The sequence below is a fragment of the Mucilaginibacter sp. P2_A5 genome, assembly GCF_056404995.1.
This window is the reverse complement of the sequence record NZ_JBFUCY010000012.1, coordinates 1-115,343: the sequence shown is the minus strand read 5'-3', so window position 1 is coordinate 115,343 and position 115,343 is coordinate 1. Positions and strand designations below refer to the sequence as shown.

The following is a 115,343-nucleotide window of genomic DNA, read 5'->3' as shown; positions in this document are numbered from 1 at the left end:
CGCCTTTATCCTTGCCATATTGAATAATACCCGGCAAATCAAAATCGGGTATAGCCACCTTTGTCGCGTCAGAATTAAAGCTGAATGCCGGCCCATACCATTTCCAGTCAAATAGTATGTATTGCAGCTTATGTTTTACAGCAAAATCGATATTAGCTTTGGCATCGGCGGTGGTTTGGGTCATCACACGCATAATTTTGCCTGGTTTTATCCAATCGGTATTTGTTATTTTAGATGGTTCATTCAGGTTAAGCATCATATAATTATGCGCTATCAAATCGCCCGGAGTTGTGGCCACCATGATCACGCGCCAGGGCGTACCAACTGGGGATACAAGTTGCGCCCCGCCAAACATAGAAGTTACAATAGTATTTGGATTATCATCGCTTAATTTGAATTTGGTACGGGCGTAATCAACTAACTGCGCTTCGCAAAGCGTAGCAAACAGTCCGTTGGGCAGTTCTAATGTAAGCGGGCGTTCGCTTTCTCCGGGCCAGCTGGCCAGCGGCAGTTTGTAATAAGGCGCCTGCGCCCAATTGGCAAACCAGGCCTGGGTGCCGGCGGGTAAATTAAACTCGGTATTTTCGGCTGTGATATTATAATACGTTCCTTTTTCATTTTCGGGAAAATAGTAGCGAATGGCGACGCCTTCATCATAAGCCCGAACCTGTACCTGCATCACATACGTTGGGTTATCATCCTTCACCAGGGTGATATCGGCAGCATTATAATTATCCCTTACCTGGCTGCGTTCGCCATTCACGGGGATCCAGGCTGTATCATGGGTGGCGGTTTTTATATCCTGTATCACCAGGTTTTCGCACCAGTTTTTATGTTGATCTACTTTCAGCGCCATCGCTTTTTCTGACAGCTGGTTATCCAGCTGAATATCCAGCACCGACTCGCCTATAACCTGTTTATCCTGGTAAGTTACCTGGTAATACATGGTCCGCCTATTATTGGCCGACTGTCTCTGATAAAACTTCAAAGTGAGTTTTTTATCAGGCGATTGAATTACCAGGGGAGCGCCCGTCGCCGTGTTTTGCGCTTTGGCAGCAAATGTGATAAATGAAACTACAGTTAATATAAAATATCTCATTTAGTGCGATTTATGTTGAGGGTGAGCAGGTTTGACATGTTGTAATTTATCCAATCTTAACAAGGCTTCCAAATAATAGTAATCGGCATAAATAATTGATGCATCAATTTCTGTTCCGGCGGGGTGATGCCCGGTAGCATGCAATAAAAAAGCGTCATTTACATTATGGCTCTGGTAAGCCGGGGAAGAAAGTGTTTGCAGCATAGCCTCGGCCTTCTGCCGGTAAATTTGCGCCCTCCTGTTATCTTTTACAAAAGTGGATAGCTCCAGCAATGCCGAAGCCGTTACACATGCAGCCGACGCATCTTTAGCAGTATTGGGTATAGCAGGATCATCAAAATCCCAGTAGGGGATTAAATCGGCCGGTAAGCGGCTTAAATACACATCGGCTACTTTTTGCGCAAAGTTTAAAAACTCCGCTTTCCCTGTTTCGCGGTAGCACATGGTAAACCCATATATAGCCCAGGATTGCCCCCTGGCCCACATACTGTTATCTGCATAACCCTGGTGAGTTATCCCTTTTATCTTTTTCCCGGTAATGGTATCATATACCACCACGTGGTAAGAAGTATAATCGGGCCTGAAATGATTGTGCATGGTAGTTTCGGCATGCTTAACCGCGATATCATATAGATGCCTGCTGCCGCCATTTTTTGAGGCCCAGAATAACAGCTCGAGGTTAATCATGTTATCGATAATGGTATTGTGGGGCCAGCCCATTTTTTTAACCATTGGCGGCCACGATAAAATAGTACCCACTTTGGGATTAAATAAGGTGGCTAATGAATCTGCCGATTTTAATATAACCTGTTTATACGCTGAGTCTCTCGTTAACCGGTACCCGTTGCCAAAGCTGTTAAACATCATGAAGCCCAAATCATGGTCGAAACCACTATGTTGAGAAATTGGCGTTAATTCCCTTGTGAATTTATCAGCAGCTGTTTTCCATTTTTCATCATGGGTCCCTTCGTATAAGTACCACAATATGCCGGGCCAGAAACCGCTGCACCAATCCTGATAACTTACGTATCGCCAACTGGTTTTGTCCTTGTCTATATTACGGGGCAGGTTGTTGCCATTTGCCGGAATAGCGTTTAGCGTTTTTTGGGCTTGTGCCGCGCAATAATTTATGTTGGCCCGTACCTCCAAACCTTTTTGAGCATGTGCGGATAACCCCATACATAAAATCATCAAAAAGGCTACATTTTTGCTTATTTTTTTGATATCAAAATCAACTTTTTGGTATTTTATTTCCATAAATGCTACAAATATTTTCACTTTATATGATCCTTTTCGCAGATGCGTGTTTTGTGAATTATAAACCGGAGGCTCAATAACTACAAAAGGCATTTTACCACATGCGTAAAACACATCCGGAAAATTCATTTATAATTGAGTTCCGAAAGTAGGTCAAAACAGGAACTCCCAAGGGGGTTCAGTAGGCCAAATAAGGGGGAGAAGAAGTCAATTTGACCAAAAAAGGAACATATTTTTAACTAATACCAAAATTGAGGCCCGGTTTAAGCAAAAACGGCATAAGCTAAGCTCATACCGTTCCTGTTTACTTTGATTGGAAAATAGTTTCCTGCTTTTACCTGATGTCAAGGGCGTGGTCGGCTTTTACATCTTCTCCGCTCCAGATCTTAACTGCCGTCCATTTGAGGGGTGGCCCGCTCCAGAATTCGTCGGTTTCGGGTAAGCCAAGGGGTACAAAAATATTACTGCAGATGTATAAGCTGCCGGTAGTAATATAAAAATCGGCCAGGCCGGGTTGCTTGCCGTAAAGGCCAATGTTGAGCCATCCATCCGCAGTAAATGTAGCTGGCGACTCCAGCGTTTTTTTGATAACAGCGGTTAAAGCGCAACGCACCTGTGCCGGTGGCAACGATGCGGGGAGCTGTTTAATATAGGCCATATTGGCCAAATGATGAAAAGCCCCTGCCCGATAAACTATGGAGCGACCGGTTGCCGGGTAACTGCCATCAGCATTAATTAAGCGTTCCAATATTTCGGCGTAGCGTTGGCCTATGGCTTTTACCCGCTCCTGCTCGTGTTGATAGTTTTTCTTTTTTTCGGCCTGCACCTGTAACATGGTGGCTAAATTGGGTTGTATCACAATGCTGTTGTAGTAATCCAGATGAAAGGTCATCCCATCCGAAAACAGGCCATCGCCAACATACCAGTGCTGGGTAAATTCGCGGATGCCGTATTCGGTTCGTACAGGGTCGTCCCCTAAATCGTATTTACAAAAGAAAGCCTCTATCATCCCCGAAAACAGGATCCAGTTTGAGTAAACCGGCACCGTATTACGGGTTATCTTCATCGCATCAACCACCTGTTTTTTTACATTATCGTCCAGGTGTTCCCATAACCATGGGCTCCTGACAAGTGCAAAGGCTACGTACGATGCATCAACCAAAGGCTGCCCGCCATTCCATTGCAAATAATCTTTAGCCTGCGGATTAACCGCGTTGGCTATCGCCTTTAATGCCCATGCGCGGTACTGGCTGCGTAATTTCACCTCGGCGGCATCACCCCCTTCCAGGTTAACCCAGGGTGCAATTCCGCTTAAGGTACGGCCAAACGCCTCAAGGTAAGCTACTTTTGAACGTCCTTCTTTATTATCTATATGATCAGATAAACTCACCGGCATGTTTTGCTTCAGCTTATCTTCGGCCAGGTTTGATATTACTGGCCGGGCTATTTTGTCCATATAAGCCAGCCACAGTTTCCTGTCGGCAAGGCCGTTTGATATATTTTTTTGCGCCCACAGATTAAGCGTCAGCAACATTGTGCAAAGCAAAAACAGTAATTTTTTCATAGCAGTTATTTTTTAGGTCAAAGGCGTATTCAGTACCTCAATCCACCTATCTCATTATTTATTAAAATTTTTATACCGGTTTAATGCTTCTATAAAATAGTAATCGGCATAGGTAAGCGGAACATCTACTTCTGAGTTTGCAGGCAAACTACCTACGCTATGTTTCAAAATAAAGCCGCCATTGGTACCTGAGGCAGCCCGATATGTTCCAGCCGATAAATTACGAATAATGGTTTCGCCGGTTGTAAAATATAGCTGGCCCTGCTTTTTACCCGCATAACGGCAAAGCTCCAGCAAAGCCGAAGCCATTACTGCCCCCGCCGAAGCATCGCGTAAAGCACCGGGAATATTAGGGGCATTGTAATCCCAATAGGGAATTTTATCTGCCGGTAAATTAGGATTGTTTAATATAAAACCGGCAATGTGATTGGCCTGCTCGAGGTATTTTTTATCCTTTGTTTCGCGGTACATTACGGTGTAGCCATATAATCCCCATGCCTGCCCACGTGCCCAGGCCGACTCATCAGCAAAACCCTGGGCGGTATGCTTTTGTTGAACATCGCCGGTTTGCGGGTTATAATTTACCACATGGTATGAGCTGTAATTTGCCCGGAAATGGTTTTTCATGGTGGTATTGGCATGTGTAACCGCTATTTTATAAAAACTACTGTCGCCCGTAACGCGGGTAGCCCAAAACAATAGTTCAAGGTTCATCATGTTATCGATAATTACCAGGTATTCGGGTTTGTTTGAATCCCATGATTTAATGCAGCCAACCCTGGGGTCGAACCGGGTAACTAAGGATTTTGCACTGTTGATGAGGATCTGTTTGTATTGCGGCTTGGGCTCAAATTTTTCGGCATTGCCAAAGCTACAATACATCATAAACCCCAAATCGTGCGTGGTTTTATTATATTGCTGGTTGGCAAGCACTTTCATTATGCGGTTAGCTTCGGCAAGTAATGCCTTATCGCCGGTTTGGTGGTACAGGTATAATAATGTACCGGGATAAAAGCCGCTGCACCACCAATCGGGCCCGCTTGTTTCAAACTTGCCGGTTTTAGGATAATAAGTTTTGGGGAATTTATTGGTATCGAGCTCGTTGGCTATCAGTTTATATTGGGCCACAGCAATTTTGTAATCGCTGCTGATGGTTTGCAGCAACTTTTTATTTGTTTTAAACCTAACCTGTTGCGCATTGGCCCCACAAAAAATCAGCAGCATGAGGCAACAGCTTAATGTATTTTTAATTTTCATATTCTTCTGTTTTAATTACCGGCCGGTTTCCATTCCAGCACTTGTACCGGCTGGGCTGTAATATTGGCCTGCCCTTCACCATCCACCTGTACTACTTTTTGTATAAACAGGTTAAGTATCTTTTTATCTTTCCATAGTTCGGTGTCATAAGTTGGTTCCCAGGCGCCGACGGTAAAGGCCGACAAATCACTAACCGTCCACTTATTTGCGGCCAGGTTACCGGTAAGCGCGACAGAAACTTTATCTCCCCGCTCTATATCCCTGAATATTAGGGCCGCGGCCATGTTTTTACCCTGTTTCCAGGCAATAACCTGCGGACGTGATATGGGGATGCTTTTTGTGCCCATTCCACTTAAACTAAAAGGGGTTTTGCGAAAATTGAGGTTGCTATTGGCCCACCGGCCATTATTTTTATAGATAATATGGTATTGCGGAACCGTCTGCCCCTCCTCGCGCCAGTAGCTGGCTATAAATGGATTGCCATCGTCGTCAATAACCATGGATGTTTGATTAATAAGCTCGCTCTTTTGTGGAATTTCGCAAGCGTGTTCGGCAGTTGCGGCGGTAATTGGCAAATTATATGTTTGCCCCGTTGATTGTTCCCAGGTTGTCCCGCCATCTTTTGATAGCGCATAGCACATATCGTGGTTACTGGCCACATCGGGGCTTTCGCGCCATACCCATGACAAGTGTATAAATCCTTTTTTATCAATGGCCATTTGCCAATAAGCATTTCGTTTACCTTCGCCATCAATAAGGTTACTTTGCACATTTACCCATTTTTTGGTTGCTGCCAGGTACCGGTTAATAACCAGGTTGCCATTGCCGGATGCCCCATTCCTGTAAAGAAATAACAAATCGCCTTTGGGCAGCCTGTAAAATTCAGGGTAGCTTACACGGTTTTCAGCAATGCCGGTCATTGATTTTTTTGCCGATAAAGCAAGACTGCCGGGCGCAATGCCCACGGCATAGTTTAATGGCTCATTATGCAAGCCCCAGGCCACATGCAGGTATCCTTCCCCGTCAACCATAATGCTGATGGTTTTATGGGCATCGGCAGCATCGCCTTTGTAGGCTGTGGCAGCAACCTGCCATTCATTTGACCCGCTTTTTCTTTTGGCCAGGGTTAATACCTGCTGCTGATCATAATAGGCGGCATACTGCTCGCCTTTAAAAGTAACCAGCGAGTTTTTGCGAAAAATAACTGTATTCACCGAGTTATTAGCCCATCCGGGGCCGATGGTGCTAACTTTTACGGGGTAAGTTTGCGCACCTGAATGCAGAAAGCTACCTATCAGTAAAACTATAAACAGGGAATGTTTGAGGCGGTTAAAAAGCATAAGTAGTAAAGTGTGTGGCAATATACACTGCCACACACTATGAATTATATTAATAACCCGGATTTTGTTCTAAAACAGCATCCTTATTCAGTTGAATTTCTGATAAAGGAATAGGCAGCAGCAAATTTTTGGCTGCCAGGCCGGCTGTAGGGTGCTGAACGTCATTGGAGTTGAGGCGCAGCGCGCGGTCAACCAGGGTACCGGTGCGCATCAGTGTCATCCTCCGGTTTTCCTCGCCAATCAATTCACGGGCACGTTCGTCAAGTACAAAATCGATGGTCATTTGGCCGGAAGTAACTTGCGGCGCCTGCGCTCTCGTACGCAAAACGTTTATGGTATTTGCAGCCTCGGTGGTTTTACCCTGTTTTACCTGTGCTTCAGCAAGCAGCAGATAGGTTTCGCCTAACCGCATCATCATAAAATCTTTGATCATGGCATAGCCAAAAGTATCATTCGGGTCAAATGCTCCCCATTTGGTTATGCTTGGGCATATTTTATATAAGGTGTCAGGGCCGGTAAATGGTACTTGCTTGCCATAGTTGGCGGCAGCGGGGTTGTTGATATAATAACGCCTTCTGATACTGTACTGCGAGTTTCGTAAATCTCCAGCTGGATATAGGCCGTACAACACCCAATTACTTAACCTTAACCGGGCAATGCTACGCCCGCCAAGCGAGTCGCAAATTACCATGCCGCTGATATTGTAATAGGCCGCTCCCCATACACGGCGTTGCTGGGCATTATCTGTATTACCACCAACTACCGAATTTGGATTTTCCTGCTCAATAACCCATATGGCTTCTGAGTTACCCTGGCTGCGCCGCTGGTTACCGTAAACAAACATATCTGAGTAATAATCGCCGGCTCCGCTTGCCCTTACACCGTAACGGCTGCTTATCAAGCTAAATTTACCACTGCTGATAACTGCCTGCGCCTGTTGCTCGGCCAAGTCGTTTTTACCCATGCGCAGGTAAGCCTCGGCCAAAAGCTGCATGGCCATGTATTTATTGGCCCTATCTACAGGTTTGCCTTGCACGTTTAGTTTAGATGTACCTGCATTCAAATCAGACAGGTTTGCACTTGCAAACGTAAGATCGCTTATAATAAGATTGTTGACCTGATCAAGTGGGGCACGTACAAAATCTGTTTTAAAGGTTGTAACGGGGCTGGTTACTAACGGCACTTTGCCAAACAAGGTAGCCAGGCTATTGTAGGCGTACGCTCTGAAAAACTTGGCTTCGGCATCTATCATATTTTTGCCCTTGGCGGTAAGTTTAGTATTTGATGGATCTTCAACAGCCTTGATGATAATGTTGGCGTTGTTAATTAACGCGTAATATTTACCCCAGATATATGAAGCTGCCCCATCTGTTGGTGTAAGCTGCGCGTAATTATAATACGGCACTTCAATGCCTTGCTGGTTTGCTGTAGCATTGGCCACATCGGTGCCTACCTGCCAAACGCTTGGCCAGCCCTGGGCGCCTGAATAGGTTAAAATGGTGCTTTCGTAGTTATAAAGGCCTACGGCGGCGGCTTCGAAGCCCAATGAATCGTTAAGCGTTAGCGGGGTGTATGAGGAGTAAGGCTTTTCGGCCAGGTATGACTTTTTACAGGATGCAAATGCGATAATAAGCACTGATACAGAAGCCACTATAATTGAATACTTTTTCATATCGTTATCTTTTATCAGTTTATTTTAATGAGATGTTGGCACCAAAAACAAATGTGCGGGTAGTTGGATAGTTGTTTGTCCAATCGCCGGATCCCCTGGTCGAATAATTATTTTCAGGATCCCAGCCAATCCACTTGGTAAAAGTGTGCAGGTTGCGGCCGCTTACATAAAACGTTAAGCCGTTGATGTGCGCTTTATCTAACAGTACCTGCGGTACAACATAGCTAAATGTTACATCCTTAATACGGGTGTAGCTGGCATCGCGCGGATAGCCGTAGCCCCGGGTGTTGGTATAAGATAAAGACTGGAACGAATTGTTGCCGTTTGATGGTGTCCAGTATTCTATGGCCGCCGGTGTATTCCTCCTGCCCGATTCATCAGCATAGTTTAAATCGGCATTGTTTTTAAGCATGCCTTGTGCTGTTTGTATAAATATGCTCAGGTTAAACTGCTTATAGTGAAAGGTATTGGTAATACCGCCTGTCCATTTTGGCGTTGTTTGCCCCTGGATAACCCTGTCATCGGCAGTAATTTTGCCATCGCCATTTGTATCGGCAAATTTCAGGTCGCCTGGTTTTGCTCCCGGATCTTGTTTGGAGGCATCCTCGCCTGTTTGCCAAACGCCTGTCATTTTGTAATCATATATTACGCTGATGGGCTTACCTATAAACCACCGGTTACCAATATCGTCTTTACCATCGCCATAAAGGCTCACAATTTTATTCCTGTTTATGGCGTATACGATGTTTGACTCCCACCGGAAATCCCGGCCATCAATATTTTTTGTACTCAGCGTAACCTCGATACCCTTGTTGGCCACCTTTCCTATGTTATCCCATACTTTTGAATAACCGGTAATTAGCGGTAGTCCCCGTTGAAGCAGTAAACCGTAGGTACGGGTTTTATATGCATCAACAGAACCATTAATACGGCTATTGAACAGGGAAAAATCGGCGCCTAAATTTGTTCCGACAGTTGTTTCCCAATGCAAATTGGCATTACCAAGGTTACTGGCTTGTACACCTATTGTACTTACACCGTTGAAAGGAGACCTTACCGCCCCATCTGTTGTAATAGTTTGATAAATGCCTACCGCTTCGTTACCGGTTTTTCCGTATGAAGCCCTAAGTTTTAAGTTATTCACGATCTTTGAATCTTTCAGAAAGTTTTCCTGGCTAATATTCCAGCCCAGCGCTGCTGATGGAAATACACCGTATTTGGTAGTATTAGCGCCAAAAACCGACGAACCATCCCGGCGGGCGGTAACAGTGAACAGGTAACGGCTGTTATATGAATAATTGACACGGGCCATCTGCGAATTAAGCGCATACCTGTCTGAATATGACGACGACGTTTGTGTTGCACCGGCGCCAATGTTGTTAAATGAAAGTTCGTCGTTCACAAAACCTGTAGCCGAAGCGGTTGATGTAAAATACCTACGGCGTTGTGCACTGTATAAGCCCGTAAAATCAAAGTGATGCTTGCCAATGTCCCTGTTATAGTACAACAGATTTTCAATTGTATAGGCTGTTGTTTCGGAGCTTGCAGCGCTGGCCGACCCCAAAGGTGTATTTGCCAAACGGCCGCTATAGCTATCAACACGGGTTGGCAAATAGGTGTAGCCGGCATTTAACCGGTATTTCAGCCCTTTAAGTACGCCGCCAAATTTAATCTCGGCATAGCCGTTACCATTTAAATTTACGCTGCGGTTCACCTGGTCGGTAGTTAAGCCCAATAAGGGATTGGTATACAACAACTCAGGTGCCATAGGGTAAATGGTATAAGTACCATCTGCATTATATAAATTACCATAAGGGCTCATGGCAGTAGCGAATAACAGGTTGGCCCGGCCTCCGTCATAATTATTGTTCGAGAGGAAGGATGACATACCAACGGTTAAAAAATTGGTAACGTTAACGTCCAGGTTTGATCGGATGCTTACCCGGTTATACTGGTAACCTTTTACCACACCTTTCTGCTTCATGTAATCGCCGGATATAAAATATTTAACATCGGGGCTACCACCAGAAACGCTCAGGTTATGATCCTGCATTACCCCTTGCTGGGTAGCTTCTTTCACCCAATCAATGGTTTTACCGGCCTTGTAATTGGGCAGTTCGGAGCTATTGGGCACAGGGCTGGTTTGCGTTTGGCCCGTTTGCGAAAGATAATCGGCATATTTTTGAATAAAAGATGCCGGGTCGCGCGGCTCCAGGATATGTGCAAGGTTTTCTATACCTGCATAACCGCTATAACGGATAACGGGTTTGCCGCTGTTCCCTCGTTTGGTAGTAATCAGGATAACCCCGTTGGAGCCATTGGTTCCGTAGATGGCCACTGCCGATGCATCTTTTAATATTTCCATCGAAGCGATATCATTAGGATTGATATCGTTAAGCGAACCGCCGGTTTTACTCAGCGGGATACCGTCTACCACCACATACGGGCCGGTACCTGCACTGATGGAGTTTTGCCCTCTTACTATTGACCCCGGTACTGCCCCTGGTACAGATGATGTATTGGTTATGGTAACCCCTGCTACAGCGCCTTCTAAAGCTTGCAGTATGTTGGTAACCGGCAACTCCGATAAACGGGACTTGGGTACTGATGCAACAGCGCCTGTGATATCCGACCGTTTTTGGGTACCGTAGCCAACCACAACCACCTCGGTTAAATCCCGGGATGCCGGCTCTAAAGAGACATTTATCAGCGACTCGTTATTGATAAGCCTTTTTACAGTTTTATAACCAATAAACGAGAATACCAAAGTTTGCCCTGCATTAGCCTTAATGGTATACTTACCATTATAATCGGTTGACGTGGCATTGGCTATACCCTCAACGGCTACAGTAACACCTGGCAAAGGTTCGCCTTTTTCGTCTTTAACGGTACCGGTAACAGTTATCAATGCATTCTCAGCTACCTGGCTGTCTTTCTCTTTAATAACAATGGTGTTATTGCTGATGGTATAGGAAAGCGGCTGATCATGAAATACCTTATCGAGGATAACATCGATAGAAGCATTACGAACATGAATGTTAACCGGCCTGGTATCCTTCATCATACCTTCGGTATAAATAAAGTTGTAGCCGCTTTGCTTCCTGATCTCTTTAAAGAGTTTTTTCAAAGGCGCGTTGGTTGCCGAAAGATTAATGTTTTGCGCATACGATGAAGCGCTGACATGCATAATAGCGACAAAAAAAAGGAGTACAGTTATTTTCACAACTAATAATAACTTTTGAGGTATGCATAGTTTGGGCATACCTATGTTAAAAGTAGATATTTTCATACTTTTGAATAGTTTGGGTTAAAACAAGATTTATTGACAATAATTTTTTCTATGCGCCGGAATGGCGGACAGATTAACGGGTTAACTCAAATTTTTGGCGTGGAAGTGGTGGTACACTTTCACGTTTTTTTTAAGCCCCCGTTTTCAAGGTTACGTTCGTAGTTTTCTTTTCATTTTTTCTCGGTTTTTTAGATTATAATATTGGTTGTTTATTGGCTTGGTTATAATTTATTCTGATACGATTATTTTTTTACCCAATGTTTTAAAATGCACTTTCCGGGTAAGCTGCAAGGTGTTCAGCACTTCAGAAACATTGCTGAACCTGGATACCGAGCCGCTGAATTTGTCGGTTGGTAAGGTACCCGCGTATGCCACATCTACATCATACCACCTGGATACCATCCGCATAATTTGCTGTATATCATTGCTTTCAAATACAAACAATCCGTTTTTCCAGGCAGTGGCCTCATCTACATCAACCTCACTTACATTAAATGCAAGCGCATTTAAAAAAGCCTGCTGGCCCGGCTGTAAAATCCGGGTTTGATTTTTAGCGGTTGATGTTACTTTTACCTTCCCTTCAAGCAGGGTGGTTTTAACAGCCGGCTCATCATCATAGGTATTGATATTGAAATGCGTGCCCAACACCTCCACAATTTGCGATTTACTGTAAACCCTGAACGGCTTGGCGGCATTATGCGCCACTTCAAAATAAGCCTCGCCGGTAAGCTCAACTTTACGCTCGGCGCCGCTAAATGTGGTTGGATAGGTTAACGAAGAAGCTGCATTTAACAACACCCGGCTGCCATCGGGCAAAACAACCCAATACTGGCCGCCGCGGGGCGTAGTCATGGTGTTATACGCAGCTAATTTTGCATCATCAGATCCCGATTTTTCGGACGAATCATAAACTATTCTTCCATCGGCTGTTTTATTGATGGCTACCGCGCCCTGTACAGCAAGGGTGCCGTTGCGGGCGCCGGTTAAAGTAATCTGTTTGCCATTGGCCAGGGTAAGTATGGCTTTATTGCCGCCCGGCAAAATATCATTTTTAGGAGTAGACTGATAGACAAGCGGTTTAGGGGCCTGGTTATTTTTAATAAACAGGTATGCGCCAAATGAAACAAAAACAAGGATGGCAGCAGCCGAAGCAATGGAGTACCATTTTTTAAAGTGCCGGATTTTGGCAGTTTCGGGAATTTCATTAACTATCCTGTTCCATATCAACTCCTCTTCCATTAACGGATCGGCCGGCCCTTCGGCTACAGGCTGCTTATCGGCTTCGTGCAAATACCAGTTATCCAGCATTTGGTGTTCTTCGGGCGTGCAGTTGCCGAGTTGATACTTATTTAATAGTTCCTGTGCTTGTTCCCTGGTCATGGTTTATTGGCTGTTATTAGTAAAACGGCCAGCAAGAGGGGAAGTAGTAGATGAAATTAAAAAAAATTGAAAATTTATAATCCTGACAATATTAAAACGATTGCCGAAAGGTGGTGGAGTTTAGGCCTGATTATCCTGATAGCGTTGCTGATTTGCTTTTTAACGGTTTTGTCGGATATATTCAATTCATCAGCAATTTCTTTATAGGTAAAGTGCTGATGTATGCGCATTTCAAATATCTGCCTCATTTTGAGGGGAAGCTGCGCAATTTCTTTTTCCAGCGCTTCCATTATTTCTTTTTCCTCTATCCGCTCCAGTGTCTGGTTGCTGTTTGCTTCGGCAAAGGCCGCTAACGAATCCAGGTAATCCAACCGTACCCGCTTGCGTGCTACCAGGTCAAGCACCTTGTTTTTAGTCGATATAAAAAGATACCCGGCTAAATTAGCGTCTGAGCTTATGCATTCCCTTTTCAGCCATAATGAAGTGAAAGTTTCCTGTATAATATCCCTGGCGTCGTCTTCGTCCCGGAGCATTTTCAGCGCATGCATATACATCACTGTCCAGTACCGCTTATAAATTTCGGCAAAGGCCTCCCTGTCGTCGTTTTTTAACAACGCTATCAACTCCTGGTCAATAAGCATCCGTTTTAGGGGCATAACTGGTTTAATTAACGAATGTAATGCATTTTTTATAAAAATTGCAATACATGTAAACCATCATGGTGTTCACGGGTGTAATTCAAATTGTCGCTACGCGGCTAACTTTGTCAAAGCCGCTTTTTGCGCAGCGAGTTTAATATTTCTGATGACTTTGCTCCATTGGCGACTGCCTTTAATTGCCCCAAGGTTCAACACATTTGGTTCTACATAAAATTATAAGTTAACTGCGACAATTTGAATTGCACCCGTGTTGGAAGCTTCAGGAAATTTTATCCCAGCTTAAACCGGCATTTTTTGTTTCGAAGGCATGGTGCAGCACCTGGTTTTCGGGCAGGGCCAACTGGGGGTCTTTGGCGAAGATCTGCTCCACCGTTTTGCGGGCTTTAAACAACAGCTCCTGGTCGGTAGCCAGGTTGGCAACCTTCAGGTCGAGCACACCGCTTTGCTGGGTACCGTCCAGGTTGCCGGGGCCGCGCAGCTGCAGGTCGATCTCCGAGATCTCGAAACCGTTATTGGTTTTCACCATGGTATCCAGGCGAATTTTGCCGTCGTGGCTCAGCTTGTGGCTGCTCATCAAAATACAGTACGATTGTTCGGCCCCGCGCCCTACCCTGCCGCGCAACTGGTGCAGTTGCGACAGGCCGAACCGCTCGGCATTTTCAATGATCATCACCGAGGCATTGGGCACATTCACCCCAACCTCTATCACGGTGGTGGCTACCATAATTTGTGTTTGCCCTTTGATGAAGCGCTGCATCTCAAACTCCTTATCGGCAGGCTTTAATTTGCCATGCACTATGCTGATCTTATATTCGGGCAATGGAAACTCGCGCGACATGATGGCGATGCCTTCCTCCAGGTTTTTAAGGTCGAGTTTCTCGCTTTCCTTAATCAGCGGGTACACAATATAAATTTGCCGCCCCAGGGCAATTTCCTTTTTCATAAAACCAAATACCCGCAGCCGTTGGTTATCAAAAAAGTGCAGGGTTTGAATGGGCTTACGGCCGGCGGGCAGTTCATCAATTACCGATACATCCAGGTCGCCGTACAAAGTCATGGCCAGGGTGCGGGGAATGGGCGTTGCCGTCATCACCAGGATGTGGGGCGGCACAATGTTCTTTCGCCAAAGTTTGGCCCTTTGCTCTACACCAAAGCGGTGCTGCTCGTCAATCACTACAAAGCCCAGGTTTTTAAACTGCACTTTATCCTCTATCAGGGCGTGGGTGCCTATCAGTATTTTCAGGTCGCCGCTTTCCAGTTTCTGGTGCAGCACTTTGCGGTCTTTTTGTTTGGTCGATCCGGTGAGCAGGGCCACCTCGATAAAACCATTGCCAACCAGGTTGCTGATGGTTTGGTAATGCTGGCTGGCCAATATTTCGGTAGGCGCCATAATACAGGTTTGGAAGCCATTATCAATAGCTATCAGCATGGCCATTAAGGCTACCACGGTTTTGCCGCTGCCCACATCGCCCTGTAGCAGGCGGTTCATTTGTACGCCGCGCTGGGTATCCTGCCTTATCTCTTTTAAAACCCGCTTTTGCGCCGTAGTTAGTTCGAAAGGTAATTTATGGTGATAAAAATCATTAAAGTAATGGCCTACGGTACTAAATACATTCCCCTTAAACTTTTGGGTATGCAGCATTTTATTACGCAGGAGTTTAAGCTGCAGCAAAAACAGCTCTTCAAACTTCAGCCGGTGCAAAGCTTCGTTCAGCAAATTGGCATCGGCCGGAAAGTGGATATTGCGGTAAGCTTCGGCCCGGCCAATAAGTTTAAAATGCTGGATGATATACAAAGGCAGGTTTTCTTTAATATCCTTTGCATGCAGGCCAAGCAAAACGGCGGTAAGCTTTTGAATGCCCTTGCTATCCAGCTGAAACTGTTTAAGTTTTTCGGTCGAGCTGTAAACCGGCTGCAAAGTGGCATTCCCCTGGCGCTGCATATTGGCCGGCGAATAGGTTTCCATTTCGGGGTGCGCCATCTGCGCCTGGCCGTTAAACGAGCCCGCTTTACCAAAAACAATGTATACGGTACCGGGTACAATGGTTTTCTCTATCCAGTTGATGCCTTTAAACCAAACCAGCTCCAGCGTACCGGTATCGTCGCGGGTTTGCACCACCAGGCGGCGGGTATGCTTTTCGCCAATAATTTGTTTGCTGATAACGCGGGCCAAAACCTGTACATAAGGCAAATCGGGATTGATATCCTTTACCTTATAAAATTTAGTCCGGTCGATATACCTGAAAGGGAAATGGCGCAGCAGGTCCTCGAACGTGGCCAGGCCCAATTCTTTTTTCAACACCTCGGCCCGGGTTTGGCCCGCACCTTTTAAGTATGTAAGTGGTGTTTGAAAAGGATCCATAAGCCTCACCTAAATCCTCTCCAAAGGAGAGGACTTTTGATTTGCGTGTTTGTTAAACCATGTGTTATAATCGTCATCCTTAATATCTCTCCATCACAAAGGATTATGTCATTGCGAGGAACGAAGCAATCTCCTGCTTTTCAGGGCGGATTTGCACACTTCGCGATTGCTTCGTTCCTCGCAATGACATATAGTTGCTCCTCCCTCTCCTTTGGAGAGGGCCGGGTTGAGGCTTATTTTACCGCAATAACCGAGATCTCTACATTAACACCTTTTGGCAAGGCCGACACCTGCACGGTTTCGCGGGCGGGGAAGTTAGTTGTAAAATAGGTGCCGTATACTTCGTTTACCTGGCCAAAATTGCCCAGGTCGGTTAAAAAGATGCTGGTTTTTACCACGTTGGCAAAGCCGATGCCTGCTTCGGTTAAAATGGCTTTAATGTTTTCCATTACCAGTACGGCTTCATCTTTAATACCGCTGGTAACCAGTTCGCCGGTGGCCGGGTTAAGGGGGATCTGGCCAGATACAAATACAAAATTACCGGCAACAGTTGCCTGGCTGTACGGCCCGATAGGTGCGGGCGCGTTATTGGTGTTTATTATTTCCATCATTTTTTGAGTATGAACACTTGTATCAGCTTGTAGATAATGCCCGCTAAAAACATCAGGATGGCCAGTGCATTTATAAAATGCATAATGCGCAGGTTAATGTTGTTTGGCCTGGTGGGGTCTTTTTTTCTAAAGAAATACATAATACAAACTTAGTAAAAAAAAGAGCCTCACCCAACCCTCTCCAAAGGAGAGGGCTTTTGATTTGCGTGCATCGCTCCCGCGAGCTTTTAGCTCGTGGGTACCATGGTTGCAGCTTTCAGCTGCCCACGCCAAGCGGGTATAGATATCTTTACACCAGGTTGCCCAAGTGTTACGCTACGCTAACCTCGCGGGAGATTATTTTTGATGTATTCCTGCCTACATTCCGAGCAACTCATTGCAGGGCGTAAAAGATTTCTCACCCTTACCACCCTGTTCCCCACCCTTCAAGGGTTCGAAATGACAACTTTTTTTGAATAACCTTAGCGTTCCCTATATTAACCTTCCGGCGTTACCTTGCCCATCTCCTGCCGGTTACCAATTGTTGCGCCGGTGCTTGCAATTACCACCAAAACTACCGCTGCATATTCCTGTACAGAAAGATATTCTTTCAGGAATATCAACCCGCAGATGGCGCCAACGGCGGGCTCCATGCTCATGAGGATGCTGAATGTTTTGGTGGGAATATATTTAAGCCCGTACATCTCTAATGAAAACGGAACGGCGCTACAAAATAACGCCAACCCTACGGCCGGGATAATCATACTGCTTTTAAAGTTCATCATGCCGCCACCTGCGAAAGCAAATGGCAATGTTACCATTAATGCAAACAGCATACCTATAGTAACAGCCTGCCCACCATTTAACACCGCAGATACCTTGCGGCCCAACACAATATAGCCGGCCCAAAAGGCGCCGGCCAGCAAGGCCATGCCCGCACCAAACAAATCAATATTGGTGTTATTCCAGGGTGTCATCAATACAATTCCGCCTGCGGCCAGTAATACCCATAAAAATTCGATAGCGCGTTTTGAACTAAACACCACAAGCAGCAACGGCCCCATAAACTCAAGCGTAACCGCTATGCCTAATGGAATACGCGATAAGGCCAGGTAGTAAATTAAATTCATGGCCCCAAGGCACAACCCGTACGGAATAACCGCTTGCCATTGTACTTTTGTCAGGGTTTTTAACCCCGGCCGGTTTACGGCGAGCAACATCAGTACAGATAACCCAATCCGTAATGTGGCAGTAACTGAAGCACCGAGAGCTGGAAACAATCCCTTAGCTATAGCGGCCCCTATTTGAACACTTAATATCGAACCTAAAACAGCAAGTAATGGGCGTATGGGTATTTTGTTTTTTTGCATTGAACTGACCATGTATCAGCATAAAGGTAATTTAAACGAGCCGCTCAGCAAGCAAGCTTTTAAAAATGTGACAAGGAAATAGCTTTTAAACTAAAACCACGATAGGTGGCACCTACGGAGCCAAAGACCTCTTGGGTTGACTGTCTATAAACACGTGACTCCGCCGGAGTCCGGAATTATTTTTCAGGCTCCGCAGACGCCATCTAACTCTTTTGATTTTTGTGGCGATTTGAATATTTAATTACCGGCAAACGTGGATTTTGGGCCGGTTAACTTCTTTCTTTTCAAAAGTAAATAGATAACTGTTAAAATCACGATATAGGTTAAGATATCCTGCCAGAAATAGCTTAAACTGTAATTGACCCATGTGCTTCCGTTTTGAGAGGGTATTGAAACCGGTTTGAATATCATCGCCGAAATATCTATAAAATATGAAATTACCCATGAACCATATATAACCATTAAAGCACCTATTGATTTTCGAAGCTTTTTGAACCAAAGCAATTGAGGTAATAACATTTTGCAAATTATATCTACTACCACAAAAATCCCAATCGGCCAAAAAATCTTAGTAAAAAACAAAGTAGATCCCAAAAGCAGACATGTATTTATCGACCGAACCAAAATTTGTTTGTCAATTTTCCCTACAGGCAATTTAAAAAGGTAAATAGTAATAACTAACGGAGCCATCAGCGAGGTCCCATCGAAAATTGCTGCTATAATTGAATTTATGAAATAGTGTATTTCCATACATACTATATTTAACGTATCGGCTTCGGAAACACCGGCAAGCTCTCGTGCCCATCGCCATCTACCGATTGCACGGCAAAAAAGTAATTGTCCTTTGAGTACGCCAGCGTTGCCGTTGTATCAGTTACATAAAACTTGCGTTCCCAAAAGGCGCTGGTGGTTTCGCGCATTAGTATGTAGTAGCCTGCGGGCTTTTTGCCTGTGGCGGGCGCTTCCCAGGTAAGTTTGGTTTTGTTGGTGAGGTCGCTGGTTACAATGCCTACGTTTTGCGGGCGGGCAGGGGCCAATGCCAGGTTGGCCAGTACCGACAGGTTCATGCGGGCCACTTTTTGTACGTAGTTAAAATCGACAAAGTCGGGCAGGTCGCCGTAGTCTACGCTGTTTTCGGTGCGGATGTTCTGGTGCTGGCGGTTAAAGTCTTCGTTCATTTCGGTAAACCTTACTGCGGTAAAACCTTGTTCTAAAAACGGGAGGTGGTCGCCGCCGCGCAGGTAGCGGTCGCGGCGGTAAATGAGCTTTACATCCAGTTGATCAACATACCTTTCCCCGGTTTCCTTGGCATACCGGGCAAGCTCGCGCGACGGGCTATCATTTTCTCCGCCTAATGATTTCAACGCTGCCACCTGCTTATCGGTAGCATTGGTGGGGATGCCATCGCTGAACACCCTAACACTGCGGTTATCCTTCAAATCGGTTTCCATGCCATGGGTGTTGCCTACAATATCGTTGTTCAGCATGGCATCCACATTCCAGTTTTCGGCTTTGGCGCGTTTGGCCACATTGGCCGAGCCATAAAGTCCCTGCTCCTCGCCCACCACGGCCATAAAAATTATGGTGGCCGGGAATTGGCGCTTGGCCATCACCCTGGCCAGTTCCATCGAAAGCGCCGTGCCCGATGCATCATCATTGGCGCCGGGCTCTACCCCGTTGGCATCCATCACATCATTAATCCGCGAATCATAATGGCCCGATACCAGGTAAACGCGGGTATCTGTTGGGTCGGTACCCTTTAATATGGCCAGTACATTTTTCAACTTTACCGGCTTATCAATCCGTGTACCTTTTGGCTGGGTGAAGGTATCAAAAGCAACAGTCATCCGCCCGCCCGATTCCAGGGCATATTTTTCCATTTCGGCCTTTATCCAGTTTCGGGCGGCACCGCTGCCGGTGGTTTTGCTGGTGGTATCGCTCAGGGTATGCCTGCTTTTAAAGGTAACCAGTTTGCGAATAGTAGCTTCAATGTTTTTGGAGGATACCTCATCGGCCATTTGTTTAATCTGCGCATCGGGTTTGATGATGGTTTGGGCCGAGGTGATAGTAGTGATAAACAACAATAGGGTGATGGCGATGTATTTCATACGGCAATTTAGTTGTTTTTCTGCTGACACGAAATTGCACTCCTGTATTTTATTTTCAGGCCTTGATACAATTCAGCCCCAGTTTAAACAAACCTCTTGTCGTTTATTAGTTGGACCACATATCTCGAAATATCCTTTAATGGTAAAATCTTGTCTGCAGCATTTAGCAAAATTGCTTCTTTGGGCATCCCAAAAACAACACATGAGCTTTCATCCTGTGCTATGGTTTTGCCGCCTGCCTGCTTTATTTCAAGTAAGCCCCGGGCGCCATCGTCGCCCATACCCGTTAAAATTATCCCGATGCCGTTTTGCCCTGCATAGATAGCTGTAGAGCGGAACAATACATCCACAGCCGGGCGGTGCCGGTTTACCAGCGGACTATCGCTCAACTCAACATAATATTGCGACCCTCTTCTTTTTAGCAAAAGGTGGCGGTTGCCGGGCGCTATCAGCGCTGTGCCGGGCTTAACCAAGTCTCCGTCTTCTGCTTCCTTTACGGTAATTTTGCACAGGCTGTTCAAGCGGTCGGCAAACAGGCGGGTAAAGTTTTCGGGCATGTGCTGTACTATTACAATACCCGGAATATCAACAGGGAGCGGTTCCAGAAATGTCCTTATTGCTTCGGTGCCGCCGGTTGATGCGCCTACAGCAATTACTTTATCGCTAACGAAGCTTTGATTTTTAGGTTTTACAAAATGCAGCACGGCATCAGCCGATAATTTAGGCCCTACTGCAGGTTTTTCGGCAATAGATTTACGTGCGAGTTTGGTAAGCGCTGCCGATTTAACAATTTCGCAAATCCGGCTCCTGGCCTCACTGGTAAGTGCCTGCTCGTCAAACATTTCTTTTGTAAGCACCTCAACAGCGCCGTATTCTAATGCTTTCAGCGTTACTTCCATATCCCTCCCGGTGTGCCCGGTTATAATAATGACCGGAATTGGGTGCTGGGACATTATTTTTTTGAGAAAGGTAATCCCATCCATGCGGGGCATTTCCAAATCAAGGGTAATAACATCGGGCACCTGCATGGTCATTTTGCTTGCTGCAATATAGGGGTCGGCAGCGGTGGCCATAACCTCAATTGCCGGGTCGGCGCTTAAAGTTCGGCTCAGCAATTGCCTGAATATGGCAGAGTCGTCAACAATAAGAACTTTTACTTTATTCGTCATACTGATGAGGTGTTAGCCCTTGGTATCTATCTGTTGATCTGGAAAGCTTTGTTTAATATATTTGATCATTACCTTACCACTTTCCGAGTAAAATAAAACCTTCCGCCCGCGATATCCTCCAACATTATGGCTTAAAACCGGTATTTGCTCCTTTTTTAATACCTCAATAGCCAGCTCAATATTCCGTTCGCCAATATGGAATACGCCGTTAGGCGCACCTGTTTCGCAGCCCCCGAATACTTTGGCCTTTAAATTACTTTTGTTGCTGCCCAATGCCAGCATTTTATTAATAATAGCCGGTATGGCAATGTCGCCATATTTATTTGATGGGGCGCTTTCCCCATTCCAATGCGGCAGCATATAGTGGTTAATACTTCCAAATTCCAATACGGGGTCCCAAAGGGCAACTGCTACGCATGAGCCTAAAATAGTATCGACAATGTGAGGCTTTCTGCTCGCAAAAATCGACCCCGGGTATAAATAATATCTGTCCATTATAAAATAATAGTGACTGTTTATTTTTTTCTAAAAATATTGGGCCGTATTTGCGTTAATGGTAAATTCATATTCGACACGGATTCTGAATGGCCCAGGAACAGATACCCTCCGGGTTCCAATTTCGAACATAGCTTCAGGATCACTTTTTCCTGTGTTGGCCGGTCAAAATAAATCAAAACATTGCGGCAGAAAATGATATTGAAATTTGCTATAGGGCCAAAATCTTCATCGATAAAATTTAAACGGCCAAACTTCACTTTTTCCCGCAGCTGGGGTACAATGCGCACAGTTTTGTTATGCACATCCTTACTTTTAAGCAGGAACTGGCGTTTCAAAGCAATTGGTACAGGGGCCACTTTGTCTTCGGTATATACCGCCAATGCCGCAGCCTGCAAAACCCTGCTCGAAATATCGGTCCCCCAGATATTAAAGCTAAACCCCATATGTATTTCGGCAAACAGGCTTAAAACCATGGCCAATGTATAAGGCTCTTCGCCGGTAGAGCAGCCCGCGCTCCATACCTTAAAAGGTTTTGCGGAGGAATAATCGCGAAAAACCTCGGGCAATATGTTGTTTGATAAATAATCAAAATGAACAGATTCCCTGAAAAAGTCGGTTTTATTGGTAGTCACCACATCAATCATGTGAATAAGTTCAGAACGCTGGCCTTCGTTGCTGAATATAAACTCGCAATATTTTTTATATGATGGTATATTTAAAGTCCTGAGCCGTTTAAGCAATCGTCCCTCCAGCATTATTTTTTTTGATGGCGGCAACTTAATTCCATAATTGGTATATATGAATGTACTTAACCTGTTAAAGTCCAGGTCGGTCATTTTGGAATTATCAAAACTATCAATATTAAAATACACCATACGGGATAGCTCAAAACTTCATGTTAAAACTTTTCATAATCTGCATCAAGGCTATCCATGTTCAGGCTAACCCCGTTTGAGGATGATTTGTATTTTGGAAGATGGCTTACTTTGGCTGTATTCCTCCTGGGCCTTGTTAATGAGTTAGGCTGGGCAATTGACGCCTTGTATTTTGAGCCGTTTTCAAACCTGAAAAATGAAATAATTTCCTTTAGCTGATCGGCCTGGGATGAAAGCTCTTCGGCGCTGGCGGCCATCTCTTCGGAGGTTGCGGCATTTTGCTGGGTAACCTGGTTAAGCTGCTGTAAGGCGCTATTGATTTGCCCCGCACCTAAGTTCTGTTCAGAACTGGAAGCGTTAATTTCTTCAACCAGTTTGGCTGTATGCTGAATATTAGGCACAATTTCGCCCAGGAGCCTGCCCGATTTTTCGGCAATGGTAACGCTCGATTTTGAAAGCTCATTGATCTCTGTTGCGGCAACCTGCGATTTTTCTGCCAGTTTTCGTACTTCGGCGGCAACAACGGCAAAGCCTCGTCCCTGGTCGCCGGCCCGTGCGGCCTCAACGGCAGCGTTAAGCGCAAGTATGTTTGTTTGCCTGGCTATATCGCTTATAATGGTAATTTTCTCGGCAATCAGTTTCATCGAACTAACGGCTTCATTGACTGCAACGCTGCCATCCTGGGCATCGGCGGATGCCTTGATCGCTATTTTTTCTGTTTGATGGGCGTTATTGGTGTTTTGCTGTACACTTGCCACCATCTCTTCCATCGATGAGGAAACCTGTTCGGTAGCTGCAGCCTGTTCGGTAGCGCCTTCAGACATTTGCTGCGATGATGAGCTTAACTCCTGGCTTGCCGCCACAATATTATCAGAAGCCGAGCTTACGTACGAAATAACATTTTTAAACTTATTGATCATGCCTTTTAAATCCTCCAGTAAAATGCCTATCTCGTCGTTATTAACCCTGTTAATATCAACGGTCAAATCACCCTCAGCAAGTTTTGATACTACTGTGGTTGCATTTAAAATTGCTTTTTTAATGCTGTATACAATAAGTAACGATATGGATAATGAAATGGCTATGCCAAACAACATAATAATATAAGAGTGGACTTTTGCATCTGAATATATTTCCTGGCCTTTGTCATATTCTTCCTTGGAAACCGCTACCTGTATGTCAATCAGTGCGTTTATATTGTTTACAATGGGATCTATTTTCTGAGACAGGTCGTTTGTGGCAAAAGTTGCCAGTGCAGCTTTATCTTCTTTGTCGATGATTGATTGGAGCAACTCCAATGATTCATCGGCATTACGCATCAGCTCTTCGGTTTGTGCCGAAAGCTTTTTTTCTTCGGGCGTAGCATAGGTAGCTGTATAAGCTTTCCAGTTGTTGTTAATTTCTTCCTGGGCCCTGATGATTTTTCTTTTACCCGCTTTAAAATCAATAACGCCGTCCTTCATCTTTTGAGTAACGCCTTCAATATTTATAGCGTACATTTCGTCGATTAAAGTTAGCTGTTTAAGGCATAGTACGCGGTCCCTAAACACCGTTTCCAGCGATCCGTTAACATTGCTTAAATTGCTCAATCCATATAAGCCTATTGCCACAAGGGTAAATGAAGTAAGGAAAACCATGACAAATAGTTTTGTCGAAATTTTAATATTGTTCATCATATTTTAATCATTTAAGTCCGGTTTAATATCTTTCGTATTTTTCATCAATTGGGTCTTTCCCGTTCATATCTATGTTAATGCCTTTAGGAAAACGCCCGGTTACAGGTTTCTTCTTAACCGGATGATGGCCCCCGGCAAATGTTTTCTGATATGGCTTGTTAGCCGGCATACGCCGTATTTCTGTGTGTGATTTAACATCATTTCCGATGTCAAAATTTACAATATCCTTCAACTGATCTGCCTGCCCCGAAAGCTCTTCCGAGCTTGCGGCCATTTCTTCAGAAATTGCCGCGTTTTGCTGTATAACCTGGTTTAATTGCTGTAACGCGTTGTTAATCTCGTTGGCACCGGTGTTTTGCTCCATACTCGAAATGCTTATTTCCTGCACCAGCTTGCACGTTTTTTGTACTTCGGGCACAATTAAATCGAGCAACTTGCCCGATCTTTCGGCTATGGTAACACCCGATTTAGACAGGTTGTTAATTTCAAGTGCAGCTGTTTGGCAGCGTTCTGCAAGTTTCCTTACTTCGGCAGCTACAACGGCAAACCCGCGGCCATTGTCGCCGGCCCTTGCGGCCTCAACGGCAGCGTTTAAAGCTAAAAGATTGGTTTGGCGGGCAATATCACCAATAATTGAAATCCGCTCGGCAATCTCTTTCATCGATTGTACGGTAATATTAACCGCCTTGTTGCCTTCAACAATATCTTCAACAACTTTTAAGGCTATTTTTTCGGTTTGTAAGGCGTTTTCGGTGTTTTGCTGTATGCTGGATACGATTTCTTCCATTGACGACGAAACCTCCTCGGCCGATGCCGCCTGTTCTGTAGCGCCCTCAGACATTTGCTGCGCCGATGAACTCATTTGCGAACTGGCCGATGAAATATTTTCTGAAGCTACCTGGGCGTACGAAACCAGGTCTTTAAGCTTTGAAACAATACTATTGATGTTTTTAATGATAAAAAAGGCCAGTAATAACGAAATAGTTATGCCCGAAAATATCACAATATAGGCGTGAGTTTTAGCTGTTGAATACACATTTTGGCCATTTACATATTCATCATTGGCTACTGAAACCTGGATATCAACAAGCGCATTAACATCATTGAGGATAGAATCAATTTTGGGGTTAACATCGCTGAAGGCAAGGGATGCAAATGCGGGCTTATCCTCTTTGTCCATCAGAACTTTAAGGGTTTCTAATGATTCATCGGTGTTACCTATCAGCTCTGTAGTTTGTGCCGATAGCGTTTTTTCTTCGGGAATGGCGCCGGTAGCTAAATACGCAGCCCAATTAGTTTTAATTTCTTTTTGCGCCTTCGCAATTTTCTTTTTACCGGTTTTAAAACTAATACTACCGTCGTTTATTTGCTGGCTAACACCTTTAATATTAATAAGGTACATATCCGAAACAACTTTTAGTTGTTTAAGACCTAGTATCCGGTCTTCAAATACGGTTTGTAGCGATCCGTTTACTTCTTTTAAATTAAGCTGCCCGGTAATGCCAATTGCCCCAATGGTGAGGAACAGGACGCCAACCAGGATGTAAAGTTTGGCCGAAACTTTTATGTTGTGTAAAATCATGTTATGTTTAAATATTAACTTTCAGTAATAGCATACACATCGTCGGCCGAGAAAACTTTATCGATATTTAATATCATCACAAAATTATCCTCTACCTTTCCAATGCCGGTTATAAAATCTTCGCGGTACATGGCGCCCATACTTGCCGAAACCTGGATATCCTCATCGGGAATATCGATTACCTTTTGTACCGAATCAACAATGGCGCCTACCAGCAATGGCTCTTTTCCGCTGTCGATATTCAATACCACAATACAGGTATCAATGGTAAATTCGGCATCGGGCATGGCAAATTTGTTGCGGGCATCCATTACGGGCAAAATATTGCCCCGTAAATTAATTACCCCCTTCATAAATGCCGGCGATTTGGGCACTTTGGTAATAGGGCTCATTTCTAAAATTTCTAATACATCGCCCACGTTTATAGCAAAAAGCTCGTTTTGAAGCTTAAACGTTAAGTAAGATTGTGTTTGCAGTTTTATTGACATATGGCAAGGCGTTTTTGGTGTAAGTATTCTTCAACAACTTTATTGGTATCTAAAACAAGGGCAATTTTGCCATCGCCGAGTATGGTTGCCCCCGAAATGTGGTCCATGTTCTGGAAATATCGCCCAAGGGGTTTTAGCACAGCCTGGAATTTCCCTACGATATTGTCGACAATTAACGCGACCCTTTTTTCATCGTAGTATACCAAAATGATTTCCTGCGAACCCGACAGGTTTTCTTTGCCGTCAAATTCTTCGCTTAAACTGATGAAAGGAATCTGTTCACCATCGAGTATGATGAGGTTGTTGAAACGATTTAATTGCTGTACCGCAGGCGCTTCAAAACAACGATCGACGGCGGCCAGCGGAATAACAAATGATACGTCGTTAATTTTTACCAGCAGGCCATCAATTATAGATACCGTTATTGGTAATTTAATAGTAATGGTTGTCCCGATATTGGGCTGAGAGCTGATTTTGATCTGGCCCCTTATATCTTCAATCCTGCGTTTTACAACATCCATACCCACACCCCGGCCCGAAATTTCACTTACCTGTTCGGCAGTTGAAAATCCAGGGAGGAAAATAAGGTTGAAAATTTCTTTTTCGCTCAATACTTCATCTTTACCGATAATTCCTTTTTGTATGGCCTTATCCCTTATCTTCTGCGGATCGATGCCTTTTCCGTCATCCTGAATTTCGATGTAAACATTAACGCCCGCGCAAAAGGCTTTAAATAAAATTTGGCCATGCTTTTTCTTCCCGGCCTTAACCCTGTCATCCGGGTATTCTATGCCATGATCGATGCTGTTTCTGAGCAGGTGCATTATTGGATCGGCCAGGCCTTCCATAATGTTTTTATCCAGTTCGGTATCGGTGCCTTCGGTAACAAAGTCTATTTCTTTATTCAGCTCGTTGGCCAGGTCCCTAACCAGGCGGTTAAACGGGTTGAGCATGTTTTTAATAGGCACAAGGCACATGCTGAACGCGTTATCCCTAAGCCTGGTTGATATTTTTTCCAGGTTTTCGGTAACGGCCAATAACTCCGATTGCGGATTTTGGTCGGTAAGTGTGCCAAGCTTGGCCTGTAAGGTCATCAACTCGCTTACAAGGCTCATCAGGTTGTCCAATCTTTCGGATGGTACCCTGATACTTGATATCACATTTTTTTTGGCTGGTTCTGTGGCTGCCGTTTTTGAACCCTGTGGCAAAACATCTTTAATTTCTTCGGTGTAACCTGCGCTTTCGTTTTGTTGCCGCAGGGGGGCTTCGGCCTGCGGTATTAAATTTATTTCGAGCTTGCACCGGCCTTCAACAAAAACAAATACCTCCCTGATGGCATTGATATCAACGCCGGTAGTTAGGTAAATATCCCAGGAAGTATAGCAATAAGTAGGCTCAATATCCTGTAACGGAGGTATATCGTCAACATTTGGAATAACGGTACAGTTACCAAACGTTTGCAATTCCTCTAACAAATAAACGGGGTTGGTGCCGTTATAAAATATATCCCTATCGGGTGCAAAAATGATATGATAATTTTTTAACCCATCATTTTCACCTGCTGATGTTTGGGCGATTGGCGCAGGCGGGTTACTTTCGATGTTTGGTCCGGCCAAAATATCATTTAAAATTTTTACTACCCTTGCTGTAAGGTTATCATGTGTTTTTTGATGCTGGATGTCCAATTCGCCCTGGTTTTTAGCCAGGTATGTTAAATGGTCAAGCGAATCGAGGGTAACATCGATAATTTGTTTGGTAATCCTTTTCTGCCCGCTGCGTACGTGCTCGTATATTGATTCAAGGTGGTGGGTAAATTCTGTAATTACCTTAAAGCCAAACATCGAGCTATTTCCCTTTAAGGTATGCATAGCCCTGAACACCTGCTGTATAAGTGCAGGGTCGTCCGGATTGGTTTCCATTAAAAGCAGGCTCTTTTCCATGTCGGCTATCACTTCCATGGCATCGTCGCTAAAGTTTTGTTGGTATTGGTCCATTATCCTATCATTTTTTTAACCGTGGAAACCAATTTTTCTTTAATAGCATCTTTACTTAATAACACAGTTGCACCGGAAGTTTTGATATAATCGCGGATGCTGATGGTACTATCCGAAACAAATAGCACAACAGGTAAAAACCTGTAATACTGCATGTTTCTTATTTCGTTAATTAGTTGCAGGCCGTCTTTATTAGGCATATTAAGATCTGTAATAACCAGGTCGATATTTTTTTTATCAAATTGAGTTAAAGCATCTTCACCATCGCAACCGGTTAAAACCTGGTAGCCCGCTTTTTTAAGCATGGAGCTTATCAACCTTAATACCATTTCAGAGTCATCAACCAATAACACTGTTTTGCTTGCACCGTTCATTAAACAGATATGAATTTATTAAACCCCGAATTATTTAACACTTCGCTGATGTATGCCGTTGGCTCAAAAATATAATCAACTTTTTTGCCCTGGTCCGATGCACTTCGCGATAAGGCCATGAGCAGCTGTAATGCTGTCAGGTCTATTTTTTCGATATTTTTAAAATGTAGCTCAACGTGGTCATGATTTGCAATGAGCAATAAAAGCTCATTTTTTATTTCGGCAGAGTCCCTGATCTCCAGGTTGCCGCTAATCAGGACTTGTATACCTGTATTGCTTATTAAAGTATTTGCGAAAGAAACATTTTCCATGTATAAGCCCGTTAATTAGGGTGCTATTTAACTTATTGGTGTTTAACGCATAAAAAGCAATCAAGGTTATGTTTTGAGCAAAACAGGTTTTAAATTCAAAAGGCAGGTGTAGGCACGTCAATAATTTCGGGATGGAAAAGCCACTCCGTTAGGAGTGAAATGTTGGTAGAATAATTAAAGCACCCCCTTTTTCGTGCCGTAGGTACGAAATTAACCACCAGATTGGCCATTTATCAAGCTCATTTGACCCGAAAAGTTCCACAGTGACGTACCTATGGCACGTAAAACTATTTTTGATCTTTTGTCTACCGACATTCAACCCCTCCGGGGTCTGTGCTAAAATATGTACACACATCTGCCCCCGGGAGGGGAGACTTTAGCTTCGATGCCGGTAAGATCAGAAATCGGCCCCTAAAATGCGGAAGTTATATCCACTCATTCATTTAGCGGCTATAGCAGTAAAAACGGGGAGGAAAGAAGATAATCCGGGATGACACTCAAAGTTGGTTCGCTTCCGCCAGGAATTATTAATCATTTAATCCTTTGCCGTTAAGGATTTGGGGTATGCATTTTTCAACCCTTTCCTGCCGGGTTTTGGCTTGTTTGGGTGCCGAAAAATGCAGCATGTATGCCCTTTGCCGTCCCGGCGTTAAAGCATCAAAAGCGGTTTTTAGGGCAGGCATCTGGTCTAATTTATTTTGAAACTCTTCAGCTATTGCAAATTCTGATGTCTTTTTAAGTTCTACTTTCAAACCGGCTTTTTCCACCTCAATGGCTTCATAAATATATGCTTTCAGGGTGGGTGCCATTTCAACAATTTCCCCGGCGTTGGTAAACCGCACCTGGCGCGCCGCCTGTACGTTTTCTGTTTGCTGGATTAAAATGCCGTTGGCATCATTTAACAACGCGCCTTTAAAAAACAAAACCGCGCAATACTCTTTAAATACATGTATTAAAACGATGTTGCTACTTTGAAAAGTGTAACAAGGGACGCCCCACTTCAATTCTTCGGTAAGGTCACAGTCAAGCACAATCATTCTCAATTGTTCCAGCTCCTGTTGCCACTTTTGGGCTTTGTTAAAATAAAAATCAACTTTAGGATTCATCATGTTAAAATTTAAAAAAAACTCCGGCAAAAGCCCCCTCTAAATCTCCCCCGGAAGGGGAGACTTTAGCTTCGATGCCGGTAAAATCAGAAATCGTCACATTCACATATTCCCGAGTTTACTATTTAACTACCTGCACAAATTTATACCTTTAGCCAGCCCCGGAACCCCCTTGCGGCATAATAGGATTCGGCCCCGTTGTGATATAGAAATACGGTATCGTAACGGCGGTCGCAAAAGATGGCGCCGCCAAGTTTCCTGATATCGGCGGGTGTTTTTACCCAGCTCGATGTTTTTAAATCAAACTTCCCAAATTTTTGTAGTTCGCGGTATTGTTCTTCTGTCAAAAGCTCAATGCCCATGGCAGCTGCCATATCAACAGCGCTATTTTCGGGCTTAAATTCTTTTCTTGCCTCAAGCGCTTCGCGGTCATAGCAAAGGCTCCTGCGGCCTTTAGGGCTTTCGGCCGAGCAATCAAAAAAAATGTACCCGTCCATCTTTTCATCATTAGCAACAATATCCGGTTCTCCCCCGGTTTTTTCCATTTCATTAAGCGACCACAGTTTTTCAGTATCAGCGCTAAGCTTTGTTTGTACCTTAGTCCATTCAACACCGCTATGGCGGTTCATGTTTTTTTCAAAGCGGGCTTTTAATACTTTAAATAAGTCTTCACGTTGTTCTGGCGACAATTCTGGATTCATGTTATTCATTTTTATGGATTAACTGAAATGATCTTTCTATCTGCAGGCCTGAAATACCACGATACCACAGTAAGGATTAATAATAATAACGACGGAAATATTTCAATAACCGGGTGACCTGCTGCTATGTGCGAAAATGCCGCCCCTGATGTTACAAAGAAAAAGCCTGCATAAGCCCATTCTTTCAGCAAAGTAAATTTAGGCATAAGCACCGTTACAACGCCTAAAAATTTCCAAACTCCTATTATTGTTAACAGGTAAACAGGATAACCCAGGTGTGTAATGCTCTCTACACCGCCCTGCCCCTCTTTCATTTTAAGCAATTGTACTGTCGCGGTTGATACCATACCCAATGCAAGCCAGATAGTGGCAACCCAATAAATAATTTTATTTCTCTTTGTCATGATATGTTATTTTAATTTGCTTACTACATCCTGCAACCGGTTATGCGCCATGTTCAGGCCCTGGGCAAAGGGTAGCTTCAACATTTGGTCCCTGTCTTCAATTGATTTATATACAATGCGGATGCTGATCTTACTGGTAACATCGGTAAGCCGCTCAAATTCCAAAAACTCGAGCTGAACGGGAAAAGGCGTGTTCTCCATTTCAAATGTGCGGGTAATTTTCTGCTCCGGAACAAACTCGTGGATAACCCCATTGGCCCTAAACACCACGTTCCCTTTGGCATCAGATGTTTCAAATTGCCAGCTGCCGTGCTTTTTAGCCTCAAGCTTCAGCACCTTGGTCCCCATCCATTGCTCAACAATTTCGGGCTCTACATGAGCTTTAAACAGCAATTCCAGCGGCAAATCAAATTCCCTGGTAATCACCAGGTACTGTTGGCCTTCTCCGGCATCTATCTTTGTTTTTAGTTCCATATATGCTATTTTTTTGATTGATAGTTTTTCATGATATCTTCCAGTTTGTTAAACCGATCATCCCACATTTTGCGGAACGGCTCTATAAAGTCGGCTACCTCTTTCATGTTTTTTGCATTAATGTAATAATATATTTCCCTGCCGGTTTGCTTTTGCTCCAGCAATTCGCACTCGGTGAGTATTTGCAGGTGTTTTGAAACTGTTGGCCTTGCGGTGTCAAAGTTTGAGGCTATTGCGCCTGCCGTCATAGATTGTGAGGCAACCAACAGCAGTATGGCCCTCCTGGTTGGATCGGCTATGGCTTGAAACACGTCTCGTCTTAAATTCATTGCGTAGCTATTTGACTACAAATATAAATGTAGCCATTTAACTACGCAAGTTTTTCTTAATTTTTTTTCGGTGGTATTTCTTCTGCCATCGAAATACTGTATTTCAATAACTTAGGTAATTTATGATCGGTTTATATCCGGGAGCCTGACCAAGCGGTTTTGTAGACTTGTTTGAAATAATTAAATCATTGTGGTAGATGAAACGAAGTAGTTTCTCCTGATTTTCTGTACCGCGCTGGCTGAACCCCATATTCTGATTTGAATGCACGGCAAAAGGCACTCATGTTTTCAAATCCGCACCGCCAGGTAATTTCATGTACAGGCTTGTTTGTATGATACAATAGTTCCACGGCCCGCTTAAGCCTTATGCGGATGAGGTACTGGTGGGGCGTGATATAAAAAACCGACTTAAACTGCCTGATCAATTGCGGAATTGATAGACAGGACATACTACTTATTGCTTTTAAATCGGGTTGGTCCATGTACGAGGATTCCAGCATGTCTTTTGCAACACACAACCTTTTGTATAATTCGATTCTTGTGCCCGGTTTAACTGCTTTTATATTGTTTGCGTAATTTATCCCTGAAATCTGTGTCTTGATCAAATGGTGCAAAATAAACACCAGGTATTCATCAGCCACGAAGCTGTTATATCCGAAGCGGTTAAGAGACGAAATCAGACCATTTAATTTTATATATAATTCCTGGTCGATATCATTCAGTGTTTGAAAAAACTCCGGATTTACGGGGCTGATGGTAAACGGATCATCCAGCAAAGATTCTTCTTTGCATAACACCTCCTCAAATACAGCCGATGCAAATTCCTTTTTGAAAAAGATTGACAAGCCCCTTACACTTTCACTACTGTCTATCCGGGAGGAATATGCCTGGCTGTCATTCATGATAAGAAACTTTCCCGGCCTTACAGCAACCTGACGATGGCCTATGCCATACCATTCTTCTCCGCTGAGTACTGTTTTAAAAGAAAGGCAGCCAACATGGTAATCGCACATACTGTAACTACTCAGCGTATTAAAAATAACGTTGTGTTTTTTGAACTGGCTAAAATGTGCTTGTTCATCAAAATTCGGCTTCGAGTGGTCGGGAAGGCTGGTAAAATACATACGATTATCAAGTGTACTAACTTATCTATAATTGCTTTATTTCTATTTGATAACTTCTGCACATTTTTTAACAATTCAAAAATGTACTCTTGCCCTTGTAATTGGGGTGAGCAAAGCAGCATCACCTGACGAGTTAAAGAATCATAGCGATATTTATATGAAAACAGGAACTGTACCAAAAGTAATTTTAACCGCTGTACTTAATGCGAAAAAAGTATGCATTTCACTTTTTTTTGGCTTGGTATCGATGGCTGCAACCGGCCAAAATATAAGGTACGACACCATACAGTATGCAAAAGAGTATCACCAAAAGAGGATTGCTGTTTTCAATAATGAACCGGTGCTAAAACATAGGATCATATTCATAGGAAACAGTTTAACGCAATTTGGCGACTGGAGCAAACTCCTTGATGATTCGACGGTGGTAAACAGGGGCATTGCAGGCGACAACACCTATGGTGTTTTAGCACGTTTAAATGACATCATAATTCGTAAGCCGGCTAAACTTTTTATCGAAATTGGAATCAATGACATCTCTCAAAATATCCCAGGCCAGATTATTATAAAAAACATTCGACTAATTGTTAAACAGGTACATTCCAAGTCGCCAGAAACAAAAGTATATATTACAAGTATTTTACCAACAAACGACCGGGTAAAAACTGAGTATCCGCAGGCATATCACAAAAACGACCAGGTGGATCTAATAAATAGAGAATTAATACGACATGCGACAAGTGACGACTATACTTATATCGACTTAAATAGCAAGGTTAAAGATAAAAATGGAGAACTTGATATCCAATATGCAAAGACTGATGGAATTCATCTTAATCAATTGGGTTACAGCAAATGGGTAGGCCTTATCAATAAGGAAATAATACGCGTCCCCAAAAATTGATTTCTGAAAACCGCCATTTGTATGGTATCAAACAGATATAATTTAAAGTACCATCCGCCTGTTATTCAGATAGGGGAAAAAGCATGCCTTCTTTGATTTTCATTTGGATAACTGTCCATGAACATCACAAGTACTATGGGTTGGCAGGCCGTTGGTTACCTGCCAGAAGCATTAATTTAAAACGCTCAGCGCTTCTTCTACAGAAATGGCGCCATGCGATTGATCAAGCACGCACTCGCCGTCTTTTATCAGCAACAATTGTGGCGACTCGTGGTGAACATGGAAAAGCTGGGCTACCTGGGCCGACAGATCGCGGTAACTGATCAGGTCTAAAAAATAAAGGGGCATATCTTCGGGCAGGTCTTCCCAATCCAACTCAAAACGGCGCTTGGCCATCATGCTGATGGAGCAACGTGTGCTGTGTTTAAAAATCAGGCTGTAACCCTCATGGTTCTTTATCTCGTTCAGCTGATCGGCCGACGTAAGCGATATCCAGTTCATATTTTTTAAATTAGATTCCAAAATTAAGAATCAAGATAGCTGCAATAAAGCGGTCAATTAACAAGACAAAATCACTTCTTTAAGTTTGAGGCAACACCGCCATTATACGGTTGCTTTTTTTGTCTTGACTCTTGATTCTTAAGTCTTCTTCACCAACGTAATTATAACACAAAATCTGCCGATAGTGGTCGGCAGATTACAAAAATGACATTTTCCTGTTAGCGGCCACTCTTAGGGTATGAACCATAAGCAGGGCATAATTTGTTGGAGCATGATGATATGCTACCAGCCGCAATCGCTATAATAGCTATGTAAATAAATTTTTTCATTGTGTTTTGTACTTAACAGTATAACGTAAATCAACCCTTCAATGTTTCGGCCAGCGCTGCCATTTTTATGGCGGTAATTGCGGCTTCGTCGCCTTTATTGCCATGTTTGCCGCCCGCGCGGTCAATGGCCTGCTGCTGATTATCAGTAGTTAACACCCCAAATATAACAGGTTTTGCATATTTTATGGCAACATTGCTTACGCCATTTGCAACCGCGTTACAAATAAAATCAAAATGGCGGGTTTCGCCTTGTATTACGCAGCCCAAACAAATCACGGCATCAAGCTTGCCGGTTTTCAGCAGCAGGTCGGCACCCGATGTAAGCTCGAAGCTGCCGGGTACCGTGTAGCTCATGATATTAGCCTCCAAAGCCCCGTTAGCAACCAGGCTGCTATAAGCGCCCTGGTATAGTGCGTTGGTAATTTCGGCATTCCACTCGGCCACCACAATACCAAAACGGTACGGTGCGGCAGATGGTATGGTAGTATGCGAAAAGTCTGAAAGGTTTTTTAGATGAGAGGCCATTATTTGTCTGTTATTTTTGTGTTTTTCACTCTGTCATGCTGAGGAACGAAGCATCTATTCTGCACCAGGCACTTACGCCTGCAAAGTTTGTTAACAGATGCTTCGTTCCTCAGCATGACAGGTGGTTATAAACCAAATGTTCGATTCCCGATTTGCGCAAAGGTAATATTACCAATCTGCAAATCCGAAATCGAACATCCGAATTCTGAAATCAATTATAGTTTCGCTTCCACACGAGCAATATACTCGTCGATATTTTGAGCTTCGGCGCTTTCAGGATATTCTGTTTTGATCCTGTTGTAAGCCTCGCTTGCCGATTTATTGTCTTTAGTTTCTTCGTAAACCAAGCCTAATTTTTTAAGGTAAAGCGGCGATAAAAATTTGTTTTTTGCCTTATCAACAGCTTTGTTGAAATAGGTTGCAGCGTTGCTGTAATCCTTCAGTTCAACATAAGCATCACCCGTGCTTCCGTAAGCCTCGGCAGCAACCATGCTGTCGTCGCCGCGGTAGTTGTTCAGGTTTTCTATCGCTTTATGAAATTCGCCCTTGTTCAGGTAGGCCGTGCCCAGGTAAAAATAGGCCAGGTTTGCAGCCTTTGTATTGCTGTAATCGCTTATTATTTTTTTAAAGCCAGGGTAGCTGGCATCGCCGTTGATGGCTTTGTCCCAGTCTTTTTTAGCCCAAAAATCCTGCGCAACATACATTTGGTTGGCCGCCTTGGTTTCCAGCGGACCTAAGTACACTTTAAGGTATAAAAAGTAAATTACAATAAGGGCCACTACAGCGCCGCCTATAAAAAGTAAGCTTTTTTGATTCTCGCGTACGAAGTTGCCACTCTGTCCGAAATTGGTTTCCGGTGTTGCAACTTTGGTATTCGCCTGGGTTTTTGACATTGTTATAACAAAATTAAGTTTGCAAAGTTACGGTTTTCAAAATTTCTGGCAATAGCTTAGGGTTAATTATTTAAGCGAGTTTTTTTGGGGTGATGAATGGTTGATTGGTTGGATTTGGTGAATGGTTGATTAAGTTAATCAACCATTACATTATCTGCTGTTAAAGGCTTAAAATCGACATTGTTTTGAGCACGCAGCAACAAAGGGCCAATAAAAAACAATAGTGCAATAGCTGCCGCCCGGAATTGACACATTAAAGCCTGGTAAATCATGATTAAATGTATTTATTTCCGCCCAACAAAAAAAGGCCGAGGCCTTCCATTGTTTTACCCAATAACCTTACGCTAAACAGGAGCGCGCCTATTTGTGTACCACAACAGCGCTTATACCTTTATGTGTAGGCACCACTTCCTTTATACTGCCATCGGCATTAAACTCCAGTTTGTCTATACAAACTTCGCGGTTGTAGCCGGCGGCATCGCCCATGGTTATGCCCTTGGGATAATTAAAACGATGGTATACTATGTACCATTCATCGCGACCGGGAATTTGGATCACCGAATTATGCCCGGTACCGTAAATGCCTTCGTTAGCCTTTTTTGCAATTACCGTATTGCTTGCCGGTAGCGTTATTGGCCCAAGCGGCGAGTTGGATGTGCCATAATGTACCGCGTAATCCGGGCTGCGCGTATCGTTTTGCGACCACATGAAATAATAAATACCTTTTCTGTAAATTACATAAGTGCCTTCATTATAATGCCTGTCGGGCGTTAATATTTTGGTGGTGCCCGCTTTTAGCGAGATCATATCGTCATTCAATTCGGCGCCGGCCATATAACCGTTGCCCCAGTATAAATAACTTTTACCTGTTTGGGGGTCGGTAAAAACATCTGCATCTATTTGCTGGCCGCCTTTTACGCCTGCCGGCAAACTATCAAGCAGTGGTTTACCCGAATCAACAAAAGGGCCAGCCGGATCATTTGCCACGGCTACGCCAATTTTTTGCGCGGCCGCGAAGTAGTAAAAATATTTATAGCTGCCGTTTATCTTTTTTTCGATGATACAGGGCGCCCAGGCATTCTTTTTTGCCCAGCTTACATCTTTGGGCAAATCAAGTATCACGCCTTCATCCTTCCAGTTAACCAGGTTGGCCGATGAAAAGGCCTTAAAATAATTGCCGCTCCAGCCGTCAAAACCATCGCTGGTAGGGTACAAATAAAACTTGCCGGTTTTTTCGGCATACAATATCTCGGGGTCGGCATAATAGCCTTCAATTACCGGGTTATGGTTTTCCACTGCCTTTACCTGGTAAGTATCCGCCTTTTTCCCGTTGATGGTCACCGTATAGTTTACCGCGCCTTTAGTAAAGTTTTGTGCCGAAGTGGGTGTCACTGTTATACCGGGCAATACGTTAAACGCCGGGTTAAAGGCCTTTAAATTGGTACCGGGCAGTACCGGCAGTATGAGCGTATGGCTGGCAGAATCTAACACCACATTGATCTTTTTTACCTGGCCCGACCGGGGCGACAGCATCACATCTGCTGTGCTTGCCCATTTGGCGGTTAGGCGGGCAGCTTCCTGAGCAGTTATCGGCATAACCGTACCATGCCGCGGGTGAAAGTTCATGGTTACCTCGTTATCAATCGCTGTAAAATGTTCCAGGTCGGTAGTGCGGGTAAACTGGTATTTACCTTCGGTATACCTGTCATACATTAGTATGTAGGCGTTGCTGTTGTTTAACTTAAAAGTACCGGCGCCTTCAACCGGCGATTTGGTTTGCTGTATATATTTATCTATCAACACATAACCTTCTGTCAGCTTATCCGATACGGCAATTTTAATTCCGGCTCCCGAACCTTCTGTTTTAAAAAACAGGTGATATTTTCCATCCTTATAAACAATATCCCCATCAATACAGGCACCGTTGTCGGGCTTAAAAAATAGTTGTTTGGGCAGGGTTTCCAGTCCCGAAAAATCTTTGTTGGCATAGGCGTAATAAATTTTATCCGGCTCGTTACCAAATCGCATCGACCAATATATCATATACTTATGCAGCTTAGGATCGTAAATGGTTTGAGGGGCCCACACCCGGTTTACGCCCACAAACTCCTTAAATACCTCCGGCACAACAACCGTATGCGATGTCCAGTTTATTAAATCGGTAGATTTCATCAGCACCATAGCCGTATCCGGACCCCAGCCGTACTTCTCGGTATTCATGTCGGTAGCCACCATATAAAACGTTCTCCCATCGGCTCCCCTCAGGATATGCGGATCGCGCACTCCTCCTGTTGTACTTATGGCAGCCGAACTTAGAACCGGCAGGTTATTATTAAGGGCCCGGTAATGGTAACCGTCGTTACTTAAGGCAAAACGGATAGCTTCACCTTTTTTGTTACCTGTAAAATAGGTAAACAAATAGGCCGAACAGGCATCTGCTTTGGCGGCCTTTTTTGCCGGCTTGTGATGCTGAGGCTGAGCAATAACACCCGAAGCAAGCATTACTGTTGTCGAAAATACAGTTAAAAAAAACCGCGCGTGTTTCCGGACTTCCATATAAATAAATCTTTTTTAAATATTATCAGGCATATTGGCATTGGCTATCGAACCGGCTATCTGTGTAGCGCAATAAAATTCGACCACCAATATTAATTTAAAAGTGTCAAAAACACAATTATTTTGACAATTTTATTTTTTTCGAGCCCGGCGATCCTTCAATAAAACACTTAATTAAAACAGCTGCCACCATAAATGATGACAGCTGTTTTAACTATGGGCGATTTAAACCGGATTATCTTTTATGATTTAATAAACGCCAGCAAATCTTTATTAATGGTTGCAGCCTCTGTTGTAGGCATTCCGTGAGGGAAGCCTGGGTATGAAATAAGTGTTCCGTTTTTCACAAGCTTTACAGCCTTTAGCGCGGTAAGCGCGAATGGAACAATCTGGTCGTCTTCGCCGTGCATAACCAATACAGGTACATCCACGCTTTTAAGGTCTTCTGTAAAATCTGTTTCCGAAAAAGCTTTGATACAATCGTAATGCGCTTTTATTCCGCCCATCATTCCCTGGCGCCACCAATTGTCCTTAACGCCCTGCGATATTTTGGCCCCCTCGCGGTTATATCCGTAAAAAGGGATGGTAAAATCCTGGAAATATTGCGTCCTGCGCGTAGCGGTTCCTTCGCGGATCTCATCAAATATCGACATTGGGATACCGTCGGGATTGCTTTCGGTTTGCGCCATAATAGGCGTAACCGCGCTAATGAGCACTGCTTTGGCCACACGGCCTTTGCCATATTTTGCAACGTAGCGGATAACTTCGCCACCGCCTGTGGAGTGGCCAATGTGCACGGCGTCTTTTAAATCAAGGGCCTCGGTAAGCTCGGCCACATCTGCAGCATAGGTATCCATATCGTTTCCGACTGCTGTTTGGCTGGACCGGCCATGCCCGCGGCGGTCATGAGCGATAACCCGGAACCCCTGTTGAAGGAAAAACATCATCTGCGCATCCCAGTCATCGCCCGATAATGGCCAGCCGTGGTGAAAAACAAGCGGTTGGCCCGTTCCCCAGTCCTTGTAATAAATTTCAGTTCCGTCTTTTACTGTAATTTTGCTCATTGTTTTAAATTGATAGTGTAAATGAAAATTTAGAAAATTGCTTTGTTAATGGGAACGTTGCCGATGTGAAACAACGCCCCTCTATTTACAAATTAACTTTGTATATGGCCGCATGGCCAGGAATGTGCAACAAAGCCCCTTGAGGCACTAAAATAATAAATAATACGCCTACTTATAAGGGACCAGTTTAAAATTAACCATAATTTAATCTGCGCCAATACTTTAAAATTACAGTCAATCGGGTAAGTATTCATGCCCCTTTGATCCTCACATGGAGGCCTCACCAATTTCAACTCTGCCCTATATATCTTATATGGTACATTAACAACTCAAAATGCCGCACAAATGACGATGGCGGCGTTGACTGAAGCTTGTCTTTTTCGTTGAATTACTAAAAAATTCCTATATACTAATCATAAACAGCATAAAATTACAACCTATAGTTCTATCAATTATGGCAACAGCACATATTGGTTTTCATTGCAGGGGGTAAATGTTAATGCCCCCTATTGCGTCTGTGGGCATTATATTATTAAAGTAAAATTGCCTCGATCAACCAAAACTGTGGACAACCGGCAAAAAAAATTTAAAGGCACTTGTTTTGCAATGAATAGAACAATGAACCTTTTTATAAAAAACATGGTCAGCAGCCGCTGCAAAATTATCGTCGAATTTGAACTGAGAAGGGCTGGGCTAAAGTGTGTAGGGATTGAGCAGGGAAGGGTAACCGTTACAGGAGACGTCGGCCCAGCTCAAATTCAACAGGCCGGCGTTGCGTTGTTAAGATATGGGCTGATATTAATGGATAATAAAAAAAACATCCTCATTGAAAAAATCAAGCAGGTAATTATTGATTTGATCTTTCATTCAGAAATTCAGTTGAAAATCAATTTCTCGGAGCACCTGAGTAACAAGCTTAACCGTGATTATACTTACCTGGCAAATACGTTTTCGGATGTGCAGGGCATCACTATCGAACAGTTTATTATCATGAATAAAATTCAATTGGTAAAACAACTGATATGGCAGGACGAATTAAGCCTTACCGAAATTTCGTGGAAACTGCATTACAGCAGTGTGGCCCATTTATCTACCCAGTTTAAAAAAGTAACTGGTTTAACGCCCTCACAGTTTAAGCACGTTAGCTTCCAAAGTCAAAACACCCTGGTAAACGTGTGAATTATATAACTTATTAGCAAAGTTATGTAACACCGGCACTCCAAACTTGCCCTAAGTTTGTACCCTCCTGCCATCTGACCCAATAGGATCCCCGGAGATTCATTACAATTTATACTTCAAATTATATTTATGAAAAAATTTTTTACTATGCCTATGGATGTCACCGACATGCGTCAACGCCGCGGCTACCCCAAAACATTCGGTGCAATTTTGTCGCTGGTGTTACTTGTTACCATGCTCACCTCCGGATGCAAAAAGGACGATTATAAAGGTGAAATCAAAGGAGAATGCCCGGTTGTTGTTTCAACCGACCCGGCTGATAAAGCTGTAGACGTTGTTTTGAGCAAAGCGATAGCGGTTACTTTTAACACCAGCATGGCGCCATCAACAATTACCAACAAAACATTTACAATTCAACAAGGCGCCACCGCTATTGCCGGTACAATAACCGGCAATGGCACCGTATTTACTTTTACGCCAGCCCAACCCTTGTTACCTTTTGCCGTGTATACGGGCACAATTAAGGCATCAGTAACCGATACTTTACGCACGGCAATGGTAAGCGACTACACCTGGACATTTACAACAATTCCGCAGGTAACATTAACGGCAACCCCTACCCTTGGTGGTGTTACCGATGGCGCCGGAACATTTGCGCAGGCATCGGTTGCAGCGGTAACCGCAGCGCCTAATACAGGTTACACGTTTACTAACTGGACGGATAACGGAGTCGTTGTATCAACAAGCTCAAGCTATCAATTTACCATGGCGGGCAACCGGGCATTGGTTGCCAACTTCAAATTAATACCGGCTTCACAATTTGCGGTGGTACTCACCTCCAGCCCCGCTATTGGCGGTACAACCAGTGGATCGGGTGCCTACAATGCCGGCACAGCCGTAACCGTAACGGCCGACCCTAATAACGGCTTCACATTTGTAAACTGGACGGATAACGGAAACGTAGTTTCCACAAGTTCAAGCTACCAGTTTATTCTTGGTGGCAACCGTAAATTGGTAGCCAACTTTAAAGCTATACCGGCATCGCAATTTGCACTGGTATTAACATCAAGCCCGGCAGCCGGCGGCTCAACAACCGGGTCAGGTGCATACGCAGCAGGTTCGTCGGCAAATGCAACGGCTACCGCAAACCCCGGCTATACCTTTACCTCGTGGAGTGGCGATGCAACAGGCACCAATAATCCGCTAACCGTTGTTATGAGTGCTAACAAACACGTAACGGCCAACTTTACACTCAACGTAATCATTATACCACCGCTTTTGGGTGATGCTGCAAAATTTGGCGCTTTCGGCGGCAATGCAGGTGTAACCAACCAGGGCCTAAATACGGTTATCAATAACGGAGCAATTGGCACAACTGCCGCATCAACCCTGGTTACAGGCTTCCATGATGGCTTGACTGCCGATATTTATACCGAAACACCGCTAAATAAGGGTAACGTAAAAGGCGGCATATTTACAGCGCCCCCGGCCCCGGGTACAGCAACCTCTTTTGCAGTTGCCACACAGGGATTACTTGACGCCACCATTGCCTACAATAGTATATCCCCGGCCTCGAAACCAGGTGGTATAGACCCTGGCGCAGGTGAATTAGGCGGCCTGACTTTAGCTCCAGGCGTATATAAATCGGCAAGCGGAACATTTAAAGTAACCAATGGCGACCTAACGCTGGATGCCAAAGGCGATCCGAACGCAGTATGGATCTTCCAGACAGCTGCCGGCCTTACCGTAGGTACAGCAGGCCCGGCAGGCGCCAGGAGTGTTATCATGAAAAATGGTGGCCTTGCTAAAAACGTTTACTGGTATGTAGGCAGCTCGGCTGTAATTAACGGCGCAGGTGGCGGCATCATGACAGGTACTATCATATCCAGTGCAGGCATCACCTTCTCAACAGCCGGCAACGCGGTGCAAACCGTGCTAAACGGCAGGGCTATATCCCTGGTAGCTTCGGTTACTATGGTAAATACCACTGTTAACGTACCACAATAAGCCAACATCAGTATCAACAGTATTCAATCCCTTTTGGGGATTGAATACTATCTGTCAACAAAATATTTAAAGAAACATCTCATGTTACCAATCAATAAAATACTTAAAACAACCATCATCTGCTGTTTGATGGTTGCTATAGCCTGCATAACGGTTAAAGCACAAACCAATATAACCCCTACATGGTGGTTTGGTGTATCTGGCGCTGCCAATTTTAACTTTTACGATGGCACAACCCAACGGTTAAACAATTCATTAATAGCGCCTACCGCTTTTCATAAAGGCCATGACGTACGCCCTTATGGGTCTGTCCTGGTAGAATACCGTCCGGCAAGTGTGTTGGGTGTTATGCTTAATGTAGCTTATGATGGCCGCGGTGGCAAATTTAAGGATGTAGTGGCACCCTGTAACTGCCCGGCCACTTTAGAAACCAACACCAGCTATATTGCTGTTGAACCAAGCCTGCGTTTAACGGTGCCTTCAACCGGCTTGTACTTTTTTGCCGGCCCAAGGGTTGCTTTTAACATCAGTAAAGATTTTGAGTATACCCAGCTTAGGCAACCTAATACAAATGGCCAATTAAGCGCCATGCACAAAACCCTCATCTCGGGCCAGGTTGGCGCCGGTTATGATATTATGGTTTCGCCGGCAAGCAGCACTACCAAGGTAAGCATCTCGCCATTTGTTTCTTTTCATCCATATTTTGGGCAGGAGCCGCGCAGTATCGAAAGCTGGTCGGTTACCACGTTGCGCGCCGGGATAGCACTTAAATTTGGTAAAGCTTCAAAAATTGCACCTAAAACGGTAACCAGCGTACCGCCGCCTATGCATGAATTTGTTTTTACGGTAACCGCACCAACAGCAGTACCTTTAAAACGCCAGGTAAGCGAAACACTGCCTTTGCGTAATTCGGTGTTTTTTGATGAAGGATCGAACCAAATTCCGTCAAGATATCTAACACTGTCAACAAACCAGGCAGCCACCTTCAGGGAGCAACAATTGCAAAACGAGCAGTCCGATAATATGGCGGGCCGCTCTGCAAGGCAGCTTAATGTTTACCACAATATCCTCAATATTTTAGGCGATAGGCTAAGATCAAACCCGGCAGCCGTTATTGTGCTTAACGGCGCTTCGGCCAAGGGCCCGGCAGATGGTAAAGAGCTGGCACAAGCTGTAAAGCAATACCTGCTTACCCAATTTGCAATTGATGCATCAAGGATAGCCGTTGCAGGCCGCAACAAACCACTTATCCCGTCAGAACAACCAGGCGGCACCAAAGAGTTGGTATTACTGCGTGCAGGCGACCGTCGTGTAGATATCACCAGTACATCACCCGAATTATTGACGGAAGTGGGTGGCGATATGATGAAGCCCGTTCAGATAAACGACATACAAGCCAACCCGCTTGACAGTCACATAATTTTAAATATCGACAGTGCCAAACAATTGCTTAAATCATGGTCGGTAGATGTTACGGATGACAAAGGCGCGGTTCAGCACTTTGGACCGTTTATTGACGACCAGGCAAGTATTCCCGGCGCTGCTATTTTAGGCAACAACGCATCAGGCGATTACAAAATTGCAATGACCGGTGAAACCCGTAATGGCACTCCTGTCAGGAAAGAAAGCACGGTACATTTGATACGCCAGGACGAAACACCAACCAAAGGCTTGCGCTACAGCGTTCTGTATGATTTTGACAGATCGAACTCTATTGCATCTTATGATAAGTTTTTAACTGATGTTGTATCAGCCTCTATTACCGATGGATCAACTGTTATTATTCACGGACATACCGATAACATTGGTGAGGAAGATCACAATATGAAATTATCTAAAGAACGCGCACTGGACGTTCAGCATACTTTGGAACGGGCGTTAGCTAAAGCCGGCAAAACCAATGTAAAGTTTGAGACCATAGGTTTTGGCGAGGATGCTGGCAACGCTCCATTTGAAAATAATTTAGTTGAAGAGCGCTTTTACAACCGAACCGTTATTATAGATATTATCCCTGTTAAATAACGATAAGCGATATAAAATGAAAAAAGCAGTGGAAGAAATTCCGCTGCTTTTTTTTGCGTTATTGGCTGCTAACTAATGCTTATGAATTTGAGATTCCCACGTGGGAAACGCAAAATATTGCGTCACAAAAAAGGCACAGTCCTAAAACCATGCCTTTTATATATCCACGCAAAAACCTTTCAGCTTTCGCCTTTAACCTTTTACCTCAAATTAGTAACGGTAGTATTCCGGTTTAAACGGACCTTCAACAGTTACGCCAATATAATCGGCCTGGTCCTGGTCAAGTACTTCCAGTTCAACGCCAATTTTGGCAAGGTGCAAGCGGGCAACTTTTTCGTCAAGGTGTTTTGGTAAGGTGTAAACTTCGTTTTTGTAAGCAGCACCGTTGGTCCAAAGCTCTAATTGAGCCAAAGTTTGGTTGGTGAACGAGTTGCTCATTACAAAGCTTGGGTGACCGGTTGCGCAACCTAAATTCACCAAACGGCCTTCTGCTAAAACGATAACATCGCTACCATCAATGGTGTATTTATCAACTTGTGGTTTAATTTCGATTTTGGTGTTGCCATAAGCGCCGTTTAACCAGGCCATGTCAATCTCGTTATCAAAGTGACCAATATTACAAACAATAGCCTTGTCTTTCAAAGCGCGGAAATGCTCTTCGCGAACGATGTTTTTGTTACCTGTAGCGGTAACCACAATATCGGCCTCTTTAATAGCAGTACCTAATTTTTTAACCTCGAAACCTTCCATTGCTGCCTGTAACGCGCAGATAGGGTCAATTTCGGTAACAATTACACGTACGCCAGAGTTGCGCAGTGAATCTGCAGAACCTTTACCTACGTCGCCGTAACCACAAACAACGGCTACTTTACCGGCCATCATCACATCGGTAGCCCTACGGATGGCATCAACCAACGATTCGCGGCAACCATATTTGTTATCAAATTTCGATTTGGTAACCGAATCGTTAACGTTTATTGCTGGCATTGGTAACGTACCGGCTTTCATACGCTCATATAAACGGTGTACACCTGTAGTAGTTTCTTCAGATAAACCCCTGATATCAGCAATCAGCTCAGGGAAACGATCTAAAACCATGTTGGTTAAATCGCCGCCATCGTCCAATATCATGTTCAATGGCTTGCGGTCTTCGCCAAACCAAAGGGTTTGCTCAATACACCAGTCAAACTCTTCGGCGTTCATACCTTTCCAGGCGTAAACAGAAGTACCGGCAGCAGCAATAGCAGCGGCGGCATGATCCTGGGTTGAGAATATATTACATGACGACCAGGTAACCTCGGCGCCAAGTGCAATTAAAGTTTCAATTAAAACAGCGGTTTGGATGGTCATGTGCAGGCAACCGGCAATACGGGCACCTTTTAAAGGCTGGCTCGGGCCATACTCCTGGCGCAAAGCCATCAGGCCCGGCATTTCGGCCTCGGCCAGTTCAATCTCCTTGCGGCCCCATTCGGCCAGTGAAAGGTCTTTTACCTTGTATTTAACAAAAGCAGTTTCTACTGATGACATATCGTTTTCAATTTTGTGCAGCAAATTTAAATCATATCCCCGTTAAAATGAAATAGGCAGCAAAGTAAGGGGGTATTTGTTGCCATAGGGCAAGTGGGGGTTCGGGTTGCGAGGGTCGGGGTTCGGGTTGCGGCGGGGCTAGCACATCTCAAATCTGATGTTTATTATGGCGTTGCCTGCGGCCCGTGCTGTACGTTCATACTACACAGGCATTAGGCGCGAGGCCGGTATCCACTTCCATCACTAACGCGAAAATTCATTATCCAAAGGGGTTTTAGTACACCCACTGGCATCCGATTAAAAATGAATTTGTATATTTGAATTGATAGCTAATGCCATGTACAAACAAGTATTAACCCCCGACGAAAAGAACCAGAGCTTTGAGGTGCCCAAAAAGTTTTTTGGCAAAAAAGTTGAAGTGATTGTTGTGGAAGTAGGCGAACCCGCCTTAAAAGATCACCCCCATCCCCCTAAAGGAAAGAAGGTAAATGTAAACGAGTTGTTTGAAAATTTCGGTACCGCACCCCATTTTCCATCTGTTGACGAGATAAGAACCAAAGCCTGGTCATCCAAGTGGTAATAATATTTTTATAGAGCTTTATCGGGACAAAATAACATCGAATAATGAATTTCGAATGTCCAATCACTAAGTCTTCGGTTCATTATTCGACATTGGATATTCGGTGTTCGATATTAAATATTCTTAATTTCCCAATTTACTTCTCCACTACTCCCATGCTCAGCAATCCATTATAAACGCCACCGGTTTCAACCAGCAGGGTTTGGGTGGTAATGGTGCCGGTGATTTTGCCGGTAGCACGTATTTCAAGGGATGTGGTTTGGATATCGCCGGTTACTGTGCCGTAAACTACAATCTCTTTGGTAATGATATTACCATTGACAATCCCTTTTTCGCCAAGGATAAGGCCTTCATCAACGGTAACATCACCGGTTACCTGGCCGTCAATGCGGGCAAATGCCTGGGCTTTAAAATTGCCGTCAATGATGCAGCCTTCGCTTATCAGGGTTGATATGGATTGCAAATCGAGCGATACTTTATCTTTTTTTCCGAAAATAGCCATAGTGGTGAGAGGTGAATGGTGAGGAGTGAATGGTGAGGAGGCATTAGTGATTTGCGAAGGAATCTATAGTCTATTCACTTTCACAACTCACCAAATCAGTGGCAACAACCCACTCACTATTCACCTCTCACCACTCACTATTTATTTAGTGTTAAAAAATTAACCGGGTTTACGGCTTTGCCATGCCTGCGTACTTCGTAGTGCAGGTGGGCGCCGGTGGAGTGGCCGGTTGAACCAACAAGGCCAATCTCATCGCCAAGGTTTACTTGCTGCCCTACTTTTACTTTTATTTTGGATAGGTGCCCATAAACAGTCTGGATATCGTTGATATGCTGAATGCGGATACAGTTGCCATAGCCTCCGGCCCAGCCTGCAAAAACAACCTTGCCGCTGGCAGTACATTTTACTTCGTCGCCACGTTTGCCCTTAAAATCTATCCCGGGGTGAAATTCGGCGCTGGAGCTATCAAAAGGATCACTACGGTAGCCAAAAAACGACGTGAACGAACTGATGCGCGGATAACCCATTGGTGTAAATGCAATGGTACCCATCAGGTGATTAAGGTAATCATTGTATAACGAATATACTTCGCCATCATTTAGCTTTTTACCTTCGGCGTCGTTGTCGCCACCAATCCCCCTGGTACTGAACCCTTTTAAGCCCCGGCGGCGCAGGTAATCATTTATTGTTTTTAACTTACCTTCAATCGATTGAATGTAGCTTTGCGCGCTGCCTTGTTTAGCCTCGGCGGGCGCTGCAACCTGTACAGGTACCGCTCCTTTCAATTTTACTATCTGGGCCATCAGCGCTTGTTTTTCAACTTCCTGCTGCTGGTTTTGCCATCTTAAATAAATAATACCGCCCACCAAAACCAGTACAACCGACAAGGTGCCGAGCGCGTAATGTTTAAGATTGTTAAGGTGTTTTGTTTTAATTTGTAAAGACCGTGTAGGCTGCTGGTTTTTATTAATAACAACAACGGTACTGATATCAGATGTCTTTTGTTTCATCAAACTCATAAATTAGGGTTGGCAATATAACGATAACATTGAATAAATCAATAGCTATTATAAACAAACACCTTACAGCCTGATGGTTATAGAAAAGGCGCATCGTCAGCAAATTGTTATTATTGCGTTTTTTAAACGTAAACTGTTAATCATTTGTTACTTTTGCAGTTGATAAATAATTCAAAAAATTAAACATACCATGTATCCAGAATATTTAGTTGCCCCAATGCGGGAAGATTTAACCAGGGTTGGTTTTGAGGAGTTGAAAGATGCCGAGGCAGTAAAAAACGCCATTGAAAGCGAAGGCACAGTGTTTGTAATGGTAAATTCTGTATGTGGTTGCGCTGCAGCAAATGCACGCCCTGCCGCACGGATTGCTGCTGCTAACGGGAAACATCCTGACAAATTAGTTACTGTTTTTGCCGGTATGGAAAAAGAAGCCGTAGATGCTGCCCGTAACTATATGCTGCCTTACCCTCCGTCGTCACCTGCTATGGCTTTGTTTAAAGACGGTAAGCTGGTACACATTATTGAGCGTTACCAGATTGAAGGCCGCCCAGCCCAAATGATTGCCGATAACCTGATTGGCGCTTTTGAGCAATACTGCTAAATTTTAGGTTAAAGGCGAAAGGTTAAAGGTGGGTAAAGCACATCATACTTTAAGGCTGTAAATAAAATGTTAAAAGAAAAAGCCCGGAAGATTTGAAATCTTCCGGGCTTTTTCTTTTAATTTAAAATATGTCTTTTTTCATTTTCAAATCTTCAAATTACCAGATTTTCAAATTCTCTCCATCTGCACATTTGAAATCTGAAATTTGCACATCTATTTGGCGTCCGTGATCAATTTAATTGCCTCATCTGCCGCTTTCACGGTGGCATCATCATGCATTTGCTGACGCTTTTCTTTAATATCGGTTATAAATTTAATAGCGGCATCGCCTATGCCCTGCGGTTTATATTTTATTCCAAAATCTTTAATCTGACTGATCCCTTGCTGGGCGTACTCAGGTTTTTGAACACGGCCTGCCATGGCGCTAAATTTATCAAGAGCATTATATTTAGCCTGCGGTGCGGCTTCATCAAATTGCTTGTATACAAATGGCCATTGGGCGTCGGTACCGCTGGTGGCGTAAACATTCATCATGGCCGCAGTAAGGCCGCCTTTGTTATCGGCTTCATAATTTTTTGCAAGGTTCATAGCTAATGCGGGCTCAAGCAAATTAATAGCATTTAAAGCAGCCCCTTGTACAGCATATGATTGGCTGCCTAATGCCTGTTTAAATAAATTCATGTTGCCGGCTGCTTTCAAGCTGCCCAGAGCGGTTATGGCCTGTGCCTGTACCAAAGTATTGACATCTGTTTGTGTAAGCTTAACCAAAATAGGCTGCGCGGCATTACGGATGGCATCATCATCCAGTTTTAGCGTACGGATGGCTTTATCGCGTAAACCGTAATACTTATCGCTCAGCGCTGCAATCAGGATTTTTTGCGCATCTTTTTCACTTTGCTTATCGGCAGCTGCATTGATGGCTTCCAGCCTATCCAAATAAAGCGGGGCGTTAAAATACTGGAAAGCAAACTCCTGCAAGGTTTTATGGTCGGTCTTTTTAGTCAGCAATATTTTATCACCATCAACATTTACCAGGTCGGGTTTTGAGGCCAGCTTAAAGGTAAGGGTATCGTTCTGATTATTCATCCAAACTTTATGACGTGTTTTTTTGCCGCCTGCGTAAATATCAATGGCCATTGGCAGTTTAAATAGCTGCCCATCCTGGCTTTGCTGCAGGTAAACTGTTTGGGTTTTAGTGGCATCATCCCATTTATAGCTGATATCCAGTATCGGGTGGCCGGCACCATAATACCATTGGTTAAAAAACCAGTTCAAATCGAGCCCGCTGGCTTGTTCAAGGGCTAAGCGTAGTTGTTGGGCCTCGCCATTTTTAAAGGCGTTGGTGGTAAGGTAAATGTTTAGTCCTTTGTAAAAAGCTTCGTTGCCCAGGTAGTTGCGCAGCATATTCAGGATACGGCCTCCTTTTTGGTAAGTAACCACATCAAATACATCCTCTTTATCGGCATAATGAAAACGCACCAGGTTTTTAGTGCGTGCATCCGGCGACCGCAGGTAGCTTTGCATATCAATATAGTTATGCTCGTCGGCCACATCTTTGCCATATTTATGCTCGGCCCAAAGGGTTTCGCTAAAGTTGGCAAATGATTCGTTTACCGTTAGGTTGCTCCAGCTTTCGGCGGTTACATAATCGCCAAACCACTGGTGAAAAAGCTCGTGCACAATAGTACTGCGGCCATCGTTATAGTAGGCATCCAACAGTTCGCGATGGGTACCTTGCACGTAAGCGCCATGCAGGGTAGCCGAGGTGTTTTCCATCGCACCGCTCACATAATCACGAACCACAATTTGCGAGTATTTATACCAGGGATAATCTACTCCCAAAGTTTTGGAGTAAAATTCGATAGCCTCGGGTGTCATCCCGAAAATTTCTTTGGCATATGGCGCATACTTGGGTTCCAGGTAATAGTTTACCTCTTTGTTGCGCCATTTATCTTTATATATCTTAAAATCGCCCACGGCCATCATAAACAGGTACGGCGAGTGTGGCAGATCCTGTTTCCAGGTATCAGTACGGGTACCATCAGTGTTGTTTTTTTGAGATACCAGTTTGCCGTTTGATAGGGTTACATATTTGGCCGGCACGGTCATGCTGATCTCTTCGGTTGTTTTTTGGCCGGGCTTATCAATGGTTGGGAACCAGGCCGATGAGCCTTCGGTTTCACCCTGCGTCCATACCTGGGTTGGCTTGTCTTTTTCAGTACCATCGGGATTGATAAAATATAAACCCTTGGCATCATTAATGGCAGCGCTTCCTTTTACCTTCAGCTCGTTTGGTTTGGCGGTGTAATCAATGTAAATGGTATAGCTTTCATTATTGCGGTAAACTTTATCCAGTTTAATAGCTACGCTCAGGCTATCCCGGTAGCTGAATTTCAGGGGAATGTTTTTACCGTTTTTTACAAGGGCTATAGTTTTTAAATCCATGCCTTTAGCATCCAAACGGAGGCTGTCGGTAGGGTAAAAGTGCGGTTTTAAAGTAACCCATTCCTTGCCATACATATAGCGTTTTTTGTAGTCGAACCGTACATCCAGCTTGGTATGCACCAGGTCATTAACCTTGCGTGGTGTTTCCCGGTAAATTTTCAGGGCGGGGTCTTCGGGTTGGGGCGCCTGTTGCGCCCGCAATGAGGTGAAAGTTGCTGCAAACACAGATGAAAGCAGCAGTGTTGAAATTAGTTTCAGATCAGTCATATAAAATTACAATGGTAAGGCCGGCCGTGCAGATGTGTTTAGCAATTGTATATCTGCCACGGGCAAAAGCTTTCGGCTTTAAAGTACATAAGACGCTTCTGCGCGTTTTATGTTACCGTAAAGGTGATTTATTTATAGTTGCTAAATTGTTGTGAATTGGCGACAGCACGGTGTATATTGGCTACGATCGCTCCTGCAGGAATTAATATGCAGCGTTCACCGGTGCCTCAAATAAGCCGGAAAATATAACAGCGTTTTTTTTAAATAGCGGATCAATTATCAATAACATATACTTTTCCTTCTTTCATCACAAAAGCTACGTTTTTCATGGTTTTTATATCAAGTATCGGATCGCCTTCAATAGCTATTATATCGGCAAACTTTCCCTTGCTTATACTGCCAATTTTTTCGCTCATACCCAGCAGATCGGCGGCGCTGCCTGTTGCCGATTTTATGGCTTCCATAGGCGACATGCCGCCTTCAACCATATACTGAAATTCAATATAGTTTTTACCATGCGCATATACCCCGGCATCGGTGCCAAACGCTATTTTAACCCCGGCTTTATACGCCTTTGTAAATGTTTGTTATATTTGCGGGCCTATCTCCAAAGCTTTACGGGCAATTACCGGCGGAAAATATCCCGGCATCCGGGCAGAATCGGCTACCGATTTTCCGGCTATAATGGTAGGCACGTAATAGGTACCATATTGCCTGGCCAGTTTAATATCTTCATCATCCATAAAGGTGCCATGCTCTATAGAGGCCACGCCCCCCAGTATCGCCCGTCTTATACCTTCGGCGCCATGTGCATGGCAGGCCACTTTAAGGCCGTAATCTTTGGCTGTTTCAACAACGGCCTTTATCTCCTCAATACTAAACTGCGCGCCCGATCCATCTTCACTTAAATCCAGTACGCCGCCGGTAGATGCTATTTTAATCACATCTGATCCACGTTTAAATTGCAACCTTACTGCTTTTATCAGCTCGTCTTTACCATCGGCTATACCGTCGTCAGGCCCAGGCCGGTGGTTAAACGCATCGTCCCTGAACCCGTTAGATGGATCCATGTGGCCACCGCTGGCTGATATAGCCCTGCCGGCAGTTATCACCCTTGGGCCATCAACCAAGCCTTGCTTAATTGCCTTGCGCAGGCTGATATTTACACCGCTGCCGCCAAGATCGCGCACAGTGGTAAAGCCCGCCATCAGGGTGCGTTTGGCATATACCGAGGCGCGGTATGCAATATCAGCATCGGTTAATGTAAAGCCCTGGAGAGCCGAATTTTTATTAAACTCAAGTTCAAGATGAACATGGCAATCAATAAGGCCCGGCATTACCGTTTTGTTTTGCAGGTTGACTACCTTATCTGTTGCCGCCCCTGATGTATATCCTTTTTGAATATCGACAATAGTTTTACCCTCAACAACTATAGTTATTTGTGTTTGTGCTGCCGGCGAGGTTCCGTCAATCAGTTTTCCGCATTGGATGTAAGTTTTTTGAGCGAATGCGGTTTGCGCAAAAAGAAGAAAAATGAAGAGGCATTTTTTTTGCATATTAAGATAGCTTGTTGATACTTAAGCTAATTTATAATTATTTTACCTAAATCTGTACGGCTACTTCAGAACTTCCGCATAAAACCGAACACCAGATGTACGTATTCGAACACCCGGGACTTTTTTTTCAACACAAATAACTGATTGTCTGATATTTAAATAAATGGCACATATTTTATTCTATGTAATTGGTGGGATTTACCCTTGTATGTCAATTTATCTACCTATAAAGTATGAACATAGAGGAACACGTTTGGCAACTGGCAACAAAAAAACTGGCTAACGAGGCATCGGCAGATGAACTGCGCGAACTGGATACGCTGTTAATGGAAAATCCCGGACTGAAAACCTCGCTAATGCTAATTTTTGACTGGTGGCAGGATGAAAAGCAGGATACTGAAACCAACAGTTCGTTATTATTTGAAAGGATCCTGCAAAATATAAAGCCTGTAGATACAATGGCTGAAGAAGACATCAGGGTTATACCACCTTATTTACCTGCATATATAGAACACAAAAGATCGGATAAAAGAAGTTCAATTTTAATTAATACCGGTATGATAAAGAACTATTTAAAAGTTGCTTTAAGGCAATTGCAAAAGCAAAAAATGTACGCGGCCATAAAAATTGGCGGCTTTGCATTTAGTATTGCTGCATGTTTGTTAATCGCATTATACATCCGCGACGAAGTTAGTTTTGATAAAAGCTACCCCAATGCCGATAGGATTTACCGGGTTGTGGGTGCCTATAATATAGATGCTATACACGAAAAAGGTACTTCCTGGCCCGCAGTTATGGCCAAAACGTTAAAAAACGACTACCCGGAGGTCGAAAAATCGGGCCGGGTAATGAACAACTCCCTGTTTTGGGGTGCGGGCAGTAACGAGCTGAAACGGGCAGACGGCGTGGAGAATACCCACGAGGATGGTTTTGCTTACGCCGACCAGTCGTTATTGGAAATCCTAAAAGTCCCTATGGTTTACGGCGACCTGGCGCACGCGCTTACCGAGCCGCAAACCATGGTGATATCAAAAAGCAAGGCCGATAAATATTTCCCCGGTCAAAACCCGGTTGGCAAGGTAATGTACCTTAATAACAACAAAAGCAGGCCCTATAAAATTGGTGCGGTAATGCAGGATTTCCCTCCTACAACACACCTTCATTATAACTTTTTGCTCACCCTAACCGGTATTAAGTTTTGGGATGGCGAACAGGAAACCTGGGGAGCCAGCAATTACGATGTTTACGTATTACTTAAACCGGGTGCAGATGTTAAAGCCTTAAATAAAAAGATAACCAATGGCATAATAAATGGCTATTACATACCCGATATGAGAAGGGGTGGCGATAAAAACGCGGATAGGATTGCCGCCGCTTTAACCATGTTTTTGCAAAATATTAAAGATATTAACCTGTACTCGTATGATATCCGCGATGGCTTGTCGCATGGAGATATTCGGTTTGTGTGGTTGTTTGGGGCGGTGGCCGGTTTTATATTGGTGATTGCCTGTATCAATTTTATTAACCTGGCAACGGCTAAATCGGCAAACAGGGCAAAAGAGGTGGGCCTCCGTAAGGTGGTTGGTTCACAACGGGGCGGCCTGATCAACCAGTTTTTAACGGAGTCGCTTATCTACAGTTTTATATCCTTTATAATAGCTATTGTTTTGGCTGCGCTTTTAATGCCTTATTTTAATACGCTGGCATCAAAAACACTAACCATACCATGGCTGCAATGGTGGTTTATGCCGGCCATAATTGTTGCCGCTGTTGTAATAGGCATTTTAGCAGGCATTTATCCTGCATTTTACCTTTCCAGCTTTAAACCGATAGAAGTGCTGAAAGGCAAGCTGGCTGCGGGTAGCAAAAGCTCCTTTTTACGTAACGGACTGGTTGTTTTCCAGTTCACTACTTCCATAATATTAATTATAAGCACCGTGGTTATTTATAACCAGATGCATTACATCCTAAACAAAAAGGTAGGTTTTGAAAAAGACCAGGTGCTGATGATACAGGGCACACAGACGCTGGAGGGCGAAGTGCAAAACTTCAAAAACGAGTTGCTGAAGCTATCGGCAGTAAAAAGCGCCACCGTGAGCGATTTTTTACCGGTATCTGGCACCAAGCGTAACGGCAATGAATTCCATAACGAGGGTAAACAGAAATTAGAAGCCGGCACCGGCGGCCAGTTTTGGGATGTTGATGCCGACTACATAAAAACCCTGGGCATGACGATAGTGGCAGGCCGGAATTTTAACCCTAAACTAAAAACCGACTCGCAGGCATATATTATCAACCAAACCATGGCACAAAAATTAGGACTTAAAAACCCGGTAGGTAAACGGATAAGTAATTATGGCGCTCCTTTGCCCATAATTGGTGTGGTGAAGGATTTTAATTTTGAATCGCTAAAGGGTGGCCTCGAACCATTGGTAATGCACCTGGGTAATAGTCCTACAATTGTATCGGTAAAAATAAAACCCACTGATGTAAAAGCCACCCTGGCTCAGATCAACACCATATGGAAAAGCTTTTCGCCAAACCAGCCTATCCGTTACACTTTTATGGATGAGCAATTTGCCAACATGTACGCCGATGTACAGCGCATGGGCCGCATCTTTACCAGTTTTGCCGTATTAGCCATCATTATAGCCTGCCTTGGCCTGTTTGCCCTGGCCGCCTTTATGGCCGAGCAGCGCAGCCGCGAAATAGGCATCCGCAAGGTACTTGGCGCAAGTATAGCCAACATTACCCGCCTGCTCTCACTCGATTTTGTTAAGCTGGTATTTATTGCTATCCTGATAGCATCTCCCATTTCCTGGTGGGCCATGAATAAGTGGCTACAGGATTTTAACCCCAGCAACCGCATCAGCATCAGCTGGTGGATGTTTGCCCTGGCGGGGATAATGGCTATTGTAATTGCTATTTGTACCGTGAGTTACCAAAGCATCAAAGCAGCGTTAATGAACCCGGTGAAGAGTTTGAAAGCGGAGTAGGGAAGTAGTATCAAGTAGTTAGTATCAAGTATCAAGACCGGAGCATTTTGGATTTGTTACGCTGATACCAACAGACAAGACCAATGAACTAATGAACAAGTGAACCAATGAACTAAAATTATGTTAAAGAGTTATTTAAAAACAGCATGGCGTTTTTTGTTAAAAAACAAAACCTTTAGTTTCATCAACATTATAGGCCTGGCTACGGGTACCTTGTGTTGCCTGTATATTTTATTGTATGTGCAGGACCAGTATAGTTATGATAAGCAGCACAAAAATGCTAACGATATTTACCGGGTTACTACCGACCTGGAACTTACCGGCGATAAACACCACAGCGGGGCAAGCTCGCCGCCTATAACGCCGGCAATGAAAAATGAGTTTGCCGAGGTTCTGCAATTTACCCGTGTGGTAACTACCGAAAAGTTTGGCGCAAAGCAACACTTGCTGCGTTATAAAGAGAAATCGTTTTACGAGAAAGACGCGCTGTTTGTCGATTCTACTTTTTTCGATATGTTCAGCTATCATTTTACGGCGGGCAATGCTAAGAACGCATTAGCAGAGCCTTACTCCATTGTACTGCTAAAGCCGGTTGCCGATAAGCTTTTTGGCAGCGAGGATGGGATTGGCAAAATGATATCTATCGAAAACGGTTTTGGTAAGCACGAGTATAAAGTTACAGGCGTGGTTGACGAAAGCCTGGGCAAATCGCACATTCACGGCAATATGTATGTGGCCTTGAATAGTGGCGGATTTGGCGAATCGGTACGGCGGAATGATGCCTGGGCCGGCAATAACTTCCTGTACGCCTATATAAAATTAAGGCCCGGCACTGATGCCGCCTCTCTGGAGAAAAAGCTGCCCAACTTTTTGAACAGGCATGCTGCCCAGCAGTTAAAAGATATTGGCATGAAAAAGGTGCTGCACCTGCAGCCGGTTACCACTTTACACACTACACCGGGTTTTGAAAACGAGTTGAGCAAAACACTCAATCCATCGTTTTTATTCCTGCTGATATTGATCGCCGTAATGATCCAGGTAATTGCCTGCATCAACTTCATGAACCTATCTACAGCCCGTGCCTCTAAACGTGCCAAGGAAGTTGGTGTGCGTAAAGTAATAGGTGCAGGTAAAGGCGACCTGATCAAACAGTTTTTAGGCGAATCGTTTTTACTTGCCTTTATAGGCGTGGCTATCGCATTGCCATTGCTTATAGTACTAATGCCTTACCTTAATGAAGTCACCCAGGCCAATATACAGTTAGCGTTTTTCAGCAATTATAAAATTTGGGTACTGCTGTTGAGCCTTATCACGGTTACCGGTTTTGTGGCAGGCAGCTACCCGGCGTTTTACCTGTCGGCCTTTGAGGCCATTAAAGTGATCAAAGGAAATTTTACCAGCCAGGTTTCGGCCACGGGTATCCGCAAATCATTAGTAGTATTTCAATTTGTTTTGTCTATAGTTTTGGTTACAGGTATCATCGTTATCTATAGCCAGCTAAACTACATCAAAAACAAAGACCTCGGTTTCGATAAAAACCAGAAGCTTATCTTCAATTTCTATACTGAAAGCTCGCAAAAAAAGATGCCTGCCTTTACCAACGACCTGAAGGAACTGTCGGAAGTAAAAGCAGTAAATAATGCCGATAACTATTTGGGCCAGTTTGTACCGCATGATCATGGGGTTTTCCTGGCGGGCGGCAATATGGCTGCAGCTATCGATGCTCAAAACATCAATACCGACGAGCATTTTGTAAAAGCCAATGGAGTAACATTAATAGCCGGTCGCGATTTTAGATTGAACGATACCAACCGGGTATTGATAAACGAAACCCTGGCCAAACGGTTGGGTTTAGATGTACAAAAGGCTCCGGGCACTCGCCTGTACTCGCAATACAATGGCAAACCGGCCACCTTTGTTGAGGTAGCCGGCGTAATGAAAAACTTTAATTATAATTCCCTGCACGGCGAGGTAAGGCCATTTATGATGGTTTACCAAAACGATCCGGGTTATTTCAATAGCATGGTGGTATCTGTTGGCAGTAGCAACTACAAAGAGCTACTTGATAAAATATCAGTTGTTTGGCGCAAGGATTTACCGGAGGTGCCGTTTGAATATACCTTTTTGGATACCGAGGTGCAAAATCAATATAGCGATGAGATCAAATTATCGCGCATTATCAACACTTTTACTATTGTGGCCATTGTGATATCGTGCCTGGGCCTGTTTGGGCTTGCCGCGTTCAGCGCCGAACAGCGCAGCAAGGAAATAGGCATCCGCAAGGTATTGGGTGCAAGCGTAACCGGTATAGTGCAATTGCTATCAACCGATTTTTTAAAACTGGTGCTCATCGCCTTTGTAATAGCAACGCCTTTAGCCTGGTGGGGAATGAGCAAATGGTTGCAGAACTTTGAGTACCGCATAGCCATCAGTTGGTGGATGTTTGCCCTGGCCGGCACATTAGCCGTAATAGTAGCCCTGTTCACCGTAAGTTTCCAGGCTATAAAAGCTGCTTTGATGAACCCGGTGAAAAGCCTAAAAGCGGAATAGTATCAAGTAGTAAGTATCAAGTATCAAGACCGGAAGCATATGGGATTCATGCTACTGATACGAACAGACAAGACAATGAACTAATGAACCAGTGAACAAATGAACCAACATTATTTTAAAACAGCCTGGCGTAACCTTGTTAAAAACAAGGCTAACTCCTTTATTTAATATAGCCGGGCTTTCGGTGGGCATGGCGGTAGCTATACTTATTGGCCTTTGGATTTGGGACGAGCTTTCGTTTGATCAGTATCATGAAAACTATAACCGGATAGCACAGGTTGAGCAGCATTTAAAAAATAATGGCGAAATTAATACCTGGGCGGCTACCCCCTACCCCCTGGCCAACGAGCTGCGTAAAAACTATGGTAGCAATTTTAAATCGGTAGCTATGGCAACCGGCTGGGGAAACCACTTGTTAAGTTTAGGCGATAAAAAGCTAAACAAAATGGGTGTCTATTTTGAGCCGCAAGCACCGGAAATGCTTACGCTTAAAATGCTGAGGGGTACCCGCGGCGGACTGAAAGATCCTTACTCGGTATTAATATCGGCCTCAACTGCCAGGGCTTATTTTGGCGATGTCGACCCGATGAACAAGGTTTTAAAAATAGACAACAAGCTCGACGTTAAGGTAACCGGTGTTTATGAAGACCTCCCCCGAAATTCAACCTTTGCCGAAATCACCTTTATTGCACCATGGCAATTATACTTTAACAATACCGAATGGGTACGTACAGCTGCTGATCCGTGGCGGCCAAACTTTGTACAGATATTTGTTCAACTTGCAGACAATACCAACTTCGCCAATGTATCTGCCCATATAAAAGATGCCAAGCTGCGCAACATTAACCCCGAGCTGGCTAAAAAGAAACCGCAGCTGTTTTTACACCCCATGAGCAAATGGCACTTATACAGCGATTTTAAAAATGGTGTAAATATTGGCGGCCGCATTAAATATGTTTGGCTGTTTGGTATTATAAGTGTGTTTGTATTATTACTGGCCTGCATTAATTTCATGAACCTGAGTACTGCACGAAGCGAAAAACGGGCCAAAGAAGTAGGCATCCGCAAGGCAATAGGTTCGTTACGCAGCCAGCTCATTTACCAGTTTTTTAGCGAATCGTTGCTGTTTGTGGTGCTGGCACTGGCTTTATCCATAGCGCTTGTACAATTAAGCCTGCCGTTTTTCAACTCGGTATCTGATAAAAGCATGTCTATCCTGTGGGCCAGCCCGATGTTTTGGCTCATGATTGTTGGCTTTAGTTTATTTACCGGGTTAATAGCCGGCAGTTACCCGGCCTTATACCTGTCGTCATTTGAGCCTATTAAAGTTTTAAAAGGAGCGTTTAAGGTTGGTCGTTTTGCCGCTATGCCGCGCAAGGTATTGGTAGTAATACAGTTTACGGTGTCAATCGTCCTTATCATCGGTACTATTATTGTTTTCCGGCAGATCCAGTTTGCTAAAGACCGGCCTATTGGCTACAGTCGTGATGGATTGGTTTCGGTACCTGTGCTTAACGATGATATTCACAAACACCTCGATGTAGTTAAAACCGAACTGTTAAAAAGCCAGGCCGTAGTATCTGTAGCCGAAGCCGGTGCTGCACCAACAGAATACAGCTCAAGCAGCAGTGGTTTTGAGTGGAAAGGCAAAGACCCCAACATGAGTGTGGATTTTCCTAATGAAGGAGTGTCCTATGATTTTGAAAAAACAATCGGCTGGAATTTTAAACAGGGCAGGGGATTCTCCCGGTCGTTCCTTACAGATTCATCTGGTTTGGTGATCAATGAAACCGCGGCCCGCTTTATGGGCTTTAATGATAACGCCGTTGGTGAAACCATTAAATGGAATGGTGAGCCATTAAAGGTGATAGGCGTAGTAAAGGACATGATCATCAGCTCGCCTTATGAAGAGATCAGGCCGTTTATTTATTACCTGTCCAAAGACTCCGAATCAACTATCCTGCTTAAAATCAACCCAAAAATGAGCGCTACAGCCGCGCTTACCAAAATAGAATCCGTTTTTAAAGTATACAATCCGTCGCAGCCATTTGAATATCATTTTGTGGATGACGAGTACGCCAAAAAGTTTGGCAACGAACAGCGTATTGGCAAACTGGCCGCCTGCTTTGCTGGCCTGGCTATTTTTATCAGTTGCCTGGGCCTGTTTGGGATGGCTTCATTTTTGGCCGAGCAGCGCATTAAAGAAATTGGTGTACGCAAGGTATTGGGCGCATCAGTATTTAGTCTGTGGCGCTTAATGTCAACAGATTTTGTGGTGCTGGTAATTATTTCCATACTGATAGCAACCCCGGTTTCTTATTATTTTATGCACAACTGGCTGCAAGGCTACCAATATCACGCCGGGATAACCTGGTGGATATTTGCTGCCGCGGCCATAGGGGCTATGATAATAACGTTGCTAACCGTAAGTTACCAAAGTATCCGTGCTGCATTATTGAACCCGGTGAAAAGTTTAAAAACGGAGTGAAAAAGAATCAAGAATCAAGAGTCAGGAATCAAGACAGGAAAAAGTCATTGGTCATTTCGCGGCGCTGTCATTGGTCATTGAAAAAAGTTAAAAATAAAAACGTATCACGTACAACTTAAAACGTACAACATGATAAAGAATTATATCAAAATCGCCTGGCGAAACCTTATAAAAAATAAGGTGCATACATTTATTAATGTTACCGGGCTATCGGTTGGTATGGCGGTGGCTGTGCTGATAGGCCTTTGGATCTGGAACGAGTTATCATACGATAAGTACCATGATAGCTACGACCGGATTGTGCGGGTAATGCAGCACCAAACCTTTAACGGCGAGGTAGGCACACAAAACTCAATTCCCCTGCCGCTGGGTTACAAACTGGGCGAAGAATATAAAAGCGATTTTAAATACGTAGTCCTCTCTACCTGGAATTTTAAACATATAATTGCCTCGGGCGATAAAAAACTATCCTACGCCGGCTCCTACATGCAGGCAGAAGCGCCTGATTTGCTTACCCTAAAAATGCTGAAGGGAACGCGGTCGGCATTAAAAGATCAATCCTCTATAATGCTTTCGGCGTCCCTGGCCAAAGCCATTTTTGGCAATGCCGACCCTATGTTTAAGCCTATAAAAATAGATAACAAATGGAACGTAAAGGTGACAGGGGTATATGAGGATTTGCCCCATAATACCAGCTTTAAAGAACTTGGCTTTATTGCACCCTGGGACTTGTTTATGACAACCCAGCCCTACCTTAAACAGGCCCGTACAACCTGGGGCAACAACTCCTGGCAGCTTTTTGCGCAGTTACAGCCCAATGCCGATCCGGATAAGGTATCTGCCAAAATAAAAAACCTTAAAATGGAAGGGTTGAAGCTTAATAACGACAAAATTGGTTTAACCTTTAAGGCCGCTATCTTTCTACATCCCATGAGTAAATGGCACTTGTACTCGGAGTTCAAAAACGGTATCAATACGGGCGGCGACATTAAATTTGTATGGATGTTTGGCATAATTGGCGTGTTTGTACTGCTGCTGGCCTGTATCAATTTCATGAACCTAAGCACCGCCCGCAGCGAGAAACGGGCCAAAGAAGTGGGCATCCGTAAAACGGTTGGCTCCTTACGCAGCCAGCTTATCGGCCAGTTTTTTATGGAATCGATGCTGATAACCATTTTTGCCTTCTTCCTGTCGCTGGTTTTGGTGCAACTGATATTGCCGTGGTTTAACCAGGTTGCCGATAAAACCGTTTCGATACTGTGGTTTAGTCCCATATTCTGGGTCATGGGTATTGGTTTCAGTATCTTTACCGGTATCGTAGCAGGAAGTTATCCTGCGTTTTACCTATCGTCTTTTCAGCCTGTTAAAGTGTTGAAGGGAACGTTTAAAGCCGGGCGTTTTGCTGCCCTGCCGCGTAAAGTATTGGTGGTATTGCAGTTCACGGTTTCGGTTACCCTTATTATTGGTACCATCATTGTTTTCAGGCAGGTACAGTATACCAAGAACCGGCCGGTAGGATATGAGCGTACCGGACTGATCCAGGTTGATATGCGTACCGATGAGATCCATAAACATTTTGATGCTGTACGGAACGACCTGATCCAATCCGGCGCTATCATTGATATGTCCGAATCTGACAGCCCGCTAACGGATATATACTCTGATAACAGCGGCTTTAAATGGCGCGATAAAGACCCAACCCTCCAGGATGATTTTGGTACGATATCCGTAAGCGCAGAATTTGGTAAAACCGCCCAGTGGAAAGTATTGGACGGCCGAGATTTTGACAAAAACAACTTAGCCGATTCATCGGCCATGGTGGTAAACGAGGCGGCGGTTAAATTTATGCATTTGAAAAACCCGGTAGGCGAAACACTGGAATGGTATAAAAAATTCCAGATTATTGGTGTAGTAAAAGATATGGTAATGTCATCACCCTATGAGCCAATACAGCCAACCGTTTTTTACCTCACAAAAAATAGCAGCGGCCTCATTAACATCCGCATTAACCCTAAGGCAAGCCCGCATGAAACGCTGGCTAAAATCGAAACCGCCTGGAAACAATATGCTTCCGGCAGCCCCTTTGAATACAAATTTACCGACGAAGAGTACGCCCAAAAATTTGCCAACGAAGAACGTGTTGGCAAACTGGCTGGTTTCTTTACCTTACTTGCCATCTTTATCAGTTGTATGGGCTTATTCGGCATGGCATCATTTATGGCAGAGCAACGCACCAAGGAGATTGGCGTGCGCAAGGTGCTTGGCGCATCAGTATTTGGTTTGTGGCGCTTAATGTCGTTAGATTTTGTGGTGCTGGTTTCCATATCATTACTGATAGCCATACCAACCGCTTACTATTTTATGCAGGGCTGGATAAAAGATTACAAATACCACGCCGAGCTTTCCTGGTGGATTTTTGGGGCCACGGCTATTGGTTCTATAACAATTACATTGCTTACTGTTAGCTACCAAAGTATTAAAGCCGCGTTGATGAACCCGGTAAAAAGCCTTCGGTCGGAATAGAAGCAAGAATCAAGAGTCAAGACAGGAAATATTTTCCACTATTAACAAAAAAGGAGCCTTGCAGCTCCTTTTTTGTTTTACCTATACACCGGCTTTTACATCCTGCATATTGTAATGCTTCAACACATCATCGGGTACGCCCGTCCATTTGTTTATGTTGTTGCCGGCAAAACCAATATCATCAATACCCATTTTGGTGGTATAAAAACCTGATGCTGTCAAATCGCGCATGCGGTTAAAAAAAGCTACACCCTGGGCCATTTCTGGTTTGGCTTTAGCTGGGTAGGCTATCATATCTACCAGCTCAATTTGCTGGGCATGGCTGCAATCGGTAAATACTTTGCCAAAGCGGTTAAGGCATTGCAAATCCAGCCATCGCAAACCGCCACGCATTGGGGTTTGATGATCAGGTATATCCTTCACAATAAACTCAATAAAATCAGGCACCTTGGCATCTGACGCGCTGCCCGATTTTTCATCCTTAGGGATGATAATATCACCTAAAACGGTAATGGTTGCCATTTCTGCCGGGGTAAAAAATTTATCTGCATTCAGCTTTTTATCGCGCTCAACCTCAAAAGGCTGGCGGCCAGCTTCTGCTTCGGCCGCTGCGGGGGCTACTTCTTCTGTTTTTGGGGCACCGGGTTTACAAGCTTCCAGTATTAATCCTGCCGAAAGTGTGGTAAAGCCTAATGCTTTAAGGGAATCACGTCTGTTCATAATATTTTATTGGATCAACTTGTTAAACGTTTAGTGCTTTTCGTTGCTGTAATATGTATTCTGCAGTACGCATGCTCATGGCCAGGATTGTCCAGGTAGCGTTTTTATCGCCCTGCTGCACAAACGGTGCGGCATCAACCACAAACAGGTTTTTACAATCATGTGCCTGGCACCATTTATTCAGGGCCGATTTTTTAGGATCGTTGCCCATGCGGATAGTTCCAACTTCGTGAATAATTTTGCCTGGCGCTTCCAGGCCGTAATTGGTTTCGGGGCCTTGAGGAGGGCCATAAATTGCGCCACCCATATTGTGCATAATTTCCTGGAAAGTTTCCTGCATGTGCTTGGCTTGCTTAATCTCGTCGTCGGCCCATTTGTAGTGGAAACGCAATACCGGGATACCATATTTATCGACCACGTTAGGGTCAATCTCGCAATAGTTGTCGTAACGGGCAATAGCAGTACCACGGCCGGCCATACCAAACTGGGTACCATAAAAACGGCGGTAATCGTCTTTTAACGATGCACCGTAGCCGCCCCCGTCCTTCATTTTACCATCGCGGCCCGGTACCGCGCCGTTCATGTTGTGGATGCCGCCGCCAAAGCCGTATGATGGCATATGCATACCGCCACCATATTCGATGTGGTAACCGCGCGGGAAATCCAGTTTCTTATTATCAAGCCACCATGGCGAGTAGATGTGCACGCTGCCTACGCCATCTTCGTTATAACGCTTGCGGTCCATCAACTCTGGCAGGAAACCGCCGGCGCTTGAGCCTGTTGAATCATGCAGGTAATGGCCAACAACACCACTGCTGTTTGCCAAACCTCCCGGATGCTGGGCCGATTTGGAGTTGAGCAGGATACGGGCCGATTCGCCTGCGCTTGCGCCCAGGATAACAGTTTTGGCATTTACCTGGTACTCCTGTAAATCTTCGCGATTTACGTAGGATACGCCTGTAGCTAATCCTTCTTTATTGGTTAACACCTCGCGCACCATTGCGTTGGTAATTACTTTTAAGTTGCCCGTTTTTACGGCCGGGATAACCAGGCATGAGGAGGCCGAAAAATCGCCATAGACTTTACAGCTACGGCCACACTGACCGCAGAAGAAACATGCACCACGATCTTTATTACCCGGCAAAGCTTCGGTTAACACCGAACCACGGCCCGGGATAATGGTAACTCCTGCTTTTTTAGCGCCTTTTACAATATACAGTTCATTAAGCCTTGGCTTTGGCGGGGGCAGGTAAATACCATCCGGTTCGTTTTCCAGCCCTTCTTTGGTGCCGTAAATGCCTATCATGCGGTCAACCTTATCATAGTAAGGTTTTACATCATCATACGTTATTGGCCAGTCATCAGTAAGGCCATCTTTAGCCTGGAAATCCTTTGGCCCCATCCGTAACGATATACGGCCCCAGTGATTGGTGCGGCCGCCCAGCATGCGCGAGCGGAACCAGAAAAATTCAGTTTTGTCTTTGGTAGTATAAGGCTCGCCATCAATTTGCCAGCCACCATAAGCGGCGTCAAAATCGCCAAACGGCCGGGTGGTGCCCGCACCACGACGTGGCGACTCCCAGGGCCATTTAAGTTGTTGTGAATCCTTTTGCGGATCGAAGTAGGCGCCGGCTTCCAGCATCAGCACCTTAATGCCCGCATTAGCCAAAACATACCCCGCCATACCGCCACCGGCACCCGAACCAACAATTACTACATCGTAAGTTTCGGATGATTTTTTAATTTGTAGATCGCTCATATTATCTCAAAAATACCCTTTGTTGAAAACAGGAAAATGCACGCTTTAGGCATGCATTGGTTAATTGAATTATCGGTATAAATATATTCAACGCCACGCGTATAATACATTTATGATTAACGAATTATAATTGTTTAATTGATATTTTACGGAACGATACCACGTGCCCATGATCCTGCAAAGCGATGTGGCCTTTAGGATAGGCGGCAAAATCGGCCCAGGTTTTAAATTTGCTATTGGCAAGCAATGTATTCCACTCCTCGCTGCCCATTTGTACATCAACTATTTGGGTACCGTTGAGCCAAAAAGTAAGGTGCCCGTCTTTTTTGCGCAATTTTACTTTGTTCCATTCGCCGGCAGGTTTTGCAACATCGGCCGATGGCGCTTTCATATCATATAACGAGCCGGCAAGATGGTTGGCTTTTTTATTGTCGCTGGCATCTTTATTATCTAAAACCTGCATTTCGATGCCGGTTTGATAAGTAGCTTCAAATTTAGGATCTTCATGTACGCCAAAAATAATACCGCTGTTACCTTCCTTAGTAATGTTCCATTCCAGTGTCAGTTCATAATTTTCATACTCGTCGTTGGTAACCAGGTCGCCCTGGTCTTCGGCTTTGGGGTCAAGCTGTAAGGCGCCGTCAACAACCTTCCAGGCTTTGGCGTCGGTTTTTAAATAGGTGTGCCAGCCGGCTGTTGTTTTACCGTCAAATAACGATTTAGTTTGGGCCGATGCGGCAAAATAAAGGGCAGAAACAGCCATCAGGCTTAGTAAGATCTTTTTCATCGATAGTGTTTTATAATTTAACTGGAGATATAGTACCGTTTGGTTGGCTAAATATATCTGCTTTTTGTTAATGCTAAAACGATTATCGGAAAAATAAATTACAAACAGCTGTGAAGCCTGTGTAAAAATGTGGATAGATAAAGCGAAAGGCTTAAAGCATAAAGCCAAAAGCTGGAAAGGCTATCGGCTTTATGCTCAAAACTTATTTAAGATGTTATTTAAAGCAGAAGGCCTTAAGCAAAAAACCTTATGCTTTGAGCTTTTTGCTTTCAGCCCTTATTCAGCGTGTTTATGAAAGCCGAATGATAAGTTGGCGGCGATGCCTACCATGCCATAGCCATAACTATCCTGGAAACTTTGGTTATAATCATCCTGGCCACGGTAACCGGCGCCAACCATAAAGGCTGTGCCTTGCATAAACGGAAACGAGTAGTAGTATTTGAGGCTTACGTTAAGGCGTTTTTTTACGTTAAATGCTGAATAGTCATTATACTTATCGGCTATGTAGGTAAAATCAAACTGAATGCGTTGCCAGTTTTCGTAGGTTTTACGACCTTGCTCCAGGGGATCATCATAGGCCTTTACAAAGTTGTACATGCGGCTGCCGTTAACGCGCACAAAGCCATAGCGATTTTTTAGCCCTTGCGACAGGCCCAGGTTAAATAGGCCGGAGTGCACCTCCAACGCCACGTTATCGTAACGGTTAATGGTAAGCCCCGGCTTATCCACCCGCTTACCTGTATAGTAGGTAAGGGTGTAAAAGTTGGTAGTAAACTTGCCGCTATCAACATTAAAAGTACCATCCTTATTTAATGAAGGCCCCCTTGCCCCGTTTGAGTGGTGCGAGTAGCCCAACGATAAAAACTTTGGCTTATAGGTATCCTCATTTAGCCTGTAAAACAAGTTGGCATTGGGCATATAGCTGGGCGATTTTACGGGCGCGTCGCGCGTGTTCATCAGCCGGATTTTAACCCTTGAAGTAAACTCAAAAAAGAAACGCGATTTTGGTGTACTGAAAAGGATAAAGTTTGGCGAAAGATCGGCAACCAACTGCGTTTTTTCTGTCTGAAAATATTCGTTACCCGCCAGCGAAAGCCTCATGTTTTCTTCAAATATATTATCAAACGCGTGGTTAATGATATGGCGCGACAGCCGGGCCGAATCTGACTTGCTGGTATCACGACTTAATGTGGTGGCAGTTACAGTTAAGCTTTGAAAAAATAAGAATACAAGCCCCAATATGATTTTTAAAGAAGCCCCTTTTAATTTATGCTGAAAGGTTGAAGCAGCCTTACTGGCTGGCACCTTAAGAGTTGAAAAATTGTTCAATGGAGTAGTACTTTGTGTAGATCGATAAAAAAATTAACTTAAATGAGGCTTAACTAATGTGATGCATCCAATAGTTAAATACCATGCCACAATATTAATTATTAATCATTTTTGGGTAAACGGGCCTCTGTCAGGAAAGGGTAAAGCTTAGTTAAAATGGCCATTTGTGGTTAAATACGCGGTATTACAGCTTTACGTTTTTACAGTAACATTACAGTTAAGCTTTGATTTTAGATAGCGCTGACAGTAAAAAAATAGTTTAGGACATCTAATCTTCATTAAAAACCCTATTCCAATTCGCCAATTACCCGTATCCCGTGGTAAACCAGGCATTGCTTTTAATCCGGTGCCCCTGTTTGGGGTAACCGTTACCCCATCCCATCCTTTAAAAATTTGTTAATAGATATAATTTAAAATCCATTTGCTTTTAACCGGGAATTGTTATATTTGGGTATAAGCCAATTCCTCATTTTAACCTGAGTATCATGATAAAAGTTTCGAACATACTGGCCCGTAAGGGTGGCGGCGCTATCAGCATTGATGCTGATACATCTGTTTTGGAAGCATTGGAACTGATGGCCTCTAAAAACATCGGCTCGGTGGTGATAACCGAAGATGGTGAATATCTTGGCCTGCTTACCGAGCGCGATTACGCCCGTAAAGTGATCCTGAAAGGAAAGTCATCCCATGAAACCCTGGTGCGCGAGATCATGAGCACCGGCCTGCCCCGCATAGTACCCGAAAACTCCATTGAAACCTGCATGCACATCATGAGCGAAAGCAACATCCGCTATCTGCCCGTATTTAAGGACGATACCCTGATCGGTATCATCTCCAGTAACGATTTGGTGAAGGAAACTATCCTATCTCAGCAGGAAACTATTGAGCAACTGAGGGGGTATATACATTCGTAGGATTTCGGAATTGGGAATTTCGATTTCGGATTTTTTTTAAATATTGCCACCATTGGTATTCTGTCTATAACAATTGTGAGGCAGGCATTCGCCTTGTGTTAATCGATTTGCTATAAACCCCTATATCCAATTAAATTTTCATACCTTGCATAATTTACTTATAAGATATAGTGACTTTTCAGGATTTTAATTTCAACGAGCAATTATTTGAAGGCATAGAGAGTATGGGTTTTACCACCCCTACCCCGATACAGGAAATGGCCATCCCCACAATTATGCAGGGAAAAGACCTTATTGCCTGCGCCCAAACTGGTACCGGTAAAACCGGCGCCTACTTATTGCCAACCCTCAATCATATTACCGGTACGGCCAAACACCAAACCAGTGTGCTTATTTTAGCGCCAACCCGCGAGCTTGCCCAACAAATAGATCAACAGGTAGAAGGCCTGGCCTATTTTACCGGCGTTAGCTCCATAGCCGTATTTGGCGGTGGCGATGGTATGGCCTATGAGCAGCAACGCCGCGGCATCCAGAATAATGTAAACATTATTATTGCCACACCCGGCCGCCTTATTGCGCACCTTACATCGGGCGTATTAAAGCTTAACCACTTAACCCACCTGATATTGGATGAGGCCGACCGCATGCTCGACATGGGCTTCAGCGACGATATCATGAAGATTATCAGCTATCTGCCTAAAACCAGGCAAACGCTGCTATTTTCGGCCACCATGCCGGGGCGTATCCGTTCATTAGCTAAGGCTATTTTGAAAGACCCCGAGCAGATTAATATTGCCATTTCGCAGCCTGCCGTAGGTATCGACCAGCAGATATATCGTATGCATGATCAGCAAAAAACGCCGCTACTGCAATTGATCCTGCGCGACGCCGCTTATACAAGCACCATCATTTTCGCATCCCGTAAGGAGATCGTAAAATCGTTATACAAAGAATTAAAAGCAGCCAAAATTAACGCCATGGCCTTCCACTCCGACCTGGAGCAAAAGGAGCGTGAAGAGATCCTGCTGAAATTTAAAAACAGGCAATTGCCGGTTATTATTGGTACCGATGCCCTTTCGCGCGGTATTGATGTAGAAGGTATCGACCTGGTGGTTAACTACGATGTGCCCGGCGATCCGGAGGATTATATCCACCGCATTGGCCGCACAGCACGTGCCGCCACAACCGGCACCGCCATCACTTTTGTGAATCACCGCGACGAGCGTAAACTGAAAAACATTGAGCAATTGATGGACCGTGCTATCCGCGTAGTTGGTTTGCCCGACGAATTGGCTGCTATACAACCGGCACCGCAATCGGCCCAGTCTGACGACAAAAGAAACCCCAAAAGGCCAAACAGGCGTTTTAACAAAAACAAACCGAAGCCTAAGAATAACGGTTAAGTCTGAAGTCGAAAGTCCGAAGTTCGAAGTCTTAACTTTCGGCTTTGGACTTTCGACTTCAGACTCAAGACCTATGGATCCAGCGGCTCAAGCGGGTTTATTTGTAACGATGCGATAGTGGGGTAAAACTCCTGCTCGGTATTTGATAATCGCCGGCCCAGGGAATAGGGCATATAACCCAAATCAGCCATGCAGCGCTTATCCATATACGATATGTAATAACTCTGTATTTTATTGGTCGAGGTAATAAAGGGTTTATTAAAAGGCATCCCGTACCTGAATATCAGGCGCGCGCAGTTGCGCAGGTTGGTAGTGGTATGGCGTGCCTGGGGTTCAATAAAAATGGCGTTTTCGGGAATTTTCAGCTGGTTAACCAGGAATTTTTTCATTTCCTCGCCCTCGCTAAACCTGGTTTTAAACGGATGTACCCTGCCGCCCGATACCATTATAAATGGTGTTAATCCCTGGGCAAATTTCAAAGCGGCAATTTTGCAGCGTGCTATACTACCTTTACTGATAGATATTCCTGGTTTATCCGGCCCTTCGCCCGGCACCAGTATCAACGTATACTGATATTTTTTCCAGTTGATGGTTTTTAAACGATTATAGGCCGCTTTATTGGCCTTTTGCTCCATCGGCTCGTCATTGGCGGCATCGTTGCGCCCGTTAACATCTAAACTATGCAGGGCATAATTAAGCGATGGTAAATAAAAAAGCTTTGTACTGCCATATTGTTTCGCGATGGCTTCGGCCCCATTGGCAATTAATTTGGGGTAAGTATTGCGGTATACGTTAAAGTTGATGGAATCCACATCCGGAAAGTTTGGCTTTTTGCCTTCGGCATACACTTCAATGGTGTGGTTTACGGCCAGGGCATCCTGTTCCCAGGCTTTTACCAGCAATGAAGCCGGCAACAGGGAATCATATTTAATATAACAACCCGAAGGGATCAAATGATTTTTAACCAGCAGCCCCAAAGCATTGGTGGGCTTATATAAGGCGACAAGCCTGGCGCTGGTTGTTTTTATTTCCTGTTCCGAAAATTTCAACGGCTGTATAATGCTGCGAAAGTCCTTATTCGCCTTTAACGAATCCTGTAGCTTTTTAATTTTAGCCTGCACCAGGCGTACCAAAGCAGCATCGCTGCCAATAAGCTTAGTGGCCGGGGCATAGTTTTGAAACAGGTTTAAAAGGTAATAATTTTTGATCTCGGTATAGTTTTTCCCAACCAGCCGGTATTGCTGACTGGCAGTTTGCGCACTCGCAAATAGCGTGATAAAGCTGATAAACAGCACCAGGAAAACTCTCTTCATAAATAGGTTCAAAGAAACAATGTTTCGGATTAAATTTAAGTAAACAAAGTGTTAATCAATAAAATAGCCCCTTTGTTTTAGCTCGAATAAAAAATGCCTGCAATATGGCGCATATCACATGGCGGCGAAGACTCACCCTGGCTACGCTGCGTAGCCAAAGTGAGTCTTCGCCGGCGTTCAAGCAAATGTTATGGGATTTTATCCCCCGCCCCCCCTCATTTAATATTCAGCGTAAGCGTGGTGTAATAAAACCCACCAATGGCCGGGCCGCCTAAAAACGAGTAGTAATATTGGTTGGTAAGGTTACTGGCCCCAATTTTTACATTAAGGCCTGTTTTTACAAAATCGTAATTAACCTGGGCATCAATAGTACCATATGAAGCTACATTACCATTAACCAGAAACGATTGCCAGTAAAAACCGCTTTGCCATTTATAGGTGGCATTAAAGCCAAAATTGCCAGCAACATGGTTGCCGCCGAAGGAGTAATTGGTTATCCACTGCGGCGTGTTAAAGCCATCTTCCAGGGCATCTTCATTGGCCGTACGTTGCAACCTGGCATAGGATACGTTGCCGGTAACAATATATTTTTGCCATAGGCGATAGGATAAACCCAGGCTGCCGCCAATGTTGTAAACTACGCTTTGCGAATTTGTCCATACGCGGTATCGGGCCTGTTTGGTTTTATCGTTCAGGTAATAAGGGACAGAATCGGGCCTGGCGGTGCCGGGTACGTTCAATTCAATCTGGCCGATAAAATTATTGTAGCGGTTATAGTAAAAGTCCGCATCAACACTCAGGTCGCCATTAAAAAACAACGACTTGTAGCCCGCCTCGAATGAGTTGATGTGCTCGGGCTGCAGGTAGGTGTAAGTATTCTTTTTAAGCATGCCTTTCTCTTTTTCGATAGCCGCACTGGTTGACATACCCGCATTAAAATCATTTTTGACCGCCGCCTGGAAAGCATCTATCGACGTACGCACATAGGAGTTTTCAAAGACGCCGCTCGATACCACCCTTAAACCGCCAACCCGTTTTACGCCACCACTGTTCACATTACTAAATGCTTCGAAAATACTTGGAAAGCGATAGCCGCTCTGAAACGACACCCGGAAATTCTGCCCGGGAACCGGCGAAAATACAGCAGTGAAACGTGGGTTCAACTTCAGGCTAAAGTAGTCGTTTTTATCGGCCCGTAAAGTAGCCGAAAGCTTCAGCTCCTCATCAAAAAGCGATTTGGCAAACTGCACAAAGCCACCGGTTTTACTGTAGTCAAGGTTACTATGCTCCTTCCCCTTTACGTAATTAATAAAGTAGTTACCATCCGGGTGGATGATGTAGGTACGGTGATCAAAACCTGCCAGCAGATCAAGGCCTGTTTGTTTTTTAAAGTTTGATGAAATGGCATTCGAGATATCTACCTGCCCTTCGGCATGCCACATATCATCTTTAACCCGCAATGCCGCGCCAACATCCCAGTTATTGATATCAGCCAGTTTATCAAGCGTAGCTTTAAATGCAGCGGCACCCGGCTGGTAGCGCCCGGCATCGGCCAGCTGGCGGGCCAGCTGTAAGGCCTGCGGCACGGTAGCACCTGCGAATGTAGCCGTATTAAAACCCTTGGTAAAATCGGCATACCAGGTATTGTCGTCTTTGTAGTTACGGTCTATATTTTCGGCGGCCGACCGCAGGTTGTACGATTTGCCGGTGTTCTCGCTGGTCCAGTAGGCGCGTACCTGGTAAATATTATTCTTCAGTTCAAGCGCGTGTTGCTGTAAAATATAGCCCGACAGCCTGAAACGGTTGGCCCGCTGGTAAATATTATCCAGATCGGCAAAGCGGTAGGTGTAGGTTAGGCGGGTATTATCGTTAATTTTATAAGCCAGGCCAACATCAACCTTTACATTGTGCAGGTTGTAGCTGGTTACGTCCTTTTCGGCATAACCGGTGCGGGCAATGGAGTATTGCTTACCACCCAGGGTTACGGTTTTCCTGTCGGATGATTCGTTGCCATAACCATTCACCGGGTCGTAACCTGGGTTATCAGGTCCGCCGGCGATACCTAATTTTGCGTTGGCCGTAGCGTTCAAATCGTTGCTGTTATCAGCAATCCAATCATAGCCCGTGGTATAAGTCCCGTTTATTTTAAAGGCGATTTTTTTGGAGATAGCCTTGGCCAGCCTGAAACTGGTTTCGGAAAACAGCTTTGCAGACGTTTCCGAATCGCCAATGTGGTTGATGCCTGTTTTTTGCTGAATGCTGATGCCCTGGCTGGTAAAAGGATCTTTGGTGATAAAATTGGCCAACCCGTTGATGGCATTTAAGCCATATAGGGCCGAGGCTGTGCCGGGGATGATCTCTACACTTTCAATATCCAAATCGCTTGGGCCCATGGCATCACCTATGGGCGCGCCAATATGGGGTGCCTGGTTATCAACCCCATCAACCAGCTGCGTAAAACGTACGTTGGTGGTATTGGCAAAGCCACGGGTATTAATAATCCTGAAACCCAGGCTGGGGGTTATCAGCTGTACCCCCTTCACATTTTCCAGCGCGTCAAAAAATGAAGGCGCGGCCGATCGCCGAAAATCGGCGGCGGTTATTTTTTCGATACTTACCGGCGACCGTAAAATATTTTCGCTGACGCGCGATGCGGATACCACTACCTCGCCAAGTTCCCGCTTTTTAATTTGTGTTGTATCGTTTTTCTCCGCGATGGTATCTTTCGCCTTTTTGTTGCTTTGGGCAAACAAACCGCCGCCTGCAAATAATATCATTAATAATAAAAAGTAATCTTTTTTCATACCATCGATCAGAATTTCGATATGCTTTTATTTATATAACGAAAGTAAAAAATAAACCGGTTATGCAAACCGGTGTCCTGATTTATTTTTACTTTATATTTTATACCTGGATAAGCGGGCTATTTTCCTTCAAAAACTCCTTGAACTTAGTATGGAACAGCTTAAATTGTTCAATAGCCTTCAATCCTTTTTCGGTAAGCTCGGCCTTGCCACCGCCCTTGCCACCCCGCTGCGAAATAACCACCGGCGAACCAAAATGCTCGTTCATATAATTAATAATATCCCATGCCTGCCTGTACGACATTTTCATTTGCAATGCCGCCTGCCTTAAGGAACCCGATTGCTGTATACGCTCCAGCAGTTCAACCCTGCCATGGCCCATTAGCTTTCCGTCGGCAGTTTCAAACCAGATCCGTCCGTTTAAATTTAACTCCTTGTGCATGTTACAAAAAATCAGCGTTGAACATGGTACAAATATATCATAACAAATAATCTTAGCCCCAACTTTTGTACCTGGTGATGCTATATGCTAAAACCTCACAAAAAAAGACGCATGTGATGCGCCTTTACAATTTTCTACAATGCGGAACGCATTATTTATGTCCTTGGTCTTTTCGGATTAAAGGCCACCAGGTAATTCAAATCTTCAACCGGTGGATTACGCTCGTCAGTTTTTTGTGGTTCTTTGTTGAACGATTGGTTAAGACGCGTTTTTACGGTATGAAATACCTGTAACAAAATTTCGGGGCCAACTTTGGCGGCGATGGTTGGGTAATAATCTTTTTGAATCCTTATCCTATCGGTATTGGTTACCATGCTTAACTCCCAGCTGTCTTCGGCCTTAAAGCCAAATTCTTTAGCGGTGTTCAGCAGGTCGTACATATACATGCGGGTTTCGGTTTCAATAGATCTTTCAGCAGCAACTGTCATATGATTATTTTTTTACGGTATTGCAGCCCCTTAAAGGCTGGTATTATGTTAAAGCTTAACTATCACCGTATCAGAAAATGGCAACGCCTAAGTTATGTAGTATATTAAGGAAGGAATTGTTGAAAGATAGCTATAATTTACCGGGAAATCGCATTTATTAAATATTAATTAAAAGGCAGGTATATTAAAGCCCTCCAACAAGCCAAAAAATACATCTCCACTGCCGGGGATTATGCCTTCACTGAATCATAAATGAAAATAATGTGTGTCGCGAAAACACCGCAGGCGACAAAAAACAACTTTGCAAATCATCTCCAAAAAACGACAAAATACTGTTAGTACCTGTTAGAAAACACCCACCGCTTTTGTCCCGCTTTAAATATATTTGCCTAAACATACATGCGGTGCAAACCGTTGTTAATTCAAACTCACATCTGCCATGGCAAATAATTTTAAAGAAGCAAGCGTTAACGAAATAAACCAGGTAATGCAACAGGCGCAAACCGCATTTGAAGCTTACCAGCAAACAAGCACCGAGCAAAAAAGTCTGTTTTTAGAGGCTATCGCTGCTGAAATTGAAGCTTTAGGCGATGCCTTACTGCAAAAAGCATCCGAAGAAACCAACCTGCCTATTCCCCGTTTAACCGGCGAGCGCGCCCGTACCACAGGCCAGCTGCGCATGTTTGCCACTATGCTGCGCGAAGGCAGCTGGGTTGAGGCCAGTATTGATACAGCCAATCCCGACAGGGCGCCATTGCCCAAGCCCGATGTTCGTAAAATGCTTACCCCTTTGGGGCCGGTAGTTGTTTTTGGGGCGAGTAATTTCCCGTTCGCCTACTCTACAGCCGGTGGTGATACCGCGAGCGCTTTGGCCGCAGGTTGTCCGGTTGTGGTAAAAGCCCATCCCGCCCATGCCGAAACTTCGGAGATGGTGTACAGCGCTATTAAAAAAGCCATTGTAAGCAGCAATATGCCTGAACATATTTTTCAGCATGTACACGGCACCTCGTTTGAAAGTGGCAAAGCTTTGGTGCAGGCTGATGAAACTGCAGCAGTTGGCTTTACCGGATCAACCGTTGGCGGTTTGGCATTACTGCAATATTCGTCGCAACGCAAAAAACCCATCCCGGTATTTTCTGAAATGGGCAGTATAAACCCTGTTGTATTTTTGCCTGATACTTTAAACAAAAACGCCGCCGATCTGGCTGCACAATATGCCGGCTCAATAACTTTGGGCATGGGCCAGTTTTGTACCAACCCGGGCCTGATGCTTGCTATTGAAGGCGACGGACTTTACAGCTTCCTGGATGCCTTAGGCAAAAGCATTGAAGCCATAAAGCCTGCCAAAATGCTGCACACGGGTATTCATACCGCTTATGAAAAAAAGAGCCATGCCGCTTTGGGGCAGAATGGTGTTAAACTAATCCAAAAATCGGCAACCGAAACACACGATATCGAAGCATTGCCAACCGTAGCACTTGTAAGCGGCGAAACATTTTTAGCCAACCCCTTATTGCACGAGGAGGTTTTTGGGCCTTACTCATTGATGGTGGGCTGTAAAGACGAGCAGGAACTGCTTAAGGTATTAAAATCAGTATCGGGCCAGTTAACCACCACCGTAATGGGTACCGATGAGGACTTTGCCGGGCATAAAGCCCTATTACAATTATTGCCATCAATAGCTGGCCGCGTATTATTTAACGGCGTACCAACTGGGGTTGAAGTTTGCCATAGCATGGTTCATGGCGGCCCTTTCCCGGCCACTACCGATAGCCGCTTTACTGCGGTAGGCACCAACGCCGTAAAACGCTGGGTGCGCCCGGTGTGCTACCAAAACTGCCCGGATGGTTTATTGCCTTTGGCATTGCAAAACGCCAACCCTTTGGGGATTTGGAGGCTGGTGGATAATGAGTGGAAGAAATAGTTCAATTAAGCCATAGCGACTAGTTAAAAACAGATGGCTATGGCTTAATATTATTTGATTATTTTGGATCATTGTACATGCTTCTTTTCAACTCCATCACCGATGTTATCAATTATCTGAAAACCAATTTAGATGATACCGATATAACCCTCAATAAGGGAGCGAGCAAAAATCAGATAGAAGCTGTAGAAAATGCCTACAACATAAAATTACCGGACGACATCCGGCAGTTTTATGAATTCACGGACGGCTTTATATCCGAAGAAGATCAATTTAGAATAATTGATCTGGATGAAATTATAACCGATGGGCGTCATGGCAACGAATTGTATTTTGCCGAATATCTTATCTATTGCGATATGTGGGGACTTAAGGTTGAGCCAGATGATCACAATCGCTATTCAATAATATACCCTTATAAGGGCGATATCATTTTAACCAATTCTTTTATCGAATTTTTGAGGCGTTTTCTTACCGGTGGCGTATTTGAAACGGGGGGATTGTACGATTGGCGAGACGAAATCATTAAACTAAATAGCTGATATTCCTGCTAAAAGAATTTCGGAGGCTTGCTACTTGCCCGAAACCACACTCGTTTCTAACGATCCATTTTCTATGGCAACAAATCTTTGCTTCTCCGTTTTTGGTATTTCAACTAACTCATATTTATTTAAGTCGATATGTGGCCAGCCTTTAATTTTCAAATAGTCCTCCACTATCAGCTTATCAATCATGATTTTTCCCTTTCCCGCCCAGTGCCGGTTTTGGCCATCTTTCTTAATACCACTTATCCAATACATCTCTTTAGTCTCTATGTCAAAACACGACCCATGTCCGTTGCCTTTAAACGCCTGCCCATTAAAGTAAATAGTTTGACCCGTTTTCGAAAACTCTACCATGCCAATCCATGCCGGACCATCATCGTGATATCCGGATTTCAATTCAATATACTTAATTTCTGATTTCATTTTTCGCCCGACAATTTATTTGAACATGGTTTCGAAATTAAACAAATTTGACCACACTGGCTTATTGTGGATACCAAGCTGTGCCAAATAAAATTTCTCCGCTTTTGCGATCAAAGCGTTGTCACCACCGTTTGCGAACCATCCGCGCTAACTACAACAGTAGTATTGCCTGCACCTTTAATTGTAACCGAATGTTTGCCATCCGGGTTCACAGTAACTAAAGTTTGTCCGTTATCAATGACTACAACATGTGTACCGTCGGGATTAACAATAGTTGAGGCGGGGCCGTTTTTTATCAGCGTAGAGTGCGAGCCGTTTGGATTAATCACAGTAACGGTCGGCCCATTTGCCCCATTGTCTATCCACAAGGAATGTGTCCCATTTGGATTTACAACGGTTGTTGTATTACCGGTTTGTGATATTACCAAATTTGTACCGTCGGTATTTACGATGTTCGCTATTTTACCGTTTTTAATTATAGTAGCCGGGGTACCGTTTGGATAAAAAAAGGTGAAATTATATATACTGTCCTTGCTTGCTGTTACAGCGTTGTAAACCGCCAGGTCGGTGGTATTAAATATCGCTGCTTGCTGGGCAAATACACTGCCGGTAAAAATAATAGACAACAGGATAAGGATAAATTTTTTCATGATGCAGCCGGTTTCCGGGTAGGACTATGGCACCCCGGAAAGGTTTAATACCGATGTCGAAAAAACTCACAAATTCAGCTTCCATCATGCAGGCCAACAAGCTGTTTACTTTCCAAACCTTTTCACCACATCGGGCGCGGCGCCTGCCATCTTAATTTTGTACCGGTATCCGCCGTTAAAAAAGTCTTCTTCCCGTAAAAACTCATGGCTATTTTTGCTTATCCAAAAGGTTTGGGTATAATGCTGGCCCTTATAATCGGCTTCGGTAAGCAGCTTCCAGCAATCAACTTTTTCGTTATCCAAAGTAGCCAGCTCTTCGCTGCCGGTTACTTTGTATACCGCGTATTCCGGAGTGTTGCTAACCGCGTCGTAAAAATTAATAGCAAACGTTTTGCCTGCTGCAAGTGGCAGCATCTCAAAGGTTTCTATATCCAGGTTCCAGTTAAAATAGGGCTCTTTAACATCCAGCGAAAAGTCCTTTGCCTGGTTGTTTTTTACGGTATCGGCACCGGCAATTTTATTACTTCCCCAATTAAAGGCCTTGGTTTTTGTACCTATGGTTTCTGAATGATAAACCGGCGTAAAGTCTGAAGCCCGGTTTGCCGAATAAACAGAACGGTACGATGCGCTATCGGCTGCATACCAATGCTGGGTTACGGTAAAAAGTTTTTCTCCATTGTGGTTTTCGGTTTCTACATTCCGCATCCAGATAGACATGCGTAGCCTACGGTCGTCTTTCAGGTTTTGAAAGTATACCAGGTACTGCCTTAGCCCCGGCTTAAGGTTGGCCGTAATAAGGCGTTTATCTTTTAAACGGATGGTATCTGTTTGCGCCAACACTTTGGGGCAGTGCGTTGCCAGCAATAGCAAAGTAAGTGTAAGGGCTATTATTTTTTCGATTATGTGTTCGGTTTTCATGGTAATTTATTGTGCCGGTAAGGGTGTTCGATGTTATTTATTAATCAAAGCTGCTTTTTCGGTTTCGGCAATAAAAATCATTTCAACGGTTGCTGTTTTATTTTTAACGCGTTTGCCTTTTTGTTCAATGGACGGTTAGGTGTCATCCGGCAAACGTGGTGCGGTACTATCAGCCATTTCAAATTCTCAAATGGCGCAGTCCTCAACAGAGTTAATTTTCAAATCCTCAAATCAATCCCATCCAACCAAAAACCTTATCTTTACAACCCATGTATCTGCAGCAGCTATCAGTTATCAATTTTAAAAATTACGAGGAGGCCGAACTTGTTTTCAGCAAGGGAGTGAATGCCTTCACGGGTAACAATGGGGCGGGCAAAACCAATTTGCTTGATGCTATACATTACCTGTCGCTTTGCAAAAGTTACTTTAACCCGATAGATAGTCAGCAGATAAAACAAGGCACCGATTTTTTTATCATAACCGGAGTTTTTAACAAAAACCAGCAAACCGAAGCCGTAGCCTGCTCGGTAAAACGAAACCAAAAAAAACAGTTTAAGCGTAATAAAAAAGACTACCAGCGCCTGGCCGATCATATTGGCCTGCTGCCATTGGTCATGATATCACCCTATGATACCAGCATTATAACCGAAGGCAGCGAGGAACGCCGCAAGTTTATTGATAACGTAATATCGCAAACAGATAACCACTACCTGGACGAGCTGATAACTTACAATAAGGTGTTAGCCAACCGCAACGCCTTATTAAAACTAATAGCCGATACCGGCCGGTACGACCCAAGCCTGCTGGAGGTGATGGATGAGCAGCTGGTACAATCGGGCAACCGCATATTTGAACGCCGAAAGGCTTTTATGGAAGGCTTTACCGAAATATTCAATAAACACTACAGCTTTTTAAGTGATGATGCCGAACTGGTAGAGTTGGCCTACGAGTCGCAATTGTTACAGGATGATTTTGCCGGGCTGTTGAAAAAAACAGTAGAGCGGGACAGGGCCCTTGAACGTACTACCGCCGGCATTCACAAAGACGACCTTCAATTTGGCATTCACGGCATGGCCATGAAAAAATTTGGATCGCAGGGGCAGCAAAAGTCATTTTTGATAGCGCTTAAACTGGCGCAGTATACTTTTTTATACCAGCAAAAAGGATTTAAACCATTGCTGTTGCTGGATGATATTTTTGATAAGCTTGACGATGAGCGAGTTACTAAACTGATGAAGATGGTAAGTAACAATGATTTTGGACAAGTGTTTATTACCGATACCAGCGTAAAGCGGGTAAAAGAGATATTTGATAAAATTGCTGTAGAGGTTAAATTATTTAATGTAAGCAAAGGAGCTATCGATGCGTAAAACAAACGACAAATCATTAAAAGAGGCCATTGAACAAATGCTTAATGTATACAAAATTAAGCGCCGCTACGATGAAACAGGCGTTATAGCTGCCTGGCCCGAGTTGGTTGGTAAATCGGTAGCAAATCGTACTAAGGAGTTGTTTATCCGCGATAAAAAATTGTTCCTACGCATTGAATCCTCGGTGATAAAACACGAATTGATGCTGATGCGCAGCCAGATTATAGATAAAATTAATACCGAAGCAAAAGGAATTTTGGTTGAGGAGATTGTATTTTTATAAACTTAATTGCAAAAAAATACCCTGATTGGGAAAACCGGGTAATTAAAGCATCATAAATAAACAATAAAAAAGGAATAGCTTTACCCTATCTTTCTCTTGAAACGCGAAGCTGACGTGAGCGGATATGTTGCCTGATGCCCAAATCATCGGTGATCATAGAGTACGCAAGGATAAACAGGCCGGGAATAACGAAAGCCAACTGAACCTCGGGGTGGCTCTTATATAGCAAAATTGTAGATGTCAATAAACATACAACAAGCAGCGTATATATGATAACTTTCAAAAACAATTTCATATCTAAATGAATTATATGGGTTTTGCCCGTTTTATAATATAGTTTAGGTTAACAAAAATCTAACCGCGTTCTGTAAAACTACAAAATTTATATTTAATAAGCCAACAGCATACCAAAATTATTTAGGGATGCAACTTTATATTACATCCCTAAACAACGGGTTATTAAAATCTCTCAAATGCCGAGAAAAAGAAGCTACCTTCAATGGCGGCATTTTCGTCCGAATCAGATCCATGAACAGCATTTGCATCAATTGATTTAGCAAACAGGTTACGGATTGTACCTTCATCCGCTTTAGCAGGATCAGTAGCGCCAATCAGTTTACGGAAATCTTCAATAGCATTATCTTTCTCCAAAATAGCTGCTACAATTGGTCCCGACGACATAAATTTTACCAGGGCGCTATAAAAAGGGCGCTCTTTGTGTACTTCGTAAAACTGGCCTGCTTTTTCGGCGCTTAAGGCGGTATATTTAAGGGCTATGATCTTAAAACCGCTTTTGGTTATTTTGTCTATAATAGCGCCAATATGCCCGTTTGCAACGGCATCCGGCTTAATCATTGTAAAAGTTCTGTTAGTCGTCATTATATTAATTGTTTTTTTTGGGTTGCAATCGAAATCTCATTAGCGGCTGCCGGTTGTTTTGTGAGCGGCCAATAGTTGCTTATTATTTAAATTTTGGCGCAAAAGTAGCTTTTTACATCTGTAAGATAAAGCTTTTTGTATTAAATTAGATGGTTTGTATTTAATTTATTTATTTAGCTTTGCAACTCTTTTTTGAAATTGATGTTAGATTTAGCCGCGCTTACAGAACTTTTAGCAAGCCCCAAAAAAATAGTGATCACTACCCATCATAAACCTGATGGTGATGCTATGGGCTCGTCATTAGGTTTGTATAATTATTTGATACAGCAAGGCCATCACGCCTCAGTTATCGCCCCTACAGATTATCCCGCTTTTTTAAGCTGGCTGCCCCGCAATGGCGATGTTATCATATATACCGAGCAAACCGAAAAGTCGGCGGAGTTAATTGCCGCTGCCGACCTTATATTTTGCCTTGATTTTAACGCCTTAAGCCGTATTAATGAAATGGGCGTTTTGGTTGGCGAAAGCAAGGCCTATAAAATCATGATAGATCATCACCTGGAACCACAGGATTTTGATGACTACCGGCACTGGAATATTAATGCCTGCGCGACGGCCCAGCTTATTTATGATTTTATTGTTAACGAGCTGCACCATCGCGAATTGATTAACGCAGATGTAGCAACCTGTTTATATACCGGCATCATGACCGATTCCGCATCGTTCCGTTTGCCCAACACCACATCAACCGTACACCGCATTGTGGCCGATTTGATTGACCTGGGCGCGGTTAACTGGCGCATTCATGAACTGGTGTACAATAGCGCAACCGAAAACCGTTTGAGATTTTTAGGACATTGCCTGGCCAATTGCCTGGAAGTGCTGCCCGAATACCATACCGCCATTATTGCCGTTAATAATACTGACCTGCATAAATATGATGTTGATACCGGCGATACCGAAGGCATTGTAAACTACGCGTTATCGATGGCCGATATAAAATTGGCGGCGTTCATAGTGGAGCGCAGCGATAGGGTAAAGCTTTCGTTACGGTCAAAAGGCGAGTTTCCGGCAAACGAAATTTGCAAAAAATATTTTGATGGCGGCGGCCACCGCAATGCGGCCGGCGGTCATTCAAGTAATAGCCTTGAACAGGTTGTACAACAATTCAAAACCATATTACCCGAATATAAAAAACTATTAAATCAATAAAATGAAACAAAAATTAATGTTCCTGGCCATTGCTGCAATTGGATTTACAAGTTGCAACGGAGGCTTTAAAAAAGGAGATGCCGGATTACTTTATAACATCCACACATCTAAAGGCGGTACACATATTAAAGATGGCGACTTCGTGAGCGTAAATATGATTGTAAAAACCGATGGCGATTCGGTATTGAGCAATACTTATGATATGGGCCACCCTATCATCATTATGCCAATGCCTAAACCACAGGCCAAAGGTGATATTTATGCCGGTCTTGAAATGCTTGGCGAAGGTGATAGCGCTACTTTTAAAGTACCTACCGATTCGATATTTAAAGGTGGCCAGCAACGCCCGCCAAACCTGAAAGGCAAGTTTTTAATATTCCAGGTTAATATCAACAAAGTATTGGCAAAAGGTGCGCTTACCGAACAGGTTTTCCGTGGCAGGGTACAGGATTACCTAAAAACCCTTACCGAAGGCATGAAAGCGCAGGAGCCGGGCAAAATCAAAAAATACATTGCCGATCATAACCTTAAAGTTACAACTACATCATCTGGCTTAAATTACGTTATTACCACGCCAGGTACAGGCCCAACCCCTGCAATTGGCGATACCGCTGTTGTTAACTATACCGGCAGGCTTCCAAATGGTAAAATATTTGAAACCAGTGTTAAGGAAGTAGCGATTAAAGAAAAACAACCGATGGAACCAGGTCGCCAGTATGCGCCTATCCGTATCCCGGTTGGCCAGGCCAAGGTAATACCAGGCTGGGACGAAGGCTTGCAGCTGATGAACAAAGGATCAAAAGCCACATTTGTTATCCCTTCGGCTATTGCTTATAAAGATCAGGGTGTTGGTCCAATCGGCCCCTACACACCAATTATTTTCGAAATGGAAATGGTTGAAATTGTGAAACCTGATCCAAATGCACCAAAACCGGTTGAGCCACAGATGCAAATGCAACAGGCGCCAAGCCAGTCGCAACCTACTCAAAAATAAGTTATAACTCTTTTACAGCCTTCCCGACCCACGTCAGGAAGGCTTTTTTTATTTTTATGAAAAACATTCTTTCTCTATTAACAGCCCTGCTTGGCATAGCTACATTAACCGCCCGTGCACAGGATGGTTTACAAACCACGCCCGCCGGCGCCCAATATCAGATTTTTACCCATAACACCGGCGAAAAAATTAAACTGAACGATATTGTTTACTTTAACTATATCCAGATGACCGATAAGGACTCGGTTTTATACAGCTCATTTAAAACAGGCAAACCCCAGCCGGCACAAATCCGCCCATCGCAAAACGTAGCCGATTTGATGGATATTTTCCCGCTGCTTACCCTAAATGATAGCGCACTGGTGAAAGTACCTACCGACTCTATTTTTAAAGGGCACGAAGAAGCTCGTCCGCCGTTTTTCCCTAAAGGCAGCAAGCTGGTGTTTATCCTTAAAATTATCAAAGTACAATCGTTACAGGAAGCCATGGCCGAACGTACAGCGGCTATCGAGAAGATGAAATCACAGGAAGCCATTGAAACTAATACCTACATAACAGCAAACAAACTAAGCCCGGTTACAACAGCATCCGGCTTAAAGTATATTGTAACCAAGGCATCTGCCCTGCGCAAGCCGTTGAATGGCGATACCGTGATGGTTAATTATACCGGCAGGCTATTAAATGGCCAAATGTTTGATTCAAGCATCGAAGCCGACGCTAAAACAGGCGGCGTTCATCAGCCGGGCCGTCCATACGAGCCGCTCCCGGTTGTATTGGGCGAGCACAGGGTAATACCGGGCTGGGAAGAAGGCCTGGCTTTATTGCACGAAGGATCAAAAGCCAAATTCATAGTCCCGTCAAAATTGGGCTACGGCGAGCAGGGTATGGGCAATGGCGCCATCCCGCCCTACGCAACCCTGGTGTTCGACCTTGAAATTGTAAAAGTAAAACCCGGCAAACATGCGCCTGCTGCTGTAAAGCCAGGTGTTAAGCACACGGTGAAGAAGAAAACAGCCCTAAGTAAAAAGAAAAATTAAGCTTAAAAGCCTTCCCGATAAACCGGGGAGGCTTTTTACTTTTGCAATATGGTATTAACAGACACACATACCCATTTATACTACGAAACTATTGCCGATAAGCGCGCGGCCCTTGTACAGCGCTGCATCGATCATGATATCTCCAGGTTATTTTTACCTAACGTAGATGCCGCTTCGGTACCGCTGGTTTATGACCTGGTACAGGCTTACCCCAATTTATGTTACCCTATGCTGGGTTTGCACCCATGCTCGGTAAAGGCCGGCTGGGAACAGGAACTGGCAACCATTAAAGCCGCCCAGGGGCAGCATCCGATATATGCCATCGGCGAAATTGGTATCGATCTGTATTGGGACAAAACTTTTTTAACCGGACAGATTGAAGCATTCAAACAGCAAATTGACTGGGCAAAAAGCCTCGATTTGCCTATAGTAATCCATTGCCGGGATGCTTATAACGAAGTTTATGAAGTGTTACAGCAGGAAAATGACGAGAAGCTGCGCGGTATATTTCACTGCTTTGGCGGCACTGTACAACAGGCTCATCAGGTTATTGACTTAGGGTTTTACCTGGGTATAGGCGGTGTGGTTACCTATAAAAATTCGGGGCTGGATAAAGTTGTGGCCGAAATTGATTTAAAGCATATAGTTTTAGAAACAGATTCTCCGTACCTTACGCCCGTTCCGTTCCGGGGTAAACCTAATGAAAGCTCGTACTTGATTTATATTGCCCAAAAAGTGGCGGACCTGCACCAAACCAGTGTGGAGGAGATTGCGCGCGTAACAACCGAAAATTCCAGGCTGATATTTGGAATATAATAATTGAAATGTTTATACAGCATAATACTTAATTAATGAGCCAGATACTGATCATTTACACCGGCGGTACCATAGGCATGATGAGCGATCCTGTAACCAAGGTGCTCAGGCCTATCAACTTTGAGCAAATAATGGATAACGTGCCCGAGTTAGAGAAGCTTAACTGCCGTATTAAAGTGCACTCTTTTGATGAGATCATCGATTCATCAAACATGAACCCAGCTATCTGGAGCGACCTGGCCGGCCTTATCGAATCAAACTATCATGATAATGATGGTTTTGTGATCCTTCACGGTTCAGATACCATGGCCTATACCGCATCGGCACTAAGCTTTATGCTCGAAAACCTGGGCAAGCCCATCATTTTTACCGGTTCGCAATTGCCTATCAGTGCCATCCGCACCGATGCGAAGGAAAATCTGATGACCGCCATCGAAATTGCCAAAGCCAAAAAGAACGACCGCGCCCGCGTACCCGAAGTTTGTATCTACTTTGATTACAAACTCTTCCGTGGTAACCGCGCCTTTAAATATAATTCATCCAAATTCGAGGCCTTCCGGTCGCCAAATTACCCTATCCTGGCCGAGAGCGGTGTACACCTTAAATTCAGCGCCAACGATATCCGGCACCCGCAGGATGGCGACGATCTCATCATCCACAACAACCTTATAAGCGATGTAGGTGTATTAAAGCTTTACCCAGGCATAGGCACAAAAGTGGTTGAGGCCATTTTAAATGCTGATGTACGAGGCGTTGTAATGGAAACTTTTGGAGCCGGCAATACCACAACCGACAGCTGGTTCCTTAACCTGCTGGAAAAAGCCATTAAAGATGGTAAAGTGATTGTAGATATCTCGCAATGTAAAGTAGGCACCGTTGAGCTTGGCCGCTACGAAACCAGCAAGCAACTTAAAGACATGGGTGTAGCCAACGGTTACGATATGACCTTTGAATCGGCAGTAACCAAAATGATGTACCTGCTGGGCAAATTTGACGACCCAGCCCTGGTAAAACATTACATGGAGACGGATTTGCGGGGCGAGATAACGGTATCGTAGCCACAACCCATGCGTAATTTCTTGTGCGCATATCGGCTTATCATGCAAAAACTTTTGTCATTTCGAATGAGCGAGAAGGAGCCTGTGAAGTGGTGCGAAAGAGAAATCTTGTACGCCCTGCATTCCGATAAGCATGTTGGACTACAGGGCGTACAAGATTTTTCGCTATCGCTCAAGAGATAGTTTCTCCTCACGCCGTCGCTCAATGCCCTCCCTTGTTCGTCGAAATGACAATAATTTTGATCTGGACTTGTGGCTTTCGGCTCACAATCGGCTCATATCGGCTCTTATCAGCTCAACAACATCCATTTTGTAGCCTGCATATCAATCTAAATACCGTTTCATCAACAAATCTGTCTGCAAATCATCGCCCAGTTGAAAATCGTGCGAGCCAAACACCTCAAAGCCATTCTTTTTATAAAAAGCCAGGGCCTTGGCGTTGTGCTCCCAAACGCCAAGCCATATGTAGGCTTTCTTCATCTGCACGGCAATCTCAAGCGCCTTATCAAAAAGTAACTGCCCTACCTTTTTGCCATGAAAAGCTTTCAGTACGTAAATTCTTTCTACTTCTAAAGCATTATCATCCTTTACGTCGGTTTGTGCCGGCCCGTGGTTAATTTTTACGTAGCCAACTATATCGCCGTCAACCTGTGCCATATAAAATTCCGAATAAGGGTTATTAACCTCACCGGCCAGTTTCTCGTCGGCAAAGGCAGTTGTCAGATATTCCTCCATATTCTCGGGCGTGTTCAAATGCGCGAAGGCTTCGTTAAAGGTTTCGATGCCAATTGTTTTTAAAGTATGGATGTTTTGCATATCCACTTTAATAAACCGGATGCCGGCGTCGTTTATGGTCATTGTATCGGTCATGATGATGTTGTTATGATTCGAGTTGTAATACGTTGTCAAATAAATTCTCCTGTTCTGCCGGCACGTTAGCAGCATGCCTATTGGCCATGTGTCGGAAACGCAGGTAAAGCATTGCCGATGCTATTGACAGGCCGCTGTAAAGCCCCAGCCAAACGCCTGTTAAGCCCATAGGGGTATGCAGGCCAAGTAAAAAAGCTACCGGTAAGGCAACGCCCCAGTATGCGGCCAGGTTAATCAATACCGGGTATTTTAAATCGCCCAGGCCCCGTAGTATGCCCAGGCTTACTACCTGCAGGCCGTCGAAAACTTCCAACCCGGCAGCTATAACAAACAGGTTGCCCACCATACTCACCACCTGCGGATCAACCGAGATAACTTTAGGCAAAACACCTTTTAAAACTAACAACAGCGCCCCGGTTACCAGGTGAAATACAACCGTAAGGTGATAGCTTGCCAATGCCGAAGCCCGTAGTAAATAAAACTTTGCCTGCCCCAAAAAGTAACCGGTTTGAATGGCCGCCGCCGTGCCTATGCCGTTAACAGCGTAATAAATAAACGATAGATAGTTCATGGCTATTTGGTACGCGGCCAGTTGCCTGGCCCCTATTATCCCTACTATAAAAACCGCCGCACTAAATGCGCTTATCTCAAAAATGTTTTGCAACACAATAGGAACGCTGGTGGCCAGGATTTTTTTGAACCGACCTGCATCAAACTGAAAAGGGTGGCAGCCTTGCAGGAATTTGTTAAACCGCTGTTTTTTAAGCACAAATGTAGCCATAACTACGGCCATTAGTCCCCTATCAACAATAGCGCTGTAACCTATGCTTTTGGCGCCCATGGCCGGCATCCCGAATAAGCCTTTTACCAATATAATACCAACTACAATATTGATTACATTACCCCAAATGCTTACCTGCATAGCCAGCCTGGTAAAACCCAAGCCTTCGGCAAACTGCTTAAACGATAAAAACAGCATCAAAGGGATAATAGATAATCCCAGCAATACCAGCAAGGGTTTCGCCTGGGCCACCACAGCCTCATCCAAACCAATATGCGCTATTAAGTATTGCCCGCCAAGCCAGGTGATAATTAACAGCATTAGCCCCGTCAGGATATTAACTACAACGCTGTGCGACAATAGCCGGCCACATTCCCGGTAGTTACCTGCCCCGTTTTCGCGTGCAACCAGCGGGGTTATGCCATAGGATATGCCGATTGCAATAATAAGCATCAGGTTAAAAAACCCGTTGGCAATAGCCAGCGCAGCAAGCGGTACAGTACCTGCAAAGTGCCCCAATATAATGGATGCCGAAAAGCCCACTAACGGATGCCCCACCTGCGATATCATTACCGGGTAAGCCAAACGCATAGTAGCGCTGTAATGGGTTTTATATTTTTTAAAAAAGGTCAAACGGATTTTTATTTGCTGTAAAAGTAATTCATCCATAAATGCTAAAAAATGCTTATTTTAGATTAATTAATGATTTTTATGCATTAATAACTATGGATTTACAGCAAATAAAAAACTTTTTGGCCCTTGCAGACGAGCTTCATTTTTGGAACACATCGGCCAAACAAAACATTACCCAATCGGCATTAAGCAGGCAAATCAAATCGTTGGAGGATGAGTTGGATGTGCAGCTATTTGAGCGCACCAAGCGGAGTGTTAAGCTAACCCCCGCCGGCGAATTCCTGAAAACCAAATGGGCCGGTATTGTAGATGAGTTTAATTTCATCCACCAGTTTGCCAAAAAAATCGAACTCGGCGAAACCGGATCCATCAGGATTGCGCACCCGGATTCTATTTCGTTTTCTACCCTGCCGCAGCTGATACTTGATATCTCTATCCGCTATCCTGGACTAAAGATTGAAATGATCCAGCTGGCTTATGAAGACGAACAGGAATTTTTAACCAAATACAAAATCGACCTGAAATTCAGCCGCGATATAAATCGGCTGGATAATATCAGCACAATGAAAGTACAAACAGATCACCTGGCGCTGGTATTACCCCAGGATCATCCGTTTAAGGAACTGGCCGATATTACTCCCGAATCATTACAAACGCAAAAGTTTATTATGCCCCGTTCCAACAGCAGCAGCAGCTACAGCCTGCTTACCAACCAGGTGTTTGAGCACTACGGCATATCCCCCGAGTCTTCTTATACATCCGATTTTGGATCAACTATCATTTCGCTCATCACCAGGCAATTCGGCATCAGTATTATGCCTTACTCCTACGCCAACCAAGGCTACCAGGGCATCCGGTTTATTGAACTTCCTTTTGAAAGCAACCTGCTTGTACACTGGCGAACGGATGACCATAGCCCTATACTGAAAAATATTTTAAGAATGGTTGAGGGGCTGGCTTAGGAAGGAGAATGTTTAAGATGGAAAAGGTATGCCGAATTGTAAAATTTCGCGAAATTCTGAAGGGGGATTGACATACAATAGGAGAATTGTCATCCTGAACGGAGTGAAGGATCTATTTGCGAACTTTTCCGTCGGCGATGCCTGTCGGTTAACAGATTCTTCACTCCGTTCAGAATGACAAAGGCACTGTTTATAATATCTCATGAGTAGGAAAATCCCAGACTTACGAAGTTTTGAAAACTTCGTAAGTCTTTCGCCGCCTTGTCATTCCCCCTTTCAGAATCCACGGATTTTAGAACCCAACATGACAAGCCGTTTTAATATTAACCATCCGCATTCGATACTTAAATCGATCTTGAACGCCTAACTCACTACAACTCCCACCACCACCTGTTCTATCTTCAATGCCTTACCTTCGCGCAACAGCTCCTGAGTAATAGCGCGGGTATAGGTTTTGATCTCTTCCTGGAAATCGGCTACGGATGCACCGGTACGGATCTCTTCGAGGCGTTTTTCCCAGTTGCCTGTCAGTTCGGCCTGGGCTATTTGCTGGTTTTTTACTACCTGGTATACCGCCAGCCCGGTTGGAGTTGGTACCAGGTTCTTTTTCTCGCGGAGGATGTAGTTACGTTTTAATAGTGTTTCGATAATTGATGCCCGGGTGGCAGGGGTGCCCAGGCCACTATCCTTCATGGCGTAGCGCAACTCTTCATCGTCAATTTCTTTTCCTGCCGTTTCTAAAGCTTTAAGCAGGCTGGCTTCATTATACAAGGGCTTGGGCTTGGTTTGTTTCTCTAACAAAGCCTTATCCGTAACAGGCAGCGTTTCGCCTTGTTGTACTTTGGGTAGGGTTGGGTTTTCCTCGTCCTTTTTTTCCTCGTCGGTATCGTTAAACACGGCGCGCCAGCCGGGCGTTTGTATAACCGTACCGCTGGCCATAAACAACGACCCCGATTCGATGGTGATCTTGGTGATCTCTTTGATACAATCCTGGTGAAAGGCTTCCAGCATGCGGCCGGCAACCATATCGTAAACGGCCTGTTTATCGGGCGTTAGCTGGTAAGGGGGCTCGCCGGTGGTTAATATGGCATGGTGATCGGTTACCTTTTTGGCGTTTACACTGCGCCTGCTCAGTTTGGCACCAGATAACAGGGTGGCCTGTTTACCAAAGTCGGGATGCTCTTTTAGTTTTTCAATCAAATCAGGTACGCCTGCAAATACGTCATCGCCAATGTAACGGCTGCCGGTACGCGGGTACGTTACCAGCTTGCCCTCGTACAGGTTTTGGAGGATGTTAAGGGTTTGATCGGCAGTAAAGCCTTTGCGTTTGTTGGCTTCCTGCTGCAGGCTGCTCAGGTCGTGCAATAAGGGCGGTGGTTCTTTCCGGGGTTTAGCCTCTACATTAATAATATGGGCACCCTGCGGAAAGCCCGAAGCTACATCCTGTACCTTATCAAAAATAACCTGCGCTTCCACTTTAGTTTTAAAGTTATTTACAGATATAGCCTTAAATGCCTGCCCGTCCTTATCGGGCTGTATACTTACCTGGTAATATAGTTGCGGTACAAAGTTTTTATTATCCAGGTAGCGCGAGCAGATCATGGCCAGTGTAGGCGTTTGCACCCTGCCTAACGACAGTACGCCCCTATTTCCCGACGACAGGCTCAGAGCCTGCGTGGCATTCATCCCCACCAACCAATCCGACTGTGAGCGGCAATGCGCCGAATTGAACAGCGTATCGTAATCGCTGCCCGGTTTCAGGTTGCGGAAGCCTTCTTTAATAGCCTCATCCGTTTGCGATGAGATCCAGAGCCTTTTAAAAGGCTTTTTGCATTTAAGATAGTAATAGATATAGCGGAAAATGAGTTCGCCCTCGCGCCCGGCATCCGTGGCTACAATAATTTCGGTAGCTTCATCAAACAGGCTTTTGATAATATCCAGCTGTTTTTTAACCGAAGGATCATCAATCATCCCATCCTTTGATTTTATCTTACGGATAGAGAGCTTGAATTTGGGCGGCAGCATAGGCAGGTTTTGCACGCTCCAGCCGTAATAGCCGTATTCCTGCGGGGCTGCCAGTTGCAGCAGGTGACCAAATGCCCAGGTAAAAGTATAGCCCTTCCCCTCCATATAGCCGTCTTTTTTAGTGGTGGCGCCAAATACTTTGGCAATTTCGCGGGCAACGGATGGCTTTTCGGCTATAATAACTTTCATGTTGGTTCATTAGTTCACTGGTTCATTAGTTCATTGGTGAATAGTTTGATACTCATCGCTTCCATATTCGCGTAGCTAACTTTGGTTGCAAGCAGTACGATAAACGGGGCGACCAACAAATTAATTTAGAACCGGGGAACAATATTAGTTCATTGGTTCATTGGTTCACTGGTTCATTAGTTCATTGGTGAATAGTTTGATACTCATCGCTTCGATATTCTCGTGGCTTACCTTGTTTGCAAGCAGTACGATAAACGAAGCGACTGACAAATGAATTCAGAACAAGGGAACAAATATATAAACTAAAGCGGCCATCAAAGCAATCTAATTACCAACGTGTAAGCAAGCTAATCTAAGACGCAAAAAATCAAGCCTCCGCCAGACCAGATTAATGAACTAACCGCCGGAAAAGACCAATGAACTAATGAACCAGTGAACCAATGAACTATTTAAGCGCTTCGTATATCTCAGCAGTAAGCAAGCCGCTTCCGCCGCCGTAATGCTGCACTATGCGGATATCGGGATTACAATTACAAAAGTATTGACTAAGCCGGGTTTCAGATTCGGGCGGGATACCGCCACCAAGGAGTACCAAGGTAAAACCCTGCGCATCAAAAGCTTTGATAGCTTCATCATCGGTTTGGCAGCCGGTGGCATTCCAGGCCGGGTTATTGTTCACCAGGCGGACTACCGTTGCCAGAATTTCGGGGTGACGACCGATGACGAGGATAGGAACAGCGGGAGTTGCAGCCCCTCCTAAATCCTCCCCTGAAGGCGAGGACTTTTGATTATCTTGATTCATAGTTATTATATTTTACTGTCATTGGTTATCAATACCACATATCCGTCATTGCGAGGTACGAAGCAATCCCCAACATGCTAAGTCCCACATAGTTCGGGATTGCTTCGTACCTCGCAATGGCGGCTGGTTTTATTAAAACGCCATCGGCACTTCCATCAGTAAAAATTCCGCATCAGTACTGGCGGTAATGGTGAAGCCTTCGGTATCCCAAATACCCAGGGCATCACGGGTGCCAACGGCTTGGCCGTCAATCTGCACTTCGCCGCTTAATACAAATGCGTATACGCCGTTGCCGGGTTTGTGGATAGTATAAACAGTACTCACGCCTGCATCAAATTTACCCAGATTAAACCATGCGTCCTGGTGAATCCATACACCGGCATCATCCGGGTTGGGCGATAGTACCTGTTGCAATTTATTATGGCGGTCATCAAGGTTCAGGGTAAGCTGGTCATACCGCGGCTCAACGTTTCGTTGGTTAGGATAGATCCAGATCTGCAGAAATTTCACCCGTTTGTTGGCATCCTGGTTGTACTCGCTATGGTAAATACCGGTACCAGCACTCATGGCCTGGATGTCGCCATTTTTTATAACGGCCACGTTGTTCATACTGTCTTCGTGCTCCAGGTTGCCTTCCAGCGGTATACTGATGATCTCCATGTTATCATGCGGATGTTTGCCAAAGCCCATACCCGCATCAACAGTATCATCATTTAAAACCCGCAGCGTTCCAAAATTCATTCTATCCGGGTTATAATAACTGCCAAAGCTAAATGAGTGGTAACTATTCAGCCAGCCGTGGTTGGCATGCCCCCGCGTTTCGGCTTTATGTAAAATGGTTTGTGCCATGATGTTGTTTCCTCTGTTTTGTTGAGGTAAAGGTACAGCGGGATTGGCAAGGGAAAGTTGATGTAGGTTAAGAATTTGCACGTGGGTAAGGTTATACGTGGTACGTTTTACGTGATACGTATAACTTGCAAAGCCTTATACGTAAAACGTACTACGTATGACGTACAACCTTTTTTCTCATCCTGCTAAAAAACTCCGGCGTAACGCCGATATATGAGGCTATTTGTTTTTGTGGCAAGGTATATATCAGCGTGGGGTAGCGTTTGCAAAAGTTGTTGTAGCGGTCTTCGGCCGTAAGGCTAAGGCCGTCTATCAGGCGCTGCTGACTGGCAACAAGCGAATTCTCGACCAATACCCGGAAAAAGTGCTCAAACTTGGGTATCTGTTTATATAATGCCTCCTGGTTAATTTTACTCAGCAACAGCACCTCTGTATCTTCCAGCGCCTCTACATTCAGGATGCCGGGCTTCTGGCTGATGAGGCTGTACATATCGGCCATCCACCAATCTACCGGGGCAAAGCTTAGTACATGTTCAATGCCATTTTTATCAACCGTAAATCCGCGCAGGCAGCCGCTGGTTACAAAGGCTGAGTGCTTGCAAATATCGCCATCACTCAGCCAAAACTGCTTGCGCTTTATGGTTTGGGGCCGCAGCATACCAGTAAAAATGGCCTGCTCATCGGCGGTTAAATGGATATGTTTGGCAATGTTGTTTAGTATGAGGGTAAATGACATATACAAAGGTAAAGAAAAGCCTAACAGCCCCCTCTAAATCTCCCCCGGAAGGGGAGACTTTTTGAAAATCAACCAGTAATTTTAAAGTCCTCCCTACCGGGGAGGATTATTCGCAATTTCATTATTGGGGCTCTCATGACGGCTGCGCCGTTTAGGAGGGGCTCCCCATGCTAATATCCTTGAAGTTTATGCTAATAAAGCGGGTTGTAATAAAAAAAATTATCTTTATGATTGTGACCGGCTTATGGGTTTATTATGCATAAGGCAAGCGTTACAGCAAATAAATAAGGTACAGCATTTTACCAATTAATGCGGCACTGGTTTTTTACTAACAGATAAACTTTATTTTATGAAGAAAAATTATGTTTTGTTGAGCTGGATGTTTGTTTTGCTGGCAATACCATCGGCCTTTGCCCAAAAAAAGTTTAATGGTTTGGATGTTGGCCTTGGCAACCTTTATCGCACCAGTGATGCCAAAAGTCGGTCGATCAGTCCCGAGAATTTTAGTGGCGAAAAAGGTAAGGGCGGCATGGCCACCACGGGCACCGGGGCCAATGCCTCGCGCGATCTGGGCCAAACCTGGAAGGTAAGCCCAAGCGTTGTCATCAAAAAACACACCACCTTTACCATTGCCGAAATTAACGAAAGCGGCGCCATACAACACATCTGGATGACACCTACCGGCAACTGGCGCTATAGTATACTCCGTTTTTATTGGGACGATGAAACCACCCCTTCTGTTGAGGTTCCCGTGGGCGATTTTTTTTGCATGGGCTGGGGTAAGTACTCGCCCCTCTCGTCGTTAGCAGTTGCAGTTAACCCGGGCAGCGCATTTAATTGTTACTGGCCCATGCCGTTCCGTAAAAAATGCCGCATCACCATGGAAAATATTGACGATAACGATATGGTACTATATTACCAGGTTGATTATACGCTGACAGATATCCCGGATGATGCGGGTTACTTTCATGCGCAGTTTCGCCGCACCAACCCGCTGCCCTATAAAAAAGATTATGTTTTGGTTGATAGCATTAAAGGCAAAGGCCAATATGTGGGCACTTACTTAGCCTATGGCAGCCACAAAAACGGCTGGTGGGGCGAGGGCGAGATTAAGTTTTTTATGGATGGCGATACCAAATTCCCTACCATAAACGGCACCGGTACCGAGGACTATTTCTGCGGATCATACGATTTTGACACCCGCCACAAGGATGCCAATGGTAAAGAAAAAAATGAAACCGAATACACCGAATTTAACACCCCCTACAGTGGCCTTGCCCAGGTAATTGGCGGCGACGGCCACTATAATGTTGCCCAGCGCTTCGGCCTGTACCGCTGGCATATTGTTGACCCCATCAGGTTCGAAAAAAGCCTAAAAGTAACCATCCAGGCCCTGGGCTGGCGGCACGACGGGCGGTACATGCCTTTGCAGGATGATATAGCATCCACCGTATTCTGGTACCAGCAGGGCCCGCACACCCCATTCCCCAAATTACCTTCACGCGATGAATTGGAAGTAAACTGATGAAGCTATACAAAATTGCCAAAGGCATCCTGCTGGAGCATGAAGGTGCCGCTTACATTATTGATGACAGCTGGGATAAGCTGGTAAACCGCGATAACCTGGCCGCCTACCTGCAATCCGTTATCGACGATACCACGCCCTTAACCGCCGGCGTATACCAGGAATTTAGCAACGGGCAGGTGCTGCCACCCATTGGCACACAGGAAGTTTGGGCCGCCGGGGTAACCTATTTAAAAAGCCGCGATGCCCGGATGGAAGAATCAGAAAGCTCGGGCGGGGCCAGCTTGTATGATAAAGTTTACGACGCGCCAAGGCCCGAACTATTTTTTAAATCGATGCCTTACCGGGTGAGCGGGCATGGCGGCGAGGTGTACATCCGCAAAGATTCGGAATGGAATGTGCCCGAGCCGGAACTGACCTTGTATATCAATAGCAAAGGTAATATCCAGGGCTACACTATTGGTAATGATATGAGCTCGCGCAGCATAGAGGGCGAAAACGCGTTGTATTTACCGCAAGCCAAAATCTACGAGAAAAGCGCAGCCATTGGCCCATGTTTATATGTAAGCGAGCAGCCATTGCCTGCTGATTCGGCCATCAAACTGCTCATCAAAAGGGATGGTGCAGCGGTGTACCAGGATGAAACCACTATATCGCGCATTAAACGCTCTTTTACCGAGCTGGCAGGCTATTTATACGCCGAATGCGATTTTCCGCAGGGTTGTTACCTCATGACGGGCACCTGCCTGGTGCCGCCGCCAACGTTTACTTTGCAGATGGGTGATGAGGTTTATATCAGCATAGATCATATCGGCACCATGATTAATACTATCGGTATTAACCCTAAACATAAATTAAGACATTAAAATAAAACAATCCAATAATAACAAAACCAAATTATGTCAAAAGACAAAAAACTATTTGCCGTTGGCCTCATCACTTCCCTGTTTTTTGTGTGGGGATTTGCATTGAATTTAAATCCCATCCTTATCCCCCACCTCAAAAAAGCCTGCCAGTTAACTGATCTGCAATCGTCCCTGGTCGATTCGGCTTCCTATATCGGCTATTTTGTGATGGCCATTCCGGCCGGGCTATTCATGAAAAAATTTGGATACAAGGGCGGCATCATTGTGGGCTTAACCCTTTGCGCTTTGGGCGCCTTCCTGTTTTATCCTGCAGCTTCGGTGCGCAGCTACGCCTTCTTCCTCACGGCCTTGTTCATCATCGCCTGCGGACTGGCATTTTTGGAAACCGCCGCCAATCCCTACATGACCGCCCTTGGCGATCCCGAAAGCGCTGCCTTCCGCCTCAACTTCGCGCAATCGTTTAACGGACTGGCGGCTACAGTTGCCCCTTACGTAGGCGGCCTGTTTATCCTCTCCGAAACCAATTTAACTCCCGAACAGGAAAAAAATATGTTGCCATCGCAATTGGCGCAGTACCTTAATAAAGAGGCCTCGGCTGTGCAGGTGCCCTTTTTAATCATCGGGGCGGTTGTTTTGCTGCTGGCCATTATCCTGTATAAAACTTCGCTGCCCGAAATTACCGACGAGGAAGAAACCGCTACCGCCTCGCATGCCGAAACATCGGCCAAAACCAAAAACCTGGTGCTTGGCGTTATCGCCCAGTTTTTTTACGTGGGCGCCCAGGTTTGCGTAAGCAGCTTTTTTATCCGTTTTGCCGGTAAGGTGGCGGGTATCGCGCAAAAACCGGCATCGGTATTTTTGGCTATCGCTTTGGCGGGCTTTATGTCGGGCAGGTTTATAGGTACTTTTTTAATGAAGTACATCCGCCCGGCCAAACTGCTGGCCATTTACAGTGTTATCAATATTTTCCTGGTAGTGCTGGCTGTGCTATTGCACGGCAAACTGGCGGTGTACGCCCTGATGGGGGTCGAGTTTTTTATGTCGATCATGTTCCCTACCATATTTTCGTTAAGTATCCGGGGGTTGGGGCCAAAAACCAAACTGGGCTCGTCGCTGGTTATTATGGCCATTGTGGGCGGGGCGGTTTTCCCGCCGATATTGGGTTTGGTGTCCGATAAATCAAACATACAGCTGGCTTACCTGGTGCCGGCCGTTTGCTTTGTGTTTGTACTTTATTTTGCACTAACCAACCTGCGGGTTAAGGAAAAGGTTGATATGACCGTTGCACATTAATAACAAAGTTGATTGAGATATAACACCATTAAAAAATAAAAACTACTTCAAGTCTCCCCCTTCAGGGGGAGATTTAGAGGGGGCTTAATCCATACACCCATGAATTTACAACTGACAGATAAAGTAATAATAGTAACCGGCGGCGCAAAAGGCATAGGCGAGGGCATTGTTAAAGTGCTGGCAGCCGAGGGCGCCATCCCCGTTATTGTGGGCCGAAGCGAGACGGATAACCTAAAGGTAGTTGATGCCATTGAAGCGGCCGGCGGCCGGGCCTTCCAGGTTGTGGCCGAACTTACCGACCCTAAAGGCAGCCAAAATGCCGTTGATGCCACCATTGCCCAATATGGCCGTATCGACGGGTTGGTAAACAATGCGGGCGCCAATGATGGCGTGGGCTTACAGGATGGCAACTACGAAGCATTTATGGCATCGCTACATAAAAACCTGGTGCATTATTACCTGATGGCCCATTATGCCCTTCCCGAATTAATAAAAACCAAGGGCTCCATCGTCAACATTACATCCAAAACCGCCGAAACGGGCCAGGGAAGCACATCGGGCTATGCGGCGGCAAACGGCGGCCGTAACGCATTAACCCGCGAGTGGGCCGTCGAGCTGCTCAAATACGGCATCCGGGTAAATGCCATCGTGGTGGCCGAGTGCTGGACACCCCTGTACGAAACCTGGCTAAACAAAATGCCCGACCCGGCTGCCAAGCTTAAAGAAATCCAATCTAAAATACCACTGGGCAACCGCATGACCACCGCCGAAGAGCTGGCCAACACCACCGCCTTCCTGCTCTCGCCCGCATCCAGCCACACCACCGGCCAACTGGTATACGTCGACGGCGGGTATACGCATTTGGACAGGGCGCTGGCTAACGCGTGAGGGGTGAGTAGTGAGTGGGGAGTGGGAATGACATTCAAAAATAAAAGACTGTCATGCTGAGTTGTAAAATTTCGCGAAATTCTGAAGGGGGAATGACAAGCCGGCGAAAGACTTACGAAGTTTTAAAAACTTCGTAAGTCTGGGATTCCACAACATGTCATCGGTAGCCTGTCGAAGCATCGTGGTCGAAGGCCTCTCCGCGCGACCCTTCGACAGGCTGCCATTGACACATTTGTAACTAGCTGATTATCAATTGTAAAAAAGTGTCATTTGCAATGCGATCATTTGTGCGCAAATAAAACTTACTCAGGGCGACAGGCCCGCGCACCTCGAAAGTATAAGATGTCATAGGCAGGCACGAAGCAATCGCGAACTATGCCGGGCGGCTATTGCATGCCGCAGGCCTTTGAGCAATGCTTTCCCGCCATAACCGGCCTGTGCTTCATGAACAACCTACTAACCAACCATCCACCAATGAACCAGTGAACCAATGAACTAATGAACCAATGAACCAATGAACCAAAGCGGCGAGGTGGCTTTTTTAACAAGGTGTTCCACCGGAACGCCCGGAACGCAAATTAACGCCATGGAACGCTTCAGTGCTGAATATCAGCATGTTATCACTTTTTCCATCCCAATACAAGCGGAACACATATCTATCTAATAATCAGGTATTTAATTAATGTATTTAACCATTGATTAAATTCAATAGGGTATAACGCCGCTTTGCTTTGGAACACCCATGTATTCCTTTGAAAGGACTTTCACCGGATAAGCGTAGCCGGTTAATTGAAATTGCGAACCATTTAAATATCGAACTCCGAATGTCCAATATCGAATAATGAAGGAAAAATTTCGGCATTCGGCATTCATTATTCGATATTTATTCGCACTTCTGTTTTTCTTAACCTGATGGCATTGCGCGGTATCCCTGTATGCCGACAGGCAGGCACTTCCATTACTAACGCGGGCATTGGGGTAAGTATGGGCTTAAGGTTTTCCAACAACATCGTGATTTGCATGCGGGCACACAGGCCAGGAGCCCTGCGGCAGCAAGAAGTACCTACGGTAGCTGAGACCTTACTAATTGAACCATCCACAATAAACTAACGAAACAGTGAACTAATGAACGTTCAACTAATAAACCATCCACCAATGAACTAATGAACCTTGAACCAATGAACGTTCAACTAATGAACGTTCCATTTTGACTTTTGAATTTTAACTTTTGAATTTAAAATGTCGTTGCCTGCGGCCCGTGCTGTACGTTCATACGCGCACAAGGCATTAGGCGCTGGGCCGGTATCCACTTCCATCACTAACGTGGGCTGCGGGGTAATCAAAAGCACGGCGGTCGATAAGAAATATTTTGGTAATTAAAATACCTCATGCCGTCTGCAACCAAAAAATATCTAAATCAGAAAACCTATAAACACCAACAATGGCACTGCCAGCGCACTTATCCACATCAACAAACCATGGGACAGTCACTCGTAAAAAACTACTTGCACATCGTGTTCAGCACCAAGAATCGGCAAGCGCTTATACATCCACCTTACGAAAACGAATTACATAGCTATTTAGGAGGCATCTGCAAAAGCCTGGAATCCGAGCCCATAAAAGTAGGTGGCTATACAGATCATGTGCATATTTTATGTATGCTGTCAAAAAAGATAGCTTTAATGAAATTGATTGAGGAAGTAAAGTCCAATTCATCCAAATGGATTAAAACGTTGGATCCATCATTGCAAAACTTTTATTGGCAGGATGGCTACGGCGCTTTTTCGGTAAACCCGGCCGAGGTGGATAAGGTGATAGCCTACATTGCCAATCAGCACGAACACCACAGCCGCAAATCATACCAGGACGAATACCGCGCCTTCCTTAAAAAATACCAGGTGGAGTATGACGAGCGCTATGTATGGGATTAACCTATGTTGCATACATGGCAAACGGCCAGGCTATGTCACCCTTTCAGGGCTATCCCGTGTGTATCGCTTCGCAGCACGGGGCGATGCCCCGTGCTTACAGATCATGCCCTTTCAGGGCTGGCAATGTTATAAAATTTGGTTGTATACAGAAATGCCGCCTTTAGTTGAGCCTTTGACAGGGCAACATATAATTGCAATGACATCATCGATTAAAAACTCGCCAACATGCCAGCCCTGAAAGAGCAAAATCCACCTGCGATGGGCATCGCCCATTAAAAACTCACCGACAACCCAGCCCTGAAAGGGCGACATCCGCCTGCGATGGGCAATCGCCCATCGACAAAAACCACATCAGCGAAAAGCCCTGAAAGGGTGACATATCAGCCCTTTTTAGTGGAGGTATTGAACAGGGGCCCGCCTGTGCTTCACATTTCGTCTGTAAAAGCCACAAGCGGCCTAACCCGCAGGCAACCACACACACTGCCCTACCATGGAGGCCGACAGGCTGCTCCAGGGGAGCAAAAGTTTTGTAGCCCCAATAATTAACGACCTTTGCGTGCTAGAGGTACGCGACAATTAGCGATAAAAATAACGCACATCGATTTTAATATTTTCTCTTAGCTGTTATTATATTCTAATCCTTAGTTTTACAGCAAGGGGAAATCTTAATGTTACCAGAACCCAAATCATGAGCGAAGACCAGAAAAAACAGTTAGAACAGCAACTTTGGAACATTGCCAACACTCTGCGTGGCAAGATGAACGCCGATGAGTTTCGTGATTATATATTAGGCTTTATCTTTTATAAATACCTGAGCGAAAAAATGGAACTTTTCGCAAATGATATTTTAAAACAGGATAACATTCGTTTTAGTAAGATAACTCCTAAAATTGCAAATGCCGATGAATATCTTGAAGCTATCAAGGAAGAAGCGCTTGAAAAACTCGGGTACTTTTTAAAACCCGACGAATTATTCTCGGCAGTTGCTTTACGCGGTAACAGCGGTGATGATGAAAGCGCCGATCAAAGCAGTGCAAACTTTATACTGGGCGACTTACAAAAAATACTCACCAATATACAGTTGAGTACCATGGGTACCGAAAGCGAAGAGGACTTTGATAATTTGTTTGAGGATATGGACTTAAACAGTACCAAATTGGGTAAAACACCAGATGCCCGAAACAGTATTATTGCCAAGGTACTTGCCCATTTAGATAAAATAGATTTCAAATTAAAAAATACGGAGCTTGATGTTTTAGGCGATGCCTACGAATACTTGATCGGCCAGTTTGCAAGTGGTGCAGGCAAAAAGGCCGGCGAATTTTACACCCCTCAGGAGGTTTCTAAAATATTGGCAAAAATAGTAACCACCGGTAAGCACAAACTAAAATCGGTATATGATCCTACTTGTGGTTCGGGCTCGTTATTGTTACGTGTGGCACGTGAGGTAAAAGACGTGGGTAATTTTTACGGCCAGGAAATGAACCGGACCACTTACAACCTTGCCCGGATGAATATGATTTTGCATGGTGTGCATTACCGTAAATTTGATATTAAACAAGAAGATACCTTAGAACGGCCACAACATGGTAATCAAACTTTCGAAGCTATTGTAGCCAATCCGCCTTTTTCGGCGGAGTGGAGTGCTAACCCATTGTTTTTATCAGATGATCGTTTTAGCCAGTATGGCAGGTTGGCACCTGGCAGCAAAGCTGATTTTGCTTTCGTACAACACATGATCCATCATCTGGCCGAAAATGGCATTATGGCTATTGTGTTGCCGCATGGTGTTTTATTCAGAGGCGGGGCCGAACTGCACATACGTAAGTATTTAATTGAGCAAAAAAACTTTTTAGATGCCGTAATTGGCTTGCCGGCTAATATATTTTACGGCACCAGCATACCAACCTCTATTTTGGTATTTAAAAAATGCAGGGAAAACCCGGATGATGTATTATTTATTGATGCGAGTAAAGGGTTTGAAAAAGTAAAAAATCAAAATATGCTACGCGACGAGCATATTGATAAAATTGTTCAAACCTATCGTAACCGTACAGCGATTGAAAAGTATAGCTATAATGTATCCTTGCAGGAAATAGCCGATAACGATTATAATCTTAACATTCCCCGTTATGTAGATACTTTTGAAGAGGAAGAGGAAATCGACATACAGGCTGTTATGCTCGAAATTAAACAACTGGAAGCTAAAAGATCCGAACTTGACACAGAGATTGATGTGTATTTGAAAGAATTAGGATTAGTATTTTAATTTTTCAAAGTATCCTTAAGGCTCAACAGCAGTTACAAAAAGTTATTCGAGATGACGACAAAAAACAATAAGATATGTAAGGTTCCAAATTTGAGATTTCCGGGGTTTGGGAGAGAGGACAACTTTTATAGAAAACACTCCTTTAAAGATATTTTCCTTTTTTCTACAGGAAAAAATATTAAACAAAGTGAAGCCTCTCCGGAATATGAAACACCATGTGTTAGATACGGAGAATTATATCACATGTATAGTGAGGTTATTACCGATGTTATCAATAAAACAAACCTTGATAAATCTGAACTCCTTTTTAGCGAGGGCGATGAAATATTGCTTCCATCGGCAGGTGAAGACCCGTTAGATATTGGATCAGCTTCGGCACTTACAGTTAAGAATGTGGCAATTGGTAGAACAATTAATATTCTAAAACCAGCAAAGGCGAATGTTTATTCTCAAAGTTATGTTTCATACTACATAAATCAAAAGTTAAAGAAAACCATTTCTACCCTGGCAAAAGGAGTAAGTATTAGCAATGTCTATAATTCTGATTTAAGGAAATTAGAAATTATCTTACCAAGTCTTCCCGAACAGCAAAAAATTGCATTATTTCTTACTCTACTAGATAAAAGAATCGAAACTCAAAACAAAATAATTGAATACCAGAAAACCCAAATGCTCGGATTACAAGAAAAACTGTTTCGTGGTAAATTAAACCTGAAAGACGAGTATGGCAAGCCGTTTCCCGAATGGAAATATAAAACTGGCGGCGAACTATTTGAAAGTATTTCAAATAAATATCACAATTCAGATGTGCCAATTTTGGCTATTACGCAGGAATATGGAGCCATTCCCAGGGACCTTATAGATTACCAAATTTCAGTCACCGATAAAAGCGTAGATAGCTACAAAGTTGTAGAAGTCGGAGATTTTATAATTAGTTTGAGAAGCTTTCAAGGGGGCATCGAATATTCAAATTACAAAGGCATTTGTAGTCCAGCTTATATTATTCTTAGGAATAAAATCAAAATCGAACCAACCTTTTACAAATATTATTTTAAGACACGCGACTACATAAAACTACTTAATAAAAAACTTGAAGGTATAAGAGATGGCAAAATGATTAGCTATACTTATTTTTCTGAAACTGCCTTGCCGTTTCCTTCATTGAAAGAGCAAAAAAGAATAAGACATATTCTTTCCCTATTTGAACAAAAAATCGAAACTGAAGTTAAAATCTTGAAACAATATGAAGCACAAAAAAAATATTTTCTTAAAAAAATGTTTATATAAACATGTCCGCTAATAGGTAGGTTTTCTGATTCTCATACTGCATTAATAGTGCTTTTTCGATACTTATTTTTTCAGAAAATAGAGAAAGAAAACCAGCAATTGTCTCTTGTTCTTTACAACCGGGTAAAAGTATAGGCATTTCAAAAAAATCATTACTTGAAAAGCTCATTCTATCCGCTCTTGCACCATAATTTGCAATGCTCTCCATATGAGAATGCCAAATCTTTGTTTTGTAAAGCTGTTCAAAAAAACCTAAATGTCCTTCATTAAATCTGAATACCATGTATAGAGGAGACATAATGCCTATACCAATATTATTTCTTGATATTGGCCCAACAGGAGCTTCGTTTGAAATTCTTGGGTTATATACAAAATCATTTCTTTCAACAACATAATAACCATCAATGTTGTTTTTATTTGCGATGTCCTTATCGAAAAAATCTCTTTGATTTACTATGCCTGAAACTGCAGAGTTTGTCAGAACCGACCGCACTTTTAAGTCCTTATTTTTTAAGATTTGTTTTTTTGAAATTTCCTTAAGTTTTTTCTCTTCCCAATCTGTAAAATCATTTCCGTTAGCATCCCTAAACCTATTTTGTTGCGTGAATAATCTTTGTCTCAGAATTCGGATTGAGGTTTCCAATCGTTGAATTATTTTGTTTTGGGTCTGGATTCGCATGTCAATCTTAGATAGTAATGTTGCGATCTTTAATTGTTCTGCCATAGATAAAGGATGGCACAATCTCATCTTGGCGATCATGTCATATCGAACGGAATCCACAGAGTTTTTGGCGCTTAATTTTTTTACTCTATCATGGAACCTGCTTGAAAAATAATAAAATAGAAATTTCCCATAGGCCTGTGTGAAGTTACTTAGTATGTATACTCTTTGATGAACCCCAATTTTGCCAGTCGTATAATGAAAAATTTTTCCCACACCGACTCCATCACCTGCAGTCAATATAGCCTCCCCGTCGAAAGTGTAAGCATTAATGTGTTCTACAGTGGAAGAGCGAACATAGAAAGGATATATACCGTCATCTGATTTATCCTGAGTGTTTTTATTACCAGTGCTGATGGAACATACATCCTTGAATTTACTTTCTAACCAGTCTTCTTCAAATTCTGGGAATCTCAAATTTGGAACCTAAGTCAAAAAGAATCTCCGCAATTTTAAATCCTCTTTATTTACCTTTTGAGATTATAAAAAACATTTAAATCAAAATCCCATGAATGAACAAAAAACAATTGCACAGGTAATTAACCTATGGAAAACAGACAAAAAGCAATATGTAAAAAAGTCGAGTTTCTCGGCTTACATGCTTTTAATTGAAAATCACCTGCTACCCGTATTTGGTAACAATACAAGTGTCGAAGAGGGAGAAGTCCAAACTTTCGTATTTCAAAAATTAGAACAGGGGCTAAGTCAAAAAACTATTAAAGACATTTTGATAGTGTTAAAAATGGTGCTGAAATTCGGTGCTAAAAACAAATGCTTTGAGCATCAGCCGTTCGACATCCAATTCCCTACCGAGCGGGAGAAACACAACATTGACGTATTGAGCAGAACTAATCAAAAAAAGGTGATGAGTTATATAGAAACACACTTTACCTTTCGCAACGTTGGTGTATATATTTGTTTAAGCGCAGGCATTCGCATTGGTGAAGTTTGTGCCCTTACCTGGGAGGATATTGATACGGATAATGGTGTTATAAATGTCAAAAAAACCATCCAGCGAATTTACCTGGTAGAAGATGGTGACCGTAAAACAGAGTTGATCCTGGATTCGCCTAAAACCAAAAACTCGATCAGGACTATCCCCATGAGCCGCGACCTGTTAAAAATGCTAAAGCCTTTAAAAAAGATAGTAAACAATTCGTTTTTTGTATTAACCAACGACGCAAAGCCCACCGAGCCGCGAACTTACAGGAGCTATTATAAAAATTTGATGAAGGAGTTAAATATGCCCGACCTCAAATTTCATGGCCTGCGCCATAGTTTTGCAACTAGGTGTATTGAAAGTAAATGCGACTATAAAACGGTTAGCGTGCTGTTGGGGCACTCCAATATCACCACAACGCTGAATTTATATGTTCATCCTAATTTAGAGCAAAAGAAAAAATGTATAGATCAAATGTTTAAAGCATTAAGGTAATTCAGGGAAATCACTTTCAAAACAAGGAGGCACCTACGGAGCCCAAAATGTGTTTGTCTTTTCTATAAACACGTAACTCCTACGGAGTTGTAAACGCCTCATAATCGACTCCAGCGGAGTCACGTGTTTATAGTACAAATTGTATCATTATATTGGGGCTCCGTAGGTGCCTCCTTGTTAACTTTTATTTTAAAACCAATTTCATGAGGATAATTATTTAACAAATTTGTAATGGGCCCTATTTACTATCTTTAAAGATATTATATGCCAAAACAATCCGAACAAATATTAGAAGAACAATTGATAACCAACTTGCAAAAGTTAGGTTATCAATATGTTTCTTTGTCCAACGAGTCATCACTGATTCAAAACCTTAAGTTGCAGTTAGAAAAGCATAATAATGTGAGCTTTTCAACCAATGAATTTGATAAAGTACTTAACATTCTTAACAAAGGCACCGTTTTTGAAAAAGCCAAAACGCTACGTCAAAAGCAACATATCATTCGCGATAATGGCGATAATCTCTATTTTGAATTTTTAAACACTGATCATTGGTGCCAAAATCAATACCAGGTAACCAATCAGGTTACGCAGGAGGGCAAGTATATAAATAGGTACGATGTTACTTTGCTTATTAATGGTTTGCCATTAGTTCAAATTGAATTAAAACGGCGTGGTTTAGAAATGAAGGAGGCTTTTAACCAGCTTAATCGTTACCAAAGGCATTCGTTTAGTGCCAATTATGCGTTGTATCAATACGTGCAGGTATTTGTGATAAGCAATGGCGTAAACTCCAAATACTTCGCCAATAACCGTAACCAGGATTTTAAACAAACTTTTTACTGGACCGATACGGCAAATAAACGCCTGACTAACATTTTAAGTGATTTTACTGACGCTTTTTTAGAGCCCTGCCACATCAGTAAAATGATTTGCAAATACATTGTGCTTAACGAAGCCAACAAAATACCAATGATACTACGCCCGTATCAATACTATGCGGTTGAAGCATTAATTGAGCGGGTAAAAAGCAGCACTAAAAACGCATACATTTGGCATACCACAGGCTCTGGCAAAACTTTAACATCATTTAAAGCCAGCCAGATATTAATGAACCTTCCGCAAGTTCATAAAGTGGTTTTTGTGGTTGACAGGAAAGATTTGGATTATCAAACCGCTAAAGAATTTAACAGCTTCCAGGAGGGCAGCATAGATGGTGCCGATAATACCAACAATCTGGTTAAACAATTTACTGATAGTTATGCAGATAAAAAGGGCGAATATAAAAGTTCAAAACTGATCATAACAACTATTCAAAAATTAAACACGGCCATTAGTAAGTTAAGGTACGAAAGCAAAATGGCCGACTTAAAGGATAAACGCATCGTGTTTATTTTTGATGAATGCCACCGCAGTCAGTTTGGCGAAACTCATCAGCGTATTAAGTCGTACTTTAACAACAGCCAGTTATTTGGGTTTACCGGCACGCCTATTTTTGCCGATAATGCCAATAAAAATGAGTTAGGCAAACGCACTACCAAGGACCTTTTTGAAGATTGCCTGCATAAATATGTAATTACAGACGCTATCCGCGATGAAAATGTATTAAAGTTTTCTGTAGAATATGTAGGCAGGTACAAACACAAAGATGGCCGGGAAACTGCGATAGATATTGAGGTTGAAGATATTGATACGCGGGAATTGATGGAAGACGAAAAACGTTTAACAAAAATAGCCGATTACATCATTGCCCATCATGACCGGAAAACACAAAGCAAACGTTTTACAGCCATGTTTTGCGTGGACAGTGTAAACACCCTGATCAAATACTATGGAATTTTTAAGCGCCGGAAAGATGAAGGAGCACATCAATTAAAAATAGCCACTATTTTTAGTTATGCCAATAACGAAGATGATGCAGAGGCTAATGGTTTTATCCCGGAGGAAGTATCGGTGGTTCAAGAACCGCGGGCCATATATAACTTACGGCCACATAGCCGGGAAAAATTAGACGAGTTCATTAGCGATTACAACGGTTTATTTGGTACAGCTTATAGTACTAAAGACAGCGAAAGTTTTTACAACTATTATAACAATATCTCTGAGCGTGTAAAGAAGGGCGAAATTGATGTTTTGTTGGTTGTGAATATGTTTTTGACAGGTTTCGATAGCAAAACGTTGAACACACTGTATGTAGATAAAAATCTGAAATATCATGGTTTAATACAGGCTTTTAGTCGCACCAATAGGATATTGAATGAGCGAAAATCGCAGGGAAATATAGTTGCTTTTCGAAACCTAAAAAACAGAACAGATGAAGCTATAACATTGTTCAGCAACAAGGATGCGATTGAGGTTATCATTATGCAACCGTATGATGACTATGCTAAAGAGTTTGAAGAAGCTTTTCAAAAATTAAAGGAAATTACGCAATCACCAAATGATGTAAATGAGTTACAAAGCGAAGACGATAAGCTTGAATTTGTAAAGGCCTTCAGAAATTTGATGCGCATTAAAAATATACTAACCTCTTTTGCCGATTTTGAATGGGATAATTTACAAATGCCCGAGCAGGAATTCGAAGATTTTAAAAGCAAGTACCTTGATTTGTATGATTCAACAAAAAGTGACGGAAAAGAAAAGGTTTCTGTTCTGGAAGATGTAGACTTTGAGTTAGAACTTATTCACCGTGATGAGATCAATGTAAATTATATTATTCAGTTATTAATTAAACTTAAATCTCAAAGCAAAGGCGACACAGAGAAAACCAAGAAAGAAATTGCTAATCTGTTATCTACTGAAACCACCTTGCGTAGTAAACGCGAGTTGATAGAACGCTTCATCGAAGAAAATTTGCCACTGATCGTCGATACAGATGAGGTCACAACAGAGTTTGACAAGTTTTGGGATAAAGAACAGAAACTGGCCTTTGAAAAACTAATCAACGAAGAAAAACTTTCTAAAGAAAAGACAGAAAAATTGATTGAGGACTACCTATTTGCAGAAAGAGAACCATTAAGAGATGATTTACTGGATTTGATAGAAGGGGAAAAACCCAGCGTACTACAGCGTAAAAAAAGGGGAGATAGTATCTTGATTCGTGTCAAAGATTTTATAGATACATTTATTAATGGAATGGTTGGGTAGATATTACAACATCATTTACCCCTTTAGCGCAGGTGTTGTGCGGCTGCCTGCGTTAGGGTCACTTGTGACTTCCTTTAAAAAAATACCGAGCACAGGTGAGCCAACGCCCAAACCATTACTCAACACCCGCGCTAAAGCGTGTTTATTCATCCAGGTTAATCACCCGCGCTGTATTAAAAGCGCCATGCTCCTGATGCCGAACGTAGCCAAGCTGGTTTGTTACCAATTGGGTTTTACCGAGTGTAAAATGGCCGGTGCCTGCATGGTTGTGCCCATATACCCAATAATCGGCGCCAAAGGCGGTAATTAAATGATCGAGGTTGGTTGCAAATGCATCATTCAGCGGGCTGCCGGCGTACTGGGCCGGATAATTCAAAAATGTTGGCACATGGTGGGTAATGATGATGTTTTTTTCGCCCTGGCTATCATTGGGCTTTCCGTTAAAACAGCTATGCAGGTAGGCCACGCAGCCGGCATGCATCCGGTTATATTGTTGTACCGATAAGCGCCGGCCTTCAAACCTGATGGCGTGAAAATCCATTAAGCCCCGTTCGATGTGCCAGGCGTTTGATGCGTGGATGTTTGACCATAAGGTAGTAAAATGCAGCCCGCAATTTTTTAGCCGGATGCTTGTATTATTCAGCAACGTTACATTAGGGCGGATAGCTTCACAAAAAGCACCGGTACGGTTAGCCAGGTCGGAATTGTAATACTCGTGATTGCCCGGAACCCAATAAGTTTCCTGGTAGTTATCGGCTATAAAACTGAAAAAATCCTGGTGTTTATCAATCAGCTTTAAAGGCATCACATCGCCCGCAAGCAACAGGATGTCGCCGGTTACTTTTAATGGGTTCTGCTTTAGGTACTCCACATTTTCGGGAAACTCCAAATGAAGATCGGACGCTATTTGTAAACGCATAGTTACTACTTTTTAACCCTGGCAGGCGGCAAATAACAAATTTTCTGGTCTGCATGCAAGTCGCGATGATTTTGTGGAGCCTTGAAGCCCACGGTTTCCCGGCGTTCGCGTTAGGGATTGAAATGGATACCGGCCCGAGCCTAAGGCCTGCAGGCGTATAAATGTAAAGCCCGGCCCGCAGGGAACGCCCTCTTTAGTATCGAGTAGTAAGTATCAAGTAGCAAGAATTTTTTGGAGGGGGATAGGAAGAGTCAAGAGGTTAGCGTCAAGAATTAAGACTTTTTGTTCCTTGGCGAGTTAGTTAAAATTCTAAATCGTTTGAAATTCTAAAATCTAAATCGCTAAACCCTAAAAAAATCCGAAATCGAACCTCCGAATTCCGAAATCGCTCCTGCTTAACGTCCGTCTATGTTAGGTTTAAAGCGCGCTAAATTGCTAATAATTATAGCTAACTTTAAAGCGCTTAACAAAATACGTTTTTTAAACATGGCTGAACCTCCACAATTAAATGATATCATTTTTTATAGCACCCCCTTCAGGTAACATAAAAATTGAAGTAATTTTTAATGCCGAAACATTTTGGCTTACGCAAAAGCGTATGGCCGAACTTTTTGGGGTAGAGGTGCCGGCAATAAGTAAGCATTTGAAAAACATTTTTGAAAGCAAGGAACTCATGGAGGTTTCAGTTGTTTCCAAAATGGAAACAACTGCCAGTGATGGTAAAAATTATTCTACAGCCTTTTACAACCTTGATGCAATAATAGCGGTGGGTTACCGGGTAAACAGCTTTGAAGCCACCCAATTCAGGATCTGGGCCACCAAAACGCTCCGCGAATATATTGTTAAAGGCTTTGTGCTTGACGATGAACGGCTAAAGCAAGGCAAACGCTTCGGCAAAGATTATTTTGATGAGTTACTGGACAGGATACGCGAGATACGGGCCAGCGAAAGGCGTTTTTACCTCAGATGAAAACTTTGAAAGCGATTTTGACAAGGAGGTAAAGAAGTTGAAGAAATAGTTTGTTATATCGCCCCGCAGTATCTCTTTTAACCCCTTCCCCGACTTGAAACAACAGTCTGCCAATTTCCGACTTTAATAATTATATTTACTGCCTGAACCAGATCACGATATGAATTTGAAACCGCTTTGCCTTATCCTGCTTTTAACTTTTCCGTTGGCTATTTTTGCACAATCGAACTACCATGAAGGTTATATCATAAAAAATAACGGCGATACCGTAAAAGGATATATTAACCACCGCGACTGGGAGCGATCGCCCATAGTGGTAGATTTTAAGGTTGATAAAACCGGCAGCCAGGTACAGCAGTTTGATGCCGCGGCCATTAAAGGGTTCGGGATAACCAGCGCGGAAGCCTATATTACCTACACCGGCCCGGTTAGTATGGATAAAATCCATTTCCCCGATTTGCCCGATGGTTTTGACACTACCCAAACCGTAACCGCTATATTTTTAAAGCGCCTGGTAACAGGCAAGCATTTAACCCTTTTTAAGCACACCGACGATATCAAAACCCGCTTTTTTATAGCCGAAACTGCCGCCGAACCGGCCGAGCTGAGGTACCATGTGTACTACAACCCCCAAAGGCAGGTTGCCACATCGGACGCGTATAAGGGGCAATTTTTGTGGTACATTAATAAGTTTAACCCCGCAAACACCAAACTTATTACCCGCGCCCAGCAGGCAACCTTTGACGATGCCAGCCTGGAAGGTTTGGTTAACAAAATAAATGCCAACCAGGCCGCCGCAGGTAGTAAACAATCAAACACCAGGCTGTTTGTTGGCATAGCCATGGTGAGTACCCAGACCAAGGTGAGGGATATTCATGATTTTACTAACCCAACGGTATCAACTTACAGGGCCTTATCGCCCAAAATTAATTTCGGCATTGATGTGTTTGGTAACCCCAATGTTCAGCAAGTGATATTCAGGGCCGAGTTGTCGTTCGGGTACATTACGCCGCGGCTGGCATACCCGGTAACCATAAACACGGTAACTACTAACGAGATTTATTCGATTAACCAATTCACCACTTCGCTTACACCACAGGTGATATTTAACTTTTACAATAAAGACGATGTTAAGGTGTACCTTGACGGCGGGATAGGGATTAATTACTCGGTGTACCCGAAGAATAAAATCACCCTTGCCGATGTAAATGCCAATAACGGCACCTCCGTTACACCGCAGCCATACTCCCTTAATGCCCTATGGGTTAACTTCCCCATACAAACCGGTGTAATGCTAAACCGGAAAGCAGAAATTTCGTTCACGTTTGCGCCTTATGCCTATTTCACCAATAGTGCCACTGCTTACGCAGGCAACAAACCCATGAGCCTGGGGGTAAAATGGCTGTTTGGCAAGTATTAATTTTGAGATAAACACGGCGGCCCGAATGGAATGATCCCTGCAAAAATTACTGCTGCTTTGTTAATGGTAATGACGGATAGTCTTTAGTCAGAAGTCCTAAGTTCTCAGTAAAATAGAATGAAATTGGCTTTTGACTCAATACTTAGCACCATTAACTTAACACCCTACATCAAACCCCGGCGGTGTTTGGCCGTATCCGAATTTTAGACGTTCCAATTAAATTGAGCATAGCCTGGCGGCGATGGCGGCCTGTTGGTACCGGCCGGTTAGCCGGGGGCGGTTTCCTGGCACTTGCCGGTCCCTTTGCCCCGCTGCCACCGCCTCCCCAGACTAATGCCCAATGACAGCGCAGCGAAATGACTAATGACAAGCGCAGCGAATGACCAATGCCAGCGCAGCGAATGCCCAATGACGAAAAGTATATTAACGCAAAAACCCCTCATCTTTAGGATGAAGGGTTTTACGATAAGATCTGGCACCGACCTACTCTCCCACGTTTTACCGCAGTACCATCGGCTCTGGCGGGCTTGACTTCTCTGTTCGGAATGGGAAGAGGTAGACACCGCCGATATAGGCACCTGAATTTCTTTTGTTAGTATTTAGTAGCTAGTATCAAGTAGCAAGATTTTATTTGCTCAAGTGATAAGTACCATTATACTTACAATATTTTATTT

94 protein-coding genes, 1 rRNA gene and 1 pseudogene (1 of these 96 running past the window's edge) are annotated in these 115,343 nt (G+C 44.0%); 34 read left to right on the top strand and 62 right to left on the bottom strand.

The features are described from left to right. The 30 genes from AC1DXF_RS12365 to AC1DXF_RS12220 all read right to left on the bottom strand — a co-directional run. Positions 1-1,099, bottom strand: the 5' portion of a protein-coding gene (locus AC1DXF_RS12365; RefSeq protein ID WP_477448988.1) for a glycoside hydrolase family 97 protein. 797 nt of this gene lie to the left of the window's left edge; 1,099 of the gene's 1,896 nt are visible here — the first part of the coding sequence; the start codon lies at positions 1,097-1,099; its stop codon lies off the left edge, out of view. Next, positions 1,100-2,485 carry a glycoside hydrolase family 88 protein gene (locus AC1DXF_RS12360; protein ID WP_477448986.1) on the bottom strand — a complete coding sequence of 462 codons (1,386 nt, stop codon included), beginning with the start codon at positions 2,483-2,485 and terminating at the stop codon, positions 1,100-1,102. A gap of 205 nt (positions 2,486-2,690) precedes the next feature. Further along, positions 2,691-3,920: a DUF2264 domain-containing protein gene (locus AC1DXF_RS12355; RefSeq protein ID WP_477448984.1), complete on the bottom strand. Its 1,230-nt coding sequence runs from the start codon at positions 3,918-3,920 to the stop codon at positions 2,691-2,693. A 54-nt stretch (positions 3,921-3,974) separates the two neighbouring features. Next, positions 3,975-5,177 carry a glycoside hydrolase family 88 protein gene (locus AC1DXF_RS12350; RefSeq protein WP_477448982.1) on the bottom strand — a complete coding sequence of 401 codons (1,203 nt, stop codon included), beginning with the start codon at positions 5,175-5,177 and terminating at the stop codon, positions 3,975-3,977. 11 nt (positions 5,178-5,188) lie between these two features. Further along, a complete protein-coding gene (locus AC1DXF_RS12345) occupies positions 5,189-6,517 on the bottom strand; it encodes a BNR repeat-containing protein (protein ID WP_477448980.1) in 1,329 nt (442 codons plus the stop codon). A 49-nt stretch (positions 6,518-6,566) separates the two neighbouring features. Continuing rightward, complete coding sequence (locus tag AC1DXF_RS12340) at positions 6,567-8,189, bottom strand: RagB/SusD family nutrient uptake outer membrane protein (RefSeq protein ID WP_477448978.1); 1,623 nt, start codon at positions 8,187-8,189, stop codon at positions 6,567-6,569. 19 nt (positions 8,190-8,208) lie between these two features. Continuing rightward, positions 8,209-11,478, bottom strand: a complete 3,270-nt coding sequence (locus AC1DXF_RS12335; protein ID WP_477448976.1) for a TonB-dependent receptor — start codon at positions 11,476-11,478, stop codon at positions 8,209-8,211. Positions 11,479-11,706: 228 nt separating this feature from the next. Beyond that, positions 11,707-12,858 (bottom strand): FecR family protein, encoded by a 1,152-nt coding sequence (locus AC1DXF_RS12330; RefSeq protein ID WP_477448974.1) that lies wholly within the window; start codon positions 12,856-12,858, stop codon positions 11,707-11,709. Between the two features lie 74 nt (positions 12,859-12,932). Continuing rightward, positions 12,933-13,514, bottom strand: coding sequence for an RNA polymerase sigma factor (locus AC1DXF_RS12325; RefSeq protein ID WP_477448972.1), 582 nt, complete (start codon positions 13,512-13,514; stop codon positions 12,933-12,935). Positions 13,515-13,776: 262 nt separating this feature from the next. After that, the gene (gene recG, locus AC1DXF_RS12320; protein WP_477448970.1) at positions 13,777-15,879 is read right to left on the bottom strand and encodes an ATP-dependent DNA helicase RecG; all 2,103 of its coding nucleotides are present in this window, start codon (positions 15,877-15,879) and stop codon (positions 13,777-13,779) included. A gap of 233 nt (positions 15,880-16,112) precedes the next feature. Beyond that, positions 16,113-16,490 (bottom strand): RidA family protein, encoded by a 378-nt coding sequence (locus AC1DXF_RS12315; RefSeq protein ID WP_477448968.1) that lies wholly within the window; start codon positions 16,488-16,490, stop codon positions 16,113-16,115. Continuing rightward, positions 16,487-16,630: a DUF6728 family protein gene (locus tag AC1DXF_RS12310; RefSeq protein ID WP_477448966.1), complete on the bottom strand. Its 144-nt coding sequence runs from the start codon at positions 16,628-16,630 to the stop codon at positions 16,487-16,489. Before AC1DXF_RS12310 ends, AC1DXF_RS12315 begins: the two co-directional genes overlap by 4 nt. 336 nt (positions 16,631-16,966) lie before the next feature. Further along, positions 16,967-17,839, bottom strand: a complete 873-nt coding sequence (locus tag AC1DXF_RS12305) for an EamA family transporter (RefSeq protein WP_477448964.1) — start codon at positions 17,837-17,839, stop codon at positions 16,967-16,969. A 237-nt stretch (positions 17,840-18,076) separates the two neighbouring features. Continuing rightward, on the bottom strand, positions 18,077-18,589 hold the full coding sequence (locus AC1DXF_RS12300; RefSeq protein ID WP_477448962.1) for a hypothetical protein: 513 nt from the start codon (positions 18,587-18,589) through the stop codon (positions 18,077-18,079). A gap of 11 nt (positions 18,590-18,600) precedes the next feature. Continuing rightward, entirely contained in the window at positions 18,601-19,947 is a 1,347-nt protein-coding gene (locus tag AC1DXF_RS12295) for a M28 family peptidase (protein ID WP_477448960.1), read from the bottom strand. An 83-nt stretch (positions 19,948-20,030) separates the two neighbouring features. Next, complete coding sequence (locus tag AC1DXF_RS12290; RefSeq protein ID WP_477448958.1) at positions 20,031-21,116, bottom strand: protein-glutamate methylesterase/protein-glutamine glutaminase; 1,086 nt, start codon at positions 21,114-21,116, stop codon at positions 20,031-20,033. A 12-nt stretch (positions 21,117-21,128) separates the two neighbouring features. Next, on the bottom strand, positions 21,129-21,611 hold the full coding sequence (locus tag AC1DXF_RS12285) for a chemotaxis protein CheD (RefSeq protein WP_477448956.1): 483 nt from the start codon (positions 21,609-21,611) through the stop codon (positions 21,129-21,131). A gap of 20 nt (positions 21,612-21,631) precedes the next feature. Further along, complete coding sequence (locus AC1DXF_RS12280) at positions 21,632-22,489, bottom strand: CheR family methyltransferase (protein ID WP_477448954.1); 858 nt, start codon at positions 22,487-22,489, stop codon at positions 21,632-21,634. 23 nt (positions 22,490-22,512) lie between these two features. Further along, positions 22,513-24,165: a methyl-accepting chemotaxis protein gene (locus tag AC1DXF_RS12275; RefSeq protein ID WP_477448952.1), complete on the bottom strand. Its 1,653-nt coding sequence runs from the start codon at positions 24,163-24,165 to the stop codon at positions 22,513-22,515. A 22-nt stretch (positions 24,166-24,187) separates the two neighbouring features. After that, a complete protein-coding gene (locus tag AC1DXF_RS12270) occupies positions 24,188-25,747 on the bottom strand; it encodes a HAMP domain-containing methyl-accepting chemotaxis protein (RefSeq protein ID WP_477448950.1) in 1,560 nt (519 codons plus the stop codon). 14 nt (positions 25,748-25,761) lie between these two features. Continuing rightward, positions 25,762-26,235 carry a chemotaxis protein CheW gene (locus tag AC1DXF_RS12265; RefSeq protein WP_090640859.1) on the bottom strand — a complete coding sequence of 158 codons (474 nt, stop codon included), beginning with the start codon at positions 26,233-26,235 and terminating at the stop codon, positions 25,762-25,764. Then, positions 26,226-28,229: a chemotaxis protein CheA gene (locus AC1DXF_RS12260; protein WP_477448948.1), complete on the bottom strand. Its 2,004-nt coding sequence runs from the start codon at positions 28,227-28,229 to the stop codon at positions 26,226-26,228. Before AC1DXF_RS12260 ends, AC1DXF_RS12265 begins: the two co-directional genes overlap by 10 nt. Beyond that, entirely contained in the window at positions 28,229-28,603 is a 375-nt protein-coding gene (locus AC1DXF_RS12255) for a response regulator (RefSeq protein WP_477448946.1), read from the bottom strand. The genes AC1DXF_RS12260 and AC1DXF_RS12255 overlap by 1 nt, the downstream gene beginning before the upstream one ends. Next, positions 28,603-28,914, bottom strand: coding sequence for an STAS domain-containing protein (locus AC1DXF_RS12250; protein ID WP_477448944.1), 312 nt, complete (start codon positions 28,912-28,914; stop codon positions 28,603-28,605). The genes AC1DXF_RS12255 and AC1DXF_RS12250 overlap by 1 nt, the downstream gene beginning before the upstream one ends. A 527-nt stretch (positions 28,915-29,441) precedes the next feature. Continuing rightward, the gene (locus AC1DXF_RS12245) at positions 29,442-30,023 is read right to left on the bottom strand and encodes a YdeI/OmpD-associated family protein (protein ID WP_477448942.1); all 582 of its coding nucleotides are present in this window, start codon (positions 30,021-30,023) and stop codon (positions 29,442-29,444) included. Between the two features lie 140 nt (positions 30,024-30,163). Next, a complete protein-coding gene (locus tag AC1DXF_RS12240; RefSeq protein WP_477448940.1) occupies positions 30,164-30,721 on the bottom strand; it encodes a DUF4256 domain-containing protein in 558 nt (185 codons plus the stop codon). A gap of 11 nt (positions 30,722-30,732) precedes the next feature. Further along, positions 30,733-31,125: a DoxX family protein gene (locus tag AC1DXF_RS12235; protein WP_477448938.1), complete on the bottom strand. Its 393-nt coding sequence runs from the start codon at positions 31,123-31,125 to the stop codon at positions 30,733-30,735. 6 nt (positions 31,126-31,131) lie between these two features. After that, on the bottom strand, positions 31,132-31,599 hold the full coding sequence (locus AC1DXF_RS12230; protein ID WP_477448936.1) for an SRPBCC domain-containing protein: 468 nt from the start codon (positions 31,597-31,599) through the stop codon (positions 31,132-31,134). A gap of 5 nt (positions 31,600-31,604) precedes the next feature. After that, positions 31,605-31,928 (bottom strand): ArsR/SmtB family transcription factor, encoded by a 324-nt coding sequence (locus tag AC1DXF_RS12225; RefSeq protein ID WP_090640839.1) that lies wholly within the window; start codon positions 31,926-31,928, stop codon positions 31,605-31,607. Positions 31,929-32,113: 185 nt separating this feature from the next. Then, positions 32,114-33,052, bottom strand: coding sequence for a helix-turn-helix domain-containing protein (locus AC1DXF_RS12220; RefSeq protein ID WP_477448934.1), 939 nt, complete (start codon positions 33,050-33,052; stop codon positions 32,114-32,116). 46 nt (positions 33,053-33,098) lie between these two features. Here AC1DXF_RS12220 and AC1DXF_RS12215 point away from each other — a divergent pair, with 46 nt between their 5' ends. After that, on the top strand, positions 33,099-33,953 hold the full coding sequence (locus tag AC1DXF_RS12215; RefSeq protein WP_477448932.1) for a GDSL-type esterase/lipase family protein: 855 nt from the start codon (positions 33,099-33,101) through the stop codon (positions 33,951-33,953). A gap of 171 nt (positions 33,954-34,124) precedes the next feature. Here AC1DXF_RS12215 and ytxJ read toward each other — a convergent pair whose 3' ends face one another. From ytxJ to AC1DXF_RS12185, 6 genes are all read right to left on the bottom strand, one after another. Next, positions 34,125-34,454: a bacillithiol system redox-active protein YtxJ gene (gene ytxJ / locus AC1DXF_RS12210; protein ID WP_477448930.1), complete on the bottom strand. Its 330-nt coding sequence runs from the start codon at positions 34,452-34,454 to the stop codon at positions 34,125-34,127. A 359-nt stretch (positions 34,455-34,813) separates the two neighbouring features. Then, the gene (gene ribH, locus AC1DXF_RS12205) at positions 34,814-35,308 is read right to left on the bottom strand and encodes a 6,7-dimethyl-8-ribityllumazine synthase (protein WP_477448928.1); all 495 of its coding nucleotides are present in this window, start codon (positions 35,306-35,308) and stop codon (positions 34,814-34,816) included. Between the two features lie 215 nt (positions 35,309-35,523). Continuing rightward, positions 35,524-36,201: a tetratricopeptide repeat protein gene (locus AC1DXF_RS12200; protein ID WP_477448926.1), complete on the bottom strand. Its 678-nt coding sequence runs from the start codon at positions 36,199-36,201 to the stop codon at positions 35,524-35,526. A gap of 134 nt (positions 36,202-36,335) precedes the next feature. Next, positions 36,336-36,473: a hypothetical protein gene (locus AC1DXF_RS12195; RefSeq protein WP_477448924.1), complete on the bottom strand. Its 138-nt coding sequence runs from the start codon at positions 36,471-36,473 to the stop codon at positions 36,336-36,338. Between the two features lie 88 nt (positions 36,474-36,561). Then, the gene (locus AC1DXF_RS12190; protein ID WP_477448922.1) at positions 36,562-38,757 is read right to left on the bottom strand and encodes a glycoside hydrolase family 43 protein; all 2,196 of its coding nucleotides are present in this window, start codon (positions 38,755-38,757) and stop codon (positions 36,562-36,564) included. Between the two features lie 242 nt (positions 38,758-38,999). Next, a complete protein-coding gene (locus tag AC1DXF_RS12185) occupies positions 39,000-39,821 on the bottom strand; it encodes an alpha/beta fold hydrolase (RefSeq protein ID WP_477448920.1) in 822 nt (273 codons plus the stop codon). A gap of 618 nt (positions 39,822-40,439) precedes the next feature. On the opposite strand from AC1DXF_RS12185, the gene AC1DXF_RS12180 reads away from it, so the two are divergent. The 3 genes from AC1DXF_RS12180 to AC1DXF_RS12170 all read left to right on the top strand — a co-directional run bounded on the left by AC1DXF_RS12180 (position 40,440) and on the right by AC1DXF_RS12170 (position 45,029). After that, entirely contained in the window at positions 40,440-41,000 is a 561-nt protein-coding gene (locus AC1DXF_RS12180) for an AraC family transcriptional regulator (protein ID WP_477448918.1), read from the top strand. Positions 41,001-41,129: 129 nt separating this feature from the next. Further along, positions 41,130-43,007 carry an ice-binding family protein gene (locus AC1DXF_RS12175; RefSeq protein WP_477448916.1) on the top strand — a complete coding sequence of 626 codons (1,878 nt, stop codon included), beginning with the start codon at positions 41,130-41,132 and terminating at the stop codon, positions 43,005-43,007. A gap of 81 nt (positions 43,008-43,088) precedes the next feature. Beyond that, the gene (locus AC1DXF_RS12170) at positions 43,089-45,029 is read left to right on the top strand and encodes an outer membrane beta-barrel protein (RefSeq protein WP_477448914.1); all 1,941 of its coding nucleotides are present in this window, start codon (positions 43,089-43,091) and stop codon (positions 45,027-45,029) included. Between the two features lie 210 nt (positions 45,030-45,239). On the opposite strand, the gene ahcY is transcribed toward AC1DXF_RS12170, so the two are convergent. Next, a complete protein-coding gene (gene ahcY, locus AC1DXF_RS12165) occupies positions 45,240-46,556 on the bottom strand; it encodes an adenosylhomocysteinase (RefSeq protein ID WP_477448912.1) in 1,317 nt (438 codons plus the stop codon). Positions 46,557-46,893: 337 nt separating this feature from the next. On the opposite strand from ahcY, the gene AC1DXF_RS12160 reads away from it, so the two are divergent. Continuing rightward, positions 46,894-47,136, top strand: a complete 243-nt coding sequence (locus AC1DXF_RS12160; protein ID WP_477448910.1) for a hypothetical protein — start codon at positions 46,894-46,896, stop codon at positions 47,134-47,136. Positions 47,137-47,272: 136 nt separating this feature from the next. On the opposite strand, the gene AC1DXF_RS12155 is transcribed toward AC1DXF_RS12160, so the two are convergent. After that, positions 47,273-47,638 (bottom strand): bactofilin family protein, encoded by a 366-nt coding sequence (locus tag AC1DXF_RS12155; RefSeq protein WP_477448908.1) that lies wholly within the window; start codon positions 47,636-47,638, stop codon positions 47,273-47,275. 137 nt (positions 47,639-47,775) lie between these two features. Beyond that, a complete protein-coding gene (locus AC1DXF_RS12150) occupies positions 47,776-48,648 on the bottom strand; it encodes a M23 family metallopeptidase (protein ID WP_477448906.1) in 873 nt (290 codons plus the stop codon). Between the two features lie 199 nt (positions 48,649-48,847). Between AC1DXF_RS12150 and AC1DXF_RS12145 the strand changes: the two genes are divergently transcribed. After that, positions 48,848-49,258, top strand: coding sequence for a BrxA/BrxB family bacilliredoxin (locus AC1DXF_RS12145; RefSeq protein ID WP_477448904.1), 411 nt, complete (start codon positions 48,848-48,850; stop codon positions 49,256-49,258). A 213-nt stretch (positions 49,259-49,471) separates the two neighbouring features. On the opposite strand, the gene AC1DXF_RS12140 is transcribed toward AC1DXF_RS12145, so the two are convergent. Together AC1DXF_RS12140 and AC1DXF_RS12135 are read right to left on the bottom strand one after the other, a co-directional pair. After that, positions 49,472-51,970, bottom strand: a complete 2,499-nt coding sequence (locus AC1DXF_RS12140) for a M1 family metallopeptidase (protein WP_477448902.1) — start codon at positions 51,968-51,970, stop codon at positions 49,472-49,474. A 272-nt stretch (positions 51,971-52,242) separates the two neighbouring features. Beyond that, positions 52,243-53,307 (bottom strand): annotated as a pseudogene (locus AC1DXF_RS12135) (metal-dependent hydrolase family protein). A 452-nt stretch (positions 53,308-53,759) separates the two neighbouring features. Between AC1DXF_RS12135 and AC1DXF_RS12130 the strand changes: the two are divergent. From AC1DXF_RS12130 to AC1DXF_RS12115, 4 genes are all read left to right on the top strand, one after another. Beyond that, positions 53,760-56,522, top strand: a complete 2,763-nt coding sequence (locus AC1DXF_RS12130) for an ABC transporter permease (protein WP_477448900.1) — start codon at positions 53,760-53,762, stop codon at positions 56,520-56,522. 120 nt (positions 56,523-56,642) lie between these two features. Further along, positions 56,643-59,072 (top strand): ABC transporter permease, encoded by a 2,430-nt coding sequence (locus tag AC1DXF_RS12125; RefSeq protein WP_477448898.1) that lies wholly within the window; start codon positions 56,643-56,645, stop codon positions 59,070-59,072. A 136-nt stretch (positions 59,073-59,208) separates the two neighbouring features. Further along, positions 59,209-61,560, top strand: a complete 2,352-nt coding sequence (locus tag AC1DXF_RS12120; RefSeq protein WP_477448896.1) for an ABC transporter permease — start codon at positions 59,209-59,211, stop codon at positions 61,558-61,560. 129 nt (positions 61,561-61,689) lie between these two features. Continuing rightward, positions 61,690-64,083: an ABC transporter permease gene (locus tag AC1DXF_RS12115; RefSeq protein WP_477448894.1), complete on the top strand. Its 2,394-nt coding sequence runs from the start codon at positions 61,690-61,692 to the stop codon at positions 64,081-64,083. Positions 64,084-64,164: 81 nt separating this feature from the next. Here AC1DXF_RS12115 and AC1DXF_RS12110 read toward each other — a convergent pair whose 3' ends face one another. The 4 genes from AC1DXF_RS12110 to AC1DXF_RS12095 all read right to left on the bottom strand — a co-directional run bounded on the left by AC1DXF_RS12110 (position 64,165) and on the right by AC1DXF_RS12095 (position 68,654). Next, on the bottom strand, positions 64,165-64,803 hold the full coding sequence (locus AC1DXF_RS12110) for a gluconate 2-dehydrogenase subunit 3 family protein (RefSeq protein WP_477448892.1): 639 nt from the start codon (positions 64,801-64,803) through the stop codon (positions 64,165-64,167). Between the two features lie 22 nt (positions 64,804-64,825). Further along, positions 64,826-66,562 carry a GMC family oxidoreductase gene (locus AC1DXF_RS12105; RefSeq protein ID WP_477448890.1) on the bottom strand — a complete coding sequence of 579 codons (1,737 nt, stop codon included), beginning with the start codon at positions 66,560-66,562 and terminating at the stop codon, positions 64,826-64,828. Positions 66,563-66,686: 124 nt separating this feature from the next. After that, positions 66,687-67,349 (bottom strand): 3-keto-disaccharide hydrolase, encoded by a 663-nt coding sequence (locus AC1DXF_RS12100; protein ID WP_477448888.1) that lies wholly within the window; start codon positions 67,347-67,349, stop codon positions 66,687-66,689. A 276-nt stretch (positions 67,350-67,625) separates the two neighbouring features. Beyond that, the gene (locus tag AC1DXF_RS12095) at positions 67,626-68,654 is read right to left on the bottom strand and encodes a hypothetical protein (RefSeq protein ID WP_477448886.1); all 1,029 of its coding nucleotides are present in this window, start codon (positions 68,652-68,654) and stop codon (positions 67,626-67,628) included. Between the two features lie 509 nt (positions 68,655-69,163). Here AC1DXF_RS12095 and AC1DXF_RS12090 point away from each other — a divergent pair. Continuing rightward, positions 69,164-69,592, top strand: coding sequence for a CBS domain-containing protein (locus AC1DXF_RS12090; protein WP_477448884.1), 429 nt, complete (start codon positions 69,164-69,166; stop codon positions 69,590-69,592). Positions 69,593-69,762: 170 nt separating this feature from the next. Next, on the top strand, positions 69,763-70,995 hold the full coding sequence (locus AC1DXF_RS12085) for a DEAD/DEAH box helicase (protein ID WP_477448882.1): 1,233 nt from the start codon (positions 69,763-69,765) through the stop codon (positions 70,993-70,995). Positions 70,996-71,066: 71 nt separating this feature from the next. On the opposite strand, the gene AC1DXF_RS12080 is transcribed toward AC1DXF_RS12085, so the two are convergent. The 4 genes from AC1DXF_RS12080 to AC1DXF_RS12065 all read right to left on the bottom strand — a co-directional run bounded on the left by AC1DXF_RS12080 (position 71,067) and on the right by AC1DXF_RS12065 (position 76,042). Next, the gene (locus AC1DXF_RS12080) at positions 71,067-72,308 is read right to left on the bottom strand and encodes a YdcF family protein (protein ID WP_477448881.1); all 1,242 of its coding nucleotides are present in this window, start codon (positions 72,306-72,308) and stop codon (positions 71,067-71,069) included. Between the two features lie 215 nt (positions 72,309-72,523). Further along, entirely contained in the window at positions 72,524-75,112 is a 2,589-nt protein-coding gene (locus AC1DXF_RS12075; protein WP_477448879.1) for a TonB-dependent receptor, read from the bottom strand. Positions 75,113-75,212: 100 nt separating this feature from the next. Further along, positions 75,213-75,554, bottom strand: coding sequence for a winged helix-turn-helix domain-containing protein (locus AC1DXF_RS12070; RefSeq protein WP_477448877.1), 342 nt, complete (start codon positions 75,552-75,554; stop codon positions 75,213-75,215). Between the two features lie 155 nt (positions 75,555-75,709). After that, positions 75,710-76,042: a hypothetical protein gene (locus tag AC1DXF_RS12065; protein ID WP_477448875.1), complete on the bottom strand. Its 333-nt coding sequence runs from the start codon at positions 76,040-76,042 to the stop codon at positions 75,710-75,712. A 439-nt stretch (positions 76,043-76,481) separates the two neighbouring features. Here AC1DXF_RS12065 and AC1DXF_RS12060 point away from each other — a divergent pair, with 439 nt between their 5' ends. Continuing rightward, the gene (locus AC1DXF_RS12060) at positions 76,482-77,966 is read left to right on the top strand and encodes an aldehyde dehydrogenase (NADP(+)) (RefSeq protein ID WP_477448873.1); all 1,485 of its coding nucleotides are present in this window, start codon (positions 76,482-76,484) and stop codon (positions 77,964-77,966) included. Between the two features lie 77 nt (positions 77,967-78,043). Next, positions 78,044-78,508 (top strand): SMI1/KNR4 family protein, encoded by a 465-nt coding sequence (locus tag AC1DXF_RS12055; protein ID WP_477448871.1) that lies wholly within the window; start codon positions 78,044-78,046, stop codon positions 78,506-78,508. A 30-nt stretch (positions 78,509-78,538) separates the two neighbouring features. Here AC1DXF_RS12055 and AC1DXF_RS12050 read toward each other — a convergent pair whose 3' ends face one another. From AC1DXF_RS12050 to AC1DXF_RS12040, 3 genes are all read right to left on the bottom strand, one after another. Then, the gene (locus AC1DXF_RS12050) at positions 78,539-78,934 is read right to left on the bottom strand and encodes a hypothetical protein (protein ID WP_477448869.1); all 396 of its coding nucleotides are present in this window, start codon (positions 78,932-78,934) and stop codon (positions 78,539-78,541) included. Between the two features lie 110 nt (positions 78,935-79,044). Continuing rightward, positions 79,045-79,584 (bottom strand): TolB-like translocation protein, encoded by a 540-nt coding sequence (locus AC1DXF_RS12045; protein ID WP_477448868.1) that lies wholly within the window; start codon positions 79,582-79,584, stop codon positions 79,045-79,047. Between the two features lie 105 nt (positions 79,585-79,689). Next, complete coding sequence (locus AC1DXF_RS12040) at positions 79,690-80,502, bottom strand: DUF3108 domain-containing protein (RefSeq protein WP_477448866.1); 813 nt, start codon at positions 80,500-80,502, stop codon at positions 79,690-79,692. A 269-nt stretch (positions 80,503-80,771) separates the two neighbouring features. Here AC1DXF_RS12040 and recF point away from each other — a divergent pair, with 269 nt between their 5' ends. After that, positions 80,772-81,872 (top strand): DNA replication/repair protein RecF, encoded by a 1,101-nt coding sequence (recF, locus tag AC1DXF_RS12035; RefSeq protein WP_477448864.1) that lies wholly within the window; start codon positions 80,772-80,774, stop codon positions 81,870-81,872. Continuing rightward, positions 81,865-82,155: a DciA family protein gene (locus tag AC1DXF_RS12030; protein WP_477448862.1), complete on the top strand. Its 291-nt coding sequence runs from the start codon at positions 81,865-81,867 to the stop codon at positions 82,153-82,155. Before recF ends, AC1DXF_RS12030 begins: the two co-directional genes overlap by 8 nt. Positions 82,156-82,614: 459 nt before the next feature. Here the strand turns inward: AC1DXF_RS12030 and AC1DXF_RS12025 are convergent, their stop codons facing one another. Next, positions 82,615-83,034, bottom strand: a complete 420-nt coding sequence (locus AC1DXF_RS12025; RefSeq protein WP_477448860.1) for a nucleoside-diphosphate kinase — start codon at positions 83,032-83,034, stop codon at positions 82,615-82,617. A 201-nt stretch (positions 83,035-83,235) separates the two neighbouring features. Between AC1DXF_RS12025 and AC1DXF_RS12020 the strand changes: the two genes are divergently transcribed. The 5 genes from AC1DXF_RS12020 to AC1DXF_RS12000 are packed head-to-tail and all read left to right on the top strand — an operon-like array spanning position 83,236 to position 88,151. Then, positions 83,236-84,246: a DHH family phosphoesterase gene (locus tag AC1DXF_RS12020; RefSeq protein WP_477448858.1), complete on the top strand. Its 1,011-nt coding sequence runs from the start codon at positions 83,236-83,238 to the stop codon at positions 84,244-84,246. Position 84,247: 1 nt separating this feature from the next. Continuing rightward, positions 84,248-85,240: an FKBP-type peptidyl-prolyl cis-trans isomerase gene (locus tag AC1DXF_RS12015; RefSeq protein ID WP_477448856.1), complete on the top strand. Its 993-nt coding sequence runs from the start codon at positions 84,248-84,250 to the stop codon at positions 85,238-85,240. A 56-nt stretch (positions 85,241-85,296) separates the two neighbouring features. Further along, the gene (locus AC1DXF_RS12010) at positions 85,297-86,277 is read left to right on the top strand and encodes an FKBP-type peptidyl-prolyl cis-trans isomerase (protein ID WP_477448854.1); all 981 of its coding nucleotides are present in this window, start codon (positions 85,297-85,299) and stop codon (positions 86,275-86,277) included. 48 nt (positions 86,278-86,325) lie between these two features. Then, complete coding sequence (locus tag AC1DXF_RS12005) at positions 86,326-87,093, top strand: TatD family hydrolase (protein ID WP_477448852.1); 768 nt, start codon at positions 86,326-86,328, stop codon at positions 87,091-87,093. Between the two features lie 35 nt (positions 87,094-87,128). Then, the gene (locus AC1DXF_RS12000; RefSeq protein WP_477448850.1) at positions 87,129-88,151 is read left to right on the top strand and encodes an asparaginase; all 1,023 of its coding nucleotides are present in this window, start codon (positions 87,129-87,131) and stop codon (positions 88,149-88,151) included. Positions 88,152-88,475: 324 nt separating this feature from the next. Here the strand turns inward: AC1DXF_RS12000 and AC1DXF_RS11995 are convergent, their stop codons facing one another. Beyond that, a complete protein-coding gene (locus AC1DXF_RS11995; protein WP_477448848.1) occupies positions 88,476-89,021 on the bottom strand; it encodes a GNAT family N-acetyltransferase in 546 nt (181 codons plus the stop codon). Between the two features lie 10 nt (positions 89,022-89,031). Then, on the bottom strand, positions 89,032-90,471 hold the full coding sequence (locus tag AC1DXF_RS11990) for an MATE family efflux transporter (RefSeq protein ID WP_477448846.1): 1,440 nt from the start codon (positions 90,469-90,471) through the stop codon (positions 89,032-89,034). A 56-nt stretch (positions 90,472-90,527) separates the two neighbouring features. Here AC1DXF_RS11990 and AC1DXF_RS11985 point away from each other — a divergent pair, with 56 nt between their 5' ends. Further along, on the top strand, positions 90,528-91,397 hold the full coding sequence (locus AC1DXF_RS11985) for a LysR family transcriptional regulator (protein WP_477448844.1): 870 nt from the start codon (positions 90,528-90,530) through the stop codon (positions 91,395-91,397). Positions 91,398-91,760: 363 nt separating this feature from the next. Here AC1DXF_RS11985 and topB read toward each other — a convergent pair whose 3' ends face one another. From topB to AC1DXF_RS11965, 4 genes are all read right to left on the bottom strand, one after another. Then, entirely contained in the window at positions 91,761-93,611 is a 1,851-nt protein-coding gene (gene topB, locus AC1DXF_RS11980; RefSeq protein ID WP_477448842.1) for a DNA topoisomerase III, read from the bottom strand. A 445-nt stretch (positions 93,612-94,056) separates the two neighbouring features. Beyond that, positions 94,057-94,413, bottom strand: coding sequence for a hypothetical protein (locus AC1DXF_RS11975; protein ID WP_477448840.1), 357 nt, complete (start codon positions 94,411-94,413; stop codon positions 94,057-94,059). 132 nt (positions 94,414-94,545) lie between these two features. After that, a complete protein-coding gene (locus AC1DXF_RS11970; RefSeq protein WP_477448838.1) occupies positions 94,546-95,262 on the bottom strand; it encodes a pirin family protein in 717 nt (238 codons plus the stop codon). Between the two features lie 151 nt (positions 95,263-95,413). Continuing rightward, positions 95,414-95,998 carry a Crp/Fnr family transcriptional regulator gene (locus AC1DXF_RS11965; RefSeq protein WP_477448836.1) on the bottom strand — a complete coding sequence of 195 codons (585 nt, stop codon included), beginning with the start codon at positions 95,996-95,998 and terminating at the stop codon, positions 95,414-95,416. 349 nt (positions 95,999-96,347) lie between these two features. Between AC1DXF_RS11965 and AC1DXF_RS11960 the strand changes: the two genes are divergently transcribed. The 8 genes from AC1DXF_RS11960 (at position 96,348) to AC1DXF_RS11925 (ending at position 106,057) form a co-directional block, all read left to right on the top strand. Further along, entirely contained in the window at positions 96,348-97,523 is a 1,176-nt protein-coding gene (locus tag AC1DXF_RS11960; RefSeq protein WP_477448834.1) for a glycoside hydrolase family 172 protein, read from the top strand. Continuing rightward, positions 97,523-98,389, top strand: a complete 867-nt coding sequence (locus AC1DXF_RS11955; RefSeq protein ID WP_477448832.1) for a fumarylacetoacetate hydrolase family protein — start codon at positions 97,523-97,525, stop codon at positions 98,387-98,389. Before AC1DXF_RS11960 ends, AC1DXF_RS11955 begins: the two co-directional genes overlap by 1 nt. A gap of 33 nt (positions 98,390-98,422) precedes the next feature. Then, positions 98,423-99,682 (top strand): L-fucose:H+ symporter permease, encoded by a 1,260-nt coding sequence (fucP, locus tag AC1DXF_RS11950; protein ID WP_477448830.1) that lies wholly within the window; start codon positions 98,423-98,425, stop codon positions 99,680-99,682. A 99-nt stretch (positions 99,683-99,781) separates the two neighbouring features. Beyond that, positions 99,782-100,570 carry an L-fucose dehydrogenase gene (locus tag AC1DXF_RS11945; RefSeq protein WP_477448828.1) on the top strand — a complete coding sequence of 263 codons (789 nt, stop codon included), beginning with the start codon at positions 99,782-99,784 and terminating at the stop codon, positions 100,568-100,570. Positions 100,571-101,809: 1,239 nt separating this feature from the next. Next, positions 101,810-101,950 (top strand): hypothetical protein, encoded by a 141-nt coding sequence (locus tag AC1DXF_RS11940; protein ID WP_477448826.1) that lies wholly within the window; start codon positions 101,810-101,812, stop codon positions 101,948-101,950. A gap of 98 nt (positions 101,951-102,048) precedes the next feature. Then, a complete protein-coding gene (tnpA, locus tag AC1DXF_RS11935; RefSeq protein WP_477448824.1) occupies positions 102,049-102,501 on the top strand; it encodes an IS200/IS605 family transposase in 453 nt (150 codons plus the stop codon). 688 nt (positions 102,502-103,189) lie between these two features. Further along, positions 103,190-104,770: a type I restriction-modification system subunit M gene (locus AC1DXF_RS11930; protein WP_477448822.1), complete on the top strand. Its 1,581-nt coding sequence runs from the start codon at positions 103,190-103,192 to the stop codon at positions 104,768-104,770. Positions 104,771-104,821: 51 nt separating this feature from the next. Next, positions 104,822-106,057 (top strand): restriction endonuclease subunit S, encoded by a 1,236-nt coding sequence (locus AC1DXF_RS11925; protein ID WP_477448820.1) that lies wholly within the window; start codon positions 104,822-104,824, stop codon positions 106,055-106,057. Here AC1DXF_RS11925 and AC1DXF_RS11920 read toward each other — a convergent pair. Beyond that, positions 106,050-107,195: a restriction endonuclease subunit S gene (locus AC1DXF_RS11920; RefSeq protein WP_477448818.1), complete on the bottom strand. Its 1,146-nt coding sequence runs from the start codon at positions 107,193-107,195 to the stop codon at positions 106,050-106,052. The genes AC1DXF_RS11925 and AC1DXF_RS11920 overlap by 8 nt on opposite strands. Positions 107,196-107,286: 91 nt before the next feature. Here AC1DXF_RS11920 and AC1DXF_RS11915 point away from each other — a divergent pair, with 91 nt between their 5' ends. Beyond that, entirely contained in the window at positions 107,287-108,213 is a 927-nt protein-coding gene (locus AC1DXF_RS11915) for a tyrosine-type recombinase/integrase (RefSeq protein ID WP_477448816.1), read from the top strand. 264 nt (positions 108,214-108,477) lie between these two features. Beyond that, positions 108,478-111,360, top strand: coding sequence for a type I restriction endonuclease subunit R (locus AC1DXF_RS11910; protein ID WP_477448814.1), 2,883 nt, complete (start codon positions 108,478-108,480; stop codon positions 111,358-111,360). 142 nt (positions 111,361-111,502) lie between these two features. Here the strand turns inward: AC1DXF_RS11910 and AC1DXF_RS11905 are convergent, their stop codons facing one another. Next, positions 111,503-112,279, bottom strand: a complete 777-nt coding sequence (locus AC1DXF_RS11905; RefSeq protein WP_477448812.1) for a metallophosphoesterase — start codon at positions 112,277-112,279, stop codon at positions 111,503-111,505. Between the two features lie 508 nt (positions 112,280-112,787). Here AC1DXF_RS11905 and AC1DXF_RS11900 point away from each other — a divergent pair. Both AC1DXF_RS11900 and AC1DXF_RS11895 read left to right on the top strand, forming a co-directional pair. Then, positions 112,788-113,249 carry a virulence RhuM family protein gene (locus tag AC1DXF_RS11900; RefSeq protein WP_477448810.1) on the top strand — a complete coding sequence of 154 codons (462 nt, stop codon included), beginning with the start codon at positions 112,788-112,790 and terminating at the stop codon, positions 113,247-113,249. Between the two features lie 160 nt (positions 113,250-113,409). Continuing rightward, positions 113,410-114,669, top strand: coding sequence for a hypothetical protein (locus AC1DXF_RS11895; protein WP_477448809.1), 1,260 nt, complete (start codon positions 113,410-113,412; stop codon positions 114,667-114,669). A gap of 470 nt (positions 114,670-115,139) precedes the next feature. Here AC1DXF_RS11895 and rrf read toward each other — a convergent pair. Then, positions 115,140-115,251, bottom strand: a 5S ribosomal RNA gene (rrf, locus tag AC1DXF_RS11890). Between the last annotated feature and the right edge of the window lie 92 nt (positions 115,252-115,343).

Coding starts and splice junctions, on each gene's coding strand:
- AC1DXF_RS12020 (WP_477448858.1), top strand. CDS start 83,236: ATGTTAGATTTAGCCGCGCTTACAGAACTTTTAGCAAGCCCCAAAAAA.
- AC1DXF_RS12300 (WP_477448962.1), bottom strand. CDS start 18,589: ATGGAAATACACTATTTCATAAATTCAATTATAGCAGCAATTTTCGAT.
- AC1DXF_RS11930 (WP_477448822.1), top strand. CDS start 103,190: ATGAGCGAAGACCAGAAAAAACAGTTAGAACAGCAACTTTGGAACATT.
- AC1DXF_RS12195 (WP_477448924.1), bottom strand. CDS start 36,473: ATGATTTACCAGGCTTTAATGTGTCAATTCCGGGCGGCAGCTATTGCA.
- AC1DXF_RS12115 (WP_477448894.1), top strand. CDS start 61,690: ATGATAAAGAATTATATCAAAATCGCCTGGCGAAACCTTATAAAAAAT.
- AC1DXF_RS12070 (WP_477448877.1), bottom strand. CDS start 75,554: ATGCACAAGGAGTTAAATTTAAACGGACGGATCTGGTTTGAAACTGCC.
- ytxJ (WP_477448930.1), bottom strand. CDS start 34,454: ATGAACTGGATATCGCTTACGTCGGCCGATCAGCTGAACGAGATAAAG.
- AC1DXF_RS11910 (WP_477448814.1), top strand. CDS start 108,478: ATGCCAAAACAATCCGAACAAATATTAGAAGAACAATTGATAACCAAC.
- AC1DXF_RS11915 (WP_477448816.1), top strand. CDS start 107,287: ATGAATGAACAAAAAACAATTGCACAGGTAATTAACCTATGGAAAACA.
- AC1DXF_RS12255 (WP_477448946.1), bottom strand. CDS start 28,603: ATGAACGGTGCAAGCAAAACAGTGTTATTGGTTGATGACTCTGAAATG.
- AC1DXF_RS11900 (WP_477448810.1), top strand. CDS start 112,788: ATGATATCATTTTTTATAGCACCCCCTTCAGGTAACATAAAAATTGAA.
- AC1DXF_RS12330 (WP_477448974.1), bottom strand. CDS start 12,858: ATGACCAGGGAACAAGCACAGGAACTATTAAATAAGTATCAACTCGGC.
- AC1DXF_RS11995 (WP_477448848.1), bottom strand. CDS start 89,021: ATGACCGATACAATGACCATAAACGACGCCGGCATCCGGTTTATTAAA.
- AC1DXF_RS11990 (WP_477448846.1), bottom strand. CDS start 90,471: ATGGATGAATTACTTTTACAGCAAATAAAAATCCGTTTGACCTTTTTT.
- AC1DXF_RS12230 (WP_477448936.1), bottom strand. CDS start 31,599: ATGGAACTAAAAACAAAGATAGATGCCGGAGAAGGCCAACAGTACCTG.
- AC1DXF_RS12110 (WP_477448892.1), bottom strand. CDS start 64,803: ATGAACAGACGTGATTCCCTTAAAGCATTAGGCTTTACCACACTTTCG.
- AC1DXF_RS12030 (WP_477448862.1), top strand. CDS start 81,865: ATGCGTAAAACAAACGACAAATCATTAAAAGAGGCCATTGAACAAATG.
- AC1DXF_RS12090 (WP_477448884.1), top strand. CDS start 69,164: ATGATAAAAGTTTCGAACATACTGGCCCGTAAGGGTGGCGGCGCTATC.
- AC1DXF_RS12355 (WP_477448984.1), bottom strand. CDS start 3,920: ATGAAAAAATTACTGTTTTTGCTTTGCACAATGTTGCTGACGCTTAAT.
- AC1DXF_RS12220 (WP_477448934.1), bottom strand. CDS start 33,052: ATGTATTTTACCAGCCTTCCCGACCACTCGAAGCCGAATTTTGATGAA.
- AC1DXF_RS12340 (WP_477448978.1), bottom strand. CDS start 8,189: ATGAAAAAGTATTCAATTATAGTGGCTTCTGTATCAGTGCTTATTATC.
- AC1DXF_RS12275 (WP_477448952.1), bottom strand. CDS start 24,165: ATGATGAACAATATTAAAATTTCGACAAAACTATTTGTCATGGTTTTC.
- AC1DXF_RS12015 (WP_477448856.1), top strand. CDS start 84,248: ATGAAACAAAAATTAATGTTCCTGGCCATTGCTGCAATTGGATTTACA.
- AC1DXF_RS12055 (WP_477448871.1), top strand. CDS start 78,044: ATGCTTCTTTTCAACTCCATCACCGATGTTATCAATTATCTGAAAACC.
- AC1DXF_RS12260 (WP_477448948.1), bottom strand. CDS start 28,229: ATGGACCAATACCAACAAAACTTTAGCGACGATGCCATGGAAGTGATA.
- recG (WP_477448970.1), bottom strand. CDS start 15,879: ATGGATCCTTTTCAAACACCACTTACATACTTAAAAGGTGCGGGCCAA.
- AC1DXF_RS12360 (WP_477448986.1), bottom strand. CDS start 2,485: ATGAATTTTCCGGATGTGTTTTACGCATGTGGTAAAATGCCTTTTGTA.
- AC1DXF_RS12160 (WP_477448910.1), top strand. CDS start 46,894: ATGTACAAACAAGTATTAACCCCCGACGAAAAGAACCAGAGCTTTGAG.
- AC1DXF_RS12240 (WP_477448940.1), bottom strand. CDS start 30,721: ATGAATCCAGAATTGTCGCCAGAACAACGTGAAGACTTATTTAAAGTA.
- AC1DXF_RS12245 (WP_477448942.1), bottom strand. CDS start 30,023: ATGATGAATCCTAAAGTTGATTTTTATTTTAACAAAGCCCAAAAGTGG.
- AC1DXF_RS12105 (WP_477448890.1), bottom strand. CDS start 66,562: ATGAGCGATCTACAAATTAAAAAATCATCCGAAACTTACGATGTAGTA.
- AC1DXF_RS12305 (WP_477448964.1), bottom strand. CDS start 17,839: ATGCAAAAAAACAAAATACCCATACGCCCATTACTTGCTGTTTTAGGT.
- AC1DXF_RS12170 (WP_477448914.1), top strand. CDS start 43,089: ATGTTACCAATCAATAAAATACTTAAAACAACCATCATCTGCTGTTTG.
- AC1DXF_RS11955 (WP_477448832.1), top strand. CDS start 97,523: ATGAAGCTATACAAAATTGCCAAAGGCATCCTGCTGGAGCATGAAGGT.
- AC1DXF_RS11970 (WP_477448838.1), bottom strand. CDS start 95,262: ATGGCACAAACCATTTTACATAAAGCCGAAACGCGGGGGCATGCCAAC.
- AC1DXF_RS12100 (WP_477448888.1), bottom strand. CDS start 67,349: ATGAAAAAGATCTTACTAAGCCTGATGGCTGTTTCTGCCCTTTATTTT.
- AC1DXF_RS12185 (WP_477448920.1), bottom strand. CDS start 39,821: ATGAGCAAAATTACAGTAAAAGACGGAACTGAAATTTATTACAAGGAC.
- AC1DXF_RS12265 (WP_090640859.1), bottom strand. CDS start 26,235: ATGTCAATAAAACTGCAAACACAATCTTACTTAACGTTTAAGCTTCAA.
- AC1DXF_RS12000 (WP_477448850.1), top strand. CDS start 87,129: ATGAGCCAGATACTGATCATTTACACCGGCGGTACCATAGGCATGATG.
- recF (WP_477448864.1), top strand. CDS start 80,772: ATGTATCTGCAGCAGCTATCAGTTATCAATTTTAAAAATTACGAGGAG.
- AC1DXF_RS12175 (WP_477448916.1), top strand. CDS start 41,130: ATGAAAAAATTTTTTACTATGCCTATGGATGTCACCGACATGCGTCAA.
- AC1DXF_RS12290 (WP_477448958.1), bottom strand. CDS start 21,116: ATGACGAATAAAGTAAAAGTTCTTATTGTTGACGACTCTGCCATATTC.
- AC1DXF_RS11985 (WP_477448844.1), top strand. CDS start 90,528: ATGGATTTACAGCAAATAAAAAACTTTTTGGCCCTTGCAGACGAGCTT.
- AC1DXF_RS12040 (WP_477448866.1), bottom strand. CDS start 80,502: ATGAAAACCGAACACATAATCGAAAAAATAATAGCCCTTACACTTACT.
- AC1DXF_RS12225 (WP_090640839.1), bottom strand. CDS start 31,928: ATGAATTTAAGACGAGACGTGTTTCAAGCCATAGCCGATCCAACCAGG.
- AC1DXF_RS12310 (WP_477448966.1), bottom strand. CDS start 16,630: ATGTATTTCTTTAGAAAAAAAGACCCCACCAGGCCAAACAACATTAAC.
- AC1DXF_RS12250 (WP_477448944.1), bottom strand. CDS start 28,914: ATGGAAAATGTTTCTTTCGCAAATACTTTAATAAGCAATACAGGTATA.
- AC1DXF_RS12045 (WP_477448868.1), bottom strand. CDS start 79,584: ATGAAAAAATTTATCCTTATCCTGTTGTCTATTATTTTTACCGGCAGT.
- fucP (WP_477448830.1), top strand. CDS start 98,423: ATGTCAAAAGACAAAAAACTATTTGCCGTTGGCCTCATCACTTCCCTG.
- AC1DXF_RS12270 (WP_477448950.1), bottom strand. CDS start 25,747: ATGATTTTACACAACATAAAAGTTTCGGCCAAACTTTACATCCTGGTT.
- AC1DXF_RS12280 (WP_477448954.1), bottom strand. CDS start 22,489: ATGGTGTATTTTAATATTGATAGTTTTGATAATTCCAAAATGACCGAC.
- AC1DXF_RS12235 (WP_477448938.1), bottom strand. CDS start 31,125: ATGACAAAGAGAAATAAAATTATTTATTGGGTTGCCACTATCTGGCTT.
- AC1DXF_RS12180 (WP_477448918.1), top strand. CDS start 40,440: ATGAACCTTTTTATAAAAAACATGGTCAGCAGCCGCTGCAAAATTATC.
- AC1DXF_RS12065 (WP_477448875.1), bottom strand. CDS start 76,042: ATGACAGTTGCTGCTGAAAGATCTATTGAAACCGAAACCCGCATGTAT.
- AC1DXF_RS12060 (WP_477448873.1), top strand. CDS start 76,482: ATGGCAAATAATTTTAAAGAAGCAAGCGTTAACGAAATAAACCAGGTA.
- AC1DXF_RS12140 (WP_477448902.1), bottom strand. CDS start 51,970: ATGACTGATCTGAAACTAATTTCAACACTGCTGCTTTCATCTGTGTTT.
- tnpA (WP_477448824.1), top strand. CDS start 102,049: ATGGGACAGTCACTCGTAAAAAACTACTTGCACATCGTGTTCAGCACC.
- AC1DXF_RS12130 (WP_477448900.1), top strand. CDS start 53,760: ATGAACATAGAGGAACACGTTTGGCAACTGGCAACAAAAAAACTGGCT.
- AC1DXF_RS12010 (WP_477448854.1), top strand. CDS start 85,297: ATGAAAAACATTCTTTCTCTATTAACAGCCCTGCTTGGCATAGCTACA.
- AC1DXF_RS12075 (WP_477448879.1), bottom strand. CDS start 75,112: ATGAAAAAAGATTACTTTTTATTATTAATGATATTATTTGCAGGCGGC.
- AC1DXF_RS12325 (WP_477448972.1), bottom strand. CDS start 13,514: ATGCCCCTAAAACGGATGCTTATTGACCAGGAGTTGATAGCGTTGTTA.
- AC1DXF_RS12295 (WP_477448960.1), bottom strand. CDS start 19,947: ATGAAATACATCGCCATCACCCTATTGTTGTTTATCACTACTATCACC.
- AC1DXF_RS12080 (WP_477448881.1), bottom strand. CDS start 72,308: ATGAAGAGAGTTTTCCTGGTGCTGTTTATCAGCTTTATCACGCTATTT.
- AC1DXF_RS11925 (WP_477448820.1), top strand. CDS start 104,822: ATGACGACAAAAAACAATAAGATATGTAAGGTTCCAAATTTGAGATTT.
- AC1DXF_RS11965 (WP_477448836.1), bottom strand. CDS start 95,998: ATGTCATTTACCCTCATACTAAACAACATTGCCAAACATATCCATTTA.
- AC1DXF_RS12145 (WP_477448904.1), top strand. CDS start 48,848: ATGTATCCAGAATATTTAGTTGCCCCAATGCGGGAAGATTTAACCAGG.
- AC1DXF_RS11905 (WP_477448812.1), bottom strand. CDS start 112,279: ATGCGTTTACAAATAGCGTCCGATCTTCATTTGGAGTTTCCCGAAAAT.
- AC1DXF_RS12155 (WP_477448908.1), bottom strand. CDS start 47,638: ATGGCTATTTTCGGAAAAAAAGATAAAGTATCGCTCGATTTGCAATCC.
- topB (WP_477448842.1), bottom strand. CDS start 93,611: ATGAAAGTTATTATAGCCGAAAAGCCATCCGTTGCCCGCGAAATTGCC.
- AC1DXF_RS12150 (WP_477448906.1), bottom strand. CDS start 48,648: ATGAAACAAAAGACATCTGATATCAGTACCGTTGTTGTTATTAATAAA.
- AC1DXF_RS12285 (WP_477448956.1), bottom strand. CDS start 21,611: ATGGACAGATATTATTTATACCCGGGGTCGATTTTTGCGAGCAGAAAG.
- ahcY (WP_477448912.1), bottom strand. CDS start 46,556: ATGTCATCAGTAGAAACTGCTTTTGTTAAATACAAGGTAAAAGACCTT.
- AC1DXF_RS12025 (WP_477448860.1), bottom strand. CDS start 83,034: ATGACGACTAACAGAACTTTTACAATGATTAAGCCGGATGCCGTTGCA.
- AC1DXF_RS11975 (WP_477448840.1), bottom strand. CDS start 94,413: ATGAATCAAGATAATCAAAAGTCCTCGCCTTCAGGGGAGGATTTAGGA.
- AC1DXF_RS12125 (WP_477448898.1), top strand. CDS start 56,643: ATGTTAAAGAGTTATTTAAAAACAGCATGGCGTTTTTTGTTAAAAAAC.
- AC1DXF_RS12200 (WP_477448926.1), bottom strand. CDS start 36,201: ATGTCAAAAACCCAGGCGAATACCAAAGTTGCAACACCGGAAACCAAT.
- AC1DXF_RS12190 (WP_477448922.1), bottom strand. CDS start 38,757: ATGGAAGTCCGGAAACACGCGCGGTTTTTTTTAACTGTATTTTCGACA.
- AC1DXF_RS12350 (WP_477448982.1), bottom strand. CDS start 5,177: ATGAAAATTAAAAATACATTAAGCTGTTGCCTCATGCTGCTGATTTTT.
- AC1DXF_RS11940 (WP_477448826.1), top strand. CDS start 101,810: ATGTCGTTGCCTGCGGCCCGTGCTGTACGTTCATACGCGCACAAGGCA.
- AC1DXF_RS11945 (WP_477448828.1), top strand. CDS start 99,782: ATGAATTTACAACTGACAGATAAAGTAATAATAGTAACCGGCGGCGCA.
- AC1DXF_RS11960 (WP_477448834.1), top strand. CDS start 96,348: ATGAAGAAAAATTATGTTTTGTTGAGCTGGATGTTTGTTTTGCTGGCA.
- AC1DXF_RS12335 (WP_477448976.1), bottom strand. CDS start 11,478: ATGAAAATATCTACTTTTAACATAGGTATGCCCAAACTATGCATACCT.
- AC1DXF_RS12315 (WP_477448968.1), bottom strand. CDS start 16,490: ATGATGGAAATAATAAACACCAATAACGCGCCCGCACCTATCGGGCCG.
- AC1DXF_RS12345 (WP_477448980.1), bottom strand. CDS start 6,517: ATGCTTTTTAACCGCCTCAAACATTCCCTGTTTATAGTTTTACTGATA.
- AC1DXF_RS12050 (WP_477448869.1), bottom strand. CDS start 78,934: ATGAAATCAGAAATTAAGTATATTGAATTGAAATCCGGATATCACGAT.
- ribH (WP_477448928.1), bottom strand. CDS start 35,308: ATGGCCTCTCATCTAAAAAACCTTTCAGACTTTTCGCATACTACCATA.
- AC1DXF_RS12005 (WP_477448852.1), top strand. CDS start 86,326: ATGGTATTAACAGACACACATACCCATTTATACTACGAAACTATTGCC.
- AC1DXF_RS11895 (WP_477448809.1), top strand. CDS start 113,410: ATGAATTTGAAACCGCTTTGCCTTATCCTGCTTTTAACTTTTCCGTTG.